Here is an 88,193-nt window from a genome sequence, read left to right as displayed (position 1 = left end):
CGAGGGCGTCCCACGCACCACCGCGGCGGGCCGGGGCGGCCCGGGGGGGGGGGGGGCCGCGCGGGGGGGGGGGGGGGGGGGGGGGGGGGGGGGGGGGGGGGGGGGGCGGCCCGCCCGCGCCGGGGGGGGGCCCGGGCGGGCCCCCCCCCCACCACCGCGGCGGCCGGCGTCGCCCGAGGGGCGTGCGACGCCGGCCGCCGGGTCGCTACCGGCTCAGTGCCAGTTGGAGTCGCGGTGCCAGTTGGAGTCGGCGTAGTGCCAGTTCGAGTCCCGGTGCCAGTTCGAGTCCGCGAAGTGCCAGTTGGAGTCGCGGTGCCGGTCGGCGTCCGCGAGGTGCCGGTGGGAGTCGCGGTGCCAGTTCGAGTCGGCCACGGGGGGTCCTTTCGCCGAGAGCGGGGCGTCAGCGGGACGGGGCGTCCCGCCGACACGGACGTGGTGCAACGCACACGCTGTGTGGTGAACCCGAGTCCACTGTCCGAACACTGATCTTGAGTTGCACAGCGTTGACGGAGAGCGACCGCACTGTCACATCCGGCCGCACTCCGCGTCACATCCGCCCCTCGATGCTGGTCAATGACGCTCTGTGTGACCAGACGGCGACTGGGCGTCAACCAACGGGGTGATCTCTTCCCAATGGGTGACGCCTGCTGCCGAGATCCACAGGTCGTCGGTACCGTGTTCCGCACGCGGTCGCCGCCCGTTGCGAGTGCCGCCTGAGCTGGAGGGGGTCACTCATCGTGACGGCGCGTGAACCCTGGAGGGGTCCTTCCGACCCCGGGTCCGCGCTCACTCCCGCGCCCGGAGCAGTCCCGCCCGATCGTTCGGTACGCGCAGTCACCGGCGCGGACCTACCGGACGGTTCGGGCGGTGCCGTGCGTCCCTGGCGTCCCGCTCGCCGGAACCGTCACGGCGCCTCCGGATCGGCCACCGCGTCCGGAACGCCCGATGTGGCGCAGGCCACACCGCAACGGCGCTTCGACCCCCGCCGGTGCGACCCGCGCCGCTGGAGCCTGTGGCAGGCGCCGCGCCGGGTGGTCGTCGCCGTGCTCGTCATCGACGTCCTGGCGGTCGCGCTCTCGCTCGCCGTCGCCGGGATCGAGCCGGTCGGCACCGCCGACTGGCGCGCGCTGGGGCTGCTCGTCCTCGGGCTGGTCGTCCACGTCGAGACCGCGCGCGGCATCGAACGGCGCCGCGAGGTCGTCGCCGACGGCCAGCCCTACATCGAGCTGAAGTCGGTGTGGAGCTTCGCCGGCCTCCTGCTGCTCCCCCTCGGGCTCGCGCTCGCCCTGGTCGTCATCACGTTCGCCTACTGGTGGATGCGGGTCTCCCAACGGCCCGTCGTGCACCGGTGGACGTACTCCGCGGCGACGGTGCTCATCGCGTCGGTCGCCGCGTGGGGCGTGCTCGAGCTGGTGCCCGGCGGCCTGCTGGTCAAGGTCGCGGGCCCGGTCGGGCTCGCCGTGCTGGTCGCCGCCGGCCTCACGCGCTGGGTCGTCAACCACGGCCTCGTCGTGTTCATGATCTGCCTCAACGCGCCGGGCACGCCCTGGTGGAAACGGCTCGGCGCGCCCACCGACACGCTCATCGGCCTCGGCGCGCTGGCCCTCGGCGCCGCGCTCGCCGTGGTGGCGCTGACGACGCCGTGGCTGCTGCCGGTGCTGCTCGTCCCCGTGATGGGCATGCACCGCGGGTTCCTCATCCAGCAGTTCGCCCGCGCCGCGCGCACCGACCCCAAGACCGGGCTCGCCAACGCCTCCGCCTGGCGCGACCAGGCCGACCGCGAGCTCGCCCGCCTGCGGCGCCGCGGCGGCGAGCTCGGCGTCATCATGGTCGACATCGACGCCTTCAAGGGCATCAACGACCGCTACGGGCACCTCGTGGGCGACGCCGTCCTGCGCGCGGTCGCCGACACCCTGCGCTCCGAGGTCCGCCCCTACGACGCCGTCGGACGCTTCGGGGGCGAGGAGTTCGTGGTGCTGGTCGCCGAGGCCGGCCCCGAGCAGGTCGGCACCACCGCCGAGCGCCTGCGCCGGCGGATCAGCGAGTGCGAGGTCACCGTCTCCCCCACGCTCGGCGGCGGCACCGTCCGCGGGCTCACCGCGTCGATCGGCACGGCGTCGTACCCCGAGGCGTCGCACGACCTCGACGGCCTCATGGTCAGCGCCGACACGGCGCTCTACGCGGCGAAGCACGGGGGGCGCAACCGCGTGGAGTGCGCCCCCCCACGCTGAGCCTCAGCGGAACGCGGCGATCCCCGTGACCGCCTGCCCGATCGACAGGGCGTGCATCTCCTCGGTGCCCTCGTAGGTCAGGACGGTCTCGAGGTTGGTCATGTGCCGGAACACCGGGTACTCGAGCGTGATCCCGTTGCCGCCGAGCACCGTGCGCGCCGTGCGGGCGACGTCGAGCGCGGCCCGGACGTTGGCCATCTTCCCGAAGCTGACCTGGGCCGGGTGCAGCTGCTCGGCGTCCTTGAGCCGCCCGATCCGTGACGCCGTGAGCCCGGCCTGGTTGACCGCGACGACCATGTCGGCGAGCTTGCGCTGCGTCAGCTGGAACCCGGCGATCGGCTGGCCGAACTGCTCGCGGTCCTTGGCGTACGACAGGGCCGCCTCGTAGCAGTTGCGCGCCGCGCCGACCGCGCCCCAGAGGATCCCGTAGCGCGCCTCGTTGAGGCAGGACAGCGGGCCCTTGAGGCCCGCCACCTCGGGGAACACGGCGTCCGCGGGCAACCGCACGCCCTCGAGCACCAGCTCGGCGGTGAGCGAGGCGCGCAGCGAGAGCTTGTGCTTGATCTCGTTGGCGGTGAACCCCGGCGTGTCGGTGGGCACGACGAACCCGCGGATGCCCTTGCTGCCCGCGTCCGGGTCGGTCTGCGCCCAGACGACGGCGACGTCGGCGAGCGTGCCGTTGGTGATCCACATCTTGGAGCCGTCGAGCACCCAGTCGTCGCCGTCACGACGGGCGCGCGTGCGCATCGATCCCGGGTCCGAGCCCGCGTCGGCCTCGGTGAGCCCGAAGCAGCCGAGCGCGTCGCCCGTGGCCATGCGCGGGAGCCACTGCTGCTTGTGCTCCTCGGAGCCCCAGCGGTGGATCGCGAACATCGCGAGCGAGCCCTGCACCGACACGAAGCTGCGCAGCCCCGAGTCGACGGCCTCCAGCTCGCGGCAGGCCAGGCCGTAGCTCGTGGCGTTGGTACCGGCGCAGCCGTAGCCCTCGAGGTGCATGCCGAGCAGGCCCAGCGAGCCCAGGCCCTTGGCGATGTCGCGGGGCAGGGAGTTCAACTCGTACCACTCCGCGATGCGGGGGGCGAGCTCCGCGGCGGCGTAGTCGCGCACCGCGTCGCGGATGTCGCGCTCCTCGGCGCTCAGGTCGGCGTCGACGGCGAGGAAGTCGCTGGGATCGGGAAGTGCGGGGGCCATGCCCTCACGGTAGGCGGTCGACGGCGTCCGGACCGGCCCAGAACTGGGCGAACCCCGGATGCAGTGGCAGGTCCGACACCTGGGCCACCGGCGTCCAGCGCAGCTCGGTGGCCTCGCCGTCGGTGGGCTCGAGCGCCGGCGCCTGCTCGGTATCGAGCCGGGCGTGGACGGTGACGTAGGACCAGCCGCCGTGGTCGTCGACGGTCTCGTCGGTGAGGCGGACGCGGGCGGCGTCGACGCCGGTCTCCTCGGCCGCCTCCCGCAGCGCGGCCTGCCGCGCGGTCTCGTCGCTGTTGCGCGCGCCGCCGGGGATGCCCCACGTCTCGCCGTGGTGACTCCACCAGACGCGGTGCGCGAGCAGCACGCAGTCGCCGTGGCGCAGCAGGAGCCCCGCCGCGCCGAACCGGCCCCAGTGCCGGTGCCCGGCGTCGCAGACCACCCAGCCGTCACCATCACCGCGTCGAGGGGTCGAGCTCCGCTCTGCTTCGTCTCCCCGCACGGCGATCACGGTAGGCCGCCCGCGGTGTGCGCGCCGGGCAAGGTGGGAAGCTCGTGCGTCATGAGTGAGGTGCCCCCGTTCGGGGCCGAGGAGGAGCTGCTGCTCGTCGACCCCGTGACGGGGGTCCCGCGCGGGCTCGCCGGACGCGTGCGCGACGCGGCCGACGAGGAGCTCGACGGCGAACTGCGCAGCGAGCAGGTCGAGACGGCGTCGGCCCCGCACCGCGACGCGACCGCCCTGGCCGCCGACCTGCGGCGCCACCGCGACGTCGCGCAGAAGGCGGCCGGCGACGCCGGGGTCGACGTCGCTGGGCTCGCCACGTCGCCGATCGCCCCCGACGACGGCAGCGAGGCGGGCCCGGTGCCCGGCGGGCGCTACGGGCGCATCGCCGACCGCTTCGGGTCGGTCGCCACCGCCCAGCTGACCAACGGGCAGCACGTGCACGTCGAGGTCGCCTCCCCGGAGGAGGGCGTCGGCGTGCTCGACCGGATCGGCCCGTGGCTGCCGGTGCTGCGCGCGCTGGCGGCGAACTCCCCGTTCTGGCGCGGCGAGGACACCGGCTACGCCAGCTACCGCAGCGTGGTGTGGTCGCGCTGGCCCTCGGCGGGGCCGACGCGGGTGTTCGGCTCCCTGGCGGCGTACGACGCGGCGGTCGAGGCGATGCTCGCGACCGACACGCTGCTCGACGACGCGATGGTCTACTTCGACGCCCGCCTCTCCCGCGAGCTCGGCACGGTCGAGGTGCGGGTGGCCGACGTCGGGCTCGAGGTCGACGACGCCGTGCTCGTCGCCGTGCTCTCCCGGGCGCTGGTGACCACGGCGGCCCGCGCGCACCGCCGCGGTGACGACGTGCCCGAGCCCCCGGTCGAGGCCCTGCGCCTGGCGCACTGGCGCGCGGCGCGGTGGGGGCTGTCGGGCGACCTCGTCGACCCGCGCTCCGGACGCCCCGCGCCCGCCTCCGAGGTGCTCGACGCCCTCCGCGCCCACGTGGGCGAGGCGCTCGCCGACGCCGGCGACACCGACTGCGCCCGCGACGGGCTGGCGCGCCTGCTCGCCGACGGCACGGGCGCCGACCGCCAGCGCGCCGCCGCCCGGGCCGCCGAGGGCGACCTCGCCGCGGTCGTGCGCGACGCCCGGGAGCGCTTCGCGCGCTGAGGAGTCATCCTGCGAACGGCGCCTGTGAGAGGCGCCGGTCGCCACGGGTCGGTACGGCGAGCACCCCGCGAGCGGCACGTCCCGCAGGCCACGACCTCGGTCGATCACGCGCACCGCGCCGGTCGCGCGGGGGTCAGGGCCGCAGCGGCACCACGGCGGCGTGGGCGGCGATGCCGCGGGCCATGGTGCCGAACACCGCCGGCGCGCCCGCGAGCAGCGCGCGGCCGTAGACCAGACCGGCGAGGCCCGTCGGCACGAAGCGGACGGCGAGGCGCAGGTGCGAGCCGTGGCCGGAGACGTCGGGGTCGGCGGCGAGCTCGAGGGTCAGGCGGCCGGGCGCGCGCATCTCGGAGCGCAACCGCAGCAGCACCCCGGGCTCGACGGCCTCGACGCACCAGCCGTCGACGACGTCGCCGACCGCCAGGGGCCGCGAGCGCGGGCGTCCGCGGTAGCCCCCGACACCGCCGAGGAGCTGGTCGGCCCAGCCCCACACCGTCCACGCACCGAGCGGGACGAACCAGCCGGCCTCGCCGCCGATCCCGTCCACCACCGACCAGAGCTCGGTGACGTCGGCCGGCGAGGGCTCGACGGTGCTCCAGGAGTAGACCGTGCCCCCGGAACCGGCGGGGTCGGTCGGACCCGCGAGCGCCGGGTCGTCGACGACCACCGCGGGCTCGGCGGCCTGCCCCAGCGCCGCGCGGACCGCGGCGTCGTAGGTCGTGCGCCCGCCGGGCGGGGGCCCGATGACGGTGAGCACGTCCTCCTCGGCGCACACGAGGTCGTCGGCGAGGGACTCGATCAGCGGGGTCGCCAGCTGCCGCGACAGGGGCGTCAGCGCCTCGACGACCCGCCCGGCGAGGGCCGGCCCGCCCGGCGGCACCGGGACGGGCACGGGCACCACGACGCCCTGGGCCAGGCCCGCGAGGCGCAGGTAGCGGCGGATGAGCTCGAGGTAGCTCAGGACGTCCGGCCCGCCGATGTCGAAGCGCCGGTCGACGTCGTCGGGCAGGTCCAGCGCGCCGACGAGGTAGTGCAGGACGTCGGCGATGGCGATCGGCTGGGTCCGGTGCGCGAGCCACGGCACCGCGGGCAGCACGGGGACGCGCTCGGCGAGGTAGCGGATCATCTCGAAGCTCGTCGACCCCGAGCCCACGACGATCGACGCCTCGAGCGCCGCGGTGGGGACGCCGCCGGCGAGGAAGACGTCGGCGACCTCCGCCCGCGACGACAGGTGCCGCGACGGCTCCGACGACGGCGACGGCCGCAGCCCGCCCAGGTAGACCAGGCGCCGCACGCCCGCGTCGGCGGCCGCGGTGCTGACGGTCCAGGCGGCGGCGCGGTCACGCTCGGGGAAGTCGGGCCGTTCGAGGGCGTGCGCGAGGTGCACCACCGCGTCGGCGCCCTCGACGAGTGCGGCGACCGCGTCGGCGTCGGCGAGGTCGCCCGCCACCGCGTCGACCTGCTCGGACCACCCGGTGGCCGCGAGCTTGGCCTGACTGCGCACGAGCACCGCGACGTCGTGGCCCTCGTCGAGCAGGCGCCGCACGAGGCGCACGCCGACGTACCCGGTCCCTCCGATCACCGCGCAGCGCATGCCGCCATCCTGGTGCGCGTCGATCATCGCGGCACCCCGGGCGCTCGTGACGTCAGCTGACGGTGGGCTTGCCCGGGCGGTCGGCGGCGCGCTGGTCGACGAAGAGGCCGCCGCCGCTGCGCATGGCGATGATCAGCTGCCAGAGCCCGAAGGCCAGCACGGCGCCGCCGATGATCCCCTGACCGAGGACCATGAGCACGATCCCGCCGGTGAGGGCCACCCAGATGACGATGTCGCGCGCCGTGCGCCGCGCCCACTTCATCCCGTCCGCCCTCCCTCGCTCGATCGAGGAATCCGACCACCACAGTGTGGCGCGACGGGCACGGAAGCGCAGCGCATCGCTCCGCCGGGCAGCGGTCCCCACCCGTTCGCCGCGACTCGTCGGCGCAGCGTGAGCAAGTATTGTGACGAACGACACACGCGTTCGCCAGAGTGGCGCGGATCAAATGCGTTTGCCCGACGCGCTGTACGGATAGATCATGGAGGCTCGCTGATGAGCGGCCCCGGCATGTCCGGGGGCCGTGTCCGTGACGACATGTCGCGGGCCGAGGGAACCGTATCGGTCGCCTCGACGTCATAGATGAGTACCGAAGTGCTCCGGACCCCGGGGCGCGGGCCCACCCCGGGCCGCTCCGAGGACCGACACCGCACGACCCCCGGATTCGAACCGAATGCCCGGCGCACGACCGTGCCGCAGGGGCCGTTGCGAGGCGCGCGCGCGTGTGCGCCTCGCGTCGGGCCCGGCGGCACCACGGCCGCCCTGCTCACGTGGAGCGGGCACGGCCGAGCTGACCACCGACGAGCGAGATTGGACGAGCAGGATCATGGACTGGGAGCTCGCGGCCTGCCGCGACCACGACCCCGAACTCTTCTTCCCCCTGACCGCACATGGCCCCGGCTCCGCCCAGCTGGCCGAGGCGAAGGCCGTGTGCCACAGCTGCCCCCTCCAGCGGGGCTGTCTGCAGTGGGCCATGGACACCGGCCAGGAGGCCGGTGTCTGGGGCGGCACGAGCGAGGACGAGCGTCGGGCCATGCGCCGCGCCGCGCGCATCGGCTCCGCCGCCCCGCACGCCGCCTGAGACGCACACACACGAAGGGCCCGCCCCCCCGGAGAGGGGGCGGGCCCTTCGTCGTGCGGGAGGGCGTGTCAGCCGCGCCCGGTGACCTTCCGCGCGGCGAACTGCAGCACCTGGCCCCCGGTGGAGATCACGGCGCCGGCGATGCTGAAGCCGGTCTTCACGGCGATCGTGGCGGCGTTGCCGACGATGCGCACCGGGTTGTAGTCCGGGGCGCTGTCGCGGACCTGGTCGGCGGTCTGGCGCACGGACCGGTCGACCTGCTGGGCGGCGGCCTCGCTCGCCCGGTTGACCCGGCGGGCCGCGGTGTCGCCCGCGTCCTCGAGCTCCGAGGCGACGCCGGACGACACGGTGGCCGCACGGTCGCCCGCCTTCGCGGTCGCGGCGCCGGCCTCGTCGGCACGGGCCTTGGCCTCGGAGCCGGCGTGCTGGGCGACGCGGGTGGCGTCCTTGGCGACGCGCTCGCCGGCGCGCGACGTCGTCGTCGCGACCTGCTCGCCCGACACCTGCGCGACGGTGGCGGCGTCCTTGGCCGCCGCCGACGGCGACTTGTCGCCCGACGCGGCCTTGGCGGCCTGGTCGGCGACACCGCTCGCGCCGGCCTCGGCCTGCGCGGCGGCCTTCTTCGCCGACTCCTGGACGCGGTCGGCGTCCTTCTGCGCGGTCGCCTTGGCGTCGTCGCCGACCTTCTTCGCGCTCGACGACGCCTTGTCCGACGCCGACTGCGCCTTCGCGCGGGCGCCCTCGGCGTTCGCCTTGGCGGTCGCCTTCGCGGCCTCGCCGGTGGCGTTCTCGGCGCCGGCCTTCACCTGGTGGGTCTCGCGGACCTTGCCGTCGGTGCCGTGCACGACGACCTTCCCGCCACCGTCCTTGGTCACGATCTCGGTCGCCCGCTCGACGGCCTCGGCCTGGGTCGGGGCCTTCGCGCTGGCACGCTGGGCACCCTTCTTCTGCACCTGCCAGCCGTCCTCGGTGGGAACGACGTACCGGTCGGCCATGACAGTCTCAACTCCTGTTCGACGGTGTCTTCAACCGATCTGATGCCCAGGCCTCGACCAGCACAAACGCATCAGTAACCGGCACCGCACTCACCCGTTCAGCGCCTCCGCCGCACGGTTCTGCAATTCGAGGTACTTCTTGGTGGCCTCGTCGCGGATGTCTTCCAGGCGCTCGATCCACGAGGCCTGGGGCGACCCTTCGGGCACCACGACCGGACCGTAGCGCCGCACGAGCTCCGGGCCCACGACCGAGGCGGCGGTGGCCACACCGGCCGAGCCCGCCGCCTGCGCCCAGGCCACCGGCCCGAGCGGCACGCAGCCGAAGAACTGGCTGACGCCAGGGGTCTGCACCACCGCGAACAGCGCGCCCGCGGACACGACGCTGGCGCCGATGACGAGCGGGCTGCGCGCGCCGCCGGCCACGATCGTCTGCCCCAGCTGGGTGCCGACGAGCGCGGTCAGCGCCACCGTGCGGGCCCGCGCCGGGCTGCCGTACGGCGTGGCCTGCGCCTGGACCCACGCGAGGCTCGCGCCGCCCGCCGTGGCCATGGCGCGCAGGCCGATCTCGTGGTTGAGCGCCTCGCCGAGCGAGGCCTCGGGCCCCTCGGCGAGCAGCTCGGCCGCCGACTCGGGCTGGGGCGCGCGGACCGCGAGGGCGAGCGAGGGCACCAGGTCGGTGAGCAGGTTGACCAGCAGCAGCTGCCGGGCGTTCAGCGGCGAGGTGCCCGTGGTGGTGGCGCCCAGCACCGTGAACGCGATCTCGCCGAGGTTGCCGCCGACCAGCACGCCGAGCGCCTCGCGCACCGACGCCCACATCGCCCGGCCCTCGACCAGCGCGGCGAGGATCGTCTCCAGCCGGTCGTCGGTGATGACGAGGTCGGCGGCGGCCCGGGCGGCGGGCGTGCCGCGGCGGCCCAGGGCGATGCCCACGTCGGCCAGGCGGATCGCGGGCGCGTCGTTGGCGCCGTCGCCGGTCATCGCGACCGTGCGGTCGAGGCGCTGGAACGCCTGCACGATCCGGACCTTGTGCGACGGGGTCCCGCGCGCCACCACCCGCACCTTGGGCAGCAGGTCGTCGAGCTCCTCGTCGTCCAGCTCGTCGAGCTCCGTGCCCGTGACGACGATGCCGCCGTTGAGCACGTCGAGCTCCTCGGCGACCGCCTCCGCGGTGCTCGGGTGGTCGCCGGTGATCATGACGACCTGGACGCCCGCGTCCCGCAGGTCGCGCACCGTGGCCTGCGAGCCGGCGCGCACGGGGTCGGTGAAGCCGACGAAGCCGGTGAATTCGAGATCGGCGACGTCGGCGTCGTCGAGCGCGTTGTCGTCGCCGCCGTCGGCGTCGCGCTCGGCGTCGCGCGCGGCGTGCTGGTCGGCGGTGAGGACCTTCTCGGCGACGGCGAGCACGCGCATGCCCTGGCGGGCGAGCAGCTCGGTGTGCTCGACGAGCTGCTGGCGCGTCTCGTCGTCCAGCGGGGCGCCCGAGAACGTCGTCGCGCGGGCGATGACGACTTCCGGCGCGCCCTTCACCGACACCAGGCGGAACGGGCCGCCCTCGTCGCTGTCGGAGGCCGTCTCGTTCGGGGTGTCCACGTCGCCGAGCGTGGCGTGGTAGCCGCGGGACGGGTCGAAGTCGAGCGAGGCGATCGGCCACCAGCCGGGGCGCTTGTGGGCCGGGTCGACGTCGAACTGCTGGCCGCCGTAGACCACCGCGCGGTCGGTGAGGTGCGCGAGCCGCTCCCCCGGCTTGGGGCGCGGGGTGGCGCGCAGCGCGGCGGCCAGGACGCGGCGCTGGCGCTTGCGCAGGCGGTCGGTGGGCCGCAGCTTGATGCCGTCGGAGATCGCCGAGAGCGCGAGGCGGCCCTCGGTGAGCGTGCCGGTCTTGTCGAAGCACAGGACGTCGGTGCGCCCGATCGCCTCGATCGTGCGCGGGTTGCGCACCAGCGCGCCCTCGGCCGACAGGCGCCGGGCCGACGCGAGCTGGGCGGCGGAGACGACGAACGGCAGGCCCTCGGGGACGCTGGCGACGGCGAGGCCGACGCCGGAGTGCAGGTTCTGCTGGAACGGCAGCCCGCGCAGCGCGCCGGCGGCGACGACCGCGGCCGCCGACCCGAGCGCCAGCGGCGTGGTGATGCGGGTCAGGCCGGCGAGACGCTCGTCGACGCCCGCGACCGGTGCGGCGGCCTTGGCGGCCGCCGTGGAGCGGCCGACCTCGGTGCTGGAGCCGGTGGCGACGACGACGGCGCGCCCGCGGCCGGTCGCGACCGTGGCGCCCTCGTAGACCATCGAGCGGCGGTCGGCGACGGTCCGGGCGATCACCGGCGCCGGGGACTTGAGCACCGGCAGCGACTCGCCGGTCAGCGACGACTCGTCCATCTCGAGGGCGTCCGACTCGATCACGCGGCAGTCGGCGGGCACGACGTCGTCGGGGCCGAGCTCGACGACGTCGCCGACGACGACCTCGTTGGCGCCGATGCCGCGCGTGTGGCCGTCGCGCAGGACGCGGGTGCGGATCGAGGAGCGCTCGAGCAGGCCGGCGACGGCGCGGTCGGTGGCGACCTGCTGCACGCCGCCGATCAGCGCCGAGAACGCGGTGACGCCGACGACGATCGCGGCGTCGACGACGGCGCCGATCGCCGCGGAGAGCACCGCGCCGCCGGCGAGCACCGGGGTGAGCGGGTTGTTGAGCTCGTCGAGGAACGCGCGCCCGAGCGTCGTCCCGGTCTCCGCCGCGGCCGGGTCGTCGCGGTGGCGGCGGTGGGCCTCGGCGGTGGTCAGGCCGCGCTCGGTGACGTCGAGGCGCGCCATCACGGTGCTGGTCGGCATGACGTGCCACGGCGTGCGGCTCACGCCGGGGACCACGACGCGGCGGCCCAGCTCGGTGGCCGCCCAGGCGCCGTTGCCCAGCGACACGGCCGCGGCTCCGTTCACGGCGAGCCCGGCCAGCCCGGGGGCGCGCGGCGTCGTGCCCGCCGTGGCCATGACGGCGCCGAGCACGGAGCCGGCACGCGCGAGGTTCACCGAGCGGCCGGACACCCCGCGCGCGACCTTGACGCCCTCGATGAGCAGCGCCGCGGTGCCGAGGTCGTCGCCGACGAACACGTGGGCGCCCCACGGGGCGGTGCCGTCGGGGCGGGAGACGCCGATGCCGAGGTCGGCGGCCGCGAGGGCGCGCCGGTCGCGGGAGACGACGAGCACGCCGGAGCCCGCGGTCTGCAGGTCGCGCACCGAGTCGCGCAGGGCGTCGCCGCCGGCGATCGCGCGGTCGCCGATGCCGGGGGCGTCGCCGCCGATGATCAGGGTGACGCCGGCGCGGCGCGCGGCCGCGGCGAGGGCCTCGGCGGCCGAGGCGGGCTCGGGCAGCACGCCGACGACGGCGGCGAGCTGGTCGTCGCGGCGCAGGCCCAGGACGTGGGTGGCGCCGTCGGTGCGCAGCACGTCGGCGGCCTCGACGGCGCGCGGGTCGTCGCCGCCGGGGACGTCGTCGAGCCCGGCGAGCAGCCAGTGCTCCCCGTCCTCGGAGACGCGGTGGGGTGCGGTGGGCTCGGCCGGGTCGAACAGCTCGTGGACCCGCGGGACGAGCTCGTCGAGGGAGACGGGGGTGCCGTCGGCGTCCGGCAGCGCGAGCAGGTCGCCGAGCATGAGCACGCCGGTGGTCAGCGCCTCGGCGTCGAGCACGACGGTGTCGATGCGGTCCATGCGCCGCAGCGCGGTCGGCTCGACGACCACGGCGCCGCGCCGAGCGAGGACCCGGCCGAACGTGGTCGCGAAGCCCTCGCGCCCCAGCCGGCCGGCCTTCGGCAGCGTCGACAGCGCGACACCGGCGGCCTTGCGCAGGTCGCCGGTCGCGGCCGCGGTGGCGGCGAACCCGCCGGCCGCGCCCATGCCGACGATGTCGCCGTGCTTCTCGATCGGCCCCAGGGGCAGCGCGACGGGGCGCGCCTCGCGGAGCTCGTCGTCGGGCGGGGCGGCGGCGTGGTCGGCGGACTCGAGGAGCCGGGCCTCGGCGTCGTCCCACGTCTCGGTGCGCGCGCGGGCCTCGGCGACCTGCATGGCGCGGTAGGCGGCGTCGACGAGCAGGCCGGTCGTGCCGTGGCCGAGCGCCTGCGCGGCGGCGTTGGACAGCGCGAGCAGGACGTTGGCGCGGTCCTCGCCGACCGCGCGCTCGACGGCGGCGCGCAGGCGGGGCTGGTGGTCGACGAACGTCGCGGCGGAGGCGAGCTCGGCGGGCAGCGGCGTGCGGCGCAGGACGCGGCCGATCGCGGCGACGCCGAGGCCGGCGAGGTCCGCCGCGAGCGCGGTGAACGCCTGCTGCGCGGCTCCGGCCGACGGCGAGCCGAGGGGGACGACGGCCTCGCCGCCCTCGCGCTCCTCGAGGATCTCGACCAGGTCGACGAGGTCGTCGACGACCTCGTCGGCGGGCAGGCCGGCCGGGCCGTCCTCGGCCAGACCGACGACCACGGCGGCGAGCGTCGCGTTGACCGCCGCCCACTCGACCTGCGGGTGCGCGGCGAGCGCCTTCTCGACGGCGCGCCCGAGCTCCGCGCCGGACTCGCGGACGACCGCGGGCACCCCGATCTGCACCCGGCCCGCGCCGCGCCACACCCGGCGGCCACGGTGGCGGAACGGGTCGACACGGTCGAGCACGCCGGCGGCGATGCCGAGGGGGTCCACCACCCGCGCGAGGAGGCCTCGGGAAGGGCGGGGTGCGGGGTGGGAAGCCATGGGGGTGGCTGTCGTCCTCTCGTCGAATCGGGTCGGGGACCCGAGGCACGCGTCGGCGTACCCGATCGCGGCTCAGCTGGAGCACGCGGGCACGGACGGCGCAGCGTCGTGTACCCGGCGTGGCACAGCTTACGGGCGGCCCAGGGCCGAAGGTCGCAACGAGCGCGACCCGGAAGTGGCCGTCGGATGAACGTCGCGCCGGTCGGGTGGAGTTCCGCGCCGGGCGGCACCACCACCGGGTGACCCCGGTCCGCCGGGGCCCGCGGCACGCGACGCCAGGGTGTGCAGGAGGCGGCCCGCCGGCCGCCAGGAGGCGATCCGCAGCGCGGCACTGCGCAGCGTCGCGACCAGCCGGTTGCCCGGCAGGAAGAAGTGGCGCGAGCGCCGCGCCGCGCTGCCGGCCGCGCTCGCGGCGGGCCGGTGCGCCGCCTCCCACGCGGTGAGGCCGGCCTCGAGGTCGTCGGGGTGGGCGGCGACGTGCGTGCCGAGGGTCTCGCCGCCGACCAGCGCGAGCGCCGAGCCCTGCCCCGAGTAGAGCGTGGGGCACCACGCGGCGTCCCCGACCAGCACGATGCGGCCGCGGCGCCACGACCCGAGCCGGATCTGCGCGACGGTGTCGACGTGCGTGGTGCCCGCCTCCTCGACGCCGTCGAGGATCTCCGGCATCAGCCCCGCGAAGTCGCCGTAGACGTGCCGCAACGCGCCCACGGGGTCGGCGGCCGCGCGGCCCGCGGCGTCGCGCCCGTCGACACCGAGCACGTCCGCACGGAACGTGAAGAACACGACCGGCGCGTGCTCCTCGACGGCCATGAGGTGCGCGGTGCGGCCGACCTCGGCGGGCACCACGTAGTCGCCCTCGCGCAGCCCGCCGGGCAGCCGCGGCAGCACGGCGGAGATCACGACGTGGTCGAACTCGTGGCGGAACTCCGACTCCGGGCCGAACACCATCCCGCGCACCGCGGAGCGCACGCCGTCGGCGCCGACGACGAGGTCGAACCGCTCGGTCCGCGCGCCCTCCGGTCCGTCGAGGACGACGTCCACGGCGTCGCGGCGCGGGTCGAGGCGGCGGGGCACGGTCGCGAAGCGCACCGCGACCTCCTCGGGGCGCGCCGCCCAGAGCGCCGCCTCGAGGTCGCCGCGGACCAGCGCGAGCGCGTCGGGGTCCTCGGCGAGCGACGCCTCGACGCGCGAGACGGTGCGCCCGCGCCCGTCGACGCCGGTGATGATCCCGTCGGCGGGCAGGCGGGTGCGCAGCGCGTGCGAGACGCCGAGACGGTCGGCGGCGGCGAGCCCCTCCGGGGCGAGGCGCACGAAGTAGCCGCCGGTACGGCGTGCGGCGGCGCGCTCGCACAGGACGACCGACCACCCGGCGCGGTGCAGCGAGGTGGCGGCGGCGAGGCCCGCGACACCGGCCCCGACGACGAGCGCCCGCGGCTGTCCGTTACGCCCGGTGCGCTCCACGATCTCCAGCGTAGGCGCCGTGCGGAGGGCGGGCCGGGGCCCGGGGCGTGGGCTCGCCCTCATCTCGGACAGCACACGGCCCCGCCACCTGCGAGGTGGCGGGGCCGGTGGTGGTGGCGCCGGGATCGATCCAGCGGCGCGGTGCGGCGTGCGCGGCTCAGGCGCGGGCCGGGTCGACCCGGCGGAAGTGCGCGCACTCGCACTGGGCGCAGTCGTCGCCGAGGTAGTAGTGCTCGTGCGACTCGCGCGGGTGCTTGCAGCTGCAGAGGTCCACGAGCGGGACCCGGGCCAGCGAGGGCGGCATGGGGCTGCGGAGGAGGGGACGGTGGGACCGACGGTGGTCGATGAGCTTCATGTGGAGGAAGTCCGTTGAGGTGGAGGGGTCGGCAAGGGCGGTCGAAGAGCGGTCGTGGGCACTTCGGGCCCGCACGCACGGTGGGTGCGAGCGGGTGGCACGGGGCGGGCGGTCTGCTCCCCCCGGGCCGCGGCGAGCTCTCGCTGCACCCGTGACAGTTCTCGTCGGGCCCGCTCGAGCTCGTCGTGGGCCTGATCACGCTGGTGCGAGACCAGGGCCACCTCGTCCTGCAGATTCACGACCATCGCGGCCGCGGTGAGGGTGAGACCCTCGTCGAAGAGCTCGCGGATCCGGGAGGCGAGGGTCAGCTGCCGGCGCGTCCAGCGCCGATGTCCGCCTGCGGAGCGCTCCGGGCGAACCATCCGACCCGCGTCGAGACTCCGGAGGAACGCCGGTCGAACCCCGAGGAACTCCGCCGCCTGACCAGTGGTCAGTGCGGGGGTGTCCTCCTCGTCGAGGCTCTCGGCGCCCACGGCTTCCGTCGCGTCCTTGCGTTCGTGCTCTGCGCAGTCCGACCCACCATGAGCAGGGCGGACGTCCAGAAGTTCTACTCGGCACTGCAATTTCTGTCAATGCTCCGGCGGGGGCACGGGGGCGATGTCACCCGCCGGGGGTGAGCCGAGCGCGACCGGACGGCGACACGGGGTCGTCGATCAGTCGGCGATCACCGGTCGATCACCCGAATTCCGGAATCCGGTATGTCGTTGTGCCCCGATCCGGGTAAGAGAGGTGGAAGGATGGTGATCGCGGAAGTGGCCGAGGGGGGTGCGAGTCGATGACCGATGTCCGACCGACCGCGCCCGCACCCGAGCCCGGCCCGCTGCCCGATCGCCTCGGCGAGCGCTTCCAGCTCGGCGAGCTGCTCGGCCGGGGCACGTGCTCCGAGGTCTACCGGGCGCACGACCTGCTGCTCGACCGCGAGGCCGCCGTCAAGATCTTCCCCGTCGCCGGCGACCCGCGCATCGAGCGCGAGGTCCGTCTCATGGCCTCGATGGACCACCCGAGCCTCGTCCCCGTCTACGACGTGGGTCACGACGCCGGCCGCGCGTTCGTCGTCATGGCGCTGCTCGAGGGCGGCAGCCTCACCGACCGGCTCGCCGACGGGCCGCTCGGGGTCGGCGAGACGCTGCTCGCGGTCGCCTCGGTCGCCGACGGCCTGAGCCACGTCCACCGCGCCGGCGTGCTGCACCGCGACGTCACCCCGCGCAACGTGCTCTTCGACGGCGACGGGCGGGCACACCTCTCGGACTTCGGCGTCGCCTTCGTGGCCGACGCCCCCCGGATCACCGACACCGGCATCGTCGTCGGGTCCGCGCCCTACCTCGCGCCCGAGCAGGTGCGCGGCGAGGCGGTCGGCGCCCCCGCCGACGTCTACGCCCTGGGCCTCGTGATGATCGAGGCGCTCACGGCGCGCCCGGCCTACCCGGGCGCGCCGCTGGCCGCCGCCCGTGCCCGGCTCGAGCACCGGCCGGAGATGCCGGCGGGCCTGGAGATCGAGGTGCTCGCGCTCCTCGAGGCCATGACGGCCGACGACCCGGCGCACCGGCCCACCGCCGAGAACGTCTGCATCGGGCTGCGCCGCGCCGCTCTCGCCGCCGAGGCGGCGACGCCGCCGTACGCGATGGCCCCGATCGTCGGCGCGGGCACCCCGGACGCGACCACCCGCAACCTGCGGCCGGTCGACGCGACGGCGGCCGTCGGCGTCGAGCCCGCCTCCGCCGAGACGCCGCTCGCCGCGGTCCCGGAGCGCCGGCGCCGCCGGCTCGCCGACGCCGGGGGCTTCATGGTCGCCGCGTCCGTCGCCGCCGCCGTCCTGCTCGCCGGCGGGGTCGTCGTCGCGTCGGCCTGGACGGTCGACCGCGTGAACACCGCGACGCCGCCCGCGGCCACCGTGCCGCCACCGACCGCGGAGGTCGTCGCCGACCCCGGCGGCTCCGGCGGCGGGCACTCGCTGTGGTCGAACGGTGACGACGGCGGGGACGACAGCGGGGACGACGCCCGCAGCAGCACGGGCAGCACGGGCAGCACCGACGGCGCCGAGCGGACCGGGAGCGACCGGCAGGCGGTGGCCGAGCGCCGGGAGCCGACGACGGCCCCGGTCACCGACGGCGGCTCCACGTCGACCGACACGCCCGAGCCGAGCAGCACGACGCCCACGACGCCCACAACGCCCACGACGTCCTCGCCGACCGGCACCACGACGACCGGCAGCACGACCACCTCGCCCACCGGCACGTCGTCGAACCTGGTCCCGGGCCTGCCGTCCCTCCCGATTCTCACCGTGCCGGGCGGGACCACCACGACGTCGCCGACCACGCAGTCGACGCCCGACTCCTCGTCGAGCACGGCGCCGACCACCACGGACTCGTCCACGACGCACGCGTCCACCACGCACCCGACCACCACGCACGCGTCGTCGACGCCCGCGTCGGCCACCGCGTCGGCCACCACCACCACCACCACCACGCACACGGCGGCGCGCACCCGCGCCCTGCTCGACCCGGCGGTCGAGGCCCTCGGCGGCCTGCTGCGCTGACGACCGGTCAGCGGTCGAAGCCCTCCACCCGCACCACGCCGGCCGTGCCGTGGGCGTCGGCGTCGCGCTCGATGGCGGCCAGGGACGCCGCGGCCCGGCCGCACGGCAGCCCGTAGATCGCGCGCACCCGCTCGCTCGCCTCGGTCAGCGCCACGCGGGCGCGGGCCACGAGCTCGGCGGTGGCGTAGTCCTCGCCCTCGGTGACGTGCTCGGTGAGCACCAGCGAGGGCGAGTAGTAGCGGCGCGCCGTGCCGTCGGGCCAGCGCAGGCGGACGTGCACCTCGGGCATGGTGATGATCGTGTGCGGTGATCATGACGGTGAGGTTTCCTAGCGGCTCGACGCGAGCGACCTCACGTCGAGACGCTGCAGGACGCGGTCGGCGGTCTCGGGGTCGACGCCGGCCTCGGAGCGCGCGGCGAGCACCTCGCGGCGCGCGGCGGCCAGGGCGAGCGACTGCACGCGAGTCCACTGGTCGCGGCGGCGGCGCAGGGTATCGAGGCGCTGCTCGTAGTCGGCGCGGTCCGCGGTGTCGTCCCCCGGCGCGTCCCCGGCGCCGCCCTCCCCTGCGCCCAGGCGGGCGAAGCGGGCGCGCATCTCGCCGAGGACCTCCTCCCCCACGGTGTCGTCGACGCCGATCGCCTCGCGGTCCAGCGACGCGAGCTCGGTGAGCGCGGCCCTGCGCGCCCGCACCACCAGCCGGCGCTCGGCCTCACGCCCGACCTCCTCGCTCTCGCGCACCCCGAGCGCGCGCAGCAGCAGCGGCAGGGTGAGGCCCGGGAGCACGAGCGTCGCCACCAGCACCCCGGCGGCGATGATGACGAGCTCGGTGCGGAACGGGAACGGCGCGCCGTCGTCGGTGACGCGGGGCAGGGCCAGCGCGAGCGCCAGGGTCGCGAGACCCCGCATCCCCGACCACGTCAGCACCGCGGCCTCGGCCGTCGTGCGCGGCGCGGTGCCCGGAGGCGACCCGCGGCGTCGCACCGCCACCAGCGCGCCGAGCATCCACACCGCGCGCACCACGACCACCACGACGGCCACGACCGCGGCGTCGGCGACCATCCGGCCCAGCTGGTCGCCGGCGTCCTCGATGACCGCGCGCAGCTCGAGCCCGATGAGCGCGAAGGCGGCCGCGGTCACGAGCATCTCGACGACGTTCCAGAACGCGCTGCCCGTCAGGCGCTGCTCGACGTCGTCGGCGTCGGCGCGCTGGCGCATCTGCAGCGCCGCCACGACGACCGCGATGACGCCGGACGCCTCGACGGCGTCGGCCGCGAGGTACACCGCGAACGGCAGGACGAGCGTCAGCGCGCTGGGGGCGACGGGGTCGGTGAGCCGGTCGGCCAGCTGCCCGGCGAGCCACGCCGCCGCCAGCCCGACGGCGACCGCGCCGACCCCGGACCACAGGAAGAGCAGGCCGGTCTCGGCGCCGGGCCGCTCCCCCGCCACCGTCGCCGCGATCGCCGTCTGGAACACGACGAGCGCGGTGGCGTCGTTGAACAGCCCCTCGCTCTGCAGGACGCCGACCAGCCGCCGCGGCATCCGCAGCGGCCCGGCGACGGCCTCGACGGCCACCGGGTCCGGCGGGGCGACGGCGGCCCCGACGGCGAGCGCGGCACCCAGCGCCATCCCGGGGATCAGCCACATCACCGTCGCGCCGACCGCCGCGACGGTGACCGCCACCAGCAGCACGGCGAGGAACAGCACCGCGCGCCACCGCGTCCGGAACACCGACCACGACGCCCGCTGCGCCGTCGCGAACAGCAGCGGCGGCAGGAACAGCGGCAGGATCAGCTCGGGGTCGAGGTCCGGGGCGTCGACCCCCGGCACGAACGCGGCGGCCGTGCCGACGAGCACGAGCAGCACCGGCCACGGCAGCCGCAGGCGGTCGCCGACGCCGACCAGCACCACGCCGACGAACAGGGCGGCGATCACGAGCGGCAGGACCGTCATGATCGGACCCTAGGCTCCTCGTCGCCCGAGACCCTCCGTGCGACCGATCGGCGGGGCCCGGCAAGCTGTGCGCCGTGGCGGGATTCCGGGATGTCGTGGGGCGGGCACTGCAGGCCGGGCTGGACCTGCTGAACAAGCAGGTGGACGGCCAGCAGGGCCGCTCGGGGGGTCGACCGCAGGCCCCGGCACCGGGCGGTGGTGGCGGCGGTGTCCGCAACGCCGCGTCCCGCGACCGCGCGCGCACGGTCTCCTACGCGCCCGACCTCGACGGCGCCGCCGACCCCGGCGAGATCGTGTGGACCTGGGTCCCCTTCGAGGAGGACGCCTCGCAGGGCAAGGACCGTCCGGTGCTCGTGGTGGCGCGCGCCGGGGACGGCGACCTGCTCGGGCTCATGCTCTCCAGCCAGGAGCACCGCCGCGACGACGCGCACTGGGTGCCGGTCGGTGCGGGGGCGTGGGACCGCGAGGGCCGCGAGTCGTTCGTCCGCCTCGACCGCGTGCTCGAGATCCCCGAGCACGGCATCCGCCGGGAGGGCGCGATCATGCCCGCCGACCGCTTCGAGCGCGTCGCCGCCGAGCTGCGCGCCGGCTACGGCTGGAACTGATCACCCCGCGACCCTCCACCCGTTCGCAGGAACGACTACCCTCCAACGCACCGTCCCCACCCGCTGGGCGAAACGCCCGTCTCACCCCACCGCGTCGTCCCGGTCCACCGGGGCGCGAGGGTGTAGGGAGTGCCCCGTGCCGATCGAGCCCGCGTCCGCCTCTCCCGCGTCGTCCCCGTCGTTCGCGGGCGCCGAGCACGCCGAGGAGGTCCTCGACGCGCCCGAGGACGTCCGCGGCACCGTCGTCCTGGGCGCCGGCGTCACCGACCGCGGGCACCGCAGGCGCCGCAACGAGGACTCCTTCGCGCTGACCCGCGCGACCACGGCCGACGGCAAGCCCGCCGTCGTCGCCGTCGTGTGCGACGGGGTCGCGTCGGTCCCCGGCGGCGACACGGCCTCGCGCACCGCGTGCGACGTCGCCGTCGCGGCCGGGCACGAGGCGCTCACCAGCGGGCAGGACCTCGACGATGCCGCCGCCACCGCCGCCGAGGCCGCGCGCAAGGCGGTGGCCGCGCTGGCCCCGGGCTCCGGCTCGGCGCCGGCCTGCACCTACGTCGCGGCGGTGCTCGACGCCGGCCGCGCGGTGGTGAGCTGGGCGGGCGACAGCCGCGCGTACTGGCTGTGTCCCGGCTCGCCCGACGAGTCCGCGGTGCTCACCGAGGACGACTCGTGGGCCGCGGAGATGGTCGCCGCCGGCATCGTCGGCGCCGACGACGCGCTGTCCGACCCGCGGGCGCACGTGATCACCCGCTGGCTCGCGGCCGACGCCCCCGACGTCGTGGCGCGCCACCGCACCTGGGAGCTCGACGAGCACGGCGTCCTGCTGCTGTGCAGCGACGGCGTGTGGAACCACCTGCCCGACCCCGCGGTGCTCGCCGCGGTGCTCGACGGCACCCCCCGCGACGCCGAGGCCGTGCACGCCGGGGTCTGCGCGCTCGTCGAGGCAGCGCTCGACGACGGCGGGCACGACAACGCCACCGCGATCCTGCTGGCGCTCGCGCCCACCGGCTGAGCCGTCACAGCGGCGTGCGCGCCGCCAGGTGGGCCGGGGTCATGGCCAGGGCGATCATGACCTCGCCGGCGTCGGCGTAGACCCGGTCGGGGACCTGCTCGAGCTTCGTGCGGGTGCGGGCGTCGACGCCGTAGTCGTCGGCGACGGCCAGGATCTGCCACCGCCGCAACGGGAAGCGCTCCTCGTCGAGGACCGCGCGGAAACCGGGCACGCCCTCCACGGGTACCGGTGCGCCGTCCGGGCGACAACGTGAGAGGCCCGACAGAGTCGATCTCATCCCACGGGTAACGGCCGTGTCCCGTGGAGCAGCGCGCCCGTGAGCCGGGCCCGCGGGTCGGCGGCGACGTCGAGGGGGTCGGGCTCGACGTCGGCGCGGACGAGCAGGTCACCGAGCGCCGCGATCATCGCGCCGTTGTCGGTGCAGAGCCGGATCGGCGGCACGCGCAGGGTGATCCCGGCGGCCGCGCAGCGCTCCTCGACCAGGCCGCGCACGCGCGAGTTCGCGGCGACGCCGCCGACCATGAGCAGGGTGTCGACGCCCTGGTCGGCGCAGGCGGCGACGGCCTTGCGGGCGAGGGTGTCGGCGACGGCCTCCTGGAACGACGCCGCGATGTCCGGCACGGGCAACGTCCCGGTCCGCGCCTCCACCCAGCGGGCGACGGCCGTCTTGAGCCCCGAGAACGAGAACGTCCACGGCGGGTCCGACGGCCCGGTCAGCGGGCGGGGGAAGGCGATGGCGTGCGGGTCGCCCTCCCGCGCGGCGCGGTCGATCGCCGGGCCGCCCGGGTAGGGCAGGCCGATGAGGCGCGCGACCTTGTCGAACGCCTCGCCCGCCGCGTCGTCGACGGTGTCGCCGAGGTGCACGACCTCGTCGCGGGCCAGGTCGCCGACGCTGAGCAGCGAGGTGTGGCCCCCGGAGACGATGAGGGCGACGCAGCGCTCCGGCAGCGGCCCGTGGTCGAGGACGTCGACGGCGGCGTGGCCGGCGAGGTGGTGCACGGCGTAGAGCGGCACCCCCGCGGCGAGCGCGTAGGCCTTGCCCGCGGCGAGCCCGACCTGCAGCGCCGGGCTCAGGCCGGGCCCGGCGGTGACGGCGACGGCGGTGACGTCGGCGAGGTCGACCTCCGCGCGCTGCAGGGCCGTGCGCACCATCGGCGCCATCGCCTCGAGGTGCGCGCGCGCCGCGACCTCGGGCACGACGCCGCCGAAGCGCGCGTGCTCCTCCATGCTCGAGGCCAGCGCGTCGCCGAGCAGCCGGCCCTCGGAGACCAGACCGACGCCGGTCTCGTCGCAGGACGTCTCGATGCCGAGGACCAGGGGCGTGCTCACGACGTCGATTGTCCTCTCACCCCGACGCGACCCGTCGTCGCCCACCGTGGCCCCGCACGCGGCCGTGCTGACTCGGCGAAGGGTGCCCCTCGCTCGTCTATCCGACCGACGGTGCCCTTCGGTCGGAAACCGTGGCCGGGGTGCCGAGCAGGTGGTCGAGGGCCCGCGCGGACGCGCCCGCGGGCAGGGCGCCGACGAGGGCGTTGCGCAGCGCGACCGCGACCGGCGAGCGCCAGGCCGCGACGTCGCCCGCGGTGCGCGACCGGCGCGCGACGGCCTCGGCGACGGGGCGCCTGCGGCGCTCGTAGGCCTGCAGGGAGTCGGGGTCGCCGGTCGCCTCCTCGGCGAGGACGACCGCGTCGAGGAACGCCTGCGCGGCGCCCTGGCCGAGGTTCGGGGTCATGGCGTGCGCGGCGTCGCCGAGCAACGTGACGCGGCCGTGGTGCCAGGTCGCGGGCGGGCGCAGGTCCGCGAGCGGGTGCACGAGGACGGGGCCGTGGACGGCGTCGAGCACCGCGGCGACCGGCTCGTGCCAGCCCGCGAGCCGCGCCCGCAGCCAGGGCAGGGGGTCGCCGGTGGGCGCCTCGGCCGTCGGGACCATCGCGTAGAGGTAGGTCCGGTCCCCCGGCAGCGGGGCGAGCCCGACGAGGTCGCCGCCGCCCCAGCTCTCGCCGCCCTCGGCGAGCCGGTGGTCGGCCACCACCCGGAAGGCCGTGTGCCCGGTGTCGCGCACGGTCACGTCCGGCCAGAACGCGGCGCGCACCGTGCTGCGCACCCCGTCGGCCGCGACGACGAGATCGGCCCCGTGCCGCCCGCCCGCGTCGTCGTGGACGACGGCCGGGCGCGTGCCGTCGCCGGGCTCGACGCGGTGGACCCCGACGCCCGCGCGGAGGTCGGGGGCGGCGGCGCGCAGCAGGTCGTGCAGGTCGGGTCGCGGCAGCACGACGACGCCGTCGCCCTGGCGGCGCCGCAGGTCCGCGGCGTCGGTGCGCGCCAGCCACCGTCCCGACGACGTGCGGATGCCGCCGCCGATCTCCACGATCCCCAGTTCGCGGGCCCGCGCCCCGAGCCCGAGGACGTCGAGCGCGCGCAGGGCGTTGGGCCACAGCGCGATGCCCGCGCCGGCCTCGGCCGCGTGCGGGCGCCGTTCGAGGACCGTGACCTCCCATCCCCGCTGCCGCAGCGCGATCGCGCTCGCCAGCCCACCGAGCCCCGCACCCACCACGACCGCCCGTGCCATGACCCCACGCCCCTCTACGTCTGCAGTAGCCGATACTCTACGGCTGTAGAGGAACCGGGGGAAGGGACTGCCCGTGGACCGTCGGGACGTCCTCGCCGACGCGGCGATCACCGTGCTCGCGCGGGCGGGCAGCCGGGGCCTGACCCACCGCGCGGTCGACGCCACCGCCGGCCTCGCGGAGGGCACGAGCTCGTACTACTTCCGCACCCGCTCGGCGCTGCTGCAGGCGTGCGTGGAGCGGATGGCGGCGCGGACGCTCGAGGAGATGGCGAGCGGCACCCCGGCGGTCACCACCGTCGACGGCCTCGTCACCGCGTGCGTCGCCACGGTCGGGCGGTGGCTCGCCGGTGACCAGGAACGCCTGCTCGCGCGCTGGGAGCTGGCGCTGGAGTCGACCCGGCGCCCAGAGCTCGAGACGGCCCTGCGCACGTCCGGGGCACGGATCCGCGAGCGGGTCGCGGACACCCTCGACGGCCTGGGCGTCGCCGAGCCGCGGCGCCGGGCCGACGACCTCGTCGCCTGCCTCGACGGCCTCGCCTTCGATCAGCTCGCCGGCGCCGGCCGGCCTCCCCGCGACGAGGCCGGCCTGCGGGCGTCGATCAGCGACGTGGTGCGGGGCTTCACCGCCTGACGCGCTCGCGCCCCACGAGCGCCAGCACCGCGACCGCCAGCACGATCTCCAGCGCGAACGCCGCCTGCTGGGCGATCGCGTCGCCGAGCGGGAAGTGCGCGAGGTGGAACGAGTGGAACACCGCGTGCGGCACCGCGAACACGAGGAACGCCACGGTCACCGCGATGACGAGCCGGCGCTCGGGCCACCACGCCGCGAACGCCAGCGCGACGCCGAGGGCGAGGGTGCCGGCGCCGTGGTCGCGGACGAGGTGCTCGTTGTACGGCGGCAGCAGGGCCACCCACGCCGTGCCGCCGTAGGGGAAGAACTCGTAGAACGCCAGGGGCAGCAGGAGCGCCCAGAGCCCGATGACGAACTGCATCGCCGCGAGGACGGCCAGGAGCACGCGCGTGATCACGCCGTCACCCCCGCCGCGAGGAACTGCTCGAAGGTGACGACGCCGTCGGCGTGCCCGGGCGCGAGGTGGGCGCCGGCGCGGAACCCGCGCGCGATCGCGCTGGGCAGGCGCAGCGGGATCACCGGTCGCCGTCGTCCGGTGGCGCGCGCCCAGGTGCGCGCGAGGTCGGCCATCGTGCGGACCTCCGGGCCGCCCAGGTCGGGCACGCGCCCCTGCGGCGGGCCGGCGGCCAGGGTGGCGAGGCGGGCGGCGACGTCGGCGACAGCGACCGGCTGGAACGAGGCGCCGGCCAGCACGGGCAGGACCCCGGCGCGGGCGGAGGTCGCGAAGAGCGTCGCGAGCAGGTCGTGGAACTGGGTCGCGCGCAGGATCGTGAACGGCAGCCCGGAGCCGGCGACGAGCTCCTCGCTGCGGACCTTCTCGCGGTAGTAGCCCAGCGGGATGCGGTCGGCGCCGACGATCGAGATGTGCACGAGGTGCCCGACGCCGGCCTTCCGCGCCGCCTCGACGACGCGCGCCGTCGACGCCGAGTCGCCCTTGGGGCGCCCGGCGAGGTGCAGCACCGTCGACACGCCCGCCGTCGCGGCGTCGAGGCCCTCGCCGGTGTCGAGGTCGGCGACCGCGCGCCCCGGTCCCGCCCGGCGGCTCAGGACGCGCGGGTCGTCGAGCAGCGGCACCAGGGCCCGCCCCAGCGTTCCCGTCCCCCCGGTCACCAGCACGGTCATGACGTCCTCCCGGTCTCCGCGGGCGCCCCGGCGGCGCCCGTCAGGAAGGTCGACCGGACAGCCCCTCGGAACGTGACACCTGCCCGGCGAGGAAGGCGAGCTTGTCGGGGTTGCGCAGGATCCGGACGGCCCGCACCTCCCCGTCCCCCTCGACCGCCATGACACCGTCCAGCCGGCCGCCGAGGAAGGCGAGCACCGCCGGCGCGCCGTTGACCTCGGCCGCCGCCCCGGTGCCCTGCCAGCGGCCGGGCCCGAGAATGCCGACGAGGAACCGCGCCACCGCCTCCCGGCCGTGCACCGGCCGCCGCGCCGCCGTGACCTTCCCGCCGCCGTCCGACCACAGGGTGACGTCGGCGGCCAGCAGCGCCTCGAGACCGGCGAGGTCGCCGTCGCGGGCCGCCGCCACGAAGCGGGCGAGCAGCGGGCCCACGTCGGCCGGGGTCGTCGACACCGTCGGGACGGCCGCGAGGTGCCGCCGCGCCCGCGTGTGGAGCTGGCGCGAGCCGGCCTCGGTGACGTCGAGGACCGCCGCGACCTCGGCGTGGCTGTGCCCGAACGCCTCGCGCAGCACGTAGACGGCGCGCTCCGGCGGGGTCAGGCGCTCCAGCGTCGTCAGCAGGGCGAGCGACACCGACTCGCGCTCCTCGACGGTCGCCGCCGGGCCCGCGGCCGGATCGGTGGTGAGGATCGGCTCGGGCAGCCACGGGCCGACGTAGGTCTCGCGGCGGGCGCGCGCGGAGTCGAGGCGGTTGAGGCAGAGCCGGGTGACGACGGTGGTCAGCCAGGCGGCCGGGTTGTCGACACCCGCTCCGTGCCCCGCCCAGCGCAGCCACGCGTCCTGGACGACGTCCTCGGCGTCGTGCGCGGACCCGAGCATCCGGTAGGCGAGCCCGAACAGGCGGGGGCGCTGCCCGGCGAAGACCGCGGTGGCGTGATCCACACGCCCATCCTGCCCGGGAGCGCTTGCCTTCGAGCGTACTCGAAGTCCTACGGTCGTCCTCGTGAGCGTGACGACGGACCGGCTGCGGGGCCTCATCGAGACGACCGAGGGCGAGCTGCCCCCGCTCACGGTCGAGCTCGTCCGGGACCTCGAGATCCCCGACCACATGACGATCGCCGACGTCGCCGGGCTGACCGGGCTGTCGGCCCACACGCTGCGCTACTACGAGCGCATCGGCCTGGTGGAGGTGCCGCGCGACGCCGCGGGCCGCCGCCTCTACGACCGCGAGGCGGTCGGGCGGGTCGTGTTCATCACCCGCCTGCGCGACTCGGACATGCCGATCGCGGCGATCGCCCGCTACGTCGAGCTCGTCAAGCAGGGCCCGAGCACCGAGCCCGAGCGCCTGGCGCTGCTCGAGGCCCACCGCGACGACATCCTCAACCGCCTGCACGACCTGCAGGCCGCGCTCGCCGTCGTCGACTACAAGATCACGACCTACGGCGGGGCCTGCGGCTCGTAACCGTCCGCGCTCCCCACCCCGGCCGACCGCCGGGGCGCTGCATCCTGCCCGTCATCCGGAGGAGAACCATGTCCGACCGCCGTCTCGGCCCGCTGCCCGTCCCGTCGCTCGGCCTGGGCTGCATGGGACTGAACTGGGCCTACGGACCGGCCGACCGCGACGAGTCGATCGCGACCGTCCGGCGCGCCCTCGACCTCGGTGTCACCTTCCTCGACACCGCCGACGTCTACGCGAACGGCGAGAACGAGCGTCTCGTCGGCGAGGCGATCGCCGGGCGCCGCGAGGAGGTCACGCTCGCGACGAAGTTCGGCATCCAGACCGACCCGGGCACCGGCTACCCGAACGGCCAGGTGGACGGGTCGCCGGAGTACGTGCGGCGTTCCGTCGACGGCTCGCTGCAGCGGCTCGGTGTCGACCACGTCGACCTGTACTACCTGCACCGCCCCGACCCGGCGACGCCGGTCGAGGACACCGTCGGCGCGATGGCCGAGCTCGTCACCGCCGGCAAGGTGCGCCACCTCGGCCTGTCCGAGGCGTCGGCCGGGACCGTGCACCGCGCGGCCGCGGTGGCGCCGATCGCGGCGCTGCAGTCGGAGTGGTCGCTGTTCAGCCGCGACATCGAGGCGTCGGTCGTGCCCGCCGCGCGGGAGCACGGCATCGGCCTGGTGCCCTACAGCCCGCTCGGGCGCGGGATGCTCACCGACGCGTCGGTCCGCGACCTCGCGAGCGACGACTTCCGCCGCCGGCTCCCCCGCTTCGCCGAGGGCGCCCTGGAGGAGAACCTGGCGCTCGTGGAGCAGGTCCGGGAGATCGCCGCGCGCCGGGGCGCGACGCCGGCGCAGGTCGCGCTGGCGTGGCTGCTCGCCCAGGGAGACGACGTCGTGCCGATCCCCGGCACCAAGCGCCGCACCTACCTCGAGGAGAACCTGGGGGCGCGCGACGTCGTGCTCGAGGCCGACGACGTCGCGGCGCTGTCGTCGCTGGTGCCGACCGGCGACCGCACCGGCGACATGACGTGGGTCAACCGGGACACCGCGGCACGGGCCTGACGCGTTTCCCAAGAATTGTTCAAGGGACACCGTCACTTCTGGAAAGAATGCACGGTCGCGGTGGCGGAATGAGAATCGTCGGCTAATCTTCGTCGCATCACGGCCCGGTCACGCTCCCCCGCTCCCCGACCGGGCCGTCGACAGAGGTGACCCCGACCCCATGACCGCTGCTGCCCTCCCCCGCTCGCCCCACCAGTTCACGACCGTCCTCGGCGTCGCCGTCGGCGCCGTCGGGGCGGCCGTGCTCGGTGCGCACACCGGTGACCTGCCGCTGCCCGACGTCGGGCCCGCGACGGCCGAGATGGACCTGGCCGCGGCCCACACCTCGACGGCTCCGGTGGCCCCGGTCGCCGCCGACGTCACCGCCGCGTCCGCCACCGTCCCGGAACTGACCAAGGCGGCCGGGCGCCACGCGCAGGACCAGAAGATCGAGAATGCGATCGACCGGTTCGAGTCCCGCATCGGCACCACGCGCTACGAGGGCTATTGCGAGCGTGCGGTCGAGAACGCGTACGGCACGCAGCACCACTACGCCAGCGCCCGCGAGGACTGGCGCTCGCAGGACCAGCACACGGACTGGCGCCACGCCCCGCGCGGCGCGATGGTCTTCTACGACACCTCCGCGAACGCCCACGTCGCCCTGAGCCTGGGCGACGGGCGCGTGGTGTCGTCGAGCGCGCACGGGAGGGTCGGCATCGTCCCGATCGACCACTTCCAGCGCCCGCTGGGCTGGGCCTACGCCCCCTACTGAGCGGCCCGGGTATGTGAGTGCTTTCCGCCCCTACAGGGGCGGAAAGCACTCACATACAGGTCAGGCGTCGACCGTGTCCCGGCCGGTCATCGCCTTGACGTGCATCTCCTCGTAGGACGCCTCCTTCTCGGGGGCGGGTCTGCTCGTCACGGTCCCCAGCCAGCACCCGAGGAACCCGATCGGCACCGACACCAGCGTCGGGTACGAGAGCGGGAAGAGCGCCGCCTCGCCCATCACGCCGGGGCCGACCAGCACGAGCACCACCGAGCTGACCAGGCCCGCGCTGATCCCGGTGATCGCGCTGCGGGTGGTGAAGCGCGGCCAGAACAGCAGCAGCACGAGCACCGGGACGTTCGCGCTCGCCGCGACGACGACGGCCATCAGCGCGAGCAGCGCGATGTTGGTGTTCTGCGCACCGAGCGCGAGGACGATCGACACGGCCGCGATCGCGACCGCCGCGATCCGCCCCGCCTTCACCTGCTCGGCGTCACCGGCCTGCCCGCGCCGGAACAGCGAGCTGTAGAGGTCGTGCGCCACGGCGCCCGAGCCCGCGATCACCAGCCCCGCGACGACGGCGAGGATCGTCGCGAACGCGACCGCGGAGATGACCGCGAACAGCACCGGCCCGCCCAGGAGCTCGGCGAGCTGGGGTGCGGCGAGGTTGCCGGCCGAGTTGGCCTGGGCGATCTGCACCTGGCCCACGAGCGCCGCCGCGCCGTACCCGATGAACGGCATCGCGAGGAACGCCAGCCCGAGGATCCACAGCGCCACGCTCATCGAGCGCCGCGCCACCTTGGCGTCGGGCACCGTGAAGAACCGGATGAGGATGTGCGGCAGAGCCGCGGTCCCGAGCACCTGGGCCACGGCGACCGACACCAGCTCGAGGCCCGGCATGACGCCGCTGGCCCGCGCGAACAGGTCCGTCGCCGACGTCTCGGCCACCGTGCGGAACATGAGGCCCAGGTCGAAGCCGAACCGCGCGAGGGTGAGCACCACGAGCAGCGCCATCGCGCCGAGCAGCATCACCGCCTTGACGATCTGGATCCACGTGGTGGCGAGCATCCCGCCGACCGTGATGTAGACGGCCATGAGCACGCCGACGACGATCACCGCGACCCAGTACGGGATGCCGATCAGCAGGCCGATGAGCACGCCGGCGCCCACCAGCTGCGCGATCATGTAGAAGATCGTGACGACCAGCGTGTTCACCGCCATCACCGCGCGCACGCCGCGCGAGCGGAAGCGGCTGGACAGCACGTCGGCGATGGTGAAGCGCCCCAGGTTGCGCAGCGGCTCGGCCACCAGCAGCAGGACGAGCAGGAACGCCACGAGCCCGCCGGCGACCAGGTAGAAGCCGTAGACACCCTGCAGCGCGAGGAGCCCGGCGACCCCGAGGAACGTCGACGCGGAGAGCAGGTCGCCGACGATCGCCAGGCCGTTCTGCCAGCCGGTGATCTGCCCGCCGGCCACGTAGTGCGAGGCGGCGCTGCGGTTGCGGCGCCCGGCCCACCACGTGATCGCCAGCGTCAGGGCGATGACGGCGACGAAGATGACGATGGTGATCGGGTCGGCGCTCATCGCCCGACCTCCGAGCCCCGGGCGGCCTCGGCGAAGGCCTCGTCCGCCAGCTCGTCCCACCGCTGCGCGCGCCGGACGTAGAGGCCGGTGAGCAGCCACACCAGCGGGAAGACCAGCGCGGTGAGCACGAACGTCCAGCTCACGACGCCGAGGGCCGGGCCGCTCAGGGCGTCGGTGAACCCCGAGATCACGATGATCACGAGGTACGCGCCGAAGCCGGCCGCGGTCGCCGGCAGGACGAACCGCCGGCGGCTGCGGACCAGCTCGGTGAAGGCGGGGGTCGCGATGACGGCGGCGGCGCGGGGCTCGCGCCGGTCGTCGGGCCGGTCGTCCATGGGCTCTCCTGGGTGCGGGGTGGTCGAGGCGTCGTGGAGCGCCCGGCCGCCGGGGCGGCGGTCGGGTGGTGACGAGCGGGAGTGGTGGGTCAGACGAAACCGAAGAGCCGGCCGGCGACCCGGCGGATCTGGACCTCCTCGGCGCCCTCGGTGATCCGGTAGCGCCGGTGGTGGCGGTAGATGTGCTCGAAGGGCTCGTGGCGGGAGTAGCCCATCCCGCCGAACACCTGCATGGTGCGGTCCGCGGCGTCGCAGACCAGGCGGTTGGCGCGGTAGTTGCACATCGAGACCTGGTGGCCGATCGACACCTCGGGCCGGCCCTCGGCGCGGCACTCGTCGAGCCCGGCCGCGGTCTCCCGGATCAGGGCGCGCAGCATCGCCGCCTCGGTGTGCAGCTCGACCAGCGGCCACTGGATCGCCTGCCGCGTGGACAGGGGCCGGCCGAAGGTGTGGCGCTCGCCGGCGTACGCGACGGCCCGGTCGATGCAGTACTGGGCGGCGCCCAGGCTGGACGCGGCCTGGCGGATGCGGTTCTGGTGCACGAACGTCTGCGCGACGGCGAGCGCCTCGCCCTCCCCACCGAACACCGCCGACGCGGGCACCCGCACGTCGCGCAGCACGACCTCGCCGTGGTCGGTGGGCATGTTCAGCGTCCACCAGTAGCGCGGCACCTCGAAGCCCGGCGCGTCGGTGGGGACCAGGAAGCTCGTGATGCCGCGCGCGCTGCCGGGCTCGCCGGACGTGCGGGCGAACACGAGCTCGTGGCTCGCGCGGTGCACCCCGGTGCTCCAGCGCTTGGCGCCGTCGATCACCCAGTCGCCGCCGTCGCGGCGGGCGGTGGTCTCGAGCCACGTGGCGTCGCTGCCGTGGCCGGGCTCGGTCAGCCCGAACGCGATCCCGCGCTCCCCGGTGATCGACGCCTCGACGAGCTCCGCGCGCTGCTCGGCGGTGCCGTAGAGGTGCAGCAGGTGGGCGAACACGAGGTTGCCGACCACGGAGTGCTCGTTCTGCAGGTCGTTGTGCAGCCCGAGGCCGCGGTGGGCGAGGTGCTCGCGGACCGCGGCCATCGCGGCGTCGGTGCCGTCCGAGCCGCCCAGCTCGGCGGGCAGCGAGAACCGGTAGAAGCCCGCCGCGTCGGCCCGGCGCCGGGCCTCGGCGAGCAGCTCCTCCCACTCGGGACGGGGCAGGCCGCCGCCCTCGAAGTCGGTGCGGGCCCACTCCCGGCGGTGGTCGAAGAAGCGCTCGTTGTCGTCCTGCGCCTGCAGGGGGACGATCTCGGCGTCGATGAAGGCGTCGAGGGCGGCGATCAGCTCGGCGGTCACGCCCCGAACCTCTCGCGCAGCACGTGCTTCTGGATCTTCCCGACCGCGGTGCGCGGGAACTCGGTCACGAAGTGCACCTGCCGCGGCGTGTTGTAGCCGGCGAGGTGGGTGCGCACGAACGTCGTCAGCTCCTCGGCGAGCGCGGGCGTCGCCTCCCCGGACGGCACGACGACCGCGACGACCTGCTCCTCGTACACCGCGTCGGGCACGCCGATGACGGCGGCGTCGGCCACGCCGGCGTGCCGGGCCAGGCAGTCCTCGACCTCCTTGGACCACACGTTCTGGCCGCCGGAGCGGATCATGTCCTTCTTCCGGTCGACGATCGTGAGGAAGCCGTCGGCGTCGGCGACCGCGACATCGCCGGTGTGCAGCCACCCGTCGGCGAGCGCGGCCTTCGTGGCCTCCTCGTTGCGCCAGTAGCCACTCATCCGCGGCCCGCGCACGCAGATCTCGCCGGGCGAGCCCGGGGCGACCTCGTGGCCGTCGTCGTCGAGCAGCGCGACGTCGACGCCGGGCATCGCCCGGCCGATCGAGCCCCAGCGCGCGAAGACGTCTGCGGGCGGGCACCACGTCACGAACGGCCCGCCCTCGGTGAGCCCGTAGGTGTGCGCGAACGCCACGCGGCCCTCGCGGGCGCCGAGCGCGTCGGCGGTGCGGTCCATGATCCCGCTGGGGTCGTAGGCGCCGTAGTAGAGCAGCCGGATCGACGAGGTGTCGGTGGCCGGGAAGCTCTCGTGGGTGATCAGCGCGTGCAGCATCGTCGGGACGCCGAGCACCACCGAGACCCGGTACCGCGGCAGCAGCTCGAGCACGACGCCGGGGTCGAACTCGCGCAGCAGGATCACCGTGCCGCCGACCAGCAGGAACGGCTTCATGTGGTCCCAGTTGCCGACGTGGAACGGCGGGAAGTAGTTCATGAAGACGTCGCGGTCGTCGGCGCGCAGCACCGTCGCCATGGCGAAGGCGTCGTCGATCGTGCGCCGGTGGGACAGCATCGCGCCCTTGGGGCGCCCGGTGGTCCCCGAGGTGTAGAGGATCATGTGGATGTCCTCGCCGCCGACCTCCACCGACGGGACGTCCACCCCGGCGGCGAGGAACGCGTCCCAGTCCGCGCGGTCCTCCTCGTGGCCGGGGATGCGCAGCACGGGCAGGTCCGGGTGCGCGGCGCGCGCGTCCTGCGCGACCTCGTCGTAGCCGGCCTCGACGAACCACAGCGCGGGCTCGGCGTCGCCGATCGTGTAGGCGTGCTCCGGCCGGCGGTGCCAGAAGTTGAGCGGGACGAGGATCGCGCCGAGCGTCGCCGTCGCGAAGTACAGCTGGACGTACTCCAGGCTGTTCTTGGCCAGCACCGCGACCCGGTCGCCGTGGCCGATCCCGCGGGCGACCAGCGCGCCGGCGGTGCGGTCGACCAGCTCCTGCAGCGCGCCGTAGGTGTACTCGCGGCCCTCGACGACGAGCGCGACGGAGCCGGGCCGGGAGCGGGCGTGGTGGCGGACGATGTCCCCGACGAGCATCACGACCTCCCCAGCAGGCGCAGGGCGTTGCCGCCGAGCCACTGCTCGACCACCGCGTCGTCGAGGGGCAGCGCCCGCACCTCGTCGGCGAGCGTCGCGGGCGGGATGCCGAGCAGCGTCCACGTGGACGCGAAGAGCACGCGGTCGGCGAGCTGCCGGTTGCCGAAGCGCAGCAGCGGCTCCCACCCGGAGCCGGACCGGGCGAAGGTGCGGGGCCGGTGGGCCGACAGGTCGACGTACACGTTCGCGTGCCGCCAGGTCACCATCATCATGTCCTCGACCCAGGGCCAGCCGGCGTGCAGGCAGACGAGCGTGAGGTCGGGGAACGCGCGGGCGACGGCGTCGATGTGGCGCGGGTGCCCCACGTCGTAGGCGGCGTCGAGCGACCAATTGATCCCGGTGTGCAGCAGCACGGGCACCCCGAGGGCCTCGCAGCGCCCGTACACCCGCGCCATCCGCGGGTCCTCGGGCAGCAGCTGCTGCTTGAACGGCGAGAGCACCACGCCGGACAGCCCGCTCGCGACGGCCTCGTCGACCCGGCGGGCCGCGTCGGGCTCCCAGGGGTCGATGCCGGCGAAGCCGACGACGCGGTCGGGGTGGCGGGCGACGAAGTCCGCGACGACCTGGTTGCTCGCGGTCGGCACGCCCAGCCGGGACCCGAACGCCTCGGTGTAGACGCCGGCGAGCCCGATGCCGCCGTCGTCGAGCATGCGCAGGAAGTCCTCCTCCGAGGGCGCCTTGCCCCGGGCGCTCTCGCGGGCGTCGGCCCACCGCGCGGTGACCTCGTCGTGGGTGCGGGCGGGGGCGAGCTCGCCGCCGAAGTGCTCGGCGTAGCCGCGCAGCCGGCCCTGCGTCACGGCCTCGGAGAGGGCGAACGCCTCGGCGTCGGGGACGGCGCCGGCCAGGAAGTCGACGATCATGTGGTGGGCCCTCCGGTCGAGCGCGGGGCGGTGAAGACGGGGCGGCGGCCCTCGAGGGTGGCGGCGGCGCCCTCGGCGTAGTCGGGGCCGCGGAAGGTGGCGAACGCCGCGGCCTGCTCCGCGGCGTCGAAGGCCCGGCCGGGCGGGTCGGCGTCGATGCCGTAGCAGCGGTGGATGCCGCGCTTGGTGTGCGCGAGGGCGGTGGCCGCGTAGCCGGCGTACCGGGCCGTGGCCTTCGTGGCCTCGCCGGGGAGGTCGTCGGTGACGGTGGTGGCCAGGCCGAGGTCGAGCGCCTCGGCGGCGGAGAGCAGCCGCCCGCCGTAGAGCAGCTCCTTGGCCTTGCCGATCCCGACGTAGGCGGTCAGCCGCTGCGCAGGCGCGACGAACCCGACCCGCATCTCCGGGAGGCCCAGCCGCGCGTCGCTGGTGAGGATGCGGAAGTCGCACGCCAGCGCGAGCTCGGCGGCGTTGCCGACGCACGGCCCGGCAACGAGCGCGACGGTGACCAGCGGCAGCGCCTCGATCTCGGCGAAGAGCCGGTACTCGGTCGCGATGTAGTGGCGGTACGCGTCGTCGTCGAGCCCGCCGAGGTCGTTGAGGTCCGCGCCGCCGGAGAACACGGTGTCCCGGCCGACCACCTGGAGCACGCGGACGTCCCGGTCCGCCCCGACCTCGCGGACGCGCGCCAGCATCGCCTCGAGCGTCGCGGTGGTGAACACGTTCATCGGGTGCTCGCTCGCGAACCGCAGGGTCGCGACGTGCCCGTCCTCCGACCGTTCCAGCGTGACGGTCACCGGGTGCCTCCATCGGTCTCGCGGGTGGGTGGTCCGTGCACGACGCCGTCGCGACGCAGGGCGGCCACGTCGGCGGCGGCGAGGCCGAGGACGTCGGCGAGGACGCCGTCGGTGTCGGCGGCAACGGGCCCGGGCGCCGCGCCGGGCCGCACCTCGGCGCCGGAGAACCGGAACGGCGCGGTGGGCATGAGCGCCGCGCCGTGCCCGGGGAAGTCGACCGGCTGCAGGGTGCCGCGGGCGACGAGGTGCGGGTCGTCGAGGTTCTCGCGCACCCCGCGCACCCGGGCGGCGGACAGCCCGTGGGCGACGAGGTGGGCGACGAGGTCGTCGGCGGTGGGCCAGGTCGCGGCCCACGCCTCGATGCGGTCGTAGAGCGGGCCCGGGTCGGACAGGCGGGTCGCGAGGTCCCCGTAGGCCTCGCGCAGGTCGGGGGCGTCCATGGCCTGGACGAGGCGCTCGAAGAAGACGTCGCCGGCCATGCCGTACGCGAGGTGGGAGCCGTCGGCGCAGGTGGCCACGCCGCTCGGGACGCTCGTCGTGTGGCGGTTGCCGTACTTGCCGCCGACGGCCGCTCCCCCGGTGACGGCGCCGGCGGCGGGCTGCTGGTCGATCATCGCGAACAGCGAGTCGAACGCCGACACGTCGACGTGCGTGCCCTCGCCGGTGGCGTGGCGGCGGTGCAGCGCGGCCCCGATCCCCGCCAGCGCGTGGACCGCGGAGTTGACGTCGGCGAGCGCCGTGCCGAAGTGCATCGGGGGCCCGCCGTCCTCGCCGGTGAGCGACATCAGGCCGGAGTACGCCTCGGCGACGAGCCCGAAGCCCGACAGGTGCGCGTACGGGCCCTCGGCGCCGAACGTCGAGAGCGAGCACAGGATCGTGCGGGGGTCGCGGGCGTGCAGCACGTCCCAGCCGAGGCCCAGCTTGCCGAGGACGCCGGGGGCGAAGTTCTCGACCACCACGTCGGCCCAGTCCGCCAGGCGCAGGGCGAGCTCCAGCCCGTGCGGATCCTTGAGGTTCAGCCCGACCGAGCGCTTCCCGCAGTTGTACTGCGCGTAGGCGCTCGAGACGCGGTCGCCGGGATCGCCCACCCGCACCGGCAGCGCGCGCATGAGGTCGCCTGCCGGCTGCTCGACGCGCACGACGTCGGCGCCCATGTCGGCGAGCATGCGCGTGCAGAACGGACCGGCGATGACGTGACTGAGGTCGAAGACCCGCAGCCCCGCGTAGGGACCCGCCACTCGGACACCTCCACCCGATCTCGCCGTCGAACGATCGTTCAAGCAACGTAGGAGATCGCTGATCACAACGTCAATGATGCGTTGAACGAGCGTTCGACAGGCTAGGGTCGACGCCATGCCCCGACCGGAGACCGCCACGGCGCCGACCCGGCGCGGTCGCGACGCCGCCCGCGCGGCCGGGCCGCCGCCGACCGTGCTCGTCCGCCCCGGCGACGAGCCGACCGCCGCGACGCTGCTCGCCGCGGCGGTCGAGGTGATGGCCGCCAGCGGCTACCACGGCACGTCCGTCCGCGACATCGCCACGGCCGCGGGCACCAGCCCCGCCGTGCTCTACCACCACTACCGCTCCAAGCAGGGCCTGCTCGTCATGCTCTGCGACCGGGGGCTCGACGTGCTCATCGAGGCCACCGAGCAGGCGCTCGACGAGGCGGGTCCCGACGACGTCGACAAGCTGCGGGCGATCGTCGGCGCGCACGTGCGGGTCCACATGGAGTCCCAGCGCGAGAGCCTCATCGGCAACAGCGAGCTCCGCGCCCTCGACGCGCCGGGCCGCGACCTCATCGTCGCCAAGCGCGACGCGCAGCAGCGGTTCTTCGACCGGGTCGTGCGCGACGGCGTGCGCAGCGGCGCCTTCGCCACCGAGCAGCCCGACGACGCCTCGCGGTTCATCACGACGGCGTGCACCGGCGTCGCCGCGTGGTACCGGCCGGGCGGGCCGACCGAGGCCGACGAGATCGTGGCGCGCCACCAGCGGATCGCCCTCGACGCCGTGGCGTACCGCCAGTGACGGTGCCGCGGACGGCTCCCGAGCTGGCGCCGGCGCTCGTCGCCGTCCTCGGGGGCGGCGAGGTCACCGAGCTGCGCCGCCTCTCCGCCGGGGCGAGCCGGGAGACCTGGACCTTCGCGCTCGACGGGCGGCGGCTCGTGCTGCGCCGCGACCCCCCGGGCGCGCCGCGACCGGTGGAGATGGCCCGCGAGGCGGAGTGCCTGCGCGCCGCCGCCCGCGCCGGGGTCCCGGTACCGTGCGTGGTGCGGTCCTCGGGCGGCGGGGACGCGGTGGGCACGCCGTACCTCGTGATGGAGCACGTCGACGGGGAGTCGCTGCCCGGGCGCCTGCTGCGCGACGAGCGCTGGGCGTCCGCTCGCGTCGGCCTGGCCCGCGAGCTCGGGCGGGTCCTGGCGCGCATCCACGCGCTCGACCCGCAGGCGGTGCCGTCGTTGCCGCTCGTCCCGGACCCGCTCGGGGTGCTGCGCGCGCGGTACGACGCCTTCGGCGAGCCGCAGCCGGGCCTCGACGTGGCGTTCCGGTGGCTGGCGGAGCACCGGCCACCGCCCGTCGCCCCGGCCGTCGTGCACGGCGACTTCCGCAACGGCAACCTCCTCGTCGCTCCGGACGGGTTGGCCGCGGTGCTCGACTGGGAGCTCGCCCACCGCGGCGACCCGCGCGAGGACCTCGGGTGGCTCTGCGCCCGCGCCTGGCGGTTCGGCGCCGAGCCCGCCGTCGGTGGGTTCGGGAGCCGCGAGGAGCTCCTCGCCGGCTACGCCGAGGTGGCCGGTACGTCGCCGGAGGCCGAGGCGGTGCGCTGGTGGGAGATCTACGGCTGCGTGCACTGGGCGGTGATCTGCCGCATCCAGGCCGAACGCCACCTCGGCGGCACCGAGCGGTCGATGGAGCTCGCCGTGCTGGGCCGGCGCGCGGTGGAGGCGGAGTACGACGCGCTGCTCGCGCTCGGGGTGGTGTCGCCGGCGGACGCCGTCGTGCCCGTGCCGGCCGCTCCGGCCGCTCCGGGGACGTCGCGGCCCACCGTGGACGAGCTGCTCGAGGCCGTCAGCGGCTTCCTCACCGACGAGCTCGTCGCCGGCGACGACCGGTCGCGCTACCTCGCGAAGGTCGCCCGCAACGCCCTGGGGATCGTGCGGCGGGAGCTCGCGTCGCCGGACCCGGACGGCTCCGACCTGGGTGACCGGCTCCGCGCCGGCGCCCTCGACCCCGACGAGCCCGCCGTCGCCGACGCGGTGCGCTCGTCGGTGCTCACGCGCCTGGCGGTGGCCAATCCCCGCTATGGCTCCGCCAGGTGAGTGTTCCGGGTCGCCAGGGCGACCCGGAACACTCACGACCCCGTTCCCCAGGAGGTACGTGTGCTTGCAGTGCGAGTGGTGTCCACCGACGGCCCCGCCGCGCTCGAGGTCGGCGACGTCCCGGCGCCCGAGCCGGCCGACGACGCCGTGCTCGTCGACGTCGCCGCGGCCGGCGTGACGTTCCCCGACCTGCTGCTCACCCACGACCGCTACCAGTACAAGCCGGAGCGCCCGTTCGTCCTCGGCGGCGAGCTCGCCGGCACCGTGCGGCACGCCCCGGCGGGCAGCGGGTTCGCCGCGGGAGACCGCGTGGCCGCCTCCAGCACGGTCGGCGCGTTCGCCGAGCAGGTCGCCGTGCCGCTCGAGGCCGTCTACCCGCTGCCCGACGCGGTGGCGTTCCGCGCCGGCGCCTGCCTGCCGATGAACTACCTGACGATGTCGTTCGCCCTGGTGGTGCGCGGGGCGCTGCAGGAGGGCGAGACCGTCCTGGTGCACGGCGCGGCCGGCGGGATCGGCACCGCCACCATCCAGCTCGCCCGGGCCTGGGGCGCGCGGGTGATCTCCGTGGTGTCGACGCCGGAGAAGGCGGAGTTCGTGCGGTCGATCGGCTCGGACGAGGCGGTGCTCGCCGAGGGCTTCAAGGACGCGGTGGCCGAGCTGACCGGGGGGCGCGGGGTCGACATGGTGGTCGACCCGGTGGGCGGCGACCGCTTCACCGACTCGCTGCGCTCGCTCGCGCCGCTCGGGCGCCTGCTCGTCCTCGGGTTCACCGCGGGCGACATCCCCACGGTGAAGGTCAACCGGCTGCTGCTGAACAACATCGACGTCCGCGGCGTCGGCTGGGGCGCCTACGCCTTCCCGCGACCGGGCATCCAGCGCCGCGAGTGGGACCGGCTCCTGCCGCTGATGGAGTCCGGCGCGATCGACCCGCCGATCGGCGAGGTGTATCCGTTGGACCGCGCCGCCGTCGCCGTCGCCGCCCTCGACGCCCGCGCCGCCCTCGGCCGCCTGGTCATCGAGCCGTGATGGCCTCCGGCCAGGTGAGTGATATGGGTTGCCCTGGCAATCCATATCACTCACCTGGCGTCAGCCCTCCGCGTCGCCCTCGGCCTCGAGGAACGCCTCGCGGAGCTGTTCCACCATCGCCGGGTCCGGTGACTCCCAGAGCCCGCGGTCGACGGCCTCGAGCAGGCGTTCCGCCATGCCGTGCAGGGCCCACGGGTTGGCCTCGCGCAGGAACGCGCGGTTCTCGGGGTCCAGCACGTAGTTCTCGGTGAGCGAGCCGTACATCCAGTCGCTGACCGTGCCCGCCGTCGCGTCCCAACCGAACAGGTAGTCGACGGTCGCGGCCATCTCGAACGCGCCCTTGTAGCCGTGCCGGCGCATCGCGGCCATCCAGCGCGGATTGACGACCCGCGACCGGAAGACCCGCGCCGTCTCCTCGATCAGCGAGCGCGTCCGCACGTTCTCCGGGCGCGTGGAGTCGCCGACGTACGCCGCCGGCGCCGCCCCGGTCAGCGCGCGCACCGTGGCGATCATGCCGCCGTGGTACTGGTAGTAGTCGTCGGAGTCGGCGATGTCGTGCTCGCGGGTGTCGATGTTCTTCGCCGCCACCGCGATCCGCCGGTACGCCGCCTGCATCTCCTCGACGGCCGACTCGCCGTGGCGCCCGCGCCCGTACGCGTGCCCGCCCCACGTCGTGTAGATCTCCGCGAGGTCCGCGTCGCCGCGCCACTCCCGCGAGTCCATCGCCTGCAGCAGCCCCGCCCCGTAGGCGCCGGGGGGTGAGCCGAAGATGCGGGTCGTGGCTGCCTGCCAGTCCGATCCGGAGGCCTGATCCGCCCGGGCGTGCGCCGCGACGAAGTTGTCCTCGTCGGCCTCGTCCGACAGCCCGGCGACCAGCTGCACCGCGTCGTCCATCGTCGCCACGACGTGCGGGAACGCGTCGCGGAAGAACCCGGAGATGCGCAGCACCACGTCCACGCGCGGGCGGCCCAGCTCGGTCGACGGCACGACCTCGAGCCCCGTCACGCGCCGCGACGCCTCGTCCCACACCGGCCGCACGCCCATCAGCGCGAGCGCCTCGGCGACGTCGTCGCCGGAGGTCCGCATCGCCGCCGTGCCCCACAACGACAGGCCCACCGAGGTCGGCCACTCGCCGTCGTGGTCGGCGCGGTACCGCTCGAGCAGCGAGTCGGCCAGCATCTGCCCGGTCTCCCAGGCCAGCCGCGACGGCACAGCGCGCGGGTCGATCGAGTAGAAGTTCCGCCCGGTCGGCAGCACGTTGACCAGCCCGCGCAGCGGCGACCCGCTCGGCCCCGCCTTCACGTGCCCGCCGTCGAGGGCGTGCAGGACGCTGTCGATCTCGCCGGTGGTGGCGTCGAGGCGCGGGACGACCTCGGTGGCGGCGAAGGTCAGGATGTCGGTGACCGTCTGGTCCTGGCGGCCCAGCACCTCGAGCGTGACCTGGGCCGGGACATCGAGAGCCCAGTCCCGCTTCTCCATGCCCAGCACGAGGGAGTGCGCGAGCTCCTCGACCCGGTCGACCTCGGTGCGCAGCGCCTCGTTCTCGGCCAGTCCGAGCGCCTCCCGCAGCCCGGGCAGCGACTGCGTGCCCGACCACAGCTGCCGCGCCCGCAGCACCGCCAGCACCATGTCGACGCGCTCCTGGCCCGCCGGCGCGCGCCCGAGGATGTGCAGGCCGTCGCGGATCTGCGCGTCCTTGATCTCGCAGAGCCAGCCGTCGAGGTGCATGACGAAGTCGTCGAAGCGCTCGTCGTCGGGCTGGTCGGAGACGCCGAGGTCGCTGTCGAGCTTCGCGGCCTGGATCAGCTGCCAGATCTGGCCGCGAATCGCGGTGATCTTGCCGGGGTCCATCGCCTGGATCGACGCGTACTCGTCGAGCAGCTGCTCGAGCCGCGCGAGGTCGCCGTACGACTCGGCGCGCGCCATCGGCGGGACGAGGTGGTCGACGAGCGTGGCGTGCGCGCGGCGCTTGGCCTGGGTGCCCTCGCCCGGGTCGTTGACGAGGAACGGGTAGACCAGCGGCAGGTTCCCGAGGATCGGGTCGGGCGCGCAGGACGCGGAGCTCGCCACCGTCTTGCCCGGCAGCCACTCGAGGTTGCCGTGCTTGCCGACGTGCACCAGCGCGTGCGCCCCGAACTCGCTCTGCAGCCACCGGTAGGCCGCCAGGTAGTGGTGGCTCGGCGGCAGGTCCGGGTCGTGGTAGATGGCGATCGGGTTCTCGCCGAACCCCCGCGGCGGCTGCATCATCACGACGACGTTGTCCCGGCGCAACGCCGCGACGGTGATCGCGCCGGCGTGCAGGAACATCTCGCCGGGCGCGGGGCCCCAGTGCTCCTCGACGCCGGCGCGGAAGTCCTCGGGCAGCGTGGCGAACCAGCGCGTGTAGTCGTCGACGGACACGCGGATGGGGTTGGCCGCGAGCTGGTCCTCCGACAGCCAGTCCTGGTCGTAGCCGCCGGCGTCGATCAGGGCGCGGATGAGCAGGTCGCCGTCGCCCTCGGCGAGCCCGGGCACCTCGCCGATCCCGTAGCCGGCGTCCTTCATGGCGCTCAGGAGCCGCACCACCGACGCCGGGGTGTCCAGGCCGACGGCGTTGCCGATGCGGGCGTGCTTCGTCGGGTAGGCGGACAGGACCAGCGCGATCCGCTTCTCGGCGTTCGGGACGTGGCGCAGACGCGCGTGCGAGACCGCGAGCCCGGCGACCCGCGCGGCGCGCTCGGGGTCGGCGACGTAGACCGGGAGGCCGTCGGCGTCGGTCTCCTTGAAGCTGAACGGCACGGTGATGATGCGGCCGTCGAACTCCGGGACCGCGACCTGGTTCGCCGCGTCGAGCGGGCTCACGCCGTCGTCGTCGTCGAGCCACTCGTCGCGGGTCCGCGTCAGGCACAGGGCCTGCAGGATCGGGACGTCGAGCGCCGCGAGGGCGCCGGTGTCCCAGCTCTCGTCGTCGCCGCCGGCGCTGGCCGTCGCGGGCTTGGACCCGCCGGCCGCGAGCACGGTGGTGACGAGGACGTCGGCGTTGCGCAGCACGGCGACGAGGTCGTCGTCGGGGCTGCGCAGCGAGGAGCAGAACACCGGCTCGGGCACCCCGCCGGCGTCGACGACAGCCCGGCATAGCCCGTCGACGAACGCGGTGTTCCCGGCCATGTGGTGCGCGCGGTAGTAGACGACCGCGACGCGGGGGCCGTCGCCCGTGGGGTGCTCCCAGCCGTCCAGGCGGCCCCAGCTCGGCATCTCGGCGGGCGGGTCGAACCCGTGGCCGGTGAGCAGGATCGTGTCGGACAGGAAGTGGTGGAGCTGGGCGAGGTTCTCCGGCCCGCCCTGCGCGAGGTAGAGGTGCGCCTGGGTCGCGACGCCGACCGGCACCGTCGACGACTCCATCAGCTGCGCGTCCGGGCTCTGCTCGCCGCCGAGCACGACGACCGGGCGCGGCTGCGACGGCGCGAGCAGCGCGTCCAGCCCGTCCTCCCACGCCTGCCGGCCGCCCAGGAGGCGCACGACGACGAGGTCGACGCCCTCGAGGAGCCCGTCCAGCTCGTCCCCGACGGTCACGCGCGCCGGGTTCGCCCAGCGCCAGCCGCCCTCCTCGCCCGGGGTGCTGGCCCGCGCCGAGCGCAGGTCGGTGTCCGAGGTCGAGAGCAGCAGGAGCACCTGGCCTCCAGGCCGTGAATGTCTGAACACCTAGATAGATGTTGAGGACGGAACACCCTTACTCTGTCACGGATGTCCGCAGCCCGACGACGTGACGCCACCGCCGTACGCGACCGTCCGGACGCGTGCCCCGGTGCCTGGCGACGCCACGAGGCCGCCGACGGCGCGCTCGCGCGGTTCCGCCCGGTGGGCGGCGCGATCACCTCGGTGGAGCTGCGACTGCTGGCCGCCGCCGCCACCGAGGCCCCGCTCGAGCTGACCTCCCGGGGATCCTGGCAGGTCCGGGGCCTCTCCGACCAGGGTGCCGACGATCTCGCCGCCGCGCTCGCCCGTGTCGGCGGTCCCGCGCCGCTCCTGGACGACCTCGGCCGCGACGTCCCGTGCAGCGTGGTGGCCTCCCCGCGCTCGCCGGCGGTCGACGCGCCGGCCCGGGAGATCGCCGACGCCCTGCGCGGGCGCACCGACGTCCCGGGCCGCCTGCTCCTCGCCGTCGACGACGGCTCCGGCGACGTGCTGGGCCTCGACGCCGACGTCACCGTCGTGCTCGGGGGCGTCCTGCACCTCGCCGGCACCCCCACCACGCTCACCGGCGACCCCGCCGCCCTGGCCCTCGCCGCCGTCGAGGCGTTCCTCGCCGTGCGGGGCGACGCCTGGCGCGTGGCCGAGGTGGGCGCCGACCGGGTCCAGGAGGCGGTTACTGGCTGGTATCGCTCGCCAGGCGAGCGATACCAGCCAGTAACCGGAGACGCCGGCCCCGTGCTCGAGGTCCTCCCCCGCCTCGGTGAGGTCTCCCGGGACGCGGCCCGGGTGCTCGCCGACCTCGCCGACGAGGGCGCCACGCTGCGCGTCACCCCCTGGCGCACGGTGGTCCTGCGCGATGCCCCCGCCGACGCCGGCGCGCGCCTCGACCGGCTCGTCGAGACCGGGCCGTCGCCGTGGTCGACGCTGTCGGCGTGCGTCGGCGCGCCGCGCTGCGTCAAGTCGCACACCGACGTCCGCGGCGACCTCGCCCGCGCCGTGGCCGCGGGCCGCGCCGGCGGGTCGCTGCACGCCCACTGGGTGGGCTGCGCGCGGGCCTGCGGCACGCCGGCCGGGCCGGTGGCCGTGGTGGAGGGCACGCCCGACGGGACCTATCGCACGACCGTCCGAGCAGGGAGGGTGAGCCGGTGAGCGCCGGTCCCACAGAAAGATCGTCCGTTCCCTCCTACATCGCCGACGGACCGGAGATCTACCGGCGCTCGTTCGCGATCATCCGCGCCGAGGCGGACCTCGCGCACCTGCCCGAGGACGCCCACGACGTCGTCATCCGCATGATCCACTCGTGCGGGATGGTCGACCTCGCCGCCGACACCGAGGTCTCCCCCGGCGCGATCGCCGCGGCGCAGCAGGCGCTGCGCGCGGGCGCCCCCGTGCTCTGCGACGCGGAGATGGTGGCCAGCGGGATCACGCGGCGCTTCCTGCCCGCCGGCAACGAGGTCGTCTGCACGCTCAACGACCCGCGCGTGCCGGACCTCGCCGCCGCGCAGGGCACCACCCGCAGCGCCGCCGCCCTGGAGCTGTGGCGCGAGCACCTCGACGGCGCCGTCGTCGCGATCGGCAACGCGCCGACCGCGCTGTTCCGGCTGCTCGAGATGATCGAGGACGGCGCGCCGCGGCCCGCGGTCGTGCTCGGGCTGCCCGTCGGCTTCGTCGGGGCGATGGAGTCGAAGGCGGCGCTGGTGGGCTTCGGGGCGGGCGGGGACGGCGGAGCGCTGGAGCACGTCGTCGTCCACGGCCGCCGCGGGGGTTCGGCGATGACCGTCGGGGCGGTCAACGCGCTGGCGTTGGGAACCGGTCGGTGACCGGCACCCTCTACGGCGTCGGGGTCGGTCCCGGCGACCCGTCGCTGATGACCGTGCGTGCCGTCGACCTCGTCCGCGGCGCCGAGGTCATCGCCTACCACTGCGCGCGCCACGGCCGCTCGAACGCGCGCGCCATCGTCGCGCAGTACCTCGGCAGCCAGGTCGAGGAGCAGCTCACCTACCCGGTGACCACCGAGTCGACCGACGACTACCAGGGCGCCCTCGACGCGTTCTACGCGGAGGCCGCCGCCCGGCTCGCGGCGCACCTCGACGCCGGCCGCGACGTCGTGGTCATCGCCGAGGGCGACCCGTTCTTCTACGGCTCGTACATGCACCTCCACAAGCGCCTCGCCGACCGCTTCCCCACCGAGGTCGTGCCCGGCGTGACCTCGGTGTCGGCCGCGGCCGCGGCGCTGGGGCGCCCGCTGGTGGAGCGCGACGAGGTGCTCACGGTGCTGCCCGGCACGCTCCCGCCCGACGAGCTCGCCGCCCGCCTCGCCGACACCGACGCCGCCGCGGTGATGAAGCTCGGCCGGACGTTCACGAACGTCCGCGCCGCCCTCGCCACCTCGGGCCGGCTCGACGAGGCCCACTACGTCGAGCGTGCCTCCACCGAGAACCAGCGCACGGACGCCCTCGCCGACGTCGACCCCACGTCGGTGCCGTACTTCTCGGTGGGGATCGTGCCCTCGCGGGTGCACGCCGACACGACCCCGACCGCCCGCGCCGAGACCGCCGCGGTGATCGCCGGGCGCAGCGCGGGCGAGGTGGTGGTCGTCGGCCTCGGTCCCGGCGCCCGCGACCGGCTCACCCCCGAGGCCTCCGCGGCCCTCGCCGCCGCCGACGACGTCGTCGGCTACGCGACCTACACCGCGCGGGTCCCCCCGAACCCGCGCCGGCGCGTGCACGCCTCGGACAACAAGGTCGAGTCCGAGCGGGCCGCGTTCGCGCTCGACCTGGCCCGCGCCGGGCACCGGGTCGCGGTCGTGTCCTCCGGCGACCCCGGGGTGTTCGCGATGGCGTCGGCGGTCGTCGAGGTCGCCGCCGCCGACTACCCCGACGTCGCCGTGCGCGTCGTGCCCGGGGTGTCCGCGGCCCAGGCCGTCGCCGCCCGCGTCGGCGCCCCGCTGGGCCACGACTACGCGATGATCTCGCTGTCCGACCGGCTCAAGTCCTGGGACGTCGTCGAGCGCCGGCTCGCCGCGGTGGCCGACGCGGACATGGCGATCGCGATCTACAACCCGGGGTCGCGGTCACGCACGTGGCAGGTCGAGGCGGCCCGCGACCTGCTGCTCAAGTACCGCGACCCGTCGACGCCGGTGGTGGTCGGCCGGGACGTCGACGGGCCCGAGGAGTCGGTGCGCGTGGTGCGGCTGGCCGACCTGGACCCCGCCGCGGTCGACATGCGCACCCTGCTGATCATCGGGGCGTCGACGTCACGCTGGCCGGCGCCGGGCACGGTCTACACGCCGCGCCGCTACGGCTGACGGTCACTCCCCCGGCAGCGGCTCCCAGGTCCAGTCCCCGTCCTGGCGCTCCCGGCCGACGATGCGACCGCACGTCGGGCAGAAGATCTCGAACGCCGCGAGGTACTCGTTGCCCGCGTCGTAGTTCGTCGCCACCCAGGCGTGCTGCAGGCCGTTCAGGCACAGGTACTGCCGGTCCCCCTCGCTCATCGCCCGATCGTGTCAGGCGACCTGGGTGAGCGTCGCGGATTCGGCGGGGCGCGTCTCCCAGACGTCGAACGGGAGCTCGGCGATCGAGGCGAACAGCACGGCGGCGCCGGCCTCCAGCGCCTCGGGCGACGACCAGACCGAGATCGCGACGATGCGCGACCCGTCGGGCTCCTCGAACGCGCCGATCTCGTCGAGCCCGGCGATGTGCGCGGACGTCTCGCGGATGACGGCCATCGCGGCGAGCATGTCGTCGCGGTACTCGGGCCTCGGGAAGTGCACGACCTGGAACAGGACACGGGCCACGGGGGCTCCTCCTCGGGTCGGTGTGGTGTGGACGAGTCGGCGGGCGGTCTCGAGCGCCGCGCCCCACAGCGCGGCGAGGACACGGCGCCCCGAGACCTCCGCGGTCATGCCCAGAGACCGACGGGGTTGCCGTCGGGGTCGGCGACCACCGCGATGCGTCCGTAGCCCTCGGGCAGGTCCATCGGCGGCGCGAGGGTGTCGGCGCCGAGCTCGCCGGCGCGCGCCAGCTCCTTGTCGAGGTCGTCGACGCGCACGTAGATCTTCACGCCGGTGTCGCCCGGGGCCTGCGACGGGCCGATGCCGCCGCCGATGGCGTCGGGGCCCGCGCCGGTGTCGACCATCGCGTACCCCTCCATCGACGGGTCGGCGTGGGCGGTCCAGCCGAACAGCGCGGTGTAGAAGTCGCGGATCTTCTCCGGGGCGGCGCTGGTGATCTCGAAGTACGCGACGGGCTGGCCCATGGTGATCTCCTCGCTCGGTGTCGTGCGGAACGCGGCTTACGTTAGTTACTGCTTTCGTTAGCGTCAAGCGACAGATTGGAGCCGGGCATACTCGGGGCGTGCGGCGCTTCCGCCGGTCGCCTCCGCGCCGGCCCCTCGACGCGGTCGAGCTCGCCGAGGCGGCGGCCCTCGGGGATCTCGTCGCGGTCGTGTGCGTCCTGACCCGGCTCTTCCCCATCGGTCCGCTCGGGACCGTGATCGCCGCGTTCCCGGCGGCGGTGCTGTCCGCGCGCCGGCCCGGCCGGGCGGGGCCGATCGGGGTGCTCGTCGCGGTGGTGGTCGCGTTCCTGGTCGGGGGCGTGGGGCCGGCCGGGGCCGCGGCGACGGCGGCGTCGCTGGGCTGGCTGCTGGGCGTCGGGACACGGCGGGGCTGGTCGACGGTGCGGACCGCGCTGACCGGCGTGGTCGCCCTCGCCCTGCCGACCTCCGCGCTGGGCCTGGCGCTGCTCGCGGTGTTCGCCGAGTACCGCGAGCTCGTCCTCGACCAGCTGCGCACCTCGTGGAGCGGGCTCGCCCGCCTGCTGCGGGGCGGCCTGCCCGAGTTCGTGGCCGCCGGGGACCGGGCGGTCCGCGCGATCACCGACTACTGGTGGATCTCGATCCCGGCGATGGCCGTCGTCGGCACGCTCATCGGGGTCACCGTCGCGGCGCTGGTCCTGGCGCGGCCGCTGCGCGCGGTGCAGCGGATGCTCCCGGCCGACCTCGCCGGGCGGCTGCCCACCCGCCGCGGCGCCGACCCGGTCGCCCCGCTGCCCCTGCACCTGCGCGACGTCGTGCTGCCCTCGGGCCCGCCGGTCGACCTCGACCTCGACGCCGGCACGTTCGCCGTGGTGACCGGGCCCAACGGGGCGGGCAAGTCGACGCTCGGGCGCGTGGTCGCCGGGCGCCCACCGGTCGACGGCACCGCGGAGCGGCCGGGCGACGCCGGGCTGGGCGTCGTCAGCGGGACGGGCATGGTGTTCCAGCGCCCGGACAGCCAGGTGCTCGGCGTGCGCGCCGCCGACGACCTGCGGTGGGGCCTGCCGCCCGGCGACCCGGTGCCCGTCGAGGAGCTGCTCGCCCGCGTCGGTCTCGACGGCGCCGGCGACCGGGAGACCGCGACGCTCTCGGGCGGCGAGCTCCAGCGCCTCGCGGTCGCCGCGCTGCTCGCCCGGCGCCCGGCCGTCGTCGTGAGCGACGAGAGCACCGCGATGCTCGACCCCGAGGGCCGCGCCGAGGTGACCGACCTGCTGCGCAGCCTCACGAAGACCGAGGGTGTCGCGGTCCTGCACATCACCCACCACGACCCCGGCGCCGCCGACGTCACCGTCGCGCTCCCCGGGCCCGCCCTGCCGCCGGCGTCGGCGCCCGGGTCGTGGGGTCCGCCGCGACCGCCGGCGGGCGGGGCGCTGCGCCTGCGCGGGGTCGACGTGGTCCACGACGCCGGCACCCCGTGGCGCCGCCCGGTGCTGCACGACGTCGACCTGCGCATCCCCGCCGGCCGCACGGTGCTGGTCACCGGGCCGAACGGCGCGGGCAAGACGAGCCTCGCGTGGCTGCTGGCGGGGCTCGCGACGCCGGCGCGCGGCACCGCGACCCTCGACGGCGCGCCGCTGCGCAACGGGCGCGACGGTGCCCTGCTCGCGGTGCAGCACGCGCGCCCGGCGCTGCTGCGCCCGACGGTCGGCGAGGAGGTCGAGGACGCCGCGGGAGTCGGCCCGCGCACCGCCGACACCACGCTCGCCGCGCTCGGGCTCGACCCGGCCGTGTACCGCGACCGCCCGGTCGACGAGCTCAGCGGCGGCGAGCAGCGCCGGGTCCTGCTCGCAGGCCTGCTGGGGGCCGGGCCGCGGGTCCTCGTGCTCGACGAGCCCCTCGCGGGCCTCGACGCCGACGCGGCGACCGCGGTCCGCGAGGCCCTGCGCGCCGCCCGCGCGGCCGGGACCACGCTCGTCATCGTCACCCACGACACCGCCCCGGTGGCCGACCTCGCCGACGCCGTCCTGCGGGTCGAGGACGGGGTGGTGCACGGGCCGGCGGGGTGGGTGTCCTCGTCGGCCTCGGAGGGTCCGGAGCGGCGGGCCCGCGGTGCCCTCGGGGCGGTGCGCACGCTGCCCGGCCCGTCGCCGCTGCACCGCGCCTGGGCGGGCACGAAGATCGCGGCGCTGGCCGCGCTGGCCGGGGCGCTGTTCCTCGACCCGACCTGGCCCACGCTGGCGGCGGCGACCGCGGTGCTGCTGGTCGGCGCGGTGGCGGCCCGCCTGCCCCGCGGTGCCGTGCCGCGCCCGCCGCGCTGGCTGCTGCTCTGGTTGCCGGCGATCATCCTGTCGACGATCAGCGCGCGCCCGCCGCTGCTCGACGTGCTCGGCACCGAGCTCAGCATCGGCGGGCTGGAACGCGTCGTGCTGTTCCTCGCGACCACGCTGGTCTCGCTGCTCGGGGCGGCGCTGCTCGTCGCGACGACGCCGCTGGGCGCGTTCCCGCCGCTGCTCGAGCGCGTGGTCCGGGTCGGGCGGCGCCTGCGCGTGCCGCTGCGCACCCCGGCCACCGGGATCGCGCTGGGCCTGCGCCTGGTGCCGCTGCTCCTCGCCGAGGGCCGCACCGCCTGGCTCCTGCTCGGCCAGCGCCGCCCCGTGGGCCGCGCGACCGTTCCCGCCCGCGAGCAGGTCCGCCAGGGCGTCCGGACCGCCATGCTGGCCTGTGCCATGGCGGCGCGCCGGGCCGCGGAGACGGGGGAGGCGATCACCGCGCGCGGCGGGCTGGGCGCCATCGCCGGCCCCGACCAGCGCCCCGGGCGCCGCGACCTCGTCCTGCTCCTCGCCGTCGCCGCCATCCTCGCCGTCGGCCTGGCGTTCTAGGAGATGTCAGCGACGTGGCGTCGCAGACGTTGAGTGTCCGTATCGCCACGCGCTCGACCCGTGTCCCGAGGACACGGGTCGCGGTCAGAGAGCGCCGAGCACCTCGTCGACCGACTCCACGGCGTCGACTCCGGCCGGCAGCGGCGGGCGATCGACGAGCAGGACCGGCAGCGCCCGCTCCCGCGCCGCCACGAGCTTCGCCTCCGTCGCGCCGCCCGAGTCCTTGGCGACGACGACGGTGATGCCGTGGCGGTCGAGCAGCGCGCGTTCGTCGTCGAGGGCGAACGGCCCGCGGGCGAGGACGAGCTCGCCGCGCGCGGGCAGCACGTCGGGCGTCTCGATCGCGCGCACCAGGAACCACGCGTCGACGCCGATGAACGCCTCGACGCCCTGCCGGCCGGTGGCGAGGAGGACCCGCGAGCCGGGGGTGACGGCACGGGCCGCGTCGAGCAGCGACGGCACCCGCGTCCACCGGTCCCCCGGCCCGGCGGTCCACCCCGGCCTGCGCAGCACGAGCAGCGGCGTCCCGGTCCGTGACGCGGCCGCCGCCGCGTGCTCGGTCATGGTCGCCGCGAACGGGTGGGTCGCGTCGACGAGCACGTCGACGTCGCCCAGCGCCGCGGCCAGCCCGTCGACGCCGCCGAAGCCGCCGGTGCGGACCTCACCGTCGGGCAGTCGCGGGTGACGCGTGCGCCCGGCCAGCGAGGTGGTGACCTCGGAGCCCCGCGCGGCGAGCCGGGACGCGAGCTCGCGCGCCTCCGCCGTCCCGCCGAGCACGAGCACCCGGCGCGTCACGCCGCCCCGTTCCGGCCGAGGGTCCCCCTCGCCCGTCTATCCGACCGAAGGGGCCCTTCGGTCAGAATCACCACCGCGCCGGTCACGGCCGGGCGCGCGCCGCGGAGTACAGGTGCGACTCGCAGCCCTCGGCGACGCCGACCACGGGCCCCACGACGATCACCGCGGTGCGCCGTACCCCGGCCTCCTCGACGCGGTCGGCGATGTCGGCGAGCGTGCCCCGCAGGACGACCTCGTCGTCCCGCGACGCCCGCGCCACCACGGCGACCGGTTCCGACGCCGGCCGGTGCCGCCGCAGGGCCTCCACCACCGCCGCGCACCGCTGCACGGCCAGGTGCAGGACGAGCGTCCCGCCGGCGGCCGCCCAGACGTCGAGCGACTCCCCCTCGGGCATCGGGGTCGCGTTCGCGGCGTCGCGCGTGAGCACCACCGACTGCCCCACGCCGGGGACGGTCAGCTCGGTGCGCAGCGCCGCCGCGGCCGCCGCGAAGGCCGGGACGCCGGGCACGATCTCCCACGGCACGCCGGCCTCGTCGAGGCGGCGGGTCTGCTCGGCCACCGCCGAGAACACCGCCGGGTCGCCGGAGCACAGGCGGGCGACGTCGTGGCCCGCCGCGTGGGCCTCGACCAGCTCGGCGGTGATCTCGTCGAGCGTCATCCGGGCCGTGTCGACGCGACGGGCCCCGGGCGGGCACTGCCCCAGCAGCTCCTCGGGCACGAGCGAGCCCGCGTAGAGGCAGACGGGGCTGGTCGCGAGCGCCCGCAGCCCGCGCACGGTGATGAGGTCGGGGGCGCCGGGTCCGGCGCCGACGAAGCGGACGGTCACTCGGCATCCTTTCGGGCCACGAGCTGCGTGACGCCGGCCAGCGCACGCCAGCCGCCGAAGCGTCCGACCGGCGCGACGCGCTCGACGCCGATCCGGCGCAGCGCCCCGCCGTGCGCGGCCCGGAACGCGACGAGCGCGGCCTCGCCCTCGACGGTGACGGTGTTGACGACGAGCCGCCCGCCGGGGCGCAGCGCCTCCCACACGGCGGCGAGCATGCCGGGCGCCGACGCCCCGCCGCCGACGAACACGGCGTCCGGGGCGTCGAGCCCGTCGAGCGCCTCGGGCGCCCGCCCGACCACCACGCGCAGCCCGGGCACGCCGAGCGCGGCGGCGTTCTCCCGGATCCGCGCGGCGCGGTCGTCCCGGACCTCCACGCTGACCGCCCGGCACCCCGCGTGGTGGCGCATCCACTCGATCCCGATGCTGCCCGCGCCGCCGCCGACGTCCCACAGGAGCGCTCCCGGCACCGGGCGCAGCGCCGCCACCGAGAGCGCCCGGACCTCGGCCTTCGTCAGCTGGCCGTCGTGGGCGTAGGCGTCGTCGGGCAGGCCGGGCGCGCGGCCGAGCAGCGGATCGTGGGGCGCGGCCGGGCACGTCACGGCCACGACGGCGAGCGGGTCGCCGGCGGGCCGGCTCCATGACGCGGCGCGCCCGTCGATCCGGCTCTCCTCCGGCGCGCCGAGCGAGCCCAGCACGGTCAGCTCGGCGTCCCCGTAGCCCCAGCCGGTCAGGGCCTCCGCCAGCGCGGCCGGGGCGTCGCCGTCGGGGACCAGCACCAGCAGGCGCCGCCGCGGGGCCAGCGCCGCGCGCACCGCGGCGAGCGGGCGCCCGACCGTCGAGAGCACCTCGACGTCCTGCGCGGCCCAGCCCAGGCGGGCGCAGGCGAGCGCCGCCGAGGAGGGCGCGGGCAGCACCACGGCCGACGGGTCGAGCCCCAGCACCGCCGACCCGATCCCGTAGAACGTCGGGTCGCCGCTGGCCAGGACGGCGAGCTCGCGGTCGGCGTGCTCGGCGAGCAGGCCGGGCAGCGCGGGCACCAGGGGCGAGGGCCACGTGACCTGCTCGGCGGACAGCGTCGGCAGCAGCGCGAGCTGGCGGGGCGCGCCGAGCACGACGTCGGCCTTCTCGAGGGCCCGGCGGGCGGGCTCACCCAGCCCGGGCCATCCCTCGGCACCGATGCCGACCACGGTCACGCTCACCGCGACACCTCATCACGCGCACAGCCGTGCGTCGCCGGGAGACTCGTCACGCCCCCGGCGTGTAGCGCAGCCCCGAGACGCTGAGCACGATCTTGTCGCGGTCGTCGCGCAGCACCGCCCGCCCGCTGCGCAGGCGCCGCCCGGCGTGCTCGACCTCGGTGGCGACGTGCACGGTGCGGCCGTCGGCGGGCACGGCGCGCAGGAACGTCGCGGTCGCCTCGTCCGCCGGGCCGCCCAGCACCTCGGCGAGCGCGGCCGCGGGCAGCGAGGCGAGCACCCCGCCCTGCACCACCTCCGCGGTGTTCACCGCCACCGGGTCGGGGGCGGCGCCGTCGCGCACGAGGGTGTGCGGCGGGTGCGGCTCCGGCGGCCACGGCGAGGACTCGGCCGTGCGGTAGTCGCCGGCGATGTCGTCGGCGAGGATCGCGTTGCGTCCGGTCGCGCGGGCCACGGTGCGGCCGGCGTCGTCGGTGATCACCGCGGTGCTCAGGGCGACGTCGGGCCCGCGCTCGTCGAGGTACCCGGTCGCGTGCAACGTCCCGTCGACGTCCCGCGCGAGCACGTGCAGCGTCAGGCGCAGCGTCGTGATCCGCTCCCCCGCGGCCAGGGTGCCGGTGACGGCGAGCCCGGAGACGAAGTCGGCGAGCAGCCACAGCGCGGCGTCCAGGCCCTCGGGGACCGGCGCGGGGAGGGAGGCGTCGGCCCGGCCCGGCTCGATCGCGTGCAGCCGCGCGTGCACCGCGGCGTGCACCGGTGCGAGCGGGACCTCGTCGGCGACGCAGCGCCGCAGGAGGTGCAGCGGTGCCTCGCCGGTCGTGCCCGCGGCGCTCAGGACCGCGCGCCGGTACGGATGCGCGGCGTGACCCCGGTGAGGTCGACCGCCAGGTCCCACAGCGCGGCCTGGGTCTCGCGGTCGTGCGACGCGACCGTCGAGCCGACCGGCACCGGCGGGCCCGAGATCTCCTGGAACCCGCTCGGGCCGACGAAGGTGCCGCCGGGCAGGTCGGGCACCGTCGCCGCGTACAGCGTGGGCTGCGCGCCCATCGACGGGCCCTGCGCGATGACCTTGTTGAGCACGCTCATGCCGAGGTCCTGGATCGACTCGGTGCGGCTCTGCAGGTTGGTGGCGCTGTAGCCGGGGTGCGCGGCCACCGAGCGCAGCGGCGAGCCGGCGGCGACGAACCGGTGCTCGAGCTCGTAGGCGAACATGAGGTCGGCGAGCTTGGACTGCCCGTAGGCCAGCCAGCGCTGATAGCGACGGCGGCGCCAGTTCAGGTCCGACAGGTCGATGCTGCCGATGCGGTGGGCGACGCTCGACAGGGTCACCACGCGGTCGGTGACGACGTCGAGCAGTAGGCCGGTCAGGGCGAAGTGGCCGAGGAAGTTCGTGCCGACCTGCATCTCGAAGCCGTCGACCGTGCGCCGCTCCGGGATCGCCATCAGCCCGGCGTTGTTGACCAGCACGTCGACCGGCCCGTCGAGGTCGGCGACGAAGGAACGCACCGAGGCGAGGTCGGCGAGGTCGAGCCTGCGCACATCCGTGGTGCCCCGGGCGCCGTCACCGATCTCCGCCGCGGCCGCGGCGCCCTTCTCCGTGTCGCGCACCGCGAGCACCACCCGGGCGCCCGCGCGCACCAGGTCACGGGCCGCCTCCTTGCCGATCCCGGAGTTGGCGCCGGTGACGACGAAGGTGCGACCTGACTGGTCGCCGATGTCGGCGGGGGTCCACGCAGTCATGCCGGACCGTTGCCCGGCGATCGGGCGATCCAAACGGTGGTCACCGTCGCACGAGGACCTCCGCCAGGTGGCGGTAGACCTCGACGTTCACACCCATTCCGAGGTGACTGCCGCGGACCTCGCGCCACTCGGCGTCGTCGGGGCGGCACGAGGACGGGCGCACGATCCCGTCCTGCGCGCTCCAGATCGCGACCACGGGCGGCGGCGCCGGGGCGACGAGGTCGCCGGAGAACGCGCAGGGGCAGCGCACGGTCAGGCAGTGCGGACGGTGCGGGCGCACGAGGTTCTGCGCGACGCGGGCCCCGCCGACCGCGGCCAGGGTGAGCACCGACGCGTCGAGCTGCGAGGCCAGCGGGCTGCCGAGGGCCACGACCCGCCGCACCAGCCCGGGGCTGCGCGCGGCGAGCGCGCGGGCGAACAGGCCGCCGCGGCTCTGCCCGACGAGGGTCACCGGCTCCCCGGCGCGGTCGGCGACCTCGGCGAGTCGGCGGTCGAGGCGGCGCACCGCGGCCTCGGAGCAGTCGACGTTCCAGGCGATGCCCGAGCGGTAGGACCGGTGGCCGATGCGGCGCAGCCAGTCGTGCAGGACGGTGAGCGAGACGTCACCGGCCAGGAACCCCGGCACGAGCAGGACGGGCGCGCCGGAGCCGTGCGGGACGTCCTCGCCGCGCCAGGTGGCCGACAGCACGAGGCGGGCCAGCTCGAGGTGCACCCGGGCCTCGCCGAACGGTCGTCCCCACCAGCGCGCGGGCGGCGGCAGCTCCCTCACGGCCCGACCCTATGTGAGCGGACCTCGGTGCTATCGGTCCGAAGTCCGCGCACGGGGGTAGGTCAGGCGGCGCACGAGGAGCTCGAAGGGGCCGCGGTGGCCGGCGCGGGCGAGCAGGCCGGCGACGACCACACCGACGAGCCAGGTCGCGAGCCCGATCAGCGTGGCCGTGACCAGGGACGCCGACGACCCGAGCCCGCCGGCCCAGACCGCGAGCACCGCCACGAACACCACCGACTGCGACAGGTACAGCGTCATCGACCACGTCCCCGCCGCCGCGAGGAGACCCCGCCCCGGCCACGACACGCTGCCCAGCAGCCCCATGAGCCCCAGCAGCCCGAGCGCGCCCGCGTACCCGCCGGCCGCGTGTGCCGCCGCGACCACCCCGCCGACCGTGCCCGTCGGCGACCACACCCCGACGACGGCCAGGGCCAGCGGCAGGCCCAGCGCGACCCCGGCGACCAGCCCGCCGGCCGCCCACACCGCGAGCCGCCCCCGGTGCGCGGCCGGCTCGTCGAGGGTGCGCGAGCGCCCGATCACCACCCCGACCAGCACCGCGGGCGCCGTGAGCAGCGCGGAGAACAGCGTCGTCACCAGCCACTCCCCCGGGTGCCCGGCCAGGAACGCGCCGAGGGTCGGTGCCGCGATCGACGGCACCGTCGGGACGCCCTGGGGCCCGCTCGCGCCGGACGAGAGCAGCACCACGAACACGCCGATCGCCCCGCTCATGGCGAGCAGGCCCCGCGACGACGACGTGGCGAGCGCGGGCGCGGTCAGCAGGATCACCAGCCCGTAGGCGCCGATGATGTCGCCGGGGAACAGCAGCAGCCCGTGCAGCGCCCCGATGCCGATCAGGACGATCCCGCGCCGGCGCACCACCGACTCGGGCGCCCGCTCGGCCAGCCGCGCCACGCCGTAACCGACCAGCGCGGCGAACAACGGGAAGACACGCCCGTCGACGAGCACCATCTGCACCACCGCGACGACGGCGTCGGCACCCGTGAGCCCCGACGGATAGCCGCGGTAGCCGATGGGGCGTTCGACCAGGTAGAGGTGCGCGTTGGCCACCGCGATCAGCGCCAGGAGCAGGCCCCGCGCGAGGTCGGGGGTGATCGTCCGCGTGCCGAGCCCGGTCGGTCCGGTCACCCGGGAACCTCCTGCCGTGATCCGTGCCGCCGCTCGGCGGCGGCGTGAGGATGACACGATGGTTCGGTGCACCTCACCGAACCCCCGGACGGCACGACGGAGGACGCCGCCCGTCTCGAGCAGCGCCATCGCGCGCTGAACGAGAACCACGGTGTGTGCGAGGCGATCGCCGCCCTGCCGAGCGGCGAGACGATGCACGCGTGGGTCACGCGGTTCGCGCTCCTCGCCGACCCGACGCGCCTGACGCTGCTGCTCTGCATCCACGCGGCGGGCGAGATCTGCGTGTCCGACCTCGCCGTGGCCGCCGGCCTCAAGGACACCACGACGTCCCAGGCGCTGCGGCTGCTCCGCGCGCAGGGGCTCGTCGCCACCCAGCGCGCCGGCCGCGTCGTGCGCTACCGCCTCGCCGACGAGACCGTCCACGCGCTGCTGCACGAGGTCGTCGGCCACGCCGCGAGGTTGTAGCGGGCCGAAGCGCAGCGGCCCGCAGCGCTCCTGCGTCGCGCTGCGCTCCGCTCGCCGACCCGTGTCACTCTCTGAAGAGCTCCCCGAGGATCTCGGTGAGCCGGCGCGCCTCGATGAGGAACGCGTCGTGGCCGTACGGCGACTCGATGCGCCACACCTCGCCGGCGCCCGGGATGAGCGCGGCGAGCTCCTCCTGCTGGTGCAGCGGGTAGAGGCGGTCCGACACCGACCCGGCGACGACCGTGCGCGCCGTGACGCCCGCCAGCACCTCGGCGAGCGGCCCCCGCCCGCGGGCGACGTCGTGGCCGTTCATGGCCCTGGTGAGCTCGACGTAGCTGCCGGCGTCGAAGCGGTGGACGAGCTTCTCGGCGTGGTGGTCGAGGTAGCTCTCCATCGCGAAGCGCCCGTCGGCCTCCGGGTCCTCGCCCGGCTGGGGCCGGCGCGCGAAGCGGGTGTCGTACTCCTCGGCGGTCCGGTAGGTGTTGTGCGCGATCCGCCGCGCGACGCCCAGCCCGCGGTGCGGGCCCTCGCCGCGGGGCCGGTCGTGGTAGTCGCCGCCGTGCCAGCCGGCGTCCTCCCGGATCGCCGCGATCTGCGGGGACGCCCAGGCGATCTGGTCCGCCGACGCCGCCGCCGGCGAGCACAGCAGCAGCAGCCGCTCCACCCGCGACGGGTACATGACCGCCCACTCCAGCGCCCGCATGCCGCCCATCGACCCGCCGAGCACGGCGGCCCAGGACCCGATGCCGAGCGCGTCGGCGAACCGCTGCTCGACGACGACCTGGTCGCGCACCGTCGTCCGCGGGAACCGCGAGCCCCACGGGCGCCCGTCGGGGGCCGGTGACGACGGCCCGGTCGTGCCCTGGCACCCGCCCAGCACGTTGGGGGCGACGACGAACCAGCGGTCGGTGTCGACGGTCTGCCCGGGGCCGATGAGCCCGGACCACCAGCCGGGCGTCGGGTGTCCGGTCCCGGACTCGCCGCTGACGTGGCTGTCCCCGGTGAGCGCGTGCAGCACGAGCACGGCGTTGGTGCCGTCGAAGCGGCCCCAGGTCTCGTAGGCGACGCGGACGTCGGGGATGGTCTCGCCGCTCTCGAGGGCCACGTCGCCGACGTCGACGAAGCGCCGGTCGCCGACCGGGTCCCCCTCCCGCCAGGCGCCGCTGGCGGGAGGGAGGACCGGGACGGTGGGCACGGAGGTGGTCACGCAGCCAGGGTCCTCACTGGGCGGCCTTCGCCGCGGTGAAGCCCGCCTCGAGGTCGGCCTTGAGGTCCTCGACGTTCTCGATCCCCACGGCCAGGCGCACGAGACCCGGGGTGACACCCGCGGACTCCTGCTCGTTCTCGGAGAGCTGGCTGTGCGTCGTCGACGCCGGGTGGGCGATGAGGCTGCGGACGTCGCCGATGTTCACCAGCTGCGAGTGCAGGCTCGTGCCGTCGACGAAGGCGCGCCCGGCCTCGACGCCGCCGCGGAGGTCGAAGGACACGATCGCGCCGACGCCGCGGGGCAGGTACTTCTTCGCCGCCTCGTACCAGGGGCTCGACGGCAGGCCGGCGTAGTAGACGCGCTCGACCTCGTCGCGCGCCTCGAGCCACTCGGCCAGCGCCTTCGCGTTCTGCACGTGGCGCTCGATGCGCAGCGACAGCGTCTCGATGCCCTGGATGATCAGGAAGGCGTTGAACGGGCTGATGGCCGCGCCGGTGTCGCGCAGCAGCTGGACGCGCAGCTTGGCGGCGTAGGCGCCCGGACCCAGCGCCTCCCAGTACTTCAGCCCGTTGTAGCTCGGGTCGGGCTCGGTGAAGCCGGGGAAGCGGTCGCCGTGGGCGCCGAAGTCGAAGGTGCCGCCGTCGACGACGAGCCCGGCGATCGTGGTGCCGTGCCCGCCGAGGTACTTGGTCGCCGAGTGGACCACGATGTCGGCGCCGTGCTCGATGGGGCGCAGCAGGTAGGGCGTCGGCACGGTGTTGTCGACGACCAGCGGCACGCCGACCTCGTGCGCGACCCCGGCGACCCCGGCCACGTCGAAGACGTTCGAGCCCGGGTTGGCGATCGTCTCGGCGAAGAACAGCTTGGTGTTCGGCTGCACGGCGTTGCGCCACTGCTCGAGGTCGTCCTGGTCGGAGACGAAGGAGACCTGAACGCCCAGCTTCGGCAGCGTGTAGTGGAACAGGTTGTACGTGCCGCCGTAGAGGCTCGGGCTCGACACGAAGTGGTCGCCGGCCTCGGCGATGTTGAGGATCGCGGCCGTGGTGGCTGCGCTGCCGCTGGCGAAGGCCAGCGCCGCGACCCCGCCCTCGAGCGCCGCGACGCGCTGCTCGAGGACGTCCTGCGTCGGGTTCATGATCCGGGTGTAGATGTTGCCCGGCTCCGCGAGGCTGAACAGGTCGGCGCCGTGCTGGGTGTCGCGGAAGACGTAGGACGTCGTCTGGTAGATCGGCGTGGCCCGGGCGCCCGTGGCGGGGTCGGGGGCCGCGCCCGCGTGGACCTGCTGGGTCTCGAACGACCAGCCGGCGCTCGCGTCGGTCATCAGGTACTCAACTCCATCGTCGGTGGTGGGGGATCGTGATCGTCGTCCGTAGGGGTTGCCGCCGCTCAGCGACACCACTCGTCGAACGCGTCGCCGCGACGACTCGGCCAGAACCCTTCGAGATCAACCCGCACCACGCCGATGATCCTCCCGCCCGCGCGGCGCGGGGCACAACCGGACCCGTCGGCTGCGTCACCTCCGTGGCGCCGCGCCACCGTTGCTGGCAGCCTGCCAACGGTGACGGCCTCCACGGTGGATCTCGGTGACCGCGAGTTCTGGGCGGCGCCCTGGGCGCAGCGCTACGAGGCGTTCGCGGCCCTGCGCGCCGACGACGGGCTGCCGACGTTCGCGGAGCCGCAGTTCCCCGGCTTCCCGGCCGGACCGGGCTTCCGCGCGGTCACCCGGCACGCCGACGTCGAGCAGGTCAGCAAGCACCCGGACCTCTTCTGCTCGGGGAAGGGCGCGGTGTCGATCCTCGACCTGCCACCCGAGGCCGGCGAGTTCTTCGGCTCGCTGATCAGCATGGACGCCCCGCGGCACACGAAGATCCGGCGCATCGCCGCGCAGGCGTTCACGCCGCGGCGCACCGAGTCGCTGCTGGACGACGTGACGCGCGTGGCCCGGTCGGTGATCACGTCGGCGCGGGCGAAGGCGCTGGCCGGCGACGGCTCGTTCGACTTCGTCGCCGAGGTCTCGGCCCCGATGCCCCTGCTGATCATCTGCGAGATGATGGGCATCCCGGAGTCGCGCCGCGACGAGGTGTTCGCGCACTCCAACGTCATCCTCGCCGGCGACGACCCGGAGTACGTGACCTCGGACAACCCGCTCGGCGACTACCTCGCCGCGGGCGCCGGGCTGTCGTCCCTAATGACGGAGCTGGCCGCCCTGCGCGAGGAGTCCCCCACCGACGACGTGACCTCCGCGCTCGTGCACGGCACCGTCGACGGCGAGCGACTCACGCACCAGGAGATCGCGTCGTTCTTCATCCTGCTCTGCGTCGCGGGCAACGAGACCACGCGCAACGCGATCACCCACGGCGTGTGGGGCATGCACCTCGACCCGTCGCAGTGGGAGGCGTGGTCGTCCGACGTCGACGGCGTCACCCCGACCGCCGTCGACGAGGTCGTGCGCTGGGCCTCGCCGATCAACTGGATGCGCCGCACGGCGGTCGCGGACACCACGGTCGGCGACGTCCCCGTGTCGGCGGGCGAGAAGCTGCTGCTCGTCTACGGGGCGTCGAACCGGGACGACTCGGTGTTCGCCGACCCCGAGCGCCTCGACCTGCGCCGCTCCCCCAACCCGCACCAGGGCTTCGGCGCGCACGGCCCGCACTTCTGCCTCGGCGCGCACCTCGCCCGCCGGGAGATCGCGGTGATGTTCCGCGAGCTCTTCGCCGGCATGCCCGACCTGCGCGTCGTCGGCGAGCCCGACCGCCTGCGCAGCATCTTCGTCAACGGCGTCAAACACCTCCCCGTCGCCCTCGCGGGGACCGACGCCGCCCGGGGTGCGTGAGGCCCCGACGAGCGATGCGGCATCGCTGGCGTCTGACGCCGGGATCGCCGCATCCGCGCCGCCGCGACACGCAGGCGACCGGACCCATCGGGGCTGCGTGGGGTCGTGATCGCTGTCTCGGTGACCTCCGCGGTCAGCGCGCCGAGGAGTCGCCCGCGCGGGCGCGGCGGAAGATCCGGTGACGCAGGGCGAACGCCCCGAGCGTCGAGAGGATCAGCACGCCCACCACGGCCGGCGTGCCCATCCCGCCCGGGAGGTTCTCGAACGCGATGGCCTGCACGTCGCTCGTCGTGGTCACGGGCGAGCCGGTGTCCTGCCCGGTGAGCGCGCGCAGCGGGCTCCCGGCCGGGGTGAGGAGGAGTGCGGCGTTCGGGGTGCCGAAGTTGAGCACCGGCACCCTCGCCGCCGCCAGCCCGCCCGGTGCCGCGAGCGCCGGTGCCGCGACGACCGCCCGGACGTCGGGGGCGGGCATGCCCGACGATGCCGGCGCGGGCCCGGCCGGCGCCCCGCCCGCGGCGGGCCCGGTGCTGCCGCCGGCTGTCGTCCCGGTGTCGGTCGCGGCGCCGCCGCCCGCACCGCTCGAGCCACCGGTTCCGGCGTTCGCCGACCCGCCGGCCGGCGTCCCGCCGGAGCCGCCCAGGGCGTCGCCGACTCCACCGACCGCGTCACCGACGCCCTCCACCACCCCGGGCACCACGCCGCTCGGTGCCGCCGAGGTCGTCGGCGGGTCGGCGGCCGGCGCCGGCCCGAGCAGGGCCTCGACGAGCGGGGCGATCAGCACGCCCCCGGTGGTCACGCAGTCGTCACCTCGCACGACACCCTCCCGCAGGAGGACGTGGCACGGGTCCCCGTCGGCCGCCGACGCCGTCCCGGCACCGAGGGTCACGGCACCGGTGACGAGAGCACCGACGATCACGCTGGGGAGCAGGCGACCTCGACGAGCGATCATGCACGGACCCCTTCGGCCGGACGGTGGACCCCCGGGCGCACCCGGGTGGTTTGCGCACTCATCGGCGAACGGTCACCGCCGTTACTCGCCAGTTGCCTCTCCTGAGGAAGTGACTCCCTGTGGCCCAGCGGCCACCGACCGGACGGCCGCTGGAGTTGATCCGCTCGCGGGGTTTGAGGAGCACCTCCACGTTGGGTCCGCCGCCCTAGCGCTCAGGCCCGACCGGGTGTCTCGGTCCTGCTCCACGCTCCCGCACGATTGCGGTGCGTGACACTGATCGCATGACCGGCGAGTCCTTGCGTCTGGAGTTCCGGCGCCAGGTGCGCGAGCGGGTCCTCACGACCGCCCACGAGCACACCGTCGAGCGCGGCTGGGAGCGGGTGCGCGTCGGCGAGGTGGCCGTGGACTCCGGGGTCTCGCGCCCGACGCTCTACCGGGAGTTCGGCAACAAGGACGGCCTCGGCGAGGCGCTGATGACGCGCGAGGCGGAGCAGTTCTTCACCGCGATCGGCGAGGCGCTCGCCGAGCACGACGACGTCGGGGACGCGATGGCCGCCGCGACGCGCGTGACCCTGCAGGAGGCCGCGGAGAACCCGCTCCTGCGCGCCGTCCTCACGGGCAGCCGGTCGGGCGACGCCGGGTTGCTGCCGTTCCTCACCTCGCGGTCCGAATCGATTCGGGAGTCGGCCCGGTCCCTGCTCGCGGCGTGGCTCGTGCAGCGGCGTCCGGAGCTCCTGCCGACCCTCGTCGAGGAGACCGTCGACGCCGTCGTCCGCCTGGTCATCTCCCATGTGGTGGCCCCGTCGCTCGACTCCGTCGACGTCGGCGTGCGCGTCAACCACCTCGTCAACGCGCTACTCCGAACGCCAAACTGAGACAAAAATTGGGTCTTGTCTCTGAGCGGGTCACCCCCGCACACTCTGATGCGAGCCGTCGCGTCGAGGGAGACAGGCCCCATGAGCACCACCGAGAGCACGCCCGAAGTCATCACCGACGAGTCCGCCGAGGGTGCACCGCAGCGCCCGTGGCGTGACCGCAAGCGCTACCTCTGGCCCCTGGCCACCGTCATGCCGGCGATGCCGTTCCTGGGCGCCGGCCTGAGCGCCGCCACGGGATGGGCCGGCTGGTGGTGGGTCGGGCCGATGATCCTGTTCGTCGTGCTCCCCGCCCTGGACCTGATCTTCGGGGCCACCGACGACAACCCGCCGGAATCCGAGCGCGAGCGCCTCGAGGCCGACCGCTACTACCGCTGGGTCACCTACCTGTTCCTGCCGATCCAGTACGCGAGCCTCGTGTTCTGCTGCTGGGTCTGGGCCACGTGGGACCTGCCCTGGCACGCGGACCTCGGCCTCGCGCTGACGATGGGCGTCGTGTCGGGCGTCGCCATCAACACCGCCCACGAGCTGGGCCACAAGCGCGAGGACGTCGAGCGCTGGCTCTCGAAGATCGCGCTGGCCAGCTCCGCGTACGGGCACTTCTACGTCGAGCACAACCGCGGCCACCACGTCCGCGTCGCCACCCCGGAGGACCCGGCGAGCTCGCGGCTCGGCGAGGGCTTCTGGACGTTCCTGCCGCGCACGGTGTGGGGCAGCCTGCGCTCGTCGTGGCACCTGGAGAACAAGCGCCGCTCGAAGGGCCGCCACACCGCGCTCGACCACGAGATCCTCGTGGCCTGGGCGATGACGGTCGTGCTGTTCGTGACCCTCGTGGCCGTGTTCGGCTGGGTCGTGCTGCCGTGGCTCGTGCTGCAGGCGGTGGTCGGGTTCTCGCTTCTCGAGGTCGTCAACTACCTGGAGCACTACGGCCTGAAGCGGGCCAAGCGGGACGACGGGCGCTACGAGCGCACCGACCCGCGGCACAGCTGGAACGCCGACCACACCGTGTCGAACCTGCTGCTCTACCAGCTGCAGCGCCACTCCGACCACCACGCCAACCCGCTGCGCCGCTACCAGACCCTGCGGCACTTCGAGGAGTCGCCGCAGCTGCCCAGCGGCTACGGCTCCATGATCGTCGTGGCGCTGTTCCCGCCGATCTGGCGGGCGATGATGGACCGCAAGGTGCTCGCCCACTACGACGGCGACGTCACGCTCGCGAACATCCACCCGCGCAAGCGTGAGCGCTACCTCACCCGCTACGCGCGGACATAGAACCGACGACGCAGGTGTTGTCGACGTGAGTGAGCACCGCACCTGCTGACGCCCTCGACCCCGTCCGCCGCGGCCGGCTGTTCGCCGCGGTGGCCGGGGTCGTCGTGCTCTTCCTGGCCGCCTCGAGCGTCCCGTCCCCGCTCTACGTCGTCTACCAGGCGGCCTGGGGTTTCTCGGCCTCGACGCTGACCATCGTGTTCGCGGTCTACGTGCTGTTCCTGCTGGCCTCGCTGCTGGTGGTGGGCGGGCTCTCCGACCACGTCGGACGCCGCCCGGTCCTCGCCACCGCGCTGGTGGTCCAGACGGTGGCCGTCGTCCTGTTCCTCGTCGCGTCGAACGTGACGATGCTGCTGGTCGCGCGGGCCGTGCAGGGCGCGGCGACCGGCGCGGCGATCACGGCGATGGCCGCGACGCTCGTCGACCTGAACCCGCGGCGCGCGGGGCTCGCCAACGCCACGACGCCGCTGATCGGCCTCGCGCTCGGGGCCCTGGGCTGCGGCCTGCTCGTCGAGTACGCGCCGGCCCCCACGCGCCTGATCTGGATCGTGCTGCTCGCCGGGTTCGCGGTAGTGGCCGTGGTGCTCGCCCTGTTGCCCGAGACCGCCCCGCGACGCCCCGGCGCCCTCGCCTCCCTGCGCCCGCGCCTGCGCATCCCCGCCGGCCTGCGCGCCGACGTCCTCGCCATCACCCCCGTGCTCGCGGCGAGCTGGGCGCTCGGCGGGCTGTACCTGTCGCTCGGCCCGTCGGTGGCCGCCGAGATCCTGGGCCTGCAGAGCCACCTGCTCGGCGGCGTCCTCGTCACCCTGCTCTGCGGGGTCGGCGCGCTGACCGCGGTGACAGTCTTCCGCCGCTCCCCCGAGTCGCTGCTCGCCCCGGCGGGCGGGCTGCTCGCCGCCGGCACGCTCATCACGCTCGCGGGGCTGGCGCTGGGCTCGCCGCTCGGGACGGCGGCGGGCACGGTCGTCGCCGGCCTCGGCTTCGGGTCGGCGTCGCTGGCGTGCTTCGGGACGCTCGCACGGATCGCGGCGCCGGAGACCCGCGGCGAGCTGATGGCCGTCGCCTACACGATCGCCTACCTGGCGTTCAGCGCGCCGGCCGTCGTCGCGGGGTTCGCGACCGTCCAGGTCGGCCTGCGCCCGGTCGCCGAGGCGTACGGCCTCGTCGTCGTCGCCCTGGGGCTGACCGCGGTCGTGGCCCGCGCGCTCGTCGTCCGTTCCCGCCGCGGCGCGACGCGGGAGTGTGTCGAGGCCTGACGCCCGGGAACCCGTCCCCGCGAGAACGATCATCTCCCGAGAGGACGCACCGTGCCGAAGCCCCCGCTTCCCGACGAGGTCCAGCAGCTCCTGGCCCGCCCCAACCCGAGCGTCATCACGTCGATCCGCGGTGACGGGCAGCCCGTCTCCGTGGCGACCTGGTACCTCTGGGACGACGGCCGGGTGCTGGTGAACATGGACGCCCAGCGCAAGCGCGTCGAGTACCTGCGCAACGACCCCCGCGCCTCGATCACCGTCCTCGCCGAGGACGACTGGTACACCCACGTGAGCATCCAGGGCCGCGTCGTCGAGTGGGCCGACGACACCGACCTCGCGATCATCGACCGCGCGTCGAAGCACTACACCGGCAACCCTTACCCCATCCGTGACCGCGCCCGCGTCGCCGCGTGGATCGAGGTGGACCGCTGGCACGGCTGGGGCCAGGTCAAGGCCTCGGACGTTCCCGACAACGCGGGCTGATCAGGGCGCCCAGCGGTCACCCGATCGGCACGGCCCTCCGCGTGATTAGGGTTGCCTGGGTCGGGGCGGGAACTCACCGACGAGTCCCCCACCCCGGCCCAGCCGCGTCGCGCCGGAGGTTGTGAGTGACCCTCGCCCGTGGGCCCTGGACGGGCCCCGTTGGTGACCGCACGAATCTCGAGACCGTCCACGACTCGGTCCTCGACACAGTCGGGACGACGCCCCTGGTGGCGCTCGGGAGGCTGTTCCCCCAGCCCGGCGTGGAGGTGCTCGCCAAGCTCGAGCTGATGAACCCGGGCGGCAGCATGAAGGACCGCTCCGCGCGCTACATCGTCGACAGCGGCCTCGCCGACGGTTCGATCCCGCCGGGCAGCCGCCTGGTCGAGTCGAGCTCGGGCAACTTCGGCGTCGCCGTCGCCATGGTCGCCCGCCTGCACGGGCTGGCGTTCACCTGCGTCGTCGACCCCCACGCCAGCCCCGCCAACGTCGCGATCATGCGCGGGCTGGGCGCGGACGTGGACACCGTCGACGAGCCCGACGAGGCCGGCGGCTACCTGCACACCCGGCTCGCCCGGGTCCACGAGATCCTCGCGACGACCCCCGACACCGTGTGGATCAACCAGTACGCCAACGACCGCAACTGGCTGGCGCACTACCACGGCACGGGCAGCGAGCTCGCCGACGCGCTGATCGTCCCGCCGACACACCTCGTCGGCGCGGTGTCGACCACCGGCAGCCTGCTCGGGTGCGCGCGCCGGCTGCGGGAGGTGTGCGACCCCCTGGAGGTCGTCGCCGCCGACGCCGTCGGCTCGGTGATCTTCGGCGGGCCCGGGGGCCGGCGCGAGCTGCCCGGGCTGGGGTCCAGCCGGGTCCCCGAGCTGCACTCCCCCGCCGAGATCGACCGCGTCGAGCAGGTCGACGACGCGACCGCCGCCGAGGCGTGCCGCGAGCTGCTGGCCACCGAGGCGATCTTCGCGGGCGGCTCGACCGGCGCCGTCGTCACCGCGGTGCGCCGGGTCGTCCGCGACGTCACCCCGCCCGCGCGGATCGTCGCGATCTTCCCCGACCGCGGCGACCGCTACCTCGACCGCGTGTGGGACGACGCGTGGCTCGACCGGGCGCGGGCCCGACGCGTCGCCACCCCGTGACGGACGCCGAGACGCTCGTCCTGCGGGACCTGCTCGACGCCGCGGTCGCCGAGGACGTCGCCGGGCTGCGGTCGGCGACGCTCGGCCCGGGGCCCGAGGGACGCCCCGGAGCCTGGGTGCGGGTCCTGCTCGCCGACGGCAACTGTCTGGCCTGGTGCGCCCGGCCGGGCGGGGTCCTGCAGCGCACGCGGTACGCCGACGGGCCGGTGCTCGTCGGGAAGCAGTGGCGCGAGACCACCGACCCCGCGGAGGTGCTGCGGCTGCTCGCGCCCGACGCGCCGTGGCTCGAGGTGGTCGCGCGGGACGTCGCGCTCTCCGTCGCGCACGCGCTCCTCGATCCCGGGCCGTCGGCCGAGGAGCGCGCCGCCGCCCGCGGACGCCCGTTCCACCCCACCGCGCGGGCCGTCGGCGGATGGACGCGCGCTGACCTCGACCGGTGGGGTCCGGGGCGGAAGGTCGCGCTGGACTGGGTGGCGGTGCGCGAGGACCACCTGCGGCACGGGCATCTCCCCGTCGCCCTGACCTCTCCCGAGACGCCCGACGGCTACCGGGCCCTGCCCGTGCACCCGTTCGACCGCGAGCACGTGCTCCCCGCGGCGTTCGCCCGCGAGCTCGCCGACGGCATCGTCGTGCCGCTGGCCCGCGGGGTCGGCTCCGGTGTGGCGACGGCGTCGCTGCGCACGCTGGACCTCGGCGACGGGCGGCACCTCAAGCTCCCGCTGGGGGTGACGACGCTCGGGTCGGCGCGGCTGCTCGGGGCGCGCTCGCTGGACCACGGGCAGCGCGGCGAGCAGGTCCTGCGCCGGGTGCTCGCCGCCGACCCGGAGCTGGCCGCGCGCGTGGACGTCGCCGACGAGACGGCGTGGTCGGGCTTCGCGAGGCCGGACGGGGGCGACGAGTTCCACGACCGTCCCGGGCACCTGGCCGCGCTGGTGCGCCGGCTGCCCGAAGCGGCCGGCCACGAGCGCGTGCCGCTGGCGGCGCTGGCGTACTTCGGCGGGTCCGAGGCGCTGTTCGAGGCGGTTGTCGAGGCGGTCGTCGAGGCGGGGATCGGGTTCCTGCGCCATGGCGTCGCGCCCGAGATGCACGGGCAGAACGTGCTGCTCGACCTCGACGGCGACCGGGTGGTGCGCCTCGTGCTGCGCGACCACGACGCGGTGCGCGTGCACCCCGGCTGGCTGTCGGTGCCGGACCCCGCCTACCGCCTCGCGCCCGGCGGGACGCAGTCGCTGCGCCTCGACACGCCCGGCGCGCTGATCGGCTTCTTCGCGACGCTGGCCGTCGAGGTGGGGCTCGGCGGGGTGGTCGACGCGCAGGTGCGCACGACGGGGCGTCCCGAGACGCACGGGTGGGCGGCGATCCGCCGGGCGATCGTGCGGGCGGTCGACGGGACGCGCAGCCCGGTCGTGCGCAGCACACTGCACGCCGTGCTGCTCGACGCCGACACCTGGCCCTACCGCTCCGTGCTGCGTCCGCTGCTCGAGCGGGGTCCCTCGCGGGGCACGAGCATGCCGGCGGGCGTGGTGCGGGTGCCGAACCCGTTGCGGGCGGTGCGGTGAACCTCGTCGTCGAGGCGTTGACGGCCGCCGGTCCGGTGCGCGAGCGGGTCCTGACGCAGCTGGTCGAGTCGCTGGTGCTGGAGGACGCTCTCGACGTCGTCGGCGACGGCGGGCCGGGAACGCACTCCGGGCCGTTCGCGCTGCGGTTCGTCCGGACGCCGTCGTTCGGGCGGGTGCGGTTGACGTCGCCGGTGACGCGGTCCGGCGCTCCCGTGACGCCGGGCGAGTTCCTGGCCGACGCCCCGGTCCGGGCCGACCCCGAGTGCCGTGCGCGGCTGGGGCGGGAGCTGGCGGCGACCGTGCTCGGCGACGCGCTGGCCGTGCGGGCGCGTCCCGACGGGCCGCTGGACCCCGACGCGGGCCACGACGTGCTCGAGGCCCTGACCGCCGACGGGCACCGGTACCACCCGGCGTACAAGTCGCGGATCGGGTTCGGGGTCGCCGACCTGCTCGCCTACACCCCGGAGTTCGCGCCGACCGTGCGCCCGGTGCTGCTCGACGCCGACCCGTCGCTGGTGTCGGTGGTGGCGTCCGCAGGTCTCGACCCGGCGACGGTGTGGCGGGCCCCGGCGGGGCGCGTCGGGATCCCGGTGCACCCGTGGCAGTGGGACCACCACGTGGCCTCCCGCCACGTCGACTCGCTGGTCTCCGGGGCGTTGCGGGTTCTGGGTGACGGCGACGCCCACCGGCCCCAGGCGTCGATCCGGACCCTCGCGCGCGTCGACGCCGTCGCCGAGCCGTCGGTGAAGCTGCCCCTGGCGATCACGAACACGTCGACGTCGCGGGGCCTCGCGCCGCACACCGTGCGCAACGCCGCGCCGATCTCGGACTGGCTGGCGGGGATCGTGGCCGCGGACCCGGTGCTGTCGTCGAAGGCGCGCGTGATCGTGCTGCGCGAGATCCTCGGGGTGACCGTGGAGCCCGGTCTCGGGGCGATCTGGCGGGAGAGCCTGCACCCGCACCTGCACCCGGCCGAGCGCGCCGTGCCGTTCCCGGGGCTGACGTCGCGGTCCGCGTCCGGGGTGCCGCTGATCGACCCGTGGATTCGGGCGCAGGGGGCGCGGGCGTGGACCGAGCGGCTGGCCACCGCGGCGGTGCTGCCCCTGGTGCACCTGCTCGTCGTGCACGGGGTGGCGCTCGAGGCGCACGCGCAGAACATGCTGCTCGTGCACGCGGGCGGGCTGCCGACGCGCGTGGCGGTGAAGGACTTCCACGACGGGGTGCGGTTCTCCCGCGCGTTGCTGGCCGCGCCGGGCCCGGCGCTCGAGGCCCCGCCGGCGGACCACCCGAACGCCAACTCGTTCCTCGAGACCTCCGACCCGGCGCAGGTCACAGGGTTCCTGCTGGACTGCCTGTGCTTCGTGAACCTCGCCGAGATCGCGTACCTGCTCGCGGGCGAGTACGGGTTCGCCGAGGAGGAGTTCTGGGCGGTCGTGGCGCGGACGATCCGGGACCACGCGGCGCGGGTGCCGGGGTTCGCGGACCGGCTCGCGGTGTTCGACGTCTTCGCGCCGACCCTGGAGGTCGAGAAGCTCACGACCCGCCGCCTCTGGCCCGACACCGAGCTCCGCGTGCACGCCCTCCCGAACCCCCTCGCCATGTGAGTGCTTTCCGACCCCATAGGGGCGGAAAGCACTCACAGAAGCCGACACGTGAGCGAACTTCGGGGCTATAGCCCGGAAGTTCGCTCACGAGGGGTAGGCGGCCAGTTCGATCAGGTTCTGGTCGGGGTCGCGGAAGTAGACGCTGCGCATGGGGCCGAGCGCGCCGGTGCGGTCGACCGGGCCCTCCTCGATCGTCACGCCGGCCTCGGTGACCGCCGCGGCGACGTCCTCGATCGGCCCGTCGACGACGAAGCACAGGTCGCCGCTGCCCGGGGTCGGGCGCACGGCCTTCGGTTCGAACTCGTGGCCCGCCTCGTGCAGGTTGATCTTCTGGTCGCCGAAGTGGAGGGCCGTGCGCCCGGAGAACGTCCGCTCCTCCATCCCGAGCAGCTCGACGTAGAAGCCGACCGTCGCCCGGAGGTCGGCGACGGTCAGCACGAGGTGGTCGAGGCTGCGCACGTGAGTGGAATGGGTCGCCATGGCGACCCATTCCACTCACCAGGCCGTCAGGCCATCAAGCCCACCCGCCGGAACATGCCGGCCGGGTCGTACTGCTCGCGCACGCCGGTGAGGAACGCGGTCGTCGCGTCGTCCCACAGGTTCCCGAGACGCCCGCCCGCCGCCGGGCCCTGGAAGTTCGGCAGCCCGCCGACCGCCCAGGGGCGGACCGCGTCGACGACGCCACGCGCCGCCGCCGGGGCGACCGCCGCCACCGGCGGGAACATCGGCGCCAGGGCGTACACGTGGAACGCCGCGTCCCGGCCCGCCACCGCGTCGTGGCCGCCCTCCGGACGGCGGGCGATCGCGCCGCCGAGGTGCCGGAGCTCCGCCATGATCAGCGGGGTCTCGACGCCCGGGCCCGCCACCGCGAGCAGCGCGTCGACGGCCTCGACGGGCAGGGCGCCCAGCGCAGCGGAGTCGTCCCAGATCGGCATCGGGTCGGTCGGGTCGGAGTGCACCGCGTCGATCGCCGCGAACGGCATCTCGTCGACCATGTCCGCGATCGGGTCGGCCACCGCCCGCATCGGGGCGAGCAGCGCGGCGCCCTCCTCGGCGGTCCCGAGGTGCGCGAAGCGCAGGTGCACGGCGAACGCCCCCTGCAGCGGCGGCGGCAGCGAGGGGTCCGGAGGCAGGCGCAGCAGCGCGATCGAGCTCGACGCCTCGTCGGGCAGCGTGCCGACCCAGTCGCGCCACGCGTGCAGCAGCTGCGGCGACGCCTCGCCCGGGAAGAAGATCCCGCCGCCGTAGAGGCGGGCGACCGGGTGCAGCGCGATCTCCATCTCGGTGACGACGCCGAACCCGGTCTTGCCGCCGCGCAGGGCGTCGAACAGGTCGGGCTCGCGGGTCGCGTCGACGTCGCGCTCGACGCCGTCGGCGGTGACGAGGCGGACGCGGCGGACCTGGTCGGCGCCGGTGCCGAACGCCCGGGACAGCGGGCCGTGCCCGCCGCCGAGGCAGAACCCGACGACGCCGACGTGCGACGACGACCCGCAGATCGGCGCGAGCCCGTGCGGCGCGGCGGCGGCGATCACCTGCTTCCACTGCGCCCCGCCGCCCACGACCGCGGTGCGGGTGTCGGGGTCGACGCGCACCTCGTCGAGGTGGCGGGTGGAGATCAGGACGGAGCCGGCGAGGTCGCTGAGCAGCTGGTGGCCGGTCGCCTGGACGGTGATCGCGCGGCCCTCGTCGGCCGCCCATCGGACGGCCGCGGCGACGTCGGCGGGACTGCGGGCCTCCACGACCAGGTCGGGGCGTGGCGTCGTGGTCGTGACGAACGGGGCGACGGCGGCGGCGTAGGCCGGGTCGAGCGGGGTGAGGGCGGCGGGGGCGGTGATCGAGGTGGTCACGGTGTCTTCCTCTCGGGGGGTGCGGACGGGGGTTGGACGTCCGGGGACGGCGGAACGGGTTCAGCGGCCGGCGGTGGCGTCGATCTCGACGGCCATGCCGGGGACGGCCAGCCGGGCGACCTGCACGAGCGTCGCGGGCGGCGTGGCGCCGGCGGCGTCGAGGCGCTCGGTGATCGCGCCGTAGGAGGCCAGGGCGGCGTCCATGTCGGTCACGTGGACGACGAGGCGGGTGACGTCGCGCAGGTCCATGCCGCCGCGGGCGAGGAGATCCTCGACGTTGACCATGGCCAGCGACATCTGGGCGGTCATGTCGCCCTCGTGCAGGAGCTGCCCGTCGACGTCGATCGACCCCTGACCGGCCACGGTGAGTAGCTGCGCGGGCGCCGGGCGGAGCTGGGCCTGGTCGTAGCGGAAGCCGGCGTTCCAGGAGGTCGGGTTGATCCTGAGCGGCGCACTGAGCTGCGGGACTGTCATACCGAGAAGCCTGCACCGCCGATCACGCCGGGCCCATCCCAGCGCCCTGGTGATCTGCCACCCCAGGAATCTGGGATGCCCCGATCGCCGCAGCACGTACTACAGTGCGTGACGTGACTGTGGTGAGCGCCGAGCGCGTGCGCACGCAGATCGACGGGCTCGCGGCCGCGGGCCTCGACTGGCCGACGTTCGGGGCGGCGGCGATCGAGGTCCTCCGCACGGCGCTGCCGTTCTCCGCGGCGTGCCTCGCGACCGTCGACCCGGCGACCGAGCTCGTCACCGCGACGGTGAAGTGGGGCGACGTCGACGACGAGCACGACCTCGAGTGGTCGTACTACGAGTACGAGGTCGACGACGTCTACGACTTCCGCGCCGTGTCCCGGCGGCCGGGCGCGGTGGCCGCGCTCGCCGACGAGACCGGCGGCGACCCGGCCCGCTCGCGGCGCTACGCCGAGATGTTCGCGCCGATCTGGGACTACTCCGACGAGCTGCGCGCCGGGCTCGCCGCCGACGGCGCGACGTGGGGCGGGCTCGCGCTGTTCCACCAGGGTGGGCGCACCTTCACCCTCGCCGAGCAGGAGTTCATGAGCTCCGTGGCGCCCGGGTTCGCCCGCGGGCTCCGCAGCGGGCTCGTGGTGGGCGCGGTCGACCTCACCGCCGCCGACGACTCCGGGGGCCCGGCGGTGCTCGTGGTCGGCGCGGACGACGAGGTGGTGCAGGCCAACGTGGGCGCGGAGGCCCGCATCGCCGACCTCGGCGGCGGCCCGCTCGGCGACTCCCCGCTGCCGCAGGTGGTGTGCGCGATCGTCGGCGCGGCCCGGCGCCGCGCCTCCGACCCCACCGCCGCCGTGCCCCGGGCCCGGCTGCGCTCACGGTCGGGGCGCTGGCTCGTCGCGCACGCGTCGCCGCTGCTGAGCCGGGGCGGCGCGGGCACCGACGTCGTCGTCACCCTCGAGGACGCCCGCCCGCCCGAGGTGATCCCGCTGATCGTGGCGTCCTACGGGCTGACCGGCCGCGAGCGCGACGTCGTCGCCCTGGTCCTGGCCGGCGTCGACACCGCCGACGTCGCCGCGCGCCTGCACCTGTCGGCGTACACCGTGCAGGACCACCTCAAGAAGATCTTCACGAAGGTCGGCGTGCGCAGCCGCCGCGAGCTCATCGCGCGGGTCTACAACGACCACTACGTCCCGCACCTCGTCGAGGGTGGCGCCCTGGCCCCGTCCGGGTGGTTCGCCGGCTGACCTTCGTGCGTACTTTCCGGGCCCATAGCCCCGGAAAGTGCTCACGACGGAGCGGGCACACTGGCGCCACGTGAACGGGCTCTTCGTGGCGACGCCGTCGCCCGCGCTGGTCGAGATGGTCGGCGCCGCCGGGTACGACGTGGCGATCCTCGACGCCGAGCACGCGCTGGTCTCCCCGGACACGCTCCAGGAGATGATCCGCGCCGCCGAGGTGGCCGGCGTCGCGCCGTGGGTGCGGGTGCCCGAGCACGACCCCGGTTTCGTGCTCCGCGTGCTCGACGCTGGCGCGACCGGCATCGTGATCCCGCACGTGCGCCGCCGCGCGGACGTCGAGGCCGTCGTCCGGGCCGCGCGCTACGCCCCCGAGGGCCTGCGGTCGCTGAACTCGGGGCGCATGGTCGGCTACGGGCGCGTCGACCTGGCGACGCACGTGGCCCGCGCGAACGAGGGCGTCACGATCGTCGCCATGATCGAGGACGCCGAGGCGCTCGAGGTCATCGACGAGATCGTCACGACGCCCGGGCTGGACATGGTGCTCGAGGGCGCCGCCGACCTGTCCCAGTCGCTCGGGGTCCCGTGGCGGACGCGGCACCCGTCCGTGCGTCGAGCGGTCGACACCGTGCACGCCGCGTGCGTGCGCGCCGGCACCCGGTTCTGCGCCATCCCCCGGGTCCCCGCCGACCGCGCCCGCTGGCAGGCCCGGGGCGTCACGGACCTCGTACTCGGCGAGGAACGCTCCCTGGCCGTGCGCGCCTTCCGGTCCCACGTGAGCGATGTTCACGGCTATCGCCGTGAACTTCGCTCACATACCGAGGTGATCGCCGCGGCCGAGAAGCCCGTCTGCCTGTTCTCCTACGACCTCCGCGCCTTGCGGGAGCACGTCCAGGGGGTCGTCGACGCCCTGCCCGACCGGTGCCGCATGTTCTACGCGATCAAGGCGAACTCCGACGAGCGGATCGTCGCCGCGCTCGACGGGATCGTCGCCGGGTTCGAGGTCGCGTCCGGGGGCGAGCTGCGGGTCGTCGGCGACGCCGCCCCGGACGCGTCCGTGCTGATGGGCGGCCCGGTGCCGACCGACGCCGAGTTCGCCGAGGGCGTCGCGGCCGGCGTCACCCGGTTCCACGTCGAGAGCGTGCTCGGGCTGCACCGGCTCGCCGACGCCGCGACCGCCGCCGGGACGACCGCCGACGTGCTCCTGCGCGTCAACCTCGCGGGCCCGTTCCCGGACGCGACGATCGCGATGGCGGGGCGCCCCACCCAGTTCGGGATCGACGAGGCCGATCTGCCCGCCGCCGTCGCGGCCGCCACGGACCTCCCCGGCATCCGCCTCGCCGGCTTCCACCTGCACTCGCTGTCGAACAACCTCGACCCCGCCACCCACCTCGCGATGCTCGGCCACTACCGCGACGCCGTCCTGGCGTGGGAGGACCGGTTCGGGGTGCGCGCGGAGGTCGTCAATGTCGGCGGCGGCATCGGCGTCGACTACGCCGCCCTCGACCGGCCCTTCGACTGGCCCGCGTTCTGCCGCGGCCTGACCGAGCTCCTCGCCACCTTCCCCGCCCACTGGCGCGAGATCGACTTCGAGTGCGGGCGCTTCCTCGTCGCCCACTGCGGGATCTACGCGGCCGAGGTCCTCGACGTGAAGCACACCCACGGGCAGGCGTACGCCCTCGTGCGCGGCGGCAACCACCACTTCCGCCTGCCCTCGTCGTGGGCGCACAGCCACCCCTTCCACGTCGTGCCCGTCGACGCGTGGCCGGCCGGGCGCCCGCGCCCGGAGGTCGCCGGCGAGGACGTGACCGTGTGCGGGGAGCTCTGCACGCCCAAGGACACGCTCGCCCGGGCGCCCGTCGAGCGGCTGCGGGCCGGCGACGTCGTCGTCTTCGAGGCGGCGGGCGCCTACGGCTGGGACATCTCCCACCACGACTTCCTGCGCCACCCGCACCCGGAGCGCGTGTTCCTCGGCCCCTGACCGGCCCCTAGCTCCCCTGGCGCTGGCCGTCGATCTTCCAGATGCCGTCGACGTCCACGAGCCGGAACACGGTGCGCTCGTCGACCTCGCGGCCGTCGGCGTAGCGGTAGGTCACCGTCGCGTCAACCTCCTCGCCGCCCGCGGGCGACACCCCGCGCACGGTGACCTGCGCGATCGTGCTCCAGAAGCCCCGGTAGCCGTCGAACCCGCCCGCGGTGCCCTGCTGGAACGACGGCGTGAGCCGCTGCCACCCCTCGTCGAGCCGGTCCGGGATGAGCGCGTAGTAGTCGATCACGGCCTGCTGGCGGGCCTGGTCCTCGGCGCTGCCGGCGAGGGCCGACGATCCGCCCGACCCCGCCCCCGGCGCCGCGGTGCTGCCCGTGCTGTCCGTGCTGTCCGTGCTGTCGGCGCTGCCCCCGCCCGCGCCGCCCGGCACCGACGCCCCCGGCCGCCCGGCGATGCCGCCCGACAGCGCGACGACCACGACCGCCGCGACCACGACCGCCGCCAGCGCCCCGACGACCCACGGCCAGCGACGCCGCCGGGCATCGCCGCCGGGTTCCGGCTCCGGCTCGGGCTCCGGGTCGGGCACCGGCTCGGGCACCATCGGCCCGGGCACCGGCGATGTCGTGGCCGGTCGCGTGTCGGGTGGTGCCGGCGAGGCCACGGCCATCGGCGGAGGGGCGGCGGCCGGGACCGTCGTGGGCGTGGGTGCCGGCCGCGCGAGCACCGGCGTCACCGGCCCTTCCTCGGTGACGGCCTCCGCCGACAGGAGGCGGGCGAGGTCGTCGCGGACCCGCCCCATCGGCGGACGGCCCTCGGGCTCGGGACGCAGCAGCGCCTCGACGAGCGCGGTGATCGCGCCGCGGCGCACCGGCGGCGCGTACTCCCCGGACGCGACGCGGTGCAGCACGGCCAGCGGGTTGTCGCCGGTGCCGAACGGCGGGGCGCCCTCGAGCGCCGTGTAGAGCGTGGAGCCGAGCGAGTAGACGTCGGAGCGGAAGTCGGCGGCGCCGCCGCGGGCGACCTCGGGGGCGAGGTAGGCCGGGGTGCCGGCCATCATCCCGGTCGAGGTGAGGGTGACGTCGTCGACGGCGCGGGCGATGCCGAAGTCGGTGACCTTGACCAGCCCGTCGTCGGCGAGCAGGACGTTGCCGGGCTTGACGTCGCGGTGCACGATCCCGGCCTCGTGGGCGGCGGCGAGCGCATCGGCGACCTGGCGACCGAGGCGGGCGACGCGGTCGGGCACCAGCGGCCCGTGGGCGGCGAGGACCTCGGCCAGGCTGCGCGAGGCGAGGTACTCCATGACGAGCCAGGGCCCGCCCTCGTGCTCGACGACGTCGTACACCGCGATCGCGTGCGGATGGTGCAGCCGCGCGATCATCCGGCCCTCGCGGAAGACCCGCCGGTGCGCGCGGTCCCGGGCCTCCTCGTCGGCCCCGGCCGGCAACGACACCTGCTTGAGCGCGACCTCCCGCCGCAGCCGCTCGTCCTCGGCCCGCCACACGACGCCCATCGCGCCCTGCCCGACGCGCGCCCGGACGCGGTAGCGCTCGGCGATCAGCTCGCCCTCGTCCGCCACGCGCCACCCCTCGTCTCGTCCCGATCGGTGCCGGGAGTCTGCCCGAGACGGGCGACGATCATGTGGGTGAGTCGGGGCGGCCTGCTCAGCGCACCGGGAGCGTGAAGCCCCCGGTCATGAGCTCGTAGCTCATCTCGTGCACGTCCTGGGTGGTGACGAGGTCGATGCCCCGGCGCGCGGCCTCGGCGCGGGCGGCGCCGAACGTCGCGTCGGAGTCCTCGTGCGACCGGCCGCGCGTCCAGTAGCGGATCGCGTGGCAGTGGCTGCGGGCGAGCCCGCGGTCGAGGCGCAGGTGCTCGCGGATCGCCTTCACCGCGTGCCCCTCCCCCGCCACCCAGGCGGCGACGCCGGCCGTGACGGCGCAGCCGCGCACGGCGTCGGTGAGGGTGCCGCCGAGCGCGCGGTGGGCCCACTGGACGGGCCGGGCGAGCGGCTGCTCGTCGTCGGGGTCGGCGATCTCGACGACCGTGTGCACGTCCATCTCCGCGGGCAGCGCCTCGTGCAGCGCCGCGATCGCCGGCAGGGCGGTCTCGTCGCCGGCGAGCAGGATCGCCCGCGCGCCGGCGGGCGGGGTCCAGCCGCCGCCGGGGCCGACGACGCCGACCGGGTCGCCGGCGCGGGCGGCGCACGCCCAGCGGCCGGCGGCGGAGTCGCCGTGCAGGGCGACGTCGATGGCCATCTCGCCACGCGTGGGGTCGAGGGATCGCACCGTCATGCTGCGCGCGTAGGGCCGGGGCAGGTCGGTGGGCCAGCTCAGCCCCGACGGCCCCGCGACGGGAAGGGTGACCTCCTGCCCGGGGTCGCCGAAGAGCAGGCGCACGTGCGCGGCCGGCGCAACGACACCGACCGAACGCAGCGCCTCACCCCGGAGGGTGACCCGCCGCATCCGCGGGGTGACCTGCGACGACCCGGCGACGCGCAGGTCCGGCAGGACCGCCATCCTCGCCATGTGATCGCCTCCCGATCGCCCGAATGCGAGGAAGGCTAGCCTCACTTACCTGGATCGAGCCACCCCGGGACTCGTCCGGGGCGCCGAACGGGAGGCACGCCACGCCGACAGGCCGACGGCGCCGGGAGACACACCCGAACCGGGCACGTGATCCAGGCGCCTTCTCTGACGCCCAGTGTCAGCGTGGCCGCCACGCTGGAACACCCCGAGTCGGCGTGTCGCGCAGTCGAGCGTGTGGCGATCCTGGCTTCACCTGCCAGCGACGCCGCATCGCTGGTGGACCGGCGAGCCGCCTACAGCCCGAAGACCTTGCGGGCGGTCTCGCCGAGGATGTTGCGCTTCGCGTGGTCGTCGAGGAACGGCAGCGAGGCGATGCGGCCGGGGACGTCGAAGTCCCAGTGCGGCCAGTCCGACGAGTACATCAGCGAGTTCGGGGCGTCGATCGCGCGCAGGGTCGCCTCGAGCAGCGCGTCGTCGGTCCACTCCATCGGCTGCGACGTGTAGTACATCTCGCGCATGTAGTGCGACGGCGGCTTCGTCAGTAGCGGCGCGTCGGACTGGCGCATGTAGTACTCGTGGTCGAGCCGCTGCATCATGAACGGCACCCACGCGAGCCCGCTCTCGATCCAGATGGTCTTGAGACCGGGGAACCGCTCCGGGATCCCGTTGATGACCCAGTTGGTCATGTGGGTCATGTTGCAGGTCACGAAGCTCATTGCGTGCGCCGAGAGGAACCGGTTCATCGTCGACGTCATCGAGTCGGCCTGGTTCGGGCCCGCGTGGAAGCCGATCGGCAGCCCGCGCTCCTCGAGCATCCGGTAGAGCGGCATGTAGGCGTTGCGGTGCACGCCCGCGTGGCGCTGGCTGGTAACGAGGAAGCCGATGACGCCGGGGTGGTCGGCGAACTCCTCGACGGTCGCGAGGCAGGCGTCGGGGTCCTCGAACGGCAGGCCGAGCATCGTCTTCACCCGCGGCTCGCGCGGGAGGATCTGGCTGGTGAACCAGCGGTTGTAGGCCTGCAGCAGCGCGCTCGCGACCTGGGGCTGCGGGTGCAGGCCCGTCTCGAGCATCGGCTGGGGGAACACGACCTGCACGTCGATGCTCATCGCGTCCATCGCGCGCCGCACCAGCGTCACGTCGCGCTCGGCGCCGGACGCGGCGCCCGGGGTCTCCTCGGCCAGCGACGCCTGGTGGGGGATGCGTCCGGAGACGTCCTGCATCGTCAGCCCGGGCGGGTGGTTGTGCAGTGCCAGGTGCGAGGCCTGCGGCCAGTTGCGCATCATCTGGTGCGCGGTGTCCTTGAGCACCGGCGAGTCCAGGAACTCGAGGATCTCCGGCCACGAGTCGAGCTCCACGTGGTGGGAGTCGACGTCGACGATGAAGTACTCGTCGAGCCCGTAGCGCTCGGTGTCCCGCGCGGCGTTGGCGAGGATCTCCCGGCTGTCGGTGTGGGTGGTGATCTCCTGCGTGGGCAGGCGACGCACGCCGTCGTCGATGGTCATGAACTGCTCCTCGAGAACCACAGGGCGAGGTCGAAGGGGTTGAGGTCGTGCGCCTTGAGCGCGGCGGTGGCGAGGACGACGGACTCGGTGGGGGTCACGTCCGTCCCGCGCACCGGCTGCGCGTCCTCCTCGGCGGCCACGGCGTAGAGACGCGCCGCGACCGACACCAGCCGGCGGGCGACGTCGGGGTCGAGCTCCGCGATCGCGCCGTCGCCGAGGCCCGCGTCGACCTCGGTGGTCAGCTCGTCGACCAGCGCGGCGATGCGGTCAGACCGTGACACGGATCCGCCCGCCCTCCTCGTCGACCGACACCGCGCGCAGCGCGTAGTCCGGCCGGCCCGGGTGGCGCCCGGTGGTGACGTCGTACTCGAAGCCGTGCCAGGGGCAGACGATGTGCATCTCGTCGTCGTCGAAGGCCAGGCCCAGGCTGCGCTTCTCGGCGTCGAGGCGCTCCCGCACCCGCGAGACGATGCGGCCCTGGCACGCGGGCCCGCCCTGGTGCGCGCAGACGTTCTCGTAGGAGTAGAGGCGCCCGCGGAAGCGGAAGACGCCGACGGTGACGGCGTCGGTCCCCTCCCCGAGGGTGACGACGAGGCGGCCGCGCTCGGCGACCTCGTCGCTCCCGCCGACGTCGTAGGTGCGGGCCGGCGGCGCCGACCCGTCGAGCGTGGTGGTCATGCCGACCACCGTGCGCCAGGCCACAACCCTTGTAAAGTTCAGGTATGTGGGCTGATACATGAGCAATCCTGCGTATTCGCTGCGACAGCTCGCCTACTTCGTCGCGGTGGCCGAGGCGGGGACGCTCGCGGGGGCGTCGGCGACCCTGCACGTCTCGGCGTCCGCGCTCTCGCTGGCCCTCGACGAGCTGGAGCGCTCGCTCGGCGCGCAGCTCACCGTGCGCCGCCGCGCCCACGGCATCCGCCTGACCCCCGCCGGGCAGGAGACGCTGCGCCGCGCCCGGCGGCTGCTGCGCGAGGCCGGCGAGCTCGCCGACGCCGCGGCCGGCGACCCCGGCGAGGTCGCCGGCACCGTGCGCGTCGGCTGCTACACGACGCTCGCGCCCGGTCTGCTCCCCGCGGCGATCGGGCGCTTCACCGCGCACCACCCCCGGGCGCGCGTCGAGTTCGTCGAGGGCTCGCAGGACCTCCTGGCCCGCGGCCTGCTCGAGGGCGAGCTCGACGTCGCCGTGCTCTACGACCACCGCCTCGACCCCGCGCTCGAGCTCACCGCCGTCTCGGCGAACACGCCCCACCTCGTGCTCCCCCGCGGGCACCGCCTCTTGCGCGGGACGGCGCCCGTCGCGCTCGCCGACCTCGTCGACGAACCGATGGTGCTGCTCGACCTCCCGCCCAGCTCCGAGCACGCGCTCGGCGTCTGCCTGGCCGCCGGGCTCTCGCCCCGCGTGCGCTACCGGACCGCCAACGCCGAGACCGCGCGGGCGCTCGTCGGGCAGGGACTGGGTTTCACCGTGCTCGCCCAGGCCGACCCGGAGGCGGGACGGCGCGAGGGGGTCGTCGCGGTGGCGATCGCCGAGGAACCCGCGCCGCTGCCGATCGTGCTGGCGTGGTCGGGGCAGGTGGCGCCGACGGCGACGGCACGGGCGTTCGCGGCGGCGGTGCGCTGCGCGCCCGCGCCCTGATCGCCAGGATGGACGAGGAGCACAGCGACGGCGGGGAGGTCCACCGGTGGACGATCTGCGGGACGACGGCTACATCGCCGCGCACCTGCGCGACGACCTCGACGACGAGCCGCCGCCCTGGCCGCCGCACGAGATCGTCCCGGGGATCTGGCAGTCCGGGAGCCCGGAGCCCGGCGAGCACTGGGACGCCGTGTTCGACCTGCACGGCGGCGCCCCGCCGCTCGAGGACGTCGAGTTCTACCTGCACTGGCTCATCGAGGACGGCCCGGCGCCGGACTTCACGACGCTGCGCGGGCTCGCCGACCTCGTCGACGACATGCGCCGTGCCGGCAAGCGCGTCCTGATCCACTGCGCCGCCGGCATCAACCGCTCGGGCCTGCTGTCGGCGGCGTCGCTGATCCGCGGCGGGCACGACCCCGACGACGCCATCGCCCTCGTGCGCCAGGCGCGCACGGGCGCGCTCAACAATCCGAACTTCGTCGAGATGCTCCACGACCCGCGATGGCGGCCTCGCTCGGAGTGAGCGCGGACAGCGCGGTGAGCTCGTCGAACAGCACCTGCAGCTCGCCGACGTCGGTCGGGCCCAGGCGCTGCTGACGCCCGATGAGCACCGCCAGGGCGAGGTCGGCGAGACGGCCGGCGCGGGCGTCGCCGACCCCGGCGGCGACGAGGGCGTCGGCGACCACCTGGCGGCGCTGCTCGTCGACCCGCTGCTGGACCACGGCCACCCGCGGGTCGCCGTGCGCCCACGAGCGGATCGCCGTCTCGGCCTCGTGCGGGAACGTCAGCGCCAGGTGCTTGAGCACGTCGAGGCGGCCCTCGGGGTCGGGCTCGCGGTCGGCGATCTCGGCGAGGCGGCGGGTGTCGACGGTCTCCCAGTGCTCGAGCAGCGCGTCGACGAAGCCGTCCCAGCCGCCGAAGTGGTGGTAGAACGACCCGCTCGTCACCCCGACGGCCCGGCACAGCGTGGCCAGGCGCAGCCCGGAGCGGCCCTGGTGCGCCAGCAGGGTCATCGCGGCGTCGAAGAAGCCGTCGCGGTTGGTCACCGTCACGTCGCCACCCCCTCGCCGGGAACGTAGCAGCTCCTATGTTCCCGGCGAGGGCGGAACGACGCGGCGGATCAGACGGTCGTGCGCTTCGGCAGGTCGATGCCGTCGGTGTAGTGCTCCGCGGCCGCACGCAGCCACAGCGCCCGGCGCTCCTCGGCGTCGGGCTCCGGGAAGCGCTCGCAGACCCGCGACCGCCCCGGCGACACCTGCTCGCACGGCCCCCAGACCTCGGCGTACTCGTAGGACCCGGCCTGGGTCAGGGCCCGGGCGAGCACCACCGCGTCGTCGTGGTTCTGGCTCCACCCGAGGCTGTGCCAGCCCTCGGCGTCGGGCCGGTGGCCGGGCGGGTCGGCCCAGCCCCGCACCTCCCAGTCCAGCTCCGCGTGCTCGTGACGACGACGGTCGGACAACGGACGCTCGCTCACGGCGATCACGCTCCTCGCGCTGCTCGGCGACGGAGGCGGCCCGGGCGCCCGGAGGATGCGGGCGAGCGGGTCGTCAGTGCCCGGCATACACCTGTCGTTCACCTCGGTCGAGCAGACGAACGGGTCGGAACCGGTCGCCGCGGGAGGGCGGGGCACGGACCGCGGACGATCGTGACCGGACCGTGACCTCACGAGGGCGCGAAGACGAACGAACGGCGCTCTCGCTGCTTCGGATGCAGCGAGAGCGCCGTTCGTTCGGAAACCAAGGGACCCTGCGACGTCTCAGGCGTTCGCCAGCGGCTGCGCCGCGTCGGTCAGCAGCGGCTTGACGCGCTCGCCGAACTTGGTCACGCCGTCGACGAAGTCCGGCCACGTGAGCAGCGCGCCGTCGATGCCCGTGGTCACGGCGATCTCGTCGAACTGCGCCGCCACGCGCTCGTACGATCCCTTGATCACCGGCAGCGACAGGAACGCCATGTTCCCCTCCGCCGCGGGCCGCTCGAGCGACGCGAGCAGCTGCGCCGAGGTGCCGTCGGGGTTGGTGTCGAGCGAGGCGCCGGTGGTCATGTAGCTGATCGCGTCGAGGTCGGCGTTCGCGACGATGTGGTCGCAGAGGCGGTCGGCCTCCTCGTCGGTCTCCTCGGCGATCACGCAGTAGAGCGCGAACGTGCCGACGTCGCGGCCCTCCCCCGCGCCGAGGTCCTTCACCCCGGACGCGATCGACCCGACCTTCGAGCGCTCGGCCATGATGAAGTTCCGGTCGCCGTAGCGGGCGGTGAACGCCTGCCCCGCCGGCGACTGCCCCGCGCACACCACCGTCGGGCGGTGCACCGGCTTCGGGCGCATGTCGGCGTCGTCGAAGTCGAAGAACTCGCCGTGGAACGTCGTCGGCCCCTCGCTCCACAGCGCGCGCAGCACGTCGACGTACTCGGCGGCGTACTCGTAGCGCCGGTTGAAGTAGTCGTCGCCCGGCCACAGGCCCATCTGCGTGTACTCGGGCTTGTTCCAGCCGGTGACGATGTTGAGCCCGCAGCGTCCGCCGGACATCTCGTCGAGGGTCGCGACCATGCGCGCGGCCATGATCGGGTGCGTGGCGAGCGTCGTCACCGACGGGTAGAGCCCGATCTTCTCGGTGACCGCGGCGAGCCCGCCGAACAGCGTGAACGACTCGAGACACTCGCCCCAGAAGTCGCTGGGCCCGCCCGAGCCGCGGTGCTTCATCATCGAGAGCAGGAAGTCCAGGCCCTGCTTCTCCGACTCCTGCGCGATCGCGACGTTGTGCGCGAAGCTCGGCCGGTACTGCGGGCTGCCGGTCGACAGGATGTAGCCGTTGGTGGCGTTGGGGATGAAGACGCCGTACTGCATCAGGTTCCTCCGATGTGGGTCAGTGCGTCGGCCAGGTCGACGACGTCGGCGTACTTGGCGTCGAGATCGGCGAGGTTCTGGTCGTGCAGCGCCGCGCTGCGGTCGGCGCAGGCGTCGCGGACGACGATCGGGCGGAAGCCGTGCGCGGACGCGTCGGTGGCGGTGGCCCGCACGCAGCCCGACGTCGACACCCCCGCGACGACGACGGTGTCGACGCCCCGGGCGCGCAGGGTGGCCGCGAGCGACGTCCCGGCGAACGACGACGCGTGCTGCTTGGCGACGACCACCTCGCCCGCGCTCGGCGCCAGCGCCAGCTCGCCCCACCCGCCGGGCGCTCCGTCGGCGAAGCACGCCAGCGAGGGCACCTTCGACGCGAAGAAGCCGGCGTCGCTCATGTCCGCGGCGAAGCGCACGACCGTCCAGAGCACCGGGACGCCGGCGGACCGCGCGGCGTCGACGAGGTCGGCACCGGCGCCGACCACGGTCGGCGCATCGAGGAAGAACGGACCGCCGGGCTCGGTGTAGGCGCGGACGAGGTCGACGACGACCACCGCGGGCCGCTCGCCCCATCCCACGCGCCCGGCGAACGGGGCGCCGTGCGGGTTGCTCATCGCTGCTCCACCATCACCGCGCGCGCGTTGCCGAGGTGGCAGCGCATCACCGCGCCCGCCCAGTCGCCGTCGCCCGCGCGCAGGGCCGCGACGATCTCGGTGTGGTGGGCGAGGCTGCGCGCCAGCGAGTCCGGGTCGTAGGTGCGGAACGTGCGGGTCACGACGGGCGTGTGCACGACGTTCGCCAGCGCCGCCGCGAGCGCGGGCGCGTGGGCCAGCGCGAGCAGGCGGGCGTGGAAGTCGCGGTTGAGGCCGACGAGCGCGTCGAGGTCCTGGTCCGGGCCCGGGGCGCCGAGCTCCTGCATCCGGCGGGCGAGGGCGTCGAGCGCCGCGAGGTCGGCCGCGGTGACGTGCGCGGCGGCGCGGGCGGTGGCCTGCGGCTCGAGGGCGAGGCGCACGTCGAAGATGCCGTCGAGGTCCTCGCGGGAGAACCGCGTGACACGCGCGCCGCGGTGGGCCTCGAGCTCGACGAGCCCCTCGGCGGCGAGCCGGGTCAGCGCCTCGCGCACGGGAGTGCGCGAGAGGCCGAGGCGCTCCGCGATCTCGACCTCGCCGAGGTGCGCGCCGGCCGGGAGGTCGCCGTCGAGGATGGCCTCACGCAGGTCGGCGAGGGCGCGCTCGGAGGCGCGGCCCGCCCGACGTTCCGTGCTCGTCATCCCTGGCTCCGTTCGATGTTGTACGCAACGTAGGGTGCGTCGCCGGCGCCGACAAGGCACGATCGGCCACAGCCGTCCGCCGTTGTGCACAAGGAGCCGTGCCGTGGGAGATCTGCTGAGCCGTCCGGCCAACCGCCGCGTCCGCCTGCGCGAGCTGCTCGACGCCGGGCGCCCGGTGCTCGCGCCCGGCGCGTTCGACGCCCACTCGGCGCGGCTCGTGGAGCAGGCCGGGTTCGACGTCGCGTACATGACGGGCTTCGGCACCACCGCCTCGCTGCTCGGTAGGCCGGACGTCGGGCTGCTCGGGCAGGCCGAGATGGTCGACAACGCGCGCCGGATGGCCGCCGCGATCGACGTCCCGCTGATCGCCGACGCGGACACCGGCTACGGCAACCCCATCAACGTGATCCGCACCGTCCGCGAGTACGAGCAGGCCGGCATCGCCGGGCTGCACATCGAGGACCAGGTCATGCCCAAGCGCTGCGGGCACCTCGCGGGCAAGGTCGTCGTCCCGGTCGAGGACATGGAGGCCAAGGTCCGCGCGGCCGTGCAGGCGCGCACCGACCCGGACATGGTGATCATCGCCCGCACCGACGTCGCCGCGGTCGAGGGTCTCGACGCCGCGATCGAGCGCGCGAAGCGGTTCGCCGACGCCGGCGCCGACATCCTCTTCGTCGAGGCGCCGACCTCCGAGGAGGCCATCGAGACGGTCGCGACGGCACTCAAGGGGCACCGCCTGCTGTTCAACTGGGCCGAGGGCGGGCGCACGCCGCCGCTGTCCTACGACCGCCTCTCCGAGCTCGGGTTCTCCCTCGTGCTCTTCCCGGTCTCGACGCTGCTCGCCGCCGACACCGCCATGCGCGCCGTGCTCGCCCGCCTGCGCGCCGACGGCACCCCGGCCGCGGTGCTCGACGAGATCGGCGGGCTCGACGCCTTCGCCGCCCGCGAGGGTCTCGACGAGATCCGCGACCTGGAGCAGCGCTTCACGAGCTGAGCGGGGGTGGGGCGTGGAGCGAGGGACGCCCCCACTGCGTTGGACGCATCGAAGGAGTCCCTCGCTCTCCCACGGGCGCGCCGGCTCAGCCCGCCGCCGCACCCCCGTCGCGGCGCCAGGAGTCGCCGTCGAGGTGGTCGATGTCGAGGTCCGCGGCCGCCTGGAGCGCTTCGGGCGAGCGGGCGACCAGCAGCGCCATCCAGAGCGGGTAGTGCTCCTGCTGGCGCAGGGACACCTCGTGCTGGCCGGCGATGAGCATCCCGGGCTTGGGCAGGCGGCACCAGCAGCGGGCGTGGTCGGGCATGGTCGCGTCGGGGTGGTGCGGGCAGTGCACGACGTGGTCGAGCAGGTTCGCGACGCGCTCGCGCACCGTCCAGAGCGTGCGGACCGCGGTCTGCTCGTCGGTCTCCCCCAGCGCGACGCCGCCCTGCTGGCTGAAGCCGATCACCCGCCCGCCGGCGCCCTTCCAGAGCCGCAGGCGCTCGACGGCGTCCGGGAAGACCTCGATGTCGAACGGGCCCCTCCACGGCCGGCCGAGGTCCTCGGGCGTCCGGCGGAGCACACCCTCGATCTCGACGAAGAGCATCGGCACCGCGGGCCGCGACGGCAGCGTCATGACCCGGCGATGCTAGTCCGCAGCCGGTCCATCGTGGAGATTTCCGACGACTGGGACGCGACGGTCACCTGCGCGAACCGGCGCAGCGTGTCGTCGGTGCCGGCGGCGAGGTAGTCGTTCGCCATCGTCACGGCGCCCTCGTGGTGGCGGATCATCGTGTCCAGCCACAGCCGCTCGAACGCCGGTCCGCGCAGGGTCGAGAGCGTCTGCAGCGTGCCGGGGTCGGCCATGCCCGGCATGTGGTGGTGCTCCATCGGCCCGGCCGGCAGCCCCCGCGAGAGGGCCAGCCCCTGCATCTGCCCGATCTCCTCGACCTGCGCGCGGTCGATGCGCAGTGCGACCGCCTCGAGGCCCGGCGAGGCGCCGCGCCCGCCGATCATCGCCGTGAGCTCCAGGGCCTGCTCGTGGTGCGGGACCATCGCCGCCACGAACCCGGCGTCCGGGTTCGCGACGGGGGCGTCCGCGCACCCCGCCAGGACGGCGGCCAGCAGCACGGCGGCGAGCACACGGAGCATCGCCACCGATCCTCCCGCACGTGCGTGATCTTCTGAGCGATAGCTCAGAAGATCACG

General features: G+C 75.2%; 85 protein-coding genes. 31 read left to right on the top strand and 54 right to left on the bottom strand.

The features are described from left to right. Positions 1–213 precede the first annotated feature (213 nt). Positions 214–372, bottom strand: coding sequence for a hypothetical protein (locus WCD58_RS31955; protein WP_337707185.1), 159 nt, complete (start codon positions 370–372; stop codon positions 214–216). 575 nt (positions 373–947) lie between these two features. On the opposite strand from WCD58_RS31955, the gene WCD58_RS31950 reads away from it, so the two are divergent. After that, entirely contained in the window at positions 948–2,231 is a 1,284-nt protein-coding gene (locus tag WCD58_RS31950) for a GGDEF domain-containing protein (protein WP_337707184.1), read from the top strand. A 3-nt stretch (positions 2,232–2,234) separates the two neighbouring features. Here the strand turns inward: WCD58_RS31950 and WCD58_RS31945 are convergent, their stop codons facing one another. Both WCD58_RS31945 and WCD58_RS31940 read right to left on the bottom strand, forming a co-directional pair. Next, entirely contained in the window at positions 2,235–3,422 is a 1,188-nt protein-coding gene (locus tag WCD58_RS31945; protein WP_337707183.1) for an acyl-CoA dehydrogenase family protein, read from the bottom strand. Positions 3,423–3,426: 4 nt separating this feature from the next. Continuing rightward, positions 3,427–3,861, bottom strand: a complete 435-nt coding sequence (locus WCD58_RS31940; protein WP_337707182.1) for an NUDIX domain-containing protein — start codon at positions 3,859–3,861, stop codon at positions 3,427–3,429. Positions 3,862–3,981: 120 nt separating this feature from the next. Here WCD58_RS31940 and WCD58_RS31935 point away from each other — a divergent pair, with 120 nt between their 5' ends. After that, the gene (locus tag WCD58_RS31935; protein WP_337707181.1) at positions 3,982–5,076 is read left to right on the top strand and encodes a carboxylate-amine ligase; all 1,095 of its coding nucleotides are present in this window, start codon (positions 3,982–3,984) and stop codon (positions 5,074–5,076) included. A 133-nt stretch (positions 5,077–5,209) separates the two neighbouring features. Here the strand turns inward: WCD58_RS31935 and WCD58_RS31930 are convergent, their stop codons facing one another. After that, positions 5,210–6,697 (bottom strand): DUF2867 domain-containing protein, encoded by a 1,488-nt coding sequence (locus WCD58_RS31930; RefSeq protein WP_337707180.1) that lies wholly within the window; start codon positions 6,695–6,697, stop codon positions 5,210–5,212. Between the two features lie 25 nt (positions 6,698–6,722). Beyond that, positions 6,723–6,932, bottom strand: coding sequence for a hypothetical protein (locus WCD58_RS31925; protein WP_337707179.1), 210 nt, complete (start codon positions 6,930–6,932; stop codon positions 6,723–6,725). 562 nt (positions 6,933–7,494) lie between these two features. Here WCD58_RS31925 and WCD58_RS31920 point away from each other — a divergent pair. Beyond that, the gene (locus WCD58_RS31920) at positions 7,495–7,749 is read left to right on the top strand and encodes a WhiB family transcriptional regulator (protein ID WP_337707178.1); all 255 of its coding nucleotides are present in this window, start codon (positions 7,495–7,497) and stop codon (positions 7,747–7,749) included. Positions 7,750–7,817: 68 nt separating this feature from the next. Here WCD58_RS31920 and WCD58_RS31915 read toward each other — a convergent pair whose 3' ends face one another. The 5 genes from WCD58_RS31915 to WCD58_RS31895 form a co-directional block, all read right to left on the bottom strand. Continuing rightward, positions 7,818–8,744, bottom strand: coding sequence for a DUF2188 domain-containing protein (locus tag WCD58_RS31915; protein ID WP_337707177.1), 927 nt, complete (start codon positions 8,742–8,744; stop codon positions 7,818–7,820). 90 nt (positions 8,745–8,834) lie between these two features. Beyond that, positions 8,835–13,418 carry a cation-translocating P-type ATPase gene (locus tag WCD58_RS31910; RefSeq protein WP_337707176.1) on the bottom strand — a complete coding sequence of 1,528 codons (4,584 nt, stop codon included), beginning with the start codon at positions 13,416–13,418 and terminating at the stop codon, positions 8,835–8,837. A gap of 177 nt (positions 13,419–13,595) precedes the next feature. Continuing rightward, positions 13,596–14,927, bottom strand: a complete 1,332-nt coding sequence (locus WCD58_RS31905; protein WP_337707175.1) for an FAD-dependent monooxygenase — start codon at positions 14,925–14,927, stop codon at positions 13,596–13,598. 157 nt (positions 14,928–15,084) lie between these two features. Continuing rightward, positions 15,085–15,282: a hypothetical protein gene (locus WCD58_RS31900; RefSeq protein ID WP_337707174.1), complete on the bottom strand. Its 198-nt coding sequence runs from the start codon at positions 15,280–15,282 to the stop codon at positions 15,085–15,087. Beyond that, positions 15,279–15,755: a MerR family transcriptional regulator gene (locus WCD58_RS31895; RefSeq protein ID WP_337707173.1), complete on the bottom strand. Its 477-nt coding sequence runs from the start codon at positions 15,753–15,755 to the stop codon at positions 15,279–15,281. Before WCD58_RS31895 ends, WCD58_RS31900 begins: the two co-directional genes overlap by 4 nt. A gap of 302 nt (positions 15,756–16,057) precedes the next feature. Here WCD58_RS31895 and WCD58_RS31890 point away from each other — a divergent pair, with 302 nt between their 5' ends. Further along, a complete protein-coding gene (locus tag WCD58_RS31890; RefSeq protein WP_337707172.1) occupies positions 16,058–17,818 on the top strand; it encodes a serine/threonine-protein kinase in 1,761 nt (586 codons plus the stop codon). A gap of 7 nt (positions 17,819–17,825) precedes the next feature. Here the strand turns inward: WCD58_RS31890 and WCD58_RS31885 are convergent, their stop codons facing one another. After that, positions 17,826–18,107: an MSMEG_0570 family nitrogen starvation response protein gene (locus WCD58_RS31885; protein ID WP_337707171.1), complete on the bottom strand. Its 282-nt coding sequence runs from the start codon at positions 18,105–18,107 to the stop codon at positions 17,826–17,828. Positions 18,108–18,146: 39 nt separating this feature from the next. Further along, positions 18,147–19,769, bottom strand: coding sequence for a Na+/H+ antiporter (locus tag WCD58_RS31880; protein WP_337707170.1), 1,623 nt, complete (start codon positions 19,767–19,769; stop codon positions 18,147–18,149). Positions 19,770–19,843: 74 nt separating this feature from the next. Between WCD58_RS31880 and WCD58_RS31875 the strand changes: the two genes are divergently transcribed. Together WCD58_RS31875 and WCD58_RS31870 are read left to right on the top strand one after the other, a co-directional pair. Then, positions 19,844–20,374, top strand: coding sequence for a type II toxin-antitoxin system PemK/MazF family toxin (locus tag WCD58_RS31875; protein ID WP_337707169.1), 531 nt, complete (start codon positions 19,844–19,846; stop codon positions 20,372–20,374). 136 nt (positions 20,375–20,510) lie between these two features. Further along, a complete protein-coding gene (locus WCD58_RS31870) occupies positions 20,511–21,386 on the top strand; it encodes a PP2C family protein-serine/threonine phosphatase (RefSeq protein WP_337707168.1) in 876 nt (291 codons plus the stop codon). Positions 21,387–21,390: 4 nt separating this feature from the next. On the opposite strand, the gene WCD58_RS31865 is transcribed toward WCD58_RS31870, so the two are convergent. The 3 genes from WCD58_RS31865 to WCD58_RS31855 form a co-directional block, all read right to left on the bottom strand. Further along, entirely contained in the window at positions 21,391–21,597 is a 207-nt protein-coding gene (locus WCD58_RS31865) for a hypothetical protein (RefSeq protein ID WP_337707167.1), read from the bottom strand. A gap of 62 nt (positions 21,598–21,659) precedes the next feature. Then, entirely contained in the window at positions 21,660–22,715 is a 1,056-nt protein-coding gene (gene tsaD / locus WCD58_RS31860) for a tRNA (adenosine(37)-N6)-threonylcarbamoyltransferase complex transferase subunit TsaD (RefSeq protein ID WP_337707166.1), read from the bottom strand. Positions 22,716–22,812: 97 nt separating this feature from the next. Continuing rightward, the gene (locus WCD58_RS31855; RefSeq protein WP_337707165.1) at positions 22,813–23,955 is read right to left on the bottom strand and encodes an FAD-dependent monooxygenase; all 1,143 of its coding nucleotides are present in this window, start codon (positions 23,953–23,955) and stop codon (positions 22,813–22,815) included. Positions 23,956–24,028: 73 nt separating this feature from the next. Between WCD58_RS31855 and WCD58_RS31850 the strand changes: the two genes are divergently transcribed. After that, positions 24,029–24,586, top strand: coding sequence for a TetR/AcrR family transcriptional regulator (locus tag WCD58_RS31850; RefSeq protein ID WP_337707164.1), 558 nt, complete (start codon positions 24,029–24,031; stop codon positions 24,584–24,586). Here WCD58_RS31850 and WCD58_RS31845 read toward each other — a convergent pair. From WCD58_RS31845 to sigJ, 3 genes are read right to left on the bottom strand one after another with little or no spacing between them, the layout of a single operon-like run. Next, a complete protein-coding gene (locus tag WCD58_RS31845; protein WP_337707163.1) occupies positions 24,576–24,983 on the bottom strand; it encodes a hypothetical protein in 408 nt (135 codons plus the stop codon). The two genes, WCD58_RS31850 and WCD58_RS31845, sit on opposite strands and share 11 nt — an antisense overlap. Next, positions 24,980–25,708, bottom strand: coding sequence for an SDR family oxidoreductase (locus WCD58_RS31840; protein WP_337707162.1), 729 nt, complete (start codon positions 25,706–25,708; stop codon positions 24,980–24,982). The genes WCD58_RS31845 and WCD58_RS31840 overlap by 4 nt, the downstream gene beginning before the upstream one ends. 40 nt (positions 25,709–25,748) lie before the next feature. After that, entirely contained in the window at positions 25,749–26,648 is a 900-nt protein-coding gene (gene sigJ, locus WCD58_RS31835; protein WP_337707161.1) for an RNA polymerase sigma factor SigJ, read from the bottom strand. A gap of 61 nt (positions 26,649–26,709) precedes the next feature. On the opposite strand from sigJ, the gene WCD58_RS31830 reads away from it, so the two are divergent. The 3 genes from WCD58_RS31830 (at position 26,710) to WCD58_RS31820 (ending at position 28,968) form a co-directional block, all read left to right on the top strand. Beyond that, positions 26,710–27,168, top strand: coding sequence for a MerR family transcriptional regulator (locus WCD58_RS31830; protein ID WP_337707160.1), 459 nt, complete (start codon positions 26,710–26,712; stop codon positions 27,166–27,168). A 68-nt stretch (positions 27,169–27,236) separates the two neighbouring features. Next, positions 27,237–28,217 (top strand): aldo/keto reductase, encoded by a 981-nt coding sequence (locus WCD58_RS31825; protein ID WP_337707159.1) that lies wholly within the window; start codon positions 27,237–27,239, stop codon positions 28,215–28,217. Between the two features lie 160 nt (positions 28,218–28,377). After that, positions 28,378–28,968 carry a C40 family peptidase gene (locus WCD58_RS31820; protein WP_337707158.1) on the top strand — a complete coding sequence of 197 codons (591 nt, stop codon included), beginning with the start codon at positions 28,378–28,380 and terminating at the stop codon, positions 28,966–28,968. A gap of 60 nt (positions 28,969–29,028) precedes the next feature. On the opposite strand, the gene WCD58_RS31815 is transcribed toward WCD58_RS31820, so the two are convergent. The 7 genes from WCD58_RS31815 to WCD58_RS31785 form a co-directional block, all read right to left on the bottom strand. Then, the gene (locus WCD58_RS31815) at positions 29,029–30,546 is read right to left on the bottom strand and encodes a solute symporter family protein (RefSeq protein ID WP_337707157.1); all 1,518 of its coding nucleotides are present in this window, start codon (positions 30,544–30,546) and stop codon (positions 29,029–29,031) included. Continuing rightward, positions 30,543–30,881, bottom strand: coding sequence for a DUF485 domain-containing protein (locus WCD58_RS31810; RefSeq protein WP_337707156.1), 339 nt, complete (start codon positions 30,879–30,881; stop codon positions 30,543–30,545). Before WCD58_RS31810 ends, WCD58_RS31815 begins: the two co-directional genes overlap by 4 nt. Positions 30,882–30,970: 89 nt before the next feature. After that, positions 30,971–32,203, bottom strand: a complete 1,233-nt coding sequence (locus tag WCD58_RS31805) for an acyl-CoA dehydrogenase family protein (RefSeq protein WP_337707155.1) — start codon at positions 32,201–32,203, stop codon at positions 30,971–30,973. Further along, positions 32,200–33,717 (bottom strand): class I adenylate-forming enzyme family protein, encoded by a 1,518-nt coding sequence (locus WCD58_RS31800; protein WP_337707154.1) that lies wholly within the window; start codon positions 33,715–33,717, stop codon positions 32,200–32,202. Before WCD58_RS31800 ends, WCD58_RS31805 begins: the two co-directional genes overlap by 4 nt. Beyond that, on the bottom strand, positions 33,717–34,637 hold the full coding sequence (locus tag WCD58_RS31795; protein ID WP_337707153.1) for an amidohydrolase family protein: 921 nt from the start codon (positions 34,635–34,637) through the stop codon (positions 33,717–33,719). The genes WCD58_RS31800 and WCD58_RS31795 overlap by 1 nt, the downstream gene beginning before the upstream one ends. Next, the gene (locus tag WCD58_RS31790; protein ID WP_337707152.1) at positions 34,634–35,431 is read right to left on the bottom strand and encodes an enoyl-CoA hydratase/isomerase family protein; all 798 of its coding nucleotides are present in this window, start codon (positions 35,429–35,431) and stop codon (positions 34,634–34,636) included. The genes WCD58_RS31795 and WCD58_RS31790 overlap by 4 nt, the downstream gene beginning before the upstream one ends. Further along, positions 35,428–36,669: a CaiB/BaiF CoA transferase family protein gene (locus tag WCD58_RS31785; protein ID WP_337707151.1), complete on the bottom strand. Its 1,242-nt coding sequence runs from the start codon at positions 36,667–36,669 to the stop codon at positions 35,428–35,430. Before WCD58_RS31785 ends, WCD58_RS31790 begins: the two co-directional genes overlap by 4 nt. Before the next feature lie 115 nt (positions 36,670–36,784). Between WCD58_RS31785 and WCD58_RS31780 the strand changes: the two genes are divergently transcribed. The 3 genes from WCD58_RS31780 to WCD58_RS31770 are packed head-to-tail and all read left to right on the top strand — an operon-like array spanning position 36,785 to position 39,774. Further along, complete coding sequence (locus WCD58_RS31780; RefSeq protein ID WP_337707150.1) at positions 36,785–37,456, top strand: TetR/AcrR family transcriptional regulator; 672 nt, start codon at positions 36,785–36,787, stop codon at positions 37,454–37,456. After that, on the top strand, positions 37,453–38,748 hold the full coding sequence (locus WCD58_RS31775) for a phosphotransferase family protein (protein ID WP_337707149.1): 1,296 nt from the start codon (positions 37,453–37,455) through the stop codon (positions 38,746–38,748). The genes WCD58_RS31780 and WCD58_RS31775 overlap by 4 nt, the downstream gene beginning before the upstream one ends. 60 nt (positions 38,749–38,808) lie before the next feature. Beyond that, positions 38,809–39,774: an NADPH:quinone oxidoreductase family protein gene (locus WCD58_RS31770; protein WP_337707148.1), complete on the top strand. Its 966-nt coding sequence runs from the start codon at positions 38,809–38,811 to the stop codon at positions 39,772–39,774. A 60-nt stretch (positions 39,775–39,834) separates the two neighbouring features. On the opposite strand, the gene cobN is transcribed toward WCD58_RS31770, so the two are convergent. Further along, on the bottom strand, positions 39,835–43,425 hold the full coding sequence (gene cobN / locus WCD58_RS31765; RefSeq protein ID WP_337707147.1) for a cobaltochelatase subunit CobN: 3,591 nt from the start codon (positions 43,423–43,425) through the stop codon (positions 39,835–39,837). A 72-nt stretch (positions 43,426–43,497) separates the two neighbouring features. Here cobN and WCD58_RS31760 point away from each other — a divergent pair, with 72 nt between their 5' ends. From WCD58_RS31760 to WCD58_RS31750, 3 genes are read left to right on the top strand one after another with little or no spacing between them, the layout of a single operon-like run. Then, positions 43,498–44,595 (top strand): 4Fe-4S domain-containing protein, encoded by a 1,098-nt coding sequence (locus tag WCD58_RS31760; protein ID WP_337707145.1) that lies wholly within the window; start codon positions 43,498–43,500, stop codon positions 44,593–44,595. Next, on the top strand, positions 44,592–45,266 hold the full coding sequence (locus WCD58_RS31755; RefSeq protein ID WP_337707144.1) for a precorrin-8X methylmutase: 675 nt from the start codon (positions 44,592–44,594) through the stop codon (positions 45,264–45,266). The genes WCD58_RS31760 and WCD58_RS31755 overlap by 4 nt, the downstream gene beginning before the upstream one ends. Then, positions 45,263–46,753 carry a precorrin-2 C(20)-methyltransferase gene (locus tag WCD58_RS31750; protein ID WP_337707143.1) on the top strand — a complete coding sequence of 497 codons (1,491 nt, stop codon included), beginning with the start codon at positions 45,263–45,265 and terminating at the stop codon, positions 46,751–46,753. The genes WCD58_RS31755 and WCD58_RS31750 overlap by 4 nt, the downstream gene beginning before the upstream one ends. Positions 46,754–46,756: 3 nt before the next feature. Here WCD58_RS31750 and WCD58_RS31745 read toward each other — a convergent pair whose 3' ends face one another. The 3 genes from WCD58_RS31745 to WCD58_RS31735 are packed head-to-tail and all read right to left on the bottom strand — an operon-like array spanning position 46,757 to position 47,706. After that, entirely contained in the window at positions 46,757–46,942 is a 186-nt protein-coding gene (locus tag WCD58_RS31745; protein WP_337707142.1) for a hypothetical protein, read from the bottom strand. Positions 46,943–46,954: 12 nt separating this feature from the next. After that, the gene (locus tag WCD58_RS31740; RefSeq protein ID WP_337707141.1) at positions 46,955–47,353 is read right to left on the bottom strand and encodes a hypothetical protein; all 399 of its coding nucleotides are present in this window, start codon (positions 47,351–47,353) and stop codon (positions 46,955–46,957) included. Further along, positions 47,350–47,706, bottom strand: a complete 357-nt coding sequence (locus tag WCD58_RS31735) for a VOC family protein (RefSeq protein ID WP_337707140.1) — start codon at positions 47,704–47,706, stop codon at positions 47,350–47,352. The genes WCD58_RS31740 and WCD58_RS31735 overlap by 4 nt, the downstream gene beginning before the upstream one ends. Positions 47,707–47,804: 98 nt before the next feature. On the opposite strand from WCD58_RS31735, the gene WCD58_RS31730 reads away from it, so the two are divergent. Continuing rightward, entirely contained in the window at positions 47,805–50,582 is a 2,778-nt protein-coding gene (locus tag WCD58_RS31730) for a DUF2232 domain-containing protein (protein WP_337707139.1), read from the top strand. Between the two features lie 84 nt (positions 50,583–50,666). On the opposite strand, the gene WCD58_RS31725 is transcribed toward WCD58_RS31730, so the two are convergent. The 7 genes from WCD58_RS31725 to WCD58_RS31695 all read right to left on the bottom strand — a co-directional run bounded on the left by WCD58_RS31725 (position 50,667) and on the right by WCD58_RS31695 (position 57,054). Continuing rightward, the gene (locus WCD58_RS31725) at positions 50,667–51,377 is read right to left on the bottom strand and encodes a cobalt-precorrin-6A reductase (RefSeq protein WP_337707138.1); all 711 of its coding nucleotides are present in this window, start codon (positions 51,375–51,377) and stop codon (positions 50,667–50,669) included. Positions 51,378–51,459: 82 nt separating this feature from the next. Next, positions 51,460–52,203, bottom strand: coding sequence for a precorrin-4 C(11)-methyltransferase (cobM, locus tag WCD58_RS31720; protein ID WP_337707137.1), 744 nt, complete (start codon positions 52,201–52,203; stop codon positions 51,460–51,462). Beyond that, positions 52,200–53,402, bottom strand: coding sequence for a precorrin-6y C5,15-methyltransferase (decarboxylating) subunit CbiE (gene cbiE / locus WCD58_RS31715; RefSeq protein ID WP_337707136.1), 1,203 nt, complete (start codon positions 53,400–53,402; stop codon positions 52,200–52,202). The genes cobM and cbiE overlap by 4 nt, the downstream gene beginning before the upstream one ends. A gap of 46 nt (positions 53,403–53,448) precedes the next feature. Beyond that, positions 53,449–54,153, bottom strand: a complete 705-nt coding sequence (locus WCD58_RS31710) for a PaaI family thioesterase (protein ID WP_337707135.1) — start codon at positions 54,151–54,153, stop codon at positions 53,449–53,451. A gap of 77 nt (positions 54,154–54,230) precedes the next feature. Continuing rightward, the gene (locus WCD58_RS31705; protein ID WP_337707134.1) at positions 54,231–55,139 is read right to left on the bottom strand and encodes an oxidoreductase; all 909 of its coding nucleotides are present in this window, start codon (positions 55,137–55,139) and stop codon (positions 54,231–54,233) included. Between the two features lie 40 nt (positions 55,140–55,179). Continuing rightward, on the bottom strand, positions 55,180–55,908 hold the full coding sequence (locus WCD58_RS31700) for an alpha/beta hydrolase (protein WP_337707133.1): 729 nt from the start codon (positions 55,906–55,908) through the stop codon (positions 55,180–55,182). Between the two features lie 30 nt (positions 55,909–55,938). Further along, the gene (locus WCD58_RS31695; RefSeq protein ID WP_337707132.1) at positions 55,939–57,054 is read right to left on the bottom strand and encodes a DUF418 domain-containing protein; all 1,116 of its coding nucleotides are present in this window, start codon (positions 57,052–57,054) and stop codon (positions 55,939–55,941) included. A gap of 192 nt (positions 57,055–57,246) precedes the next feature. Between WCD58_RS31695 and WCD58_RS31690 the strand changes: the two genes are divergently transcribed. Further along, positions 57,247–57,519 carry an ArsR/SmtB family transcription factor gene (locus tag WCD58_RS31690; protein ID WP_337707187.1) on the top strand — a complete coding sequence of 91 codons (273 nt, stop codon included), beginning with the start codon at positions 57,247–57,249 and terminating at the stop codon, positions 57,517–57,519. A gap of 64 nt (positions 57,520–57,583) precedes the next feature. On the opposite strand, the gene metX is transcribed toward WCD58_RS31690, so the two are convergent. Beyond that, positions 57,584–58,726, bottom strand: coding sequence for a homoserine O-acetyltransferase MetX (gene metX / locus WCD58_RS31685; protein ID WP_337707131.1), 1,143 nt, complete (start codon positions 58,724–58,726; stop codon positions 57,584–57,586). Positions 58,727–58,739: 13 nt separating this feature from the next. Continuing rightward, complete coding sequence (locus tag WCD58_RS31680) at positions 58,740–60,047, bottom strand: bifunctional o-acetylhomoserine/o-acetylserine sulfhydrylase (protein ID WP_337707130.1); 1,308 nt, start codon at positions 60,045–60,047, stop codon at positions 58,740–58,742. A 237-nt stretch (positions 60,048–60,284) separates the two neighbouring features. On the opposite strand from WCD58_RS31680, the gene WCD58_RS31675 reads away from it, so the two are divergent. Then, the gene (locus WCD58_RS31675; protein WP_337707129.1) at positions 60,285–61,559 is read left to right on the top strand and encodes a cytochrome P450; all 1,275 of its coding nucleotides are present in this window, start codon (positions 60,285–60,287) and stop codon (positions 61,557–61,559) included. A 133-nt stretch (positions 61,560–61,692) separates the two neighbouring features. Here WCD58_RS31675 and WCD58_RS31670 read toward each other — a convergent pair whose 3' ends face one another. Further along, a complete protein-coding gene (locus tag WCD58_RS31670) occupies positions 61,693–62,355 on the bottom strand; it encodes a hypothetical protein (protein WP_337707128.1) in 663 nt (220 codons plus the stop codon). 434 nt (positions 62,356–62,789) lie between these two features. Between WCD58_RS31670 and WCD58_RS31665 the strand changes: the two genes are divergently transcribed. From WCD58_RS31665 to WCD58_RS31635, 7 genes are all read left to right on the top strand, one after another. Further along, positions 62,790–63,383: a TetR/AcrR family transcriptional regulator gene (locus WCD58_RS31665; RefSeq protein ID WP_337707127.1), complete on the top strand. Its 594-nt coding sequence runs from the start codon at positions 62,790–62,792 to the stop codon at positions 63,381–63,383. Positions 63,384–63,464: 81 nt separating this feature from the next. Then, a complete protein-coding gene (locus tag WCD58_RS31660; RefSeq protein WP_337707126.1) occupies positions 63,465–64,655 on the top strand; it encodes an alkane 1-monooxygenase in 1,191 nt (396 codons plus the stop codon). Positions 64,656–64,684: 29 nt separating this feature from the next. Then, positions 64,685–65,908, top strand: a complete 1,224-nt coding sequence (locus WCD58_RS31655; protein WP_337707125.1) for an MFS transporter — start codon at positions 64,685–64,687, stop codon at positions 65,906–65,908. Between the two features lie 51 nt (positions 65,909–65,959). Next, positions 65,960–66,388 carry a PPOX class F420-dependent oxidoreductase gene (locus WCD58_RS31650; protein ID WP_337707124.1) on the top strand — a complete coding sequence of 143 codons (429 nt, stop codon included), beginning with the start codon at positions 65,960–65,962 and terminating at the stop codon, positions 66,386–66,388. 125 nt (positions 66,389–66,513) lie between these two features. Then, positions 66,514–67,536, top strand: coding sequence for a 2,3-diaminopropionate biosynthesis protein SbnA (sbnA, locus tag WCD58_RS31645; protein ID WP_337707123.1), 1,023 nt, complete (start codon positions 66,514–66,516; stop codon positions 67,534–67,536). Next, positions 67,533–69,095 (top strand): IucA/IucC family protein, encoded by a 1,563-nt coding sequence (locus WCD58_RS31640; protein ID WP_337707122.1) that lies wholly within the window; start codon positions 67,533–67,535, stop codon positions 69,093–69,095. Before sbnA ends, WCD58_RS31640 begins: the two co-directional genes overlap by 4 nt. Next, entirely contained in the window at positions 69,092–70,699 is a 1,608-nt protein-coding gene (locus tag WCD58_RS31635; protein ID WP_337707121.1) for an IucA/IucC family protein, read from the top strand. The genes WCD58_RS31640 and WCD58_RS31635 overlap by 4 nt, the downstream gene beginning before the upstream one ends. Before the next feature lie 84 nt (positions 70,700–70,783). Here the strand turns inward: WCD58_RS31635 and WCD58_RS31630 are convergent, their stop codons facing one another. Genes WCD58_RS31630 through WCD58_RS31620 form a run of 3 tightly spaced genes read right to left on the bottom strand, consistent with a single transcriptional unit; the run spans position 70,784 to position 73,020 of the window. Continuing rightward, on the bottom strand, positions 70,784–71,179 hold the full coding sequence (locus WCD58_RS31630; protein ID WP_337707120.1) for a VOC family protein: 396 nt from the start codon (positions 71,177–71,179) through the stop codon (positions 70,784–70,786). Between the two features lie 26 nt (positions 71,180–71,205). Next, positions 71,206–72,546 carry an FAD-binding oxidoreductase gene (locus tag WCD58_RS31625; RefSeq protein WP_337707119.1) on the bottom strand — a complete coding sequence of 447 codons (1,341 nt, stop codon included), beginning with the start codon at positions 72,544–72,546 and terminating at the stop codon, positions 71,206–71,208. A gap of 60 nt (positions 72,547–72,606) precedes the next feature. Then, positions 72,607–73,020: a RidA family protein gene (locus WCD58_RS31620; RefSeq protein ID WP_337707118.1), complete on the bottom strand. Its 414-nt coding sequence runs from the start codon at positions 73,018–73,020 to the stop codon at positions 72,607–72,609. A 113-nt stretch (positions 73,021–73,133) separates the two neighbouring features. Here WCD58_RS31620 and WCD58_RS31615 point away from each other — a divergent pair, with 113 nt between their 5' ends. Further along, the gene (locus tag WCD58_RS31615; protein ID WP_337707117.1) at positions 73,134–74,261 is read left to right on the top strand and encodes a response regulator transcription factor; all 1,128 of its coding nucleotides are present in this window, start codon (positions 73,134–73,136) and stop codon (positions 74,259–74,261) included. A 70-nt stretch (positions 74,262–74,331) separates the two neighbouring features. Beyond that, on the top strand, positions 74,332–76,233 hold the full coding sequence (locus WCD58_RS31610; RefSeq protein ID WP_337707116.1) for an aldolase/citrate lyase family protein: 1,902 nt from the start codon (positions 74,332–74,334) through the stop codon (positions 76,231–76,233). 7 nt (positions 76,234–76,240) lie between these two features. On the opposite strand, the gene WCD58_RS31605 is transcribed toward WCD58_RS31610, so the two are convergent. The 5 genes from WCD58_RS31605 to WCD58_RS31585 form a co-directional block, all read right to left on the bottom strand. After that, complete coding sequence (locus tag WCD58_RS31605) at positions 76,241–77,815, bottom strand: serine/threonine-protein kinase (protein ID WP_337707115.1); 1,575 nt, start codon at positions 77,813–77,815, stop codon at positions 76,241–76,243. 85 nt (positions 77,816–77,900) lie between these two features. Continuing rightward, positions 77,901–78,755 (bottom strand): siderophore-interacting protein, encoded by an 855-nt coding sequence (locus WCD58_RS31600; RefSeq protein ID WP_337707114.1) that lies wholly within the window; start codon positions 78,753–78,755, stop codon positions 77,901–77,903. 302 nt (positions 78,756–79,057) lie between these two features. Next, on the bottom strand, positions 79,058–80,266 hold the full coding sequence (locus WCD58_RS31595) for an amidohydrolase family protein (protein ID WP_337707113.1): 1,209 nt from the start codon (positions 80,264–80,266) through the stop codon (positions 79,058–79,060). Next, complete coding sequence (locus WCD58_RS31590; protein WP_337707112.1) at positions 80,263–80,547, bottom strand: hypothetical protein; 285 nt, start codon at positions 80,545–80,547, stop codon at positions 80,263–80,265. The genes WCD58_RS31595 and WCD58_RS31590 overlap by 4 nt, the downstream gene beginning before the upstream one ends. Beyond that, complete coding sequence (locus tag WCD58_RS31585; protein WP_337707111.1) at positions 80,534–80,944, bottom strand: Rieske (2Fe-2S) protein; 411 nt, start codon at positions 80,942–80,944, stop codon at positions 80,534–80,536. Before WCD58_RS31585 ends, WCD58_RS31590 begins: the two co-directional genes overlap by 14 nt. A gap of 58 nt (positions 80,945–81,002) precedes the next feature. On the opposite strand from WCD58_RS31585, the gene WCD58_RS31580 reads away from it, so the two are divergent. Beyond that, positions 81,003–81,905: a LysR family transcriptional regulator gene (locus tag WCD58_RS31580; RefSeq protein WP_337707110.1), complete on the top strand. Its 903-nt coding sequence runs from the start codon at positions 81,003–81,005 to the stop codon at positions 81,903–81,905. A gap of 46 nt (positions 81,906–81,951) precedes the next feature. After that, the gene (locus WCD58_RS31575; protein WP_337707109.1) at positions 81,952–82,428 is read left to right on the top strand and encodes a protein-tyrosine phosphatase family protein; all 477 of its coding nucleotides are present in this window, start codon (positions 81,952–81,954) and stop codon (positions 82,426–82,428) included. Here the strand turns inward: WCD58_RS31575 and WCD58_RS31570 are convergent. The 5 genes from WCD58_RS31570 to WCD58_RS31550 all read right to left on the bottom strand — a co-directional run bounded on the left by WCD58_RS31570 (position 82,367) and on the right by WCD58_RS31550 (position 86,011). Next, on the bottom strand, positions 82,367–82,957 hold the full coding sequence (locus WCD58_RS31570) for a TetR/AcrR family transcriptional regulator (protein ID WP_337707108.1): 591 nt from the start codon (positions 82,955–82,957) through the stop codon (positions 82,367–82,369). The genes WCD58_RS31575 and WCD58_RS31570 overlap by 62 nt on opposite strands. 68 nt (positions 82,958–83,025) lie before the next feature. Further along, positions 83,026–83,379, bottom strand: coding sequence for a hypothetical protein (locus WCD58_RS31565; RefSeq protein WP_337707107.1), 354 nt, complete (start codon positions 83,377–83,379; stop codon positions 83,026–83,028). 282 nt (positions 83,380–83,661) lie between these two features. Further along, positions 83,662–84,744, bottom strand: coding sequence for an LLM class flavin-dependent oxidoreductase (locus tag WCD58_RS31560; RefSeq protein WP_337707106.1), 1,083 nt, complete (start codon positions 84,742–84,744; stop codon positions 83,662–83,664). Continuing rightward, positions 84,744–85,355, bottom strand: coding sequence for an isochorismatase family protein (locus WCD58_RS31555; RefSeq protein ID WP_337707105.1), 612 nt, complete (start codon positions 85,353–85,355; stop codon positions 84,744–84,746). The genes WCD58_RS31560 and WCD58_RS31555 overlap by 1 nt, the downstream gene beginning before the upstream one ends. Next, positions 85,352–86,011, bottom strand: a complete 660-nt coding sequence (locus WCD58_RS31550) for a GntR family transcriptional regulator (protein WP_337707104.1) — start codon at positions 86,009–86,011, stop codon at positions 85,352–85,354. Before WCD58_RS31550 ends, WCD58_RS31555 begins: the two co-directional genes overlap by 4 nt. 103 nt (positions 86,012–86,114) lie before the next feature. Between WCD58_RS31550 and WCD58_RS31545 the strand changes: the two genes are divergently transcribed. Then, on the top strand, positions 86,115–87,005 hold the full coding sequence (locus tag WCD58_RS31545; RefSeq protein WP_337707103.1) for an isocitrate lyase/PEP mutase family protein: 891 nt from the start codon (positions 86,115–86,117) through the stop codon (positions 87,003–87,005). An 85-nt stretch (positions 87,006–87,090) separates the two neighbouring features. On the opposite strand, the gene WCD58_RS31540 is transcribed toward WCD58_RS31545, so the two are convergent. Continuing rightward, on the bottom strand, positions 87,091–87,621 hold the full coding sequence (locus tag WCD58_RS31540) for an HAD family hydrolase (protein ID WP_337707102.1): 531 nt from the start codon (positions 87,619–87,621) through the stop codon (positions 87,091–87,093). Continuing rightward, positions 87,618–88,136, bottom strand: a complete 519-nt coding sequence (locus tag WCD58_RS31535; RefSeq protein WP_337707186.1) for a DUF305 domain-containing protein — start codon at positions 88,134–88,136, stop codon at positions 87,618–87,620. The genes WCD58_RS31540 and WCD58_RS31535 overlap by 4 nt, the downstream gene beginning before the upstream one ends. Positions 88,137–88,193: the final 57 nt, after the last annotated feature.

It is taken from the genome of Actinomycetospora flava, assembly GCF_037400335.1.
Lineage (GTDB): Bacteria > Actinomycetota > Actinomycetes > Mycobacteriales > Pseudonocardiaceae > Actinomycetospora > Actinomycetospora flava.
This window is presented reverse-complemented; position numbering and strand designations above follow the sequence as displayed.

What these genes read in the sequence shown, in the direction of transcription:
- WCD58_RS31945 (WP_337707183.1), bottom strand. Translation starts at nt 3,422, where the DNA reads ATGGCCCCCGCACTTCCCGATCCCAGCGACTTCCTCGCCGTCGACGCC.
- WCD58_RS31935 (WP_337707181.1), top strand. Translation starts at nt 3,982, where the DNA reads ATGAGTGAGGTGCCCCCGTTCGGGGCCGAGGAGGAGCTGCTGCTCGTC.
- WCD58_RS31930 (WP_337707180.1), bottom strand. Translation starts at nt 6,697, where the DNA reads ATGATCGACGCGCACCAGGATGGCGGCATGCGCTGCGCGGTGATCGGA.
- WCD58_RS31925 (WP_337707179.1), bottom strand. Translation starts at nt 6,932, where the DNA reads ATGAAGTGGGCGCGGCGCACGGCGCGCGACATCGTCATCTGGGTGGCC.
- WCD58_RS31920 (WP_337707178.1), top strand. Translation starts at nt 7,495, where the DNA reads ATGGACTGGGAGCTCGCGGCCTGCCGCGACCACGACCCCGAACTCTTC.
- WCD58_RS31915 (WP_337707177.1), bottom strand. Translation starts at nt 8,744, where the DNA reads ATGGCCGACCGGTACGTCGTTCCCACCGAGGACGGCTGGCAGGTGCAG.
- WCD58_RS31900 (WP_337707174.1), bottom strand. Translation starts at nt 15,282, where the DNA reads ATGAAGCTCATCGACCACCGTCGGTCCCACCGTCCCCTCCTCCGCAGC.
- WCD58_RS31890 (WP_337707172.1), top strand. Translation starts at nt 16,058, where the DNA reads ATGACCGATGTCCGACCGACCGCGCCCGCACCCGAGCCCGGCCCGCTG.
- WCD58_RS31885 (WP_337707171.1), bottom strand. Translation starts at nt 18,107, where the DNA reads ATGCCCGAGGTGCACGTCCGCCTGCGCTGGCCCGACGGCACGGCGCGC.
- WCD58_RS31880 (WP_337707170.1), bottom strand. Translation starts at nt 19,769, where the DNA reads ATGACGGTCCTGCCGCTCGTGATCGCCGCCCTGTTCGTCGGCGTGGTG.
- WCD58_RS31855 (WP_337707165.1), bottom strand. Translation starts at nt 23,955, where the DNA reads ATGGCACGGGCGGTCGTGGTGGGTGCGGGGCTCGGTGGGCTGGCGAGC.
- WCD58_RS31840 (WP_337707162.1), bottom strand. Translation starts at nt 25,708, where the DNA reads ATGACCGTGCTGGTGACCGGGGGGACGGGAACGCTGGGGCGGGCCCTG.
- WCD58_RS31825 (WP_337707159.1), top strand. Translation starts at nt 27,237, where the DNA reads ATGTCCGACCGCCGTCTCGGCCCGCTGCCCGTCCCGTCGCTCGGCCTG.
- WCD58_RS31820 (WP_337707158.1), top strand. Translation starts at nt 28,378, where the DNA reads ATGACCGCTGCTGCCCTCCCCCGCTCGCCCCACCAGTTCACGACCGTC.
- WCD58_RS31815 (WP_337707157.1), bottom strand. Translation starts at nt 30,546, where the DNA reads ATGAGCGCCGACCCGATCACCATCGTCATCTTCGTCGCCGTCATCGCC.
- WCD58_RS31810 (WP_337707156.1), bottom strand. Translation starts at nt 30,881, where the DNA reads ATGGACGACCGGCCCGACGACCGGCGCGAGCCCCGCGCCGCCGCCGTC.
- WCD58_RS31800 (WP_337707154.1), bottom strand. Translation starts at nt 33,717, where the DNA reads ATGCTCGTCGGGGACATCGTCCGCCACCACGCCCGCTCCCGGCCCGGC.
- WCD58_RS31795 (WP_337707153.1), bottom strand. Translation starts at nt 34,637, where the DNA reads ATGATCGTCGACTTCCTGGCCGGCGCCGTCCCCGACGCCGAGGCGTTC.
- WCD58_RS31780 (WP_337707150.1), top strand. Translation starts at nt 36,785, where the DNA reads ATGCCCCGACCGGAGACCGCCACGGCGCCGACCCGGCGCGGTCGCGAC.
- WCD58_RS31760 (WP_337707145.1), top strand. Translation starts at nt 43,498, where the DNA reads ATGTCCGCAGCCCGACGACGTGACGCCACCGCCGTACGCGACCGTCCG.
- WCD58_RS31745 (WP_337707142.1), bottom strand. Translation starts at nt 46,942, where the DNA reads ATGAGCGAGGGGGACCGGCAGTACCTGTGCCTGAACGGCCTGCAGCAC.
- WCD58_RS31740 (WP_337707141.1), bottom strand. Translation starts at nt 47,353, where the DNA reads ATGACCGCGGAGGTCTCGGGGCGCCGTGTCCTCGCCGCGCTGTGGGGC.
- WCD58_RS31735 (WP_337707140.1), bottom strand. Translation starts at nt 47,706, where the DNA reads ATGGGCCAGCCCGTCGCGTACTTCGAGATCACCAGCGCCGCCCCGGAG.
- WCD58_RS31705 (WP_337707134.1), bottom strand. Translation starts at nt 55,139, where the DNA reads ATGACTGCGTGGACCCCCGCCGACATCGGCGACCAGTCAGGTCGCACC.
- WCD58_RS31690 (WP_337707187.1), top strand. Translation starts at nt 57,247, where the DNA reads ATGCACGCGTGGGTCACGCGGTTCGCGCTCCTCGCCGACCCGACGCGC.
- WCD58_RS31680 (WP_337707130.1), bottom strand. Translation starts at nt 60,047, where the DNA reads ATGACCGACGCGAGCGCCGGCTGGTCGTTCGAGACCCAGCAGGTCCAC.
- WCD58_RS31665 (WP_337707127.1), top strand. Translation starts at nt 62,790, where the DNA reads ATGACCGGCGAGTCCTTGCGTCTGGAGTTCCGGCGCCAGGTGCGCGAG.
- WCD58_RS31660 (WP_337707126.1), top strand. Translation starts at nt 63,465, where the DNA reads ATGAGCACCACCGAGAGCACGCCCGAAGTCATCACCGACGAGTCCGCC.
- WCD58_RS31630 (WP_337707120.1), bottom strand. Translation starts at nt 71,179, where the DNA reads ATGGCGACCCATTCCACTCACGTGCGCAGCCTCGACCACCTCGTGCTG.
- WCD58_RS31620 (WP_337707118.1), bottom strand. Translation starts at nt 73,020, where the DNA reads ATGACAGTCCCGCAGCTCAGTGCGCCGCTCAGGATCAACCCGACCTCC.
- WCD58_RS31600 (WP_337707114.1), bottom strand. Translation starts at nt 78,755, where the DNA reads ATGGCGGTCCTGCCGGACCTGCGCGTCGCCGGGTCGTCGCAGGTCACC.
- WCD58_RS31595 (WP_337707113.1), bottom strand. Translation starts at nt 80,266, where the DNA reads ATGACCATCGACGACGGCGTGCGTCGCCTGCCCACGCAGGAGATCACC.
- WCD58_RS31585 (WP_337707111.1), bottom strand. Translation starts at nt 80,944, where the DNA reads ATGACCACCACGCTCGACGGGTCGGCGCCGCCGGCCCGCACCTACGAC.
- WCD58_RS31580 (WP_337707110.1), top strand. Translation starts at nt 81,003, where the DNA reads ATGAGCAATCCTGCGTATTCGCTGCGACAGCTCGCCTACTTCGTCGCG.
- WCD58_RS31560 (WP_337707106.1), bottom strand. Translation starts at nt 84,744, where the DNA reads ATGCAGTACGGCGTCTTCATCCCCAACGCCACCAACGGCTACATCCTG.
- WCD58_RS31555 (WP_337707105.1), bottom strand. Translation starts at nt 85,355, where the DNA reads ATGAGCAACCCGCACGGCGCCCCGTTCGCCGGGCGCGTGGGATGGGGC.
- WCD58_RS31550 (WP_337707104.1), bottom strand. Translation starts at nt 86,011, where the DNA reads ATGACGAGCACGGAACGTCGGGCGGGCCGCGCCTCCGAGCGCGCCCTC.
- WCD58_RS31540 (WP_337707102.1), bottom strand. Translation starts at nt 87,621, where the DNA reads ATGACGCTGCCGTCGCGGCCCGCGGTGCCGATGCTCTTCGTCGAGATC.
- WCD58_RS31535 (WP_337707186.1), bottom strand. Translation starts at nt 88,136, where the DNA reads ATGCTCCGTGTGCTCGCCGCCGTGCTGCTGGCCGCCGTCCTGGCGGGG.